Source organism: Mesorhizobium sp. M1169, assembly GCF_040318345.1.
GTDB lineage: Bacteria > Pseudomonadota > Alphaproteobacteria > Rhizobiales > Rhizobiaceae > Mesorhizobium.
In genome coordinates this window covers 168,864-279,556 of sequence record NZ_JAMYME010000003.1, presented here as the reverse complement: position 1 = coordinate 279,556, position 110,693 = coordinate 168,864, and the positions used below count along the sequence as shown (strand labels likewise).

Genomic DNA, 110,693 nt, shown 5'->3' with positions numbered 1-110,693 from the left:
AATCTCCTCAAGAAAACCGGGCTTGGCGACGCAATCGTCTTTCGCGGCGAGGACAAGGTCGAGCGGCGGCTGTCCTGGAACGAGCTGCATGCGCTGACCTCGCGGCTGCAGCAGCTTTTGCTGTCGCTCAAGGTGAAGAAGGGCGACCGCATCGCCGCGATGATGCCCAACATGCCGGAGACCGTTGCTGCGATGCTGGCGGCCGCCTCGATCGGCGCGGTCTGGTCGTCCTGCTCCCCAGATTTCGGCGAGCAGGGGGTTCTCGATCGGTTCGGCCAGATCGAGCCTGTCGTGTTCATCGCGCCGGACGGCTACTGGTACAATGACAAGGCGATCGAAGTCGCCGACAAGATCGCGGCCGTGGCGGGCAAGCTCGCCACCGTCCGTAAAGTCCTCATTGTCGACTATCTCGGCACCTCGCTCGACGTCGCCGCGACCATCGGCAAGGCGGCTGCGCTGGAAGAGGCGCTGTCACCCTTTGCCGCAAGGCCTGTCGCCTACGAAAGGCTGCCGTTTTCGCATCCGCTGTACATCCTGTTTTCATCGGGCACGACCGGCATTCCCAAATGCATTGTCCATTCGGCCGGCGGAACGCTGATCCAGCACGTCAAGGAAGAACGGCTGCATGCCGGCCTGCTCGACGGCGACCGCTTCTTCTACTTCACCACCTGCGGCTGGATGATGTGGAACTGGCTGGTGTCGGGCCTGGCATCGGGCGCCACCTTGCTGCTCTACGACGGCTCGCCGTTCTACCCGGACGGCAATGCGCTGTTCGACTTCGCCGATGCCGAAAAGATGACCTACTTCGGCACCTCGGCCAAATTCATCGATTCCGTGCGCAAGGCCGGCCTGAAGCCGATCCGCACGCATGATCTTTCCAGCGTGCGCACCATCTCATCGACCGGCTCGCCGCTATCGCCGGAAGATTTCCGCTTCGTCTATGAAGGCATCAAGAAGGACGTGCATCTGGCTTCGATTTCCGGCGGCACCGATATCGTCTCCTGCTTCGTGCTCGGCGTGCCGATCGAACCGGTATGGACCGGCGAGATCCAAGGGCCCGGGCTCGGCCTTGCCGTCGATGTCTGGGACGATGACGGCCGCCCGCTCCGCCAGGAGAAGGGCGAGCTCGTCTGCACCAAGGCGTTTCCGGCGATGCCGATCGGCTTCTGGAACGACCCTGACGGCAGGAAATACAAAGCCGCCTATTTCGAACGTTTCGACGATGTCTGGTGCCACGGCGATTTCGCCGAATGGACCGTCCATGGCGGCCTGATCATCCATGGCCGTTCCGACGCCACGCTCAATCCGGGCGGTGTCAGGATCGGCACGGCGGAGATCTACAATCAGGTCGAGCAGATGCCGGAAATCCTCGAAGCGCTGTGCATCGGCCAGGATTTCGACAATGACGTGCGTGTCGTGCTGTTCGTGCGGCTGGCGGCCGGCGTTGAGCTCGATGCCGAGCTGGAAAAACGCATCCGCGCGAAAATCCGCAGCGGGGCGAGCCCGCGCCACGTGCCGGCCAAGATCGTCGCCGTCAGCGATATTCCGCGCACCAAATCGGGCAAGATCACCGAGCTCGCGGTACGCGACATGGTGCATGGCCGCGCCATCAAGAACAAGGAAGCGCTCGCCAATCCCGAAGCGCTCGAGCTGTTCCGCAACCTGCCGCAGCTTGCCGACTGACCCCGGGATCCAAGGTAGGAGCTGTTTTGAGGTCTCCGGTATCGTTAACAAATTATCTCTTCGGAATTTACCTAGATTTCATGAGTGGTACACATTGGTAAATTTTCCGGCGTGCCGGTAAGGATTTTGTTAAGGCCCGGCATCAATAGTCGTGCGTAACTTGAGGGAGAAATCCCGTTCCTCTTAGCCCCGAGAGGATCTGATTCGCTCAAGCCCCGTTGTGACAGCAATCCTATCATTCAAGGCGTCCTGTTGGACGCCTTTTTTCTTTGCGCAACCATAGCTAACCGGCGAGCACGCGGGTCGAGGGAAAGGCGACTTCGACCAAGGTTCCCTCGCCGGGCGTCGAGTTGATGGTGAACCGAGCCCGGTTCGCTTCGACCATCGCCTTGGTCAGCGGCAGCCCAAGACCCGTGCCGTCGCCACGGCCGCGCTTCAGCGCATTGATCTGCTTGAACGGCTTCAGCGCCTGCTCGATCTCGGACTGGCTCATGCCGATGCCGGTATCGCGCACGCGCATGACGACATCGCCGGAGATCTCGTAAGCCGTCGACACGATCACCTGGCCGCCAGCCTGCGTGTAGCGGACGGCGTTCGACAGGATGTTGAGCGCGATCTGCCGCACGCTGCGCAGATCGGCCACCACTTCCGGCAGCCGCGAGGCGAAGCTGGAGCGGATGATGACGCGTTCCCGGTTCGCTTGCGGCTGCATCATCGCCACGGTTTCGGCCAGTGTGTCGTTAAGCGACACCGCCTCATAGGCCATCTCCTGCTGGCCGGCCTCGATTTTCGAAATGTCGAGCAGGTCGTTGACCAGGTCGAGAACGTGGTTGCCCGAACGGTTGATGTCGCGCAGATAGTCGCGATAACGGTCATTGGCCACCGGCCCGAATTTCTCGTCGACCATCAGCTCGGAAAAGCCGATTATGGCGTTGAGCGGCGTGCGGATCTCGTGGCTAATGCGGGCCAGAAAATCGGTCTTCTGCGACGAAGCGCGTTCGGCGACTGCGCGCGCCTGGGTCAAGTCCTCTTCGGCCCGCTTCCACTGGGTGATATCGCGCACCACCGCACAGAAGCCGCTGTCGTTGGGCAGCCTGCCGATAGTCATGAACAGCGGAATGAAACGCCCCTGCGCCTCGCGCCCGATCACCTCGCGGCCATCGTTCATCACGCTTGCAACGCCGGGCTCCGACAACCCCTCGAGATAGTCACGCGCCGCGCGCTGGCTTTCGATCGCAAACAGCGAGACGAACGGTTTGCCGGTCACCTCGTCGCTGTCGAAGCCGAACAGCGCTTCCGCCGGACGGCTAATTGAACGGATCGTTCCGTTACGGCCGATCAGCACGACGCCGTCGGTGGCGGTGTCGATGATAGTGCGCATTTCGGCAATGCGTGCCTTGAGCTCGGAAACATCCGGCTGCGTTTGGTCTTCGGCGGCGCCATGTGGAATGGCTGCTGCCTCGTCGTCGCCGGAACGACGTACGACCAGCATCAGCGCCTTGCCGTTTCCCCAGGGCACGGAGCGTAAAATCGCATCGATCGGAAACTCCTGACCTTCGCGCGTTTTCAGCCGCAGAGCGCGGTCGCCGCCGTCCGAACTGCCGTCGTCGGCATAAGGGTCGGCAAACAGCGCGCCGAGCCCGCCGGCCTCGTCCAGGGAATTGAGCGTCGCATAGCCGGTCAAGCCGAGGAATTCGTCGTTCGCGTAATGCAGCTGGTCGCCGGAATGGATAAGCACCGGCACTGGCAGCTTGCCGAGGATCGAGGTATCCGGCCCCGTGTTGTCCTCTCCGGCAAACGCCGACGGCACGAAGCCGTCGAGTTTGAGCGGTGGTGCCTGCGGCCGCTCGACGGGCGGCACCTGGCCGGCAGCGTCGGCTGCGGCTGCGCTGTCCTCGGACCAATCCTCGCTGTCCTCGGCGTCACGGAAGTCTTCGGCCGTCATGCTGTCGTCGTCGCCATCCCGCGGCGCTTCGGCGACGATCGTTCGACGGTTCGTGCTGGGCTCAACGCCTTCCTGCGCCTCATCTCTGGGTTCGCGGTCGGCATAGTCGAGCAGCGATCCGGAAACAGGGCGTGTGACGGGTTCGCCGGCTTGCGCCTCTGCTTCCACCTCATCCGGCTGCTCGCCGTCAAGTCGGGCGAGGTCCTTCTGGTCCTCGGCATCGGCCTCGGGCGGTTCGGCGGCAGCCGCCTCGCTTTCCGGACCTGGTTCCGGCATCTCACCCTTGTCCGTCGGGCCGGCTTCTTTCAGCTTTGGCTCGTCGGCCTTGCCGGCTGCCTCGACTTTCTCAACCGGCTTCTGCTTTCCGGCGCTGGGCTGTTCTTCGGCCGGGGTGCTGTCCTTCTTGAGACGCTCGCCAATCTCGCGAAACGCGCTGCGTTCCAGCGTCGACAGGCCCTTGTCGTTGGCCGGCTGCCGGTGCTCGGCCAGCCGGATCACCTTGTCGGCAAAGCGCCGCTCGGGTTTTGGCACGATGGTCAATGCCGGCACTTCGCCCCTGAACGGATCGGCGGGTTTAGGTATCTCGGGGAGAGGTTCGACCGCTTTCGGCCCGATGGTCGCGGCAGGTTTCTCCTCGGCGACAAGGGCCATGCCGACGGCATCCGGATCGACCACCGCATCGCCGCTCCTGGCCACGCCGAAACCGCGAAAACCTTCGAAAACGCGGCTGCGGCTGTAAACCGGGAGCGCCGCCAGATCGACGGGTATCTTCAGATCGGTGCCGGCGACCGGCCACAGCACGGAGCGGCCGGACCAGGTGTCGCGCCGTTCGAGCAGGCCGGCGATCTCGCCAGAAGCATCGAGGCCATAGGCGGCCGAAACATCCTCGAAGCGGCGGCCGATCACGTCGGCGGCAGGCTTGCCGACGAGTTCGGCAAATTCCGGCGACAGGGCGCTGAAATGGCCCTCCGCGTCGGTACGCCAGACGAAACGCATGGGCGCGGCGGTGCGATCGATCGCCGAAGCGCGGTGTTCGGCCGGCGAGGCGGCTTTGGTGGCTTTTGCGGCGCTTTCCGGCGAAGTATCCGGGCTGGCCTGCGAAGCGTCCGGGCTGGTCTCGACTTCGCTGGACGCAGCTGCGCCGGGCGGGACCTGCGCGTCGTCGCCGGCATTGAAGTACCAATGGTCATGCTGCGTCGGCGCGTTGCCAACCGTCCGGTGATCGTCGGCCGCGTCGGCAGGTTCGTGCTCCGCCGATGCCGAGGTGCCTTCCATCGCTGCAAGGTCGATCTCCGCCGCGCCGCTGCTGGCGATCGGCTGCTCGTTGTCCTGGTTCGTTGGTTGGGGAAGATCGCCACCGCTCGGTGCCGCTGCCGCCTCGGTTTCCCCGCCGGCGCGTTCGCCATCGGGGGCCTCGCCGTCAAGCCGGTCCTCGTCGATCACCACCAGCAGGTGCCGCTCTTCCGTCAGCCGGGCAAGGCCCGCGGGATAGGAACTGGACCCACCCGGAACCAGGCGCTTGACGATGCGGTCGCTCTCGTTCGCCACGTCGGCGACAAGCGCGGCCAGCGTCTCAGGCCGGATGCCGAGCGCCGAAAAGCCGTCCGATGCGGCGTCGATATTGCCCTTGGCATCGACAAAGGCGATGTAGTGGCCGTCTTCCGTAAAGCCACCGATGGCGCGGTCGGCGATCTCGGCGGCGCTGCGCGAGCCGGTCTGCGCCGCCGGCAGCGCCAGCATGATTGCTTCCTCGCCATCGGGCATGGTCACCGCGCTGGCCAGGAAACCGACGGCACGGCTGGTCAGGCCGGTCGCCAGCCGGACCGTGATGGCACGGTCGCGGCCGATCTGCGGAAAACCGCTGGTTGCCATGATCTGGCGCCGGGCGATCAGCGGCAACCCTGCCGAGGCGCCGATGATAGCGCCGATGTCCGGATAGCCGAATACCGCCGCGCCGGGCCCGTTGGCCCAGATCACCTGCTCGAGATCTGCCGACAGAATGGCGATCGCGTCGCCTGCGGCGAAGCGCAGGCGGACGGCGTCGAGCACGGCGACGTCAAGGAAGGAGTAGTTTTCAGCCGGCATGCGCTTGGCGACCCTCACAGAGCGGGCAATTTGCGGTTAACGCTTTGTTAATAAAAGCCGACGGCGCGAAGGTCCACAAGTCATAGCGTGCAACCAGCGGAATCTCTAGGCGCGTGGTTAACGCCGCGAACCAAATATTTTATGGTGCGATGCAACAAACATGTTGCAATGCACAAAATTTGCCTTTATATTGCCATGATAGATGAACGAGACGGCATTTTGTCAAAGCCGCTGCCGCTGAAAAGGATGGAAAATGTCCAGGACCAAGACCGCTGAAACGATCGAAAACGTTGAATTCCCGAGCTTCGACGCTTCGAAGGCCACCGACCAGATCCGTGCCTTCGCCGAAAAGGGCGTCGAGCAGTCGAAAGAGGCCTACGCCAAGCTGAAGACCGGCGCCGAGGAGACCCAGAAGGCTCTGGAGTCGACCTATGAGACCGCCAAGTCCGTTTCCAGCGACCTGTCGCTCAAGACCATCGCCGCCCTGCGCGCCAATGCCGAAGCCGGCTTCTCGCATTTCGAAGCGCTGATCGGCGCCAAGTCGCTGTCGGAAGTCGTCGAGTTGCAGACCGCTTTCCTGCGCAAGCGCGTCGAAATGACCGTCGAGCAGGCTAAGGACTTCCAGGCGGTTGCTGCCAAGGCGGCCGAGGACGTATCCAAGCCGATCAAGACCGCCTTCGAGAAGGCCGTGAAAGAAATCAAGATCGCCTAATATTTGCGCACAGTTTGACGATGCATCAAAAGGTCGCATTTCATCAGACAAATAGATGTGCAATATAGTGGTTCAAGTGAATACCCGGCGGGTGGAACCTCCTCCCTCTGCTCACCGGGGTGACCAGCCAGCACCTCCTCCCGCTGGCTCGTAACAGGAAAAGGCCGGCACCTCCTCCCGCCGGCCTTTTCTTTTGTCCGGCGGAAAATGACTCGATGCCGGAGCGAGCTTTTGCCTTGCCAAAAGCCTTGAATTAAACTCCGATAGCCCGTATGGACGCATCGCCGAACGACAGAGCGGGTCCCGAACGTTTAATCTCGATCCCGCTCAGGCAAACGTGCCGTTGTAGCTCAGATGGTTAGAGCGCCGGATTGTGGATCCGGAGGTCGCTGGTTCGATCCCAGCCAACGGTACCATTCAGCTTTCAGCCAGGTTTCTGACCAATAGCGCCGAGCGTTCACTACGATCCCGTAGCGCTCACCCGCGGTCCCGCGCCTGGCGCGTGGCGCGCAGGTGATCCACGAGGGCTCTCAGCTTCGGCGCGATATTTCGTCGGCTTGGGAAATAGAGATAGAAACCCGCAAACGGCGGAAGATAGCCGTCGAGGATTGGCACGAGCTCGCCGCGGTCGAGCCAGGGGCGGAATGTATCGGCCATGCCGAACGTGATCCCGGCGCCCGCAACGGCCAGCCGGATCATCAGCCACATGTCGTTGGTCGTGATCTCGGGCGCGACTGCCACGTCGAACTCGCGCCCGTCCTCGCCGAACTCCCACCGATAGGGCGAAACTCCCGGCGCCGGCCGCCAGCCGATACAGCGATGAGCCACAAGCTCGCGCGGATGGGCGGGTGCTCCGAACTTTTCGAGATAGCGCGGGGCGCAGACGGCCATCTGTCGCTGATCGCCCGATACCGGCACGGCAATCATGTCCTGCTCGATCACTTCGCCGAGCCTCACTCCCGCATCATAGCCTTCGGCAACGATGTCGAATTCCTCGTCGGTGACCACAATATCCAGATGCACCTCGGGAAACCTTTCTGCAAAGGACGCCAGCAACGGTCCTGACAGAAAGGCCTCTGCGATCGACGAAACCGCGATCCGCAGGCGGCCGCGCGGGCGATCCAGCAACTCCGTGGTGGCTTCGATTGCCGCGTTCACGTCGGCGATCGCCGGTGCGACGCTCGCCAGCAGGCGCTCGCCCGCTTCGGTCAGGTTGACGCTGCGTGTCGTGCGCTGCAGCAATGCGATGCCAAGGCGCTGTTCAAGCCTGAGGATGCTCTGGCTGACCGCCGAGCGCGTCACGCCCAGCCGGCCTGCCGCAGCACGAAAATTGCGTTCCTCGGCCACCGCGACGAAGACGGCAATTGCATTGAGATCGATATCCATTGGTTAGTCAAACTTACCATCGAGGTTAACAGCGGGCGGGTTATCGCGACAATGCCATGGCTCTATCTCTGTCGCAACGGCAAGAAAGGCTTGATCCCCCGATCCAGGTCGATGCCGGCTGACCAAGGAGATACCCCATGACATCACTGCCTTCCTCCTGGAACCTGGATGGAAAGGTCGCTCTCGTGACCGGCGCGGCACGCGGAATCGGTCGCTGCACGGCGGAGCTGCTGCGTGCGCGCGGGGCCCGGATCGTGGCAAGCGATCTCAGCGACAGCGTACGCGAATTGGAAGCCGAGGATGTGGCAACGCTGGTCGGCGATGTCGCCGACGAGGACCTGGCCAGACGCTCGGTCGAACTCGCCGCGAAGCGCTTCGGACGACTGGATATCGTCGTGAACAACGCCGGTCGCACGCTCAACAAACGACTGACTGAGACCTCGGTCGACGACTATGACCGCATTCTGCAGATCAACGCGCGCGGCAGCTTCGTCACTGCCCGTGCCGCTGTGGAACTGATGGCCGCCGGCGGTGGCGGCGCGATCGTCAATGTCTCGTCGATCTCGGCGGTTGCGGCCTTCGAGACGCAGGCGGCCTATGCCTCGTCCAAGGCGGCTGTCGCACAGCTGACCAAGGTGATCGCGATCGAATACGGGCGCATGGGCATTCGCTGCAACGCCGTTGCCCCTGGCGTGATCGAAACCGACATCATGGAAGGCGTGGTGGAGAATGGCCGGGAGATGCTGCGCAGCTTCGGCGGCGCGCATCCAATCGGCCGGATCGGCCAGCCGCAAGAAGTTGCCGAGGCCATCGCCTTTCTTGCCTCGCCGGCATCCAGTTTCATCACCGGGGCCTTGCTTCTGGTCGATGGCGGCTACACCGCCCAGTGAGCCCCCCAATAGGGCCGGCGCGCAGCGGGAGCTCACCCGCACCAAATCCCTTCACATCGTGAAAATAATCACAGACCAAAAGGATCATCTCGATGACCATGAACAGAGTTGTTCTGATCACCGGTGCCTCCAGCGGCATCGGCGCTGGCATTGCCCGCGAGCTTGGCGCGGCAGGTGCGAAGCTGATGCTCGGCGCACGCCGCACCGACCGCCTTGAAGCGCTTGCGGCCGAAATCGAGGCATCTGGTGGAACGGTTCGCGTGCGAGCGCTCGACGTCACCAGGAGGGCGGATGTCGCAGCATTCGCCGAGGCAGCCCGGGCCGAATGGGGCCAGGTCGATGTCATCGTCAACAATGCGGGCGTCATGCCGCTGTCGGCCATGGCAGCCATGAAGGTCGACGAGTGGGAGCTGATGGTGGACGTCAACATCAAGGGTGTTCTGTACGGCGTCGCGGCGGTTCTGCCCGAGATGACGGCACGCGGCTCCGGTCACATCATCAACATCGGTTCCATTGGCGCACTGGCCGTCTCGCCCACGGCTGCCGTCTATTGCGCAACGAAATACGCTGTCCGCGCGATTTCCGATGGGCTCCGCCAGGAGAGTGACGATATCCGCGTAACCTGCATTCATCCTGGCGTGGTGGAAAGCGAGCTGGCGAACACGATCTCCGACGAAGCCGCTGCCGCCGCCATGAAAACCTGGCGTGCTATTGCCCTGCAACCCGATGCCGTCGCCAGGGCAGTGCGCTATGCAATCGAACAGCCCGACGATGTCGACGTCAACGAGATAGTCGTGCGTCCGACGAAGGCGGCGCATTGATGCGATCCACTCTGGCCGCAGTGCTTACGGGTATTGCCGTTGCTGTAGCTCCAACCGGCCTGACCCTTCCTGCAACTCCAATCCTTGCGGAGGAACCAATGACGCACCAAGCTCATCCCTATGTCGGAATGTGGGTCACCGAGGATCGCCATATCAGGCACGAACTCCTGGCGAACGGCCGTTATTACGAAGCGCGCGGTGACCGCGAAAGCGCCTACCGGGGACGCTATGAAGTGCACGGCAACCACATAGAATACTGGGACGATGAGGGCTTCACCGCGGATGGTGAGTTCGTCGAAGGCGTCCTCTATCATGCCGGCATGATCCTTTACCGCCAGCGGTAGAGAGCCACCCTGAGACAAGCACTTCAGGGTTTCCACAAGACGCTATTGCATGCCTTGCATGAGGCGCTCGGCAGCTTGCACGGCAAGGCCCGTCACACCACATATGTTCCAGCAAGCGCGGCGGAAAGAAGCAGGACCGCAAGCAGAGTCGACATTGCAAATGGTTATCACTATATAGCGGCGGCTTTGACGGCTCGCCTCTTACATGGTGCCGGCGAGAGCGCGGTAAATGTGCTAGTCATTGCGACATCTATTGTGATCTAAAACGGCTTGAAAACCGAAAAAAAGCAAATAGAAACAATAGCGCGGGTCGAACGAGTTTCGTCGAGAGAATCAGTCCTCAAGAACTAGAACGTGCTCCTTGAACCCTCCATTCCCTTCAGCCCTGTGGACCTCGGACAAGTTCGGCTTGCCGGGCGAAGCCGACTCGGCTCGAATGGCAGCACGCATCTTTTCGAAGATGCCGACGTTTATGATTACCAACCGGCATAGCCGCTAGGGAAACAGCAGTATGAGTGAACACGCAATCGAGTTCTTGCGCGGGTGGATTGGCGAAAAAGTCCACTGCCAGCCCTCGCCAGCCAGGATCGAGAAGCAGGCCGAGACCCTCGCCAGGGAATGTGCGGCCAAGGCCGCCGAAGCCGGCATACCCCTGGAGGATATCCAGGAAGAGGTCGGCGACATTCAGGAGCTCATTGCTTCGAGGCTCGAAGAGGCGGCCGAGGCCGATCAGGACGAGCGGAATTCCAACAAGCCTGCCGGCTGACGGACCGCCCCCCGGCAAAACCTGCCGGGCGAACATTGGCTGTCTGATGCAGTTGCGCGGTCTTATCGCCGCGCAGCTTTGCCAAATCTCTCCTCGAGCCATGCTTCCGGCAACGCCGGCACGAAATTGCCGTCGCGCCCGGTCATGTCTTCATTGGCGACCAGTGCGTTGAGGATTGCCTCTTCCACGCTCTGAACGACGGCGTCGAAGAACGGGTTGATGTCGGCATCCGGTATATAGCCGGCGCTGACCAGCTTGCCGGCCGCGCCGCGCGCCGCATCGGCATTGGCCGTGCTGAAGGCCAGAAAAATATCGCCGGATGAATTGTATCCATAGCCGCCGGTCAGCGCGACGCCGAGCGGCATGCGTTTCGCCAGCCGTTTCAACTGATGCGGCATGAATGGCGCATCGGTGGCGACGATTGCGATGATCGAGCTCTTTTCCGCTCGCGGCGTGTTGTCCCGGATCGCCGGTTCGGCGAGTTCCGCTCCGGCTCTGATGCCACGGATCACGAGGTTTCGTCGTGCACCGAAATTCGACTGGACGAAGCAGCCGATCGTGAAACGCTCCCCATTCCAGTCGACGCTGCGCGAGGATGTGCCGGACCCTGCCTTGAAGCCGAAGGTGATCATGCCTGTGCCGCCGCCGACGCTGCCCTCTTCGATCGGCCCGCTTTCAGCCGTTTCGAGCGCGGAAAACACCTGCTCGAAGCTCACATGGTGGCCGTTGATATCGTTCAGGAAGCCGTCGTAAGTCTCGCCCGCCACCGGCAGCGCCCAGGCGCTGTCGAGCGATTGCGGCAGCACCGTCTGCATCCAGCGCAACGTTGCGTCGCGGCTGACGCCGCAGGAATGCGTGTTGGTGATGGTGATGGGAAGATTGAACGCTCCGAGCTCCTCTATCAGATGCGAGCCGGTCAGTTCGCCATTGCCATTGGCACTGAACACGCCGGCAAACGCCGGGACGGCCAACTCGTCTCTGGGCCGTGGCAGGATCGCGGTCACGCCGGTGCGTACCGGACCCTTGCCGACGACGAGCGGCCCATCCCCTGAGATCAGCGTGGTATAGCCGACCATCACGCCAGGCACATCGGTGATGGCATTGAAGCGGCCTGGCGCGCCCTCGAATGGGATCGCGAAGGCGCGGGCGCGCAGTTTGCCCGAGGGCGTCGCAAGATGCGGGTCGGTCATTTCTTCCTCAGAAAAGCGAACCTTGGCCGCCCGGCGCCTTGAGCTTGGCCGCGGGCTTGGCAACCGTCTTGGGCCGCGTCGTGCCACTGATGGCGACTGCATCGGCGGTGCCGTCGGCGAACTCCAGTGAAAGCGCCATCCCCGACACAACTTCTGCCGCGTGCTTGACCACGGCGCCGTCCACATCCTTGACCAGCGCAAAGCCTCGCGCCAGCACGGCCTTGTGCGAGAGCGTCGCCAGCAGCCGGTCGGCCTGCGTCAGTTTTCCACGCAGGCGGTCCAGCCGTCTTGAAATCGCCTGGTCCTGCCGCCGTGTCAGTGCCAGCAGTGCATCGCCTTGCAGTTTCTGCCGTCTGGCGATGGGCGCCGGTGACAGTCTGGTCGCCGTGCGTGAAAACCGCGCCCGACGCTCGCGCACGATGGCGAAGAAAGCCGCTTGCGCACGGGCGAGGTCGCGGCGGGTCAGAGTGCGGGCTTCGTTCATGCGCCGCGACAAGGTCGCCGGCGTCAGCCGCTGCCCCAGAAGCCTGGCTCGCTTGCGCTCGACGCTGACCGACAGCGCCCGGCCGAGCCGGCTCGTCGCCTCGTCGAAGCGCCGCCGCGGCAGCGCCAGCAACTGGTCGGGCGAGGGCAGCGCCCGGGCGGCCGCGCGTGCCGCCTGCCGCTTGCGTTCGAAATTGCGCGACAGTGCGGTCTTCAACCGCGCGGCAAGGCCGGCAAGCGTCGCTTCGAGGTCGACCTTGACCGGCACGGCGATCTCGGCGGCGCCTGTCGGCGTCGGCGCCCGCACATCCGCAGCCAGATCGATCAATGTCCAGTCGGTCTCGTGGCCGACCGCGGAAATCACCGGAATACCCGAAGCGGCGACGGCCCGGGCGAGCGCTTCGTCGTTGAAGCCCCACAGATCCTCCAGGCTGCCGCCGCCGCGCGCCACGATCAACAGATCGGGCCGCGCGATGGAGCCGTCCCATGGCAGTGCGTTGAAGCCGTTGACGGCAGCGGTCACTTCCGCACCCGCCGTCTCGCCCTGCACCCGCACCGGCCAGACCAGCACGTGCAGTGGAAACCGATCCTTGATGCGGTGGATGATGTCGCGGATGACGGCGCCTGTCGGCGAGGTGACGACGCCGATGACGCAGGGCATGAACGGCAGACGCCGCTTGCGCGCCGCGTCGAACAGGCCTTCGGCCTGCAGCCGGCGCTTGCGCTCGTCCAGCAGCGCCATCAGCGCACCGGCACCGGCGGGCTCGAGATTGTCGATAACGATCTGGTAGTTCGACTTTCCGGGATAGGTGGTGAGCCGGCCGGTGGCGATCACCTCCATGCCTTCCTCCGGACGGAATTTCAGCCGGCTCATCGTGGTCTTCCACACCACGGCGTCGAGCCGCGCGCGATCGTCCTTCAGGCAGAAATAGGCATGGCCGGAGGAATGCGGTCCGCGATAGCCGGAAATCTCGCCGCGCACCCGTACATTGCCGAAGACGTCCTCGACCGTACGCTTCAGCGCGCCGGAAATCTCGCTCACCGTATATTCGGTGGCGTTGGTGCGTGATTCGGATGCTGCGTCGCTCATAAGCCGATTGGGGGACGGTTGTTGGCCGCCGTCAAGGCGGCCGTGTTCGATGTCGGCCTCAATCGCGCGATCACCAGCCCGGCAGGATCTGGTTCGGCTTGGTCCGCTTCATCTTGGCGAAGGCGAGGGCGGCGAAATCGAACGTGCCGGTCTCCTCGCCGAGTGGCACGGAAATATTGTCGAGGCTCTCCGAAATGTGGCGCGCAAGCGCGTCGACGATCTCCGGCCGCGAGGTCTGACCGCGCATGATGCCGATGCGGCAATCGGGCAGGGCGCCAAAACCGTCGGCCTCGCCCAGCACCCGCATGCCGGGCCGCAGGGCGCATTCCGGCAGCACCGAGATCGCCAGGCCGGAAAGCACCGCGGCGGCGATGACGGTGGCAGAGAAGCTGGTGAACAGGATGCGGTAGTCGCGGTTCTGCTGATCGAGCACGTCGGCGGCGGCCCGCCGCCAGATGCAGTTCGGCCGGCCGAAGGCCATCGGCAAGATCGGCTGCTCATGCGTCGCGTGGTTGGCCGAGGTAACCCACAGCAGCGGTTCGCGTCGCACCACTTCCGACTGGCCGCGCGCGTCATTGTGCGTCACCAGCGCCAGGTCAAGATTGCCGCGCTTGATGTGTTCGACCAGTCCCGGCGTCGGTTCGCAGATAACGGTCAGTTCGACATGCGGGTTGGAGCGGGCAAACCGCGCCATGATCTCTGGCAGGAAGCGATCGGCATAGTCATCCGGCGTGCCGATGCGGATAGTGCCTTCGAGCCGGCGGTCGTCAAAGGCGGCCAGTGTTTCCTTGTTGAGATAAAGGAGCCGCCTTGCGTAGGAGAGCAGCCGGTCGCCTTCCTCGGTCAGCCGGTTGGTGCGGCCGTCTTTTTCGAACAGCGGCTTGCCGATCCGCTCCTCCAGCCGCCGCATCTGCATCGACACCGCAGACTGGGTCCGATGCACCGCTTCCGCCGCGCGGGTAAAGCTGCCGGTGTCGACAATCGAGATGAAGGTCTGCAACTGATCGAGATCGAGCGGCGCTTTCATTGGCCTAATCCATCATTGATGCTGATGCTAAAGATTAGAAACATTCGTTGGATTAATCAATCGGGCCATGGCAAATTCCGATTGTCCACATGAAGCGAATGCATGTCGCCCAAAAGTGGGCACCGGTTTTGGGGCGACGACATGCATCATCTTAGATGAATCGAAGCCGGAACGGCCGCTGTCGCCAGCGCCCGATCGACCGGTTTCGCCCGTTCGAATGTGAAGGAGACCGACATGGCTACGTTTGATTTCGCTACCGAGACCTCGCGCATCACCTCGCGTCCGGCCGTTGCGACGCGCGTGGCCAATGCCGCTGCCAATGTTTACCGCGCCTGGAAAAACCGCCGCGCCTTTTATCGCCTCGGCGAGATGTCGGATGCCGAGCTTGCCGACATCGGTCTGACCCGCGCCGACCTGCACGTCGCTGTCGGTGTACCCTTTGGCCGCGATCCGACAGAGAGGCTTCGCGTCATCGCGGTCGAGCGCGCCGAAACGATCGAGGATATTGCCCGCAAGGTCGTGTGATCGCGTGGGTTTCGCCGTTCGGGCGCGTTGAACCTTTTTGAGGCACGACGCCACCAAGTTACGCAGGCTCCCCACTCCCTGCCGGATCCCCCCGGCCAGCCTGCGCGCTGCCCGGTCCTCCCAGGACCGGGCTTTCTTTTTTGGGCGGCACTGATGATTGGTTGCCGGTATCTGGTCTAGCGCCGGCCCATGCCCTGCTTGAACTGGTCGAAGATCGACTCCATGCCTTTCTGGTAGTCGTCGCGCTGCTGGGCGCCTGTCTCGAACATCTTGCCGAACAGGTCGTCAAACGGATTTCTCGGCCTGCCGCTCGGATTGGCCTGCGGCTGCGGCGCCTGGGGTTGCTGCGGCGCCTGACGCGGCTGAGACTGCGGTGCGCCACCGCCGAACATGTCCTGCAGTACCTTGCCGAGCGGATTGTCACCATAAGGGTTCTGTGTTTGCTGGGGTTGGTTCTGCGGCTGCTGTGGCTGTGGTGCACCGCCGCCGAACATATCCTGCAGCACCTTGCCGAGCGGATTGTCACCATAAGGGTTCTGCGTCTGCTGCGGCCGGCTTTGCGGCTGCTGCCCGCCGCCGAACATGTCCTGCAGCACTTTGCCCAGCGGGTTGTCGCCGTAAGGGCTCTGCGTCTGTTGCGGCTGCTGTGCGCCGCCGAACATGTCCTGCAACACCTTGCCGAGCGGGTTATCCGTGGGGCCTGCAGGCTGAGGGGCCGGCACCTGGCCGCCGCCGCCCGCCTGCCGCATCATCTGCTCGATGAGCTCGCCAAGCGGATTACCGCCACCGCCTGCCGCATGCATCTGCCCGCCTAGCTGGTTGGTGGTCTGCTTGAACAGCCCGCCCATCATCATCGAGGCGATTGCCGGCAGCATCTGCTGCAACACCTGCTGGCTGACGCCGCTCGCCTGCGCGGCCTGGCTGGCGACGGCCCGCGACAGGTCCTTCGAGCCGAACAAATGGCCGAGAATGCCCTTACCTTCATCGAGGCCCTGCGGCGAGAAGGCCCGGCTTGCATCCTCGAAATATTTGGCGTGCTGGCCGCTGGCCATCGCCGTCATGAAGGAGCCGAGCCCGTAAGGGTCCGCCGTGTTGCGCTTCAGCCCCTGCGAAAAGGCCGGCAGCAGCGCCGCGACCGCCGCCTGCGTCTGCTGCTGCGAAAGCCCGAACTGCTGGGCCAGCGCCTGCATGCCGTTGCCGTTCTGGGCCTGTGCCAGAATATCGAACAAGGAAGGCATTGTTTTCTCCTCCGGGAAAATCCTCGTTGGAGAAGCCTAGTTCGTTTCCATCACTGATTGAAGCGAATTTGCCGGACCATCGGCCAAGCGGATAGCGAAGCGTTAATACGCGTATTCCATGAACACCGGCTCGATCGAGCCGCCCCAGCGTGTGTGGTAGGCCGAGAGCATCTCTTCGGCGCTGGTGGTGCCACGCGCGACGACCTCGTCCAGCGTGTTGAGGAACGACGTCTCGTCATAGCCGTCGCGGTTCTTGCGGCCGCGGTTCTTCAGTCCCATGCGCGAGATGACGAGCACGTCGCGGGCGATCTCGCGCAATGTCGTGTTGCGGAAGGGCGCCGAAATGCCCTGTTCCGGCACCGCGTTGCGCATTGCCAGCACTTCGTCATAGCTCCAGCTCGAGGTCAGCGCCTCGGCCGCGTCGAGCGCCGCCGCATCGTAGAGCAGCCCGACCCAGAAGGCCGGCAGCGCGCAGATGCGCCGCCACGGCCCGCCATCGGCGCCGCGCATTTCGAGAAAGCGCTTCAGCCGCACGTCGGGGAACAGCGTCGACAGATGGTTTGCCCAGTCGCCCATCGTCGGCAGCCCGTCCGGCAGGTCGTTACGGGCAGCACCCGCCATGAACTGGCGGAAGGTGATGTGCGTCATGTCGTGGTATTGGCCGTCGCGGATGACGAAATACATCGGCACGTCGAGCGCCCATTCGACATAGTCGGCAAAGCCGAAATCGGGCGAGAAGCAGAACTCGAGCAGGCCGGAGCGCTGATTGTCGGTGTCGCGCCAGATCTCGCCGCGCCAGCTCTGCAAGCCGTTCGGCCGGCTTTCGGTGAAGGGCGAGTTGGCAAACAGCGCTGTCGACAGCGGCTGCAGCTTCAGCGACACCTGCATCTTGCGGCGCATGTCGGCTTCGCTTTCGAAGTCGAGATTCACCTGGATAGTGCAGGTCCGGTACATCATGTCGAGGCCCTTGGTGCCGACCTTGGGCATGTAGCGGGTCATGATCTCGTAGCGCGATTTCGGCATCTTCGGCGTCTCGGCCAGTGACCATTTCGGGCTGCCGCCAAGGCCGAGAAAACGAATGCCCATCGGTTCGGCGATCTCGCGCACCTGCGCCAGATGCGCATTGCCTTCGCGGCAGGTCTGGTGGATCGTCTCCAGCGGCGCGCCGGACAGCTCGAACTGGCCGCCGGGCTCCAGCGAGATCGCGCCCTGGCCGGTCGGCTCGACCAGGCCGATGATGCGGCCGGCATCCATGATCGGGTCCCAGCCGAGTTTGTCCTGCATGCCTTCGAGGATGGCGCGGATGCCGCGCTCGCCGCCATAGGGCACCGGCGCATTGCCGTCGACATAGAACGGGAATTTCTCGTGCTCGGTGCCGATGCGCCATTTGTCGCGCGGCTTGTTGCCTTCGGCCAGATGCTCGACGAGTTCGTCGACGCTTTCTATCGGCCGGAAGTCGGTTGTATCGCGCGCCATAGGAGCCCTCCGCACATGACCCTGAAAATCGGCTTCGATTTTCGGAAGGGATCAGGTGCCCAATCAAATGCTACAGCGTCCTTTACGCGCCCGAAAGGACACGCGGCCACTGCCGGCGCTAGATGGACGAAATGTCAGTAGCCGATCAAGCGAAAAATCCTGAGCCAGCGGGTAATTGGAATTGATCACCAATCGCCGATTGTCGCCTGGATCAGCGCCAGTGCCGCCACCGCCGCCGTATCCGCTCGCAGGATGCGCGGCCCGAGCGGAATCGCGGTAACGAAAGGCAGCGCTCTCAGCATCTTGCGTTCCTCGTCGGAAAAGCCGCCCTCCGGTCCGACCAGCAGACCGAGCTTTCTCTCCCGCACCACCTGCAGTGCCGGCAGGGGACTGTTGGTCGATGCATCCTCGTCGCAGAAGATCAGCCGCCGCTCGCGGTCCCAGCCCGCCAGCAGGCGCTCGAATTTTTCCGCTTCGCGCAGCTCTGGCACCGCCAATATGCCGCATTGCTCGGCCGCCTCGACGACATTGGCGCGCAGGCGCTCGATGCCGGGTTTTGCCACTTGCGTATGCTGGGTGATGACCGGCTGCAGGATGCCGGCGCCCATCTCCACCGCCTTTTGCACGAGGTAGTCGAGCCGCCCTTGCTTCAGCGGCGCGAAACAGTAGACGAGATCGGGCAACGGCGGCTGCGGCCGCTGCAATGCCAGCAACTTCAGGCGCAACGCCTTCTTCGATTTTGCCGCTATCGCAGCCGACCATTCGCCGTCGCGGCCGTTGAAGACCAGAATTTCGGCGCCTTCGCCGAGCCGCAGCACGTGCGAGAGATAATGGCTTTGCTGCGGGCCGACGTCGAACTCGATGTCCGGTCCAAGCCCGTCCGGCACGAACAGCCGCTGCATCTTGTAATTGGCGCGCATCGCCGAGGAATGGGCGAGGCCATCGCCGGCGTCAAGCCTCCGCGCTGGCGTGCCAGACAGGTCTGTAGCCACGCTTCAGCACGGAAACAGTTGTCGCCGGCGTGAGCAGGCCGATTGGACCGTCGGTAAAATCGCCGAATCCCACCGGTTCGCCATAACCGCCGAAACTCCAGGGCAGCGCGGCGCCGTCAAACAGGGCGTACGCCCTGTTTCCTGACGAGATCATCGTGCCGTCCGGCAAATCCGCAAGCGCTTCCGGTTTCAGTCTCGTCGCCCGCCCGCCCGATGCCAGGCGCTCCTTGTGCAGGCGCTTGTCGAGTTGCGGCGCGCGTGACTCGGCAATGCCGAAGGCGTCGCCGAAACGCCGGACAAAATCCCTGGCCCGCTCGCGCCGGCAGAAGAAGCAGGGACGGTGGCCGGCGGCAAGTGCCGTCACCTCGTCGAGGAAAAACAGCTCGGTCCAGCCGGCCTTGCCGCCAGCCCGGTTGCGCCCCATCGGCTCGCGCCGCACGTTGCCGAATTCGCAGACGCAGATGATCCAGGCTTGCAGCGCCCAGCGCTTCTTCAACAGCGTTCTCGTCTCGGGGTCGTGAATGATGCCGCGATTGCCCATGAACAGGCCGCGCTCCGGCACGGCATGGATGGTGCCGAACGGGTCGATCCGGTTTTGCAGTGGCATAGGCGTTCCCTGTTGGCTGCAATGCTGGCGCCATGATATCGCTCGTTGCATCAATTTCATGTCAGCAGGTTTCGATGCGGGTCTTGGTTGTCCAGAACTTCGACAATGAGGGCCTTGGCCAGATCGGCGCGGCCCTTGTCGAGGCGGGTGCCGCTATCGACCTGCGCCGTCCCTACTGCGGCGACGCGCTGCCGCAAGATAGCGGCGGGCATGACGCCATGGTGGTGCTCGGCGGCGCGCAGAATGCGCTGGACGACGAGCTCTGTCCTTATTTTCCTGGCCTGCTCGACCTGACGCGCGACTTTGCCGAGAGGGATCGCGCGGTGCTTGGTATCTGCCTCGGCAGCCAGTTGGTCGCGCGCGCCTTTGGCGGCGAGAACCAGATCGGCGGCGCGTCGGAGTTCGGCTGGCACGAGGTCGCGCTCACCGCGGCGGCGCAGGCCGATCCGGTGCTCGCCGCCTTGCCTGAAAAATTCCCGATCTTCGAATGGCACGACGACACCTTTGTCTTGCCCGAGACTGCCGTGCGGCTGGCCGGCAACGCCGTCGCCGAGAACCAGGCGTTCCGCATCGGCCGCGCCGTCTATGGCTTTCAGTTCCATTTCGAGGCCGACCGGCCGATGGTTCGCGACTGGAGCACGTCCTTCGCACCGCTGATCGCCGAACGCCATCCGGATTGGGCCGTCCGGCTCGACGACGAAATGGCCCGCAACGGACCGCAAGCCGATGCCGCCGGCCTGGCCATCGCCCGCGCCTGGGTGGCGACGATCTGACGGCCCATATAGTCAACGTATTTTGGCGACGTTGCATATTTGGCACGCGGCGGCAAATCCGCCGGGGATGACGCGTTTCATCCTTGGCCTGTGTCTGTCCGCCAGCCTAAAAGGCGCGCGCTCTGCATCTTGCGTGCAACCGCGATGAACCTTTCCTGTGACCCGCGCGACACACCACCGATACAGAACATGCCTAGAAGCGCGAAACCGTCCGACATTTGCGACGTATTTTGTGTTTCAACGCATTGGTAACCCGCTCGTGCATAGATGCAGGAAGCTCAACAAGAGATGACGTCCGTGAAAGCAGCCTTTTTGTCCTTTGTCATGTTGTCGGCTATCGTCTTGTGCGGCCTCGGCATTTATTCCGCCGACGCGGCCAACGACCACAATGCCGTCGACGGCTACGGCGTCACCGCCGCGCTTCGCTAGCCTCGCTGCTCATAATCCCACGCCTTCCCTATGCCCGCTCACCCGTCACTGTCAGGATATGCTTGTCAGCGCCGTCCACCACGAGCGCGGTGAGGTTTCCCGACTGCCAGGCGAGTGTGTCGACATTGACGCGGTTGCCGGTGATCTCGGCCTTGGCCACTGGCGTATGGCCGTGCACCACGATCTTGGGATGAAGGCCGGTGTGATCGTGGAAGACCTCGCGGATCCAGATCAGGTCCTGCCGGCTCTGGCTTTCCAGCGCAACGCCGGGCCGGATGCCGGCATGGCAGAAGAAGAAGTCGCCGAACGTCACTGAGAAGGGCAGCGAGCGCAGGAACTCGACATGGTTCTGCGGCACCGCCTCGACCAGCGCGGCGTGCCCTTGCCGCAGTGCCGCATCGGCGCGGCCAAACCAGGCGCTGCTCCCACCGAGCGACACGCCATAGGACAGCGCCGTCTGGATGCCGCCATAGCGCATGAACAGGCCGTCCGGGTCGGGGACATCGAGAAAATCGAGGAAGCCGAGATCATGATTTCCGGCCAGCATCAGGTGACGCGGATCGCGTCTTTGCGCGTCGATCAGAAAATCGATGACGCCCCTGGAGTCCGGGCCCCGGTCGACATAGTCGCCGAGATGGATCACGCGCCAATCGGCCGACGGCCTTTGACCGAGCTCCGCCTCGATCCGCCGGTGCATGGCGGTCAGCAGGTCGAGCCGGCCGTGCACATCGCCGATCGCGTAGAGACGCATGCCTTGCGGTCCGCGCGCCTCGTAGAAACTGATGCCGGGCTCCGTCAATGCCTGCGTCGCCTCCGTGGTCATGCCGTCACGGGACTTTAGCGCCGAAGCTGATCCTTGCCCATGTCGGTGACCAGACGCTTTCCGCACAGAGCCAGCGTTATGTCCATCTCCTTGCGGATGATTTCCAGCGCCTTGGTAACCCCTTCCTTGCCGAGTGCGCCGAGGCCGTACAGGAAAGGCCGGCCGATATAGGTGCCCTTGGCGCCGAGGCACAGCGCCTTGAGCACGTCCTGGCCGGAGCGGATGCCGCCGTCCATATGCACCTCGATCGTGTCGCCGACGGCATCGGCGATCTCTTCGAGCGCCATGATCGACGACGAGGCGCCGTCGAGCTGCCGGCCGCCATGGTTGGATACGATGATCGCGTCGGCGCCCGTTCTGGCCGCCATCAGCGCATCTTCCTTGTCGAGTATGCCTTTCAGGATCAGCTTGCCGCCCCAGCGCTCCTTGATCCAGGCGACGTCCTTCCACGACAGATGCGGATCGAACTGCTCCTTCGTCCACGACGACAGCGAGGCGAGGTCGCCGACGCCCTTGGCATGGCCGACGATGTTGCGGAAGCTCCGGCGCTTGGTGCCGGCCATGCCGACGCACCAGCGCGGCCTTGTCGCCATCTGCCAGAGGTGCTTCGGCGTCATCCGCGGCGGCGCCGAAAGCCCGTTGCGGATATCCTTGTGGCGCTGACCGAGGATCTGCAGGTCGAGCGTCAGCACCAGCGCCGAACATTTCGCCGCCTTTGCGCGGTCGATCAAATCGAAGACGAAATCCTTGTCGCGCAGCACATAGAGCTGGAACCAGAACGGCTTCCTGTTCACCGACGCGACATCCTCGATCGAGCAGATGCTCATTGTCGACAGCGTGAACGGCACACCGAACTCCTCCGCCGCCTGCGCCGCCAGCATCTCGCCGTCCGGATGCTGCATGCCGGTCATGCCGGTCGGCGCCAGCGCCACCGGCATCGTCACCTTCTCGCCGATCATGGTCGATTCCAGCGAGCGGTTGTCCATGTCGACAAGCACGCGCTGGCGGAACTTGATCTTCTGGAAATCCTCTTCGTTGGCGCGGTAGGTGCTTTCGGTCCAGGCGCCGGAATCGGCATAGTCGAAGAACATCTTCGGCACGCGGCGGCGCGCCAGGTCCTTGAGGTCGGCGATGGTGAGAATGCTGCTCATGGATCTTTTTTCCGCTGGTTCTTCGCTGGTTCGTCGTTGAATTTTCTGGGCGGTGCCTACGGCTGTTTTCTTGCCGGCTCACCGCCACCGGGCTCGGAGCGCTGCCTGAGCCTCAGCCGCGACACGCGCTGCCAGTCGCCGCTGCGCTCGGCCTCGGCCATCGATCGTTCGACATAGGAGATGTGGTCCATCGCCGCCTGCCGCGCCGCGGCTGCATCGCCGGCCTTGACCGCCGTGTAGATCGCCCGGTGCTGCGAAAGCAGCGCCTCGCGCGCGCCCGGCACGTTGAACACCAGCCGCCGGTTCTGGAACACGCCTTCCGACAGCAGCCGATAGCAGGAGCGCAGTGTGTGCAGCAGGATGATGTTGTGCGCGCATTCGCAGATCGCGTGATGGAACTCGATGTCGATTTCCGCCTCGTCGTCGAAATTGCCGGTCCGGTGCGCCTCGTCCATACGTGCCATGATGCGGTCGAGCAGCGCCAGATCGTCCGATGTGGCACGCCGCGCCGCATATTCCGCCGCCACCGCCTCGATCTCGCGGCGGTACTCCAGATAGTCGGTTACCGCCTTGCGATGCATCGAGATCAGGTCGGTCACCGGCTTGGTGAACAGCTGGCCGATGACATCGGCGACATGCGTGCCGCCGCCTGGCCGTGTCGTCAACAGCCCGCGCCCTTCCAAGGCTTTCAAGGCATCGCGCAGGATCGGCCGCGACACCTCGAACTGGCGCGCCAGTTCGCGCTCGCCCGGCAGCCGGTCGCCGGTGCGCACGACGCCTTCGAGGATCAGGCTCTCGATCTGCTGCACCACCTCGTCGGCGGTGCGCGAATGCTCGATCCGGGAGAAAATGTCGCTCAAACGGGATGCCTGGGGGTTGAACCGATATCGCGCAAGATAAAGCCGGCGTCGCCAACTGGTCAAATTATTTATCCAATTCGCCGGGGGCCGGGTCCGTTTCACAGCCGCGGCGCCATATCATCTTCAGCTAAATTGGGCGTTTGCGTCCCCTGGCGATTGCCTCTAGAGGGACATCATTGCCAAAGGGCTCACAGAAGCCCGGGGGACCAGCCGTGCCAGACGCCGACCCTTCCAACCTCGAATTCCAGCTGCGCGCCAAAGCCGTGGGCGGCACCGTCATGGGCTTTCCGGCGCATGAAGGTCGGCCGGGCGCGCTCGGCGAGGTCCACGCCCGGCCGCAGCCGCTGGTCGAAAAGCCGCGCGTGCTGGTGCAGCTTTCCTTCATGACCGAAGCTGGATCCGGGATCGATCAGGCCGTGCTTTCCGAATTGTCGCGACGCCTCGGCATCGCCGCGCCCGACCCTCACGCCCGCCACCACGCGATGAAATGGGGCAAGGGCTCGCTGCGCTGGGAACGCCACACGGAATTCTCGACCTATCTCTGGGAAGGCCCGCTCGCCGAAAACGGCAGGGGGCAAGAGGACACACCCTTCGGCAACGGGTTTTCGCCGCCGGGCACGGTGATTTCCGGCATCAGGCTGGAGATCCGCAAATGGACGCCGGCGAACGAAAAACTGATCGCCGGCTTCGACCCGACCAGCCTGTGCTATTCGCTGGTCGAGCGCGGCAACGCGGCCATCGTCACCGATTTCCGTCAGGATGGCGACGGCTTGACCCGCATGCTGGTGCTCGACCGCGGCCTGACCCCGGCGCGCACCGGGGCACTGTCGCAGCGGCTGATCGACATCGAGACCTACCGCACGCTGGCCATGCTTGGGCTGCCGCTGGCCCTGACGCTGTCCGGTCGCGCCCGCCGCATCGAAGACAGGCTGGCCCAGACCACGTTGGAAATGAAGGTCGCCGAGACCCGCGACAGCCAGACGCTGCTTGCCGACTTGACCGAACTGGCCGCCGAGCTGGAGGCCGATGCCGCCTCCAGCCTCTACCGCTTCGGCGCCAGCCGCGCCTATGACGGCATCGTGCGCGAACGGCTGGAGGCGCTCGACGAAGAGGCGGTGCCCGGCTACGACACCTGGGGCGGTTTTCTGCAGCGCCGCGTGGCGCCGGCGATGCGTACCTGCCGTTCGGTCGAGGAGCGCCAGGCCAACCTGTCGACGAAGCTCACCCGTGCCACCACACTGCTGCGCACCTGGGTGGACGTCGAGGTCGAGAAGCAGAACCGCGATCTTTTGGCATCGATGAACAATCGCGCCCGCCTGCAATTGCGGCTGCAGCAGACGGTGGAGGGGCTCTCGGTCGCCGCGGTTTCCTACTATGTCGTCGGGCTCATCGGCTACGTCGCCAAGGGCGCCTCGATCTTCGGCCATGCCTTCGCGCCGGAAATGGTCACCGCCGCCTCGGTGCCGCTCGCCGTCCTGCTCGTCTGGTGGGGCGTGCGCCGCGTCCGCCGCATGCACTCCGAACCAGGCAAGCAGCCGGGCGAGTAATGTGGGGCGCAGCGGCAGATTGCCGCTGCGGAAGGCTGTCTCGGCCATAGGCCTCTCATCCCGGCCAACGCGGCATTTGCAAGCGACCACTGTAGCTGGTAAATGATTTTTACCAGTCGATCGAAGGAGGCTGTCGATGTCCGGCCTTGCCATGCCGAAACCAGACGACGCCACGATGCGCCGGCGCGACGAGATCGTCGCCGATATGCGCATCATGGTGCCGGGCGAGGGCGTCGTCGACGCCGCCAATGCCATGCGCGCCTTCGAGAGCGACGGGCTCACCGCCTACCGGCAATTGCCGCTCGTCGTTGTACTGCCGCAAACCGTGGCCCAGGTGTCGCGGGTGCTGAAATATTGCAGCGACCGCAACATCCGCGTCGTGCCGCGCGGCTCCGGCACCTCGCTCTCCGGCGGTGCGCTGCCGCTCGAAGACGCGGTGCTGCTGGTGATGAGCCGCTTCAACCGCATCCTCGAGATCGATTTTCAGAACCGCGTCGTCGTCGCCCAGCCCGGCGTCACCAATCTCGGCATCACCACCGCCGTCGAGCAGGAGGGCTTCTATTACGCCCCCGATCCATCCTCCCAGATCGCCTGCTCGATCGGCGGCAATGTCGCGGAAAATTCCGGCGGTGTGCACTGCCTGAAATACGGTCTCACCGCCAACAATGTGCTCGGCATCGAGATGGTGCTGATGAATGGCGAGGTGGTGCGCCTCGGCGGCAGCCATCTCGACGCGGAATGCTACGACCTGCTCGGCGTCATGACCGGCTCCGAAGGACTGCTCGGCGTCGTAACCGAGGTCACCGTACGCATCCTGAAGAAGCCGGAGACGGCGCGTGCCCTGCTGATCGGTTTCCCGACCAGCGAGCAGGCCGGCCAATGCGTTGCCGACATCATCGGCGCCGGCATGATTCCGGGCGGCATGGAGATGATGGACCGCCCGGCCATCCACGCCGCCGAGGATTTCGTCCAGGCCGGCTATCCGCTCGATGTCGAGGCGCTGCTGATCGTCGAGCTGGACGGGCCGGGTGTCGAGGTCGATCACCTGATCGGCCTGGTCGAAGCCATCGCTTTTAGGAGCGGCTCGACCACATGCCGCATTTCGCAGTCGGAACAGGAGCGGCTGAGCTTCTGGGCCGGCCGCAAGGCGGCGTTCCCGGCGGTTGGCCGCATCTCGCCCGACTACTACTGCATGGACGGCACCATCCCGCGCAAGGAACTGCCGCGCGTGCTCGCCGGCATGCGCGAGCTGTCGCAGAAATATGGGCTCGGCGTCGCCAATGTCTTCCATGCCGGCGACGGCAATCTGCACCCGCTCATCCTCTATGACGCCAACGTGCCGGGCGAACTCGACAAGGCGGAGAGTTTCGGCGCCGACATATTGCGGCTCTGCGTCAAGGTCGGTGGCGTGCTGACCGGAGAGCACGGGGTCGGCATCGAGAAGCGCGACCTGATGCCGGAAATGTTCAACCAGATCGACCTCGACCAGCAGATGCGCGTCAAATGCGCCTTCGACCCCAACCATCTTTTGAATCCCGGCAAGGTCTTCCCGCAATTGAGGCGATGCGCCGAGCTCGGGCGGATGCACGTGCATCGCGGGAAAGTGGCGTTTCCGGACATTCCGAGGTTTTGAGGGGATGACAGCTCAGAATGGGGGTTCCTCGCCCCCGCAAAGCGGGGGAGAGGTGGCTCGGGCGAAGCCCGAGACGGAGAGGGGGACGACCGGTGCACCAAGCCGGCGTTCACCCGAAAAGGTCGCGCGCGCCCGCGAGCTTCGTCGAGGCGACAATCAGGCGGAAGCGACCCTCTGGAACGAGTTGAAGGCCAAGAGGCTGGGCGGATATAAATTCGTGCGTCAGATGCCGATTGGGCCGTATTTTGCAGACTTCGCCTGCCGAAGCGAAAGGCCGATCGTCGAGCTGGACGGAGGTCAACACGCCGAGAGTACTTACGACAGGCGACGCGACGAATTCATGCGCTGCAAAGGGTTCTCGGTGATCCGATTCTGGAGCGCCGACATGCTAACCAACCCGACGAGTGTCTGCGAAACCATTCTTGCAGCACTTGAGGGACGGCTCGTGAAGGACGTAATCTCTGCCGACCTCAGGTTCGTTTTTGCAAGCAAGAACTCTAGAGGTGGCGCTCTATGATGGCCCCCTCTCCGCCTCGCTGCGCGAGGCACCTCTCCCCCGCTCCGCGAGGGCGAGGAACCCAGGTCCTGCAGCTTCGCGCCCGCGCATCCCGAGATCTCGAGGCGATAGCTTCTCAGAATAGGGGTTCCTCGCCCCCGCAAGGCGGGGGAGAGGTGGCTCGGGCGGAGCCCGAGACGGAGAGGGGGCCGGCCGATGTGCTGAGTCGGCGTTCCTCTGAAAAGCTTGCCCGCGCTCGGGTGCTTCGCTTTGTTTTTGCGGCCAAGAAAATTGAAGGTGGCGCTCTATGAGTGCCCCCTCTCCGTCTCGGGCTTCGCCCGAGCCACCTTTCCCCCGCTTCGCGAGGGCGAGGAACCAGGGCTCTGCCGCATGACCACCTTCACCCCATCAACCGCCGCGGAAACTCTCTCCACCGTCGCCTGGGCAGCCGCAGAGGAATCCCCGCTCGAAATCCTCGGCCATGGTTCCAAGCGCGGTATCGGCCGGCCGCAGCAGAGCGAGCATACGCTCGACCTTTCCAAACTCTCCGGCGTCATGCTTTACGAGCCGGCCGAACTGGTGCTGTCGGCAAAAGCCGGCACGCCGCTGGCCGAAATCGAAAGCCTGCTTGCCGAAAACGGCCAGCAACTTGCCTTCGAACCGATGGATTACGGCCCGCTGCTCGGCGGTGAGCCAGCGCGAGGCACGATCGGCGGCGCACTCGCCGCGAACCTTTCCGGCCCGCGCCGGCTGAAGGTGGGTGCTGCGCGCGACCATATCCTTGGCATAGCGGCCGTTTCCGGGCGCGGCGAGGCCTTCAAGTCCGGCGGCCGCGTCGTCAAGAACGTCACCGGCTATGATCTGTCCAAGCTGATGGCCAACAGCTGGGGCACGCTGGCGGTGCTCACCGACGTCACCTTCAAGGTGCTGCCTGCTGCCGAGACCGAAGTCACGCTTGCCATCCGCGGCCTGCTCGACGATCACGCCGCCGCCGCCATGGCGCTGGCGCTGGGTTCCAGCGCCGAAGTGTCGAGCGCTGCCCATCTTCCCGAACGGGTCGCAGCTAGGGTCGCCGGCGGCAGTCTCGGCAGCGATGCCGCGACGCTGCTGCGCATCGAGGGCTTCGGCCCGTCGGTCGCTTACCGCATTGCCGCGCTGAAAGACCTGCTGAAAAACGCTGGGCCGCTGCAGGAGATTTCCGGTTCGGTCTCGTACTCGGTCTGGCGCGGTGTCCGCGACTGCGCGCCGTTCGCCGATGGCAGCGAAAGGCCGGTGTGGCGCGTCTCGATGGCGCCGTCGCGGGGCCACCAGATGGTGCTGGCGCTGCGCATGCAGGCCCCGGTCGATGCCTTCTATGATTGGCAGGGCGGGCTGATCTGGCTGCGCATGCAGCAGGACGATCCCGAGGCAGGCCTGTTGCGCAGCCTGATCAGAAAACACGGCGGCGGCCATGCGACGCTGGTGCGCGCAACCCCTTCGCACCGCGCCGCCGTACCGGTGTTCGAACCGCAAGCGCCGCAACTGGCAGCACTGTCGGCGCGGCTGAAGGCCGAATTCGACCCGAAGAATATCCTCAATCCCGGCCGTATGGCGCCGGGCGCAAGCTCTGCTACTCTCGCGCCGGCAACCGAGGGAGGAGCACAATGAGCGATCCAGGCCAAAACGGTACGTCACGCCAGACCGACCGCTGGCTGGAGCCCGGCCCGACCAACGCGCTGGTCATCTACATCCTCTATCTCGCCGGCCTGGCCATCGGCGTCAGCGGCATTGTCGGCATCGTCCTGGCCTATATCAATCGCGGCAAGGCCGGCGGCTTCGTCGAGAGCCACTACACATTCTTGATCCGCACCTTCTGGATCGGCCTGCTCTATGCACTGATCTCGGCGCTGCTGATGATCGTGGTCATCGGTGTCGTGCTGATGGTTGCCGTTGCCGTCTGGTTCATCGCCCGCTGCATTCTCGGCCTGCAGGCGCTGCAGCGCGGCGAGGCGGTCAAGAACCCGGAAAGCTGGTTTCTGGGATTATGAGCATGATCCCCAAAACTGGGTACCGGTTTTGGGAAAAGATCATGCTCAAACGGTAGGGATTCGTTTACGTGCAGACCAATTTCTCAGCTGCCCAGCTTGCCGATCCGCATGTCGCGGAATCGGAAAAGATCCTGCGCAAATGTGTGCATTGCGGCTTCTGCACCGCCACCTGCCCGACCTATGTGACGCTCGGCAACGAACTGGATTCGCCACGCGGCCGGATCTACCTGATCAAGGACATGCTGGAGAACGGTCGCCCCGCCGACAAGCAGATCGTCACTCATATCGACCGCTGCCTGTCCTGCCTCGCCTGCATGACTACCTGCCCGTCGGGCGTCAACTACATGCATCTGGTCGACCACGCCCGCGTCCATATCGAGGAGACCTACAAGCGTCCGCTGGCCGATCGCCTGACACGCGCCATGCTGGCCTTCGTGCTGCCCTACCCCTCGCGTTTCCGCGCGGCGCTCAAGCTGGCGAAGCTCGGCCAGCCATTCGCCGGCCTGTTTGAGAAAATCCAGGCATTGAAGCCTTTGGGCGCGATGTTGAAGCTGGCCCCGGCGTCGGTCCCGGCAGTCTCGCCGATGGCCTCGCCGGGCGTCCATGCCGGGCAGGGCGCGAAGAAAAATGGCCGCGTCGCCATCCTCACCGGCTGCGCGCAATCCGTGCTCGATCCCGGCATCAACGACACGACGATTTCGCTGCTGACCCGGCTTGGCGTCGAGGTCGTGGTGCCCGAGGGCGAGGGCTGCTGCGGCGCGCTGGTGCATCATATGGGGCGCGAGGACGCTGCCTTGGCGTCGGCCCGACGGAACGTCGACGCCTGGACGCGCGCCATCGAGCAGGGTGGACTCGACGCCATCGTCATCACCGCATCCGGGTGCGGCACCACCATCAAGGATTACGGCTTCATGCTGCGCCTCGATCCGGCCTATGCCGACAAGGCTGCGCGGGTCTCGGCGCTGGCCATGGACATCACCGAATATCTGGCAAGCCTCGACCTGCCCGAGCCGGTCCGCAAGCCGGGCACCATCGTCGCCTATCACTCAGCCTGCTCGATGCAGCACGGCCAGAAGATCACCCGCCAGCCGAAGGAGCTTCTGGCCAGAGCCGGCTTCGTCGTGCGCGAGCCGCGCGAAGGGCATTTGTGCTGCGGTTCGGCCGGCACCTACAACATCCTGCAGCCCGGGATTTCGGCGACGTTGCGCGACCGCAAGGTCAGGAATATCGAGGCGACCGGTGCTGAAATCGTCGCCACCGGCAATATCGGCTGCATCACCCAGATCGCTTCCGCCGCCAAGCTGCCGGTGGTGCATACGATAAAGCTGCTCGACTGGGCCTATGGCGGCGAGCCGCCAAAATTGGTTTGATTGCTGCGCACCCGCCGATGAGACTGCCGAGATGCCCAACCCAAAGTCCGAAGAGATTGGAACCGTCGTTCGGCTGCTGTCGGACAGATCGCCGGCGACGTTCCAGGCCAGCTATGGCGAATGCCAGACAATCATCGCTCGTCATCTCAAGGATGGGTCCGAATTCCTGTTTGCGCTCATAAAGGCAGCGATAGAAGCCGACGTCCAGCAAGACAATCTGATTATCGACGCCGTTTCGTTTCTCGACGACGCGTATTTGGCTCGTCTGGCATTTTTCCTGCAAGAGGAAGTGAAACGCGGAATAGACGTGGAGGATCTGCTGGCTCACGTCGCCTTGCAGGCGCCGGAATTGTTTCCAGACGGTACCTTGGGCGACATTCCCGATTTCGCAGACTGGCTGACGCATGATGATCCTCGTTCGCCGCCGGCATGTCATCATTTCAGCTTTGAGGAAGGCGCTCCGAGCGACATGTCTTTTCCGACGCATCGCAATCATCCTACCTGGCATCTGCCGGCGACTGGCCGGCCACTTACGGTCGGCGGCGAAGGATCGGCAGTGTGCCCGACCTGTCGAGAGCGACTGATACATCTGATTACGCTGGACGATCTCGGGAGTGAGCTGACGATGCCTCTTCCCAGACTCCGTATCGAGACCTGTGCGAATTCTCTCGAACCGACCTATTATTCCCATGACGCTGCCGGTGTGCCGACGCCGATCGCGCCTCTGCATTCGCCCTACATTGAGAGGCCTGCAAAAGCCGCCGAGAAAAGAACTGTTCGGTTGGCACCGACCCCTGAACGGTGGCTCAGGCAGTCGTACGGGATAAGCAATTCAAGGCAAAACCTGTTTCGGCTTGGTGGGCTGCCGTCATGGATTCAGGGACCGCAGTTTCCAGTCATTCCCGGAACGGACCGGGAAATGAAATTTCTTCTTCAGTTCGATTCACTCGCCGGTTTCTTCTGGGGCAGCGGCGGCGTGCTCTACGTCTTCTGGGATGACGAGTCCCGGATCACCTGCCATGTGCCGCAATACACGTGACGAAGGCGCCTACTCCGCCGCCAGCCGGTCTGCCGTGCCGTAGGTGGCCTGGTAGCGGGCGCGCTGGCGGCTAAGCGCCACCATCGTGTTGCGCAGCAGGATCGCCACCGTGATCGGGCCGACGCCGCCCGGCACCGGCGTGATCCACGACGCGACATGCCTGACGCTCTCGGCATCGACGTCGCCGACGATGCGGCTCTCGCCGTCCGGCCCGATTTCCGAATTGATGCCGATATCGATGACGGCGGCGCCCGGCTTGACCATGTCGGCCTTGATCAGCCGCGGTTTGCCCACCGCGACGAACAGCGCGTCGGCGCGGCGTGCGTGTGCCGCCACCGAACGCGTCATGTGGTGACAGACGGTCACCGTCGCGCCTTCGCTCATCAAGAGGAACGCGATCGGCTTGCCAACGATCTCGGAATGGCCGACGACCACCACCTCGAGCCCCTTGAGGTCGAGGCCGGTTTCCCTGAGCAGTTCGACCGAAGCGGCGGCGGTGCAGGGCGCCAGGTCGAGCTGGTTGTAGACGATGTTGCCGATCGAGGCCGGATGCATGCCCTCGACATCCTTGAGCGGATGCACCGCCGCCTGCAGCGTCTTGATCGGAATGTGCACCGGCACCGGCCGCTGGATGATGATGCCGGTGACGCGCGGGTCGGCGTTAAGCCCGTGGATTGCCGCTTCCAGCTCGCCGGCGGTGATGTCGGCGCGAAAGCGCCTTTCCTCGAAGCCGATGCCGGCCAACCCGGCCTTGGCGCGCTGGTTGCGGACATAGATGTCGACCGCGGCGGTATCGCCGACGGTGACCGACACCAGCTTGGGCGGAAAGCCTTCGGCGGTGGCGATCGCCGCCTCCTCGCGCACGCCGGCGATGATGCGTTGGGCAACCGGGCCGCCTCTGAGATAGCGGCTGTCATCGGAAAGGGACATCGGGATGGGGCCTTTATCTGGATTTTAGCCGCCACATAGCAAAGCAACCGCGAAAAGGCAGCGCGAAAAGCGAACCGTCACGCCGGTCGCGCGACGTGCCGGCAAAATCTTCCCGTCAATTCCTGCTGGCGGAAACAAAAAGGGCAGCACGGCTTGCCGCGCTGCCCTTTCGTGACTGGCCGCATCCCCACACGGCCCGTCCCCCGTTATTCAATGCTCCCGAGGCTTCTGAGCAGAATCATCGATGAGGTCAACCGCAGATTACATCACTACAACCGTCGTGCCAACATTGACCCGCTCGTAAAGGTCGACCACGTCCTCGTTGCGCATGCGGATGCAGCCCGATGACACCGCGCCGCCGATCGTCCAGGGCTGATTGGTGCCGTGGATGCGGTACTCGGTCGAGCCGAGATAGAGCGCGCGTGCGCCGAGCGGGTTTTCCATGCCGCCAGCAAGATAGGTCGGCAGATAACGGCCCTTGGCGGCTTCGCGGGCGATCATCACCGCCGGCGGCCGCCAATCCGGCCAGACGCGCTTGTTGGTGATCTTGTGGGTGCCGGACCATTCGAAGCCCGGCTTGCCGGTGCCGACGCCATAACGCCGCGCCTTACCGTTCTTCCCGACCAGATAGAGGAAATTCTCTCGCGTATCGATGACGATCGTGCCCGGCTTCTGCGGGCCGTCATAGGCGACTTCCTGCGGCAGATAGATCGGGTCGATATGCGGCCGCATCACCATGCGCTTGGCCGGCGCCTGCACCGCTGCGGTGCGCAGCTGATCGGGTTCGGCCAGCCGCCGGTAGCGCCGTTGCGGCTGCGCCTCTTGCCGGCTCTGCCGCACGATGCCCGGGGCATGGCCGAGCTGCAGCACCCAGGGTGCCGAAAGATCCGGGCTGACCACCACCGGCGGCCTCTCCGCATAGCGGTCGTTGGCATTGGCGGCGCCGGCAGCAAGTACGGCCGCGGCGCCGAACAGTGGGAACAAGAATGTCTTCATCGCAACGCACCTTGATCGTCGAACATGCCGGGGTGCAAAGCCTCCCCGATTTCGCCGACATTGGGCGCGAAGCGGCAACCGAAACATGAATCGGAATGTGTAAAATGCCGATCTGTCAGTAAAGCTTTTGGTGTGGTTACCGCCCGGTTCAGGAATCTGGTAAAGCCGCGGTAAAGGCCGCGTCAAAACGCGTTAACGCCAAGACACGAACGGAATTCCGCCATGGATGAAAAGACAGGTCTGCTTGCCGGTCCCGACGGCATCGCCCGCTGCTTCTGGCACGGCAACCTGCCGGATTATCTGCACTACCACGACCACGAATGGGGCCGGCCGGTCGCCGACGACCGCCGCCTGTTTGAGAAGATCTGCCTCGAAGGTTTTCAGTCGGGCCTGTCCTGGCTGACCATATTGCGCAAGCGCGACAATTTCCGCGAGGCGTTTGCCGGCTTCGATGTCGACAAGATCGCCGCCTTCACCGACGCCGATGTCGATCGCCTGCTCGGCAATGCCGGCATCATCCGCCATCGCGGCAAGATCGTCTCGACCATCAACAACGCCAAGCGCGCCCGCGAACTCATCGACGAGGCCGGCTCGCTGGCCGCCTGGTTCTGGAAGTTCGAGCCCGGCCCGCACGAGCGGCCCGAGATCGTCGACCTCGCGCATTTGCGCGCCAATCCGACGACGGCCGTCTCGGTCCGCATTTCGAAAGAGCTGAAGAAGCGCGGCTGGAGCTTTGTCGGCCCGACCACCGTCTACGCCTTCATGCAGGCGATGGGGCTGGTCAACGACCATCTCGAGGGCTGCGTCTGCCGCGAACCGGTCGAGGCGGAACGGAAAGCGTTCAAGCGGCCGAAATAGCGGCTCAGGCGCCGCCGGCGCCGGCGAGGAAAAACCCGGCAAGGATGGCCGCCAGCGCGGCGAACACCGGATAGATCACCAGCAGTCCGGTCATCAGCACGTCGCGCATGGTCGGTCCGCTGCGCTGTTGCGCCGCGATCTCGAACGGTCCGGCGATTTGCTTGGTATTCGGCGCATAACCATCGGCCGGCCGCAGCCGGACCGAGGCGTCGCGTGCGCCGCTATCGATGATGTCGAACTTCTGTAGCGTGGCCATGGCCCCGAACCCCTTGTTTCGGCGCGCTTATCGGCCCGGATTGTGTCGGCACGATGCCGCGCGCATGGCGCAATTGTTTCAGCTTCTTTTTCGCCTTTCCTTCTCCCCTTGTGGGAGAAGGTGGATCGGCGCGCAGCGCCGAGCCGGTTGAGGGGTGTTGGAAGAAATGAGGCGTCGGCGTTCCCTGGAACACCCCTCATCCGACCGAGCTTCGCTCGGCCACCTTCTCCCACAAGGGGAGAAGGAGAGCCGCAAACCCTTGCCTTCTCCGGGCTGCATCGGTAGGACACGCCGACCCGAAATAAGTCACCGATTACTTAGCAAAGTACCCATCCCATGGCCGACAAATCCGAAAAGATGAAAGCGCGGCTTCCGCGCGGCTTTGTCGACCGCGGCGCCGACGATCTGCGCACCGTCGAGAAGATGATGGCGACGATCCGCTCGGTCTTTGAACTCTACGGTTTCGAGCCGGTCGACCAGCCGCTGATCGAATACACCGATGCGCTCGGCAAATTCTTGCCCGACCAGGACCGGCCGAACGAGGGCGTGTTCTCGTTCCAGGACGATGACGACCAGTGGCTGTCGCTGCGCTACGACCTGACCGCGCCGATGGCGCGCTTTGTCGCCGAGAATTTCGAGCGCCTGCCGAAACCCTATCGCAGCTATCGCTCCGGCTGGGTGTTCCGCAACGAGAAGCCGGGTCCCGGCCGCTTCCGCCAGTTCATGCAGTTCGACGCCGACACGGTCGGCACGCCGGGTGTCGCGGCCGATGCCGAGATGGCGATGATGATGGCCGACGTGATGGAGGCGCTCGGCATCAAACGCGGCGACTACGTCGTCCGGGTCAACAATCGCAAGGTGCTCGACGGCGTGCTCGAGGCGATCGGCCTCGGCGGCGACGAGAATGCTGGCCGCCGGCTGCAGGTGTTGCGGGCGATCGACAAGCTGGACAAGCTGGGCGTCGAGGGCGTGCGCCTGCTTTTGGGCGCCGGGCGCAAGGACGAGAGCGGTGATTTTACCAAGGGCGCCGGGCTGGGTAACGCGCAAATCGATGTTGTGATCAGCTATTTCACGGTCATGGCGCAGCATGATCCCGAACAAATTGTCCAGACACTGGGATCTATCACCCCAGGGCTCAGCAATCTTGTCGAGGAAAGGAAACTCGAACATCTCGGCATCACGAACGCCTCGTTTGTCGAGGGTCTTGCAGAGTTGGAGCAGATAAGAACCATGGTCGCACAAAGCGGCTACGGTGAGGATCGCATTCGCATCGACCCCTCCGTCGTGCGTGGCCTCGAATATTACACCGGCCCGGTCTACGAGGCCGAGCTGCTGGCCGAAATCCCCAACGAGGACGGCCAGATCGTGCGCTTCGGCTCGGTTGGCGGCGGCGGACGTTATGACGGCCTCGTCTCGCGCTTTCGTGGCGAGCCGGTGCCGGCGACCGGTTTTTCGATCGGCGTCTCGCGGCTGATGACGGCGCTGAAGAACCTCGGCAAGCTCGATACTTCCGATGTCATCGCGCCGGTCGTCGTGCTGACCATGGACAAGGATACGGAAAGCCTCGGCCGCTACCAGAAGATGGTGGCCGAGCTGCGCGCCGCCGGCATCCGCTCGGAAATGTATCTCGGCGGCGCCGGCATGAAGGCGCAGCTGAAATATGCCGACCGTCGCGGCAGCCCGGTCGCCGTCATCCAGGGCGGCGACGAGCGCGCCAAGGGCGAGGTGCAGATCAAGGACCTGATCGAAGGCGCGAAGATGTCGGCCGAGATCGCCGACAACGCCGAATGGCGCGCCGCGCGACCGGCGCAGGTGACCGTGGCGGAAGGCGATCTGGTCGCCGAGGTGAAGAAGATACTGGCGGCGCAGGCCGAGGAGCGGGCGCGTGGCAAGTAGGGCGCCGCTTCCTTCTCCCCTTGTGGGAGAAGGTGGCCGAGCGAAGCTCGGTCGGATGAGGGGTGTTCCAGGGAACGCCGACGCCTCATTTCTTCCGGCACCCCTCATCCGTCTTGGCGCTTCGCGCCAATCCACCTTCTCCCACAGGGGGAGAAGGGAAGGGCGCCTGCCATGACCTCGCGCCCCGCCATCGCATCCGACATCACCAGCCTCTTCGCCGCGCGCAACACCCATGCGGTCGAAGTCGCGGTGCTGCAGCCGGCCGATCCGTTCCTCGACATGGCCGGCGAGGATTTGCGGCGCCGCATCTTTCTCACCGAGAGCGAGACCGGGCAGACGCTTTGCCTGCGGCCGGAATTCACCATTCCGGTCTGCCTCGACCACATCGCCAGCCAGGCCGGCACGCCGCGCCGCTATTCCTATCTCGGCGAGGTGTTTCGCCAGCGCCGCGAGGGCGGCAACGAGTTCTTCCAGGCCGGCATCGAGGATCTCGGCGACCGCGACACGGCCGCCGCCGACGCGCGTTCGCTGGCCGATGCGCATGCGCTGCTGTCGCTGGTGCTGCCCGGCCGGGAGCTGGCGGTGACGCTCGGCGACCAGACCATCTTCGAGGCGGTGCTGGCCGCGCTTGGCCTGCCGCGCGGCTGGCGCATGCGGCTGGCCCGCGCCTTCGGCTCGGCGCCGATGCTTGAGGCAGCCCTTGCCGACCTGGCCAATCCACCGCGCAACAGCCAGCTTGCCGGCGCGGTCGCCGCCCTTGTCCTCGACGGCGATCTGGACAGCCTTTCGGCGCATATCGCCGGCGGCATGGAAGAGGCTGGCCTGTCGGCAACGGCCGGGCGTTCGCCGTCCGAGATTGCGCGGCGCCTGATCGAGAAAGCCGAACTGCGCAGCGTACGGCTGTCGAACGAGGCGTTTGCGGCGCTGAAGAGCTTTTTGGCCATCGACGTGCCGCTCGACAGCGCCGCCGGAGCGCTCGAACGTTTTGCAGCCGATGCCGGGCTTTCACTGGGGGCTGCGCTGGAGAATTTCGCAGCCCGCGCCGCGGCCATAGAAAGCCTCGGCCTGCCGATGTCTGAAATCAGCTACGACGCCGCCTTCGGCCGGCCGCTCGATTACTACACCGGCCTGGTCTTCGAGATCGCGGCGCAGGATGGCGACCGGCCGCTCGCCGGTGGTGGCCGCTACGACCGGCTGCTGACGCTGCTCGGCGCCAAAACGCCGATCCCCGGCGTCGGTTTTTCCGTCTGGCTCGACCGCATCGAGGCGCTGCGGGAGACGGCGCCATGATCACGCTGGCGATCCCGTCGAAAGGCCGGCTCAAGGAGCAGGCGCTGGAGGTGCTGGCCAAGGCCGGGCTTGCCGTCAGCCTGCCCGGCGACGAGCGCAAATATCGCGCCCGCATCGACGGCCTTGACGGCGTCGAGATAGCGTTCCTGTCTGCCTCGGAGATATCAGGCGAAATCGGCCAGGGGTCGGTCGATCTCGGCATCACCGGCGAGGACCTTTTGCGCGAAAACCTCGCCGATTGCGAGATGCGCGCCGAAATCATCGCCCGCCTCGGTTTCGGCAATGCCGATGTCGTCGTCGCCGTGCCCGACGTCTGGCTCGATGTCGACACCATGGCCGACCTCGACGACGTCGCCGCCGACTTCCGCCAGCGCCACGGCCGCCGGCTCAGGATCGCCACCAAATACTGGCGCCTGACCCAGCAGTTCTTTTCGCAAAAGCACGGCATCCAGGTCTACCGCATCGTCGAAAGCCTTGGCGCCACCGAAGGCGCGCCGGCGGCCGGATTGGCCGATATCGTCGTCGACATCACCACGTCAGGCGCGACGCTGCGCGCCAACCATCTCAAGGTGCTGGCCGACGGCCTCATCTTGCGCTCGCAGGCCTGTCTCGTGGCGTCGAGGAAGATGCGTTCGGCGACGGACGAGGCCGTGTTGCGCGATATTGCGGCCAGGATGGCATCGGTGAACGCAGGCTGACGTCGCCAATCTCCCCCCTTGAGGGGGAGATGTCGCCGAAGGCGACAGAGGGGGTCGGTACGTCTTGACGCGACTCTCCTAACGGCAGGCTGGAGCTCCACGCGAGACGACCCCCTCTGGCCTGCCGGCCATCTCCCCCACGAGGGGGCCATCGCAGATAGCAAGCCGAGGCTTTCGCTCTACGACGTACCCCCACCCCTAACCCCTCCCCACAAGGGGGAGGGAGACTTCCGTTGGCGCTGACCTCGGCAAATTGCCTGCCTTTCGGCGCCAAAAGGCGAAGTGAGGGCGCGCGGCAGCGTTCCCTCCCCCTTGTGGGGAGGGTTAGGGTGGGGGTCCATCTTCGTAAGAATCCAAATGCGATTGCTCAGCCTCGAGGGGGGAGATAAGCAGCTGCGCCGACCCGAAGCAATTTCCTGGCGTACAGCAATTTTGTTCTTGCTTTGTGCCGGCAGCTATGCTACTAATCTCGCTATGGTGCCAATTGGCCCCGAAGACCCGCCCGCCGAGGCGGGTTTTTTATTTTCGGCCCTTACAGGCGAGTTCCCACCCAGCCCCGCCATCGACGGGATTTCCACCACCCCGCCGGGCTGATAGGCTCGGCCTGTCTGCGGAGGACACGGCGATGCCGATCAATCTCGACGAGTTGAAGAATGCCACCAGCCTGCGCTCCAAGCGCGATGGCGGCTCGTTCATTGCGCCGGTCGACGGCACGGCGCATGTCTCGGGCGAGCGCAGCGTGCCGCTGCTCAACCTGACGATCCCGGCGCTGTTTGCCGATACGGTCGGCAAATACGGCACGCTCGATGCCGCCGTCTTCGTCGAGCAGGACAAGCGCTTTACCTGGGACGAACTGTCCGAGACCGTCGATGCACTGGCCGCCGGTTTCCTGGCGCTCGGCCTCGAGAAAGGCGATCGCGTCGGCATCTGGTCGCCGAACCGCTGGGAATGGCTGGTGACGCAATTCGCCACCGCCCGCATCGGCCTGGTCCTGGTCAACATCAACCCGGCCTACCGGCTGGTCGAGCTGGAATATGCCTTGAACAAGGTCGCTTGCCGAGCGCTCGTCACCGCCGCCACATTCAAGAGTTCCGACTATCTCGGCATGATCGAAACGCTGGCGCCGGAGATCGCCAAGGCCACCCCCGGCAAGCTCGACGCCAACAGACTGCCGGCGCTGAAGACCGTCATCCGCATGGACGAGGAGAATTCGCCGGGCATCTTCAATTTCGCCGACGTGCTGGCGATGGCCGGCCGCGACGAGCATGACCGGCTCGACCGGATTTCAGCGGGGCTGAAACCGGACGACGCCATCAACATCCAGTTCACCAGCGGCACGACCGGCGCGCCCAAGGGCGCGACGCTGACCCACAACAACATCGTCAACAACGGCAATTTCGTCACTGCGGCAATCCGGCTCACCGTCGACGACCTGCTGTGCATCCCGGTGCCGCTCTACCATTGCTTCGGCATGTCGATGGGCACGATGGGCTGCGTCACCAAGGGCGCGACCATGGTTTTCCCCAGCGAGGGTTTCGATGCCGGCGCCACGCTGAAGGCGGTGGCAACGGAACGCTGCACCGCGCTCTACGGCGTGCCGACCATGTTCGTCGGCCTGCTCGACCATCCGGAGTTCGCCTCCTTCGATCTCACCAGCCTGCGCACCGGCATCATGGCCGGCTCGCCATGCCCGATCGAGGTGATGAAGAAGGTGGTGTCGCTGATGCATATGGCTGAGGTGACCATCGCCTACGGCATGACCGAGACCAGCCCGGTCTCGTTCCAGAGCAGCGTCGACGACCCCTTGGAAAAGCGCGTCTCGACCGTCGGCCGCGTCCATCCGCATGTCGAGGTCAAGGCCATCGACGCCGAAGGTGCCACCGTCGCTGTCGGCGCGCCGGGCGAGCTCTGCACGCGCGGTTATTCCGTCATGAAGGGCTATTGGGACGACGAGCAGAAGACCCGCGAGGCCATCGACGCCGACGGCTGGATGCACACCGGCGACCTCGCCACCATCGATGCCGAGGGCTATTGCAACATCGTCGGCCGGGTCAAGGACATGGTCATCCGCGGCGGCGAGAACGTCTATCCACGCGAGGTCGAGGAGTTCCTCTATCGCCACCCCAAGGTCAAGGAGGTGCAGGTGTTCGGCATTCCCGACCCGAAATATGGCGAGGAGCTGTGCGCCTGGATCGTGCTGAAGCCCGGCCAGATCACCACGGAGCAGGAGATCAAGGCCTTCTGCGCCGGCCAGATCGCCCATTTCAAGATCCCGCGCTACATCCGCTTCCGCACCGAATTGCCGATGACGGTGACCGGCAAGCCGCAGAAATTCCTGATGCGCCAGGCGATGGTCGACGAGCTGGGATTGGTGACGCAGAAGACGGCGTGAAAAGGCTTCCGTTTGTGCTACGCGTGACGGAGGCGTTGTTTGGGCAACATATTTGAGGGGTGTTCCATGCGGATTGGGTTAGGCGTGCTTTTCCTGGCAACTCAGCTGGCAGCCACCGCGGTGCTGGCGCAGACGGCGGCCGAGCGTGAGGCCTGCCAAGCAGATTACCAGAGGTTGTGCAAGGGCGTGTTGCCGGGCGGTGGCCGCGTCGTAAAATGCCTGGCCGGTCACATGAGCGAGCTGACGCCCGAATGCAAGAAGGTCGTCAAGGCCAACACGCCCGGCTAGCGCGCGAGCTTCCTGCGGGTGACATGATGTTTTGAGGTGTGCGGGGGCAGGAGGCAGCGCAATCGCGGCGGATTCTTGCGAAGAGGACCCCCCACCCCTAACCCCTCCCCACAAGGGGGAGGGGGACTTTCGGTGGCGCCGACCTCGGCAAATTGCCTGCCTTTCGGCGCCAAAGGGAAAGCAAGGGCGCGCGGCAGCGTTCCCTCCCCCTTGTGGGGAGGGTTAGGGTGGGGGTCCTCTTCGCAAGAATGCGTACGCGATTGCGCTGCCCTTGTGGGGAGGGGCTAGGGCTGGGGTACGCCGCGATGGCGTCATGACCTGTCATATGCGATTTCTCTGGATGGTCGCGGTGCGCAACAGTGATTGCAAATCGCCCTTCCACGGGATTTGCGGGAAGGCAAGAAGGTGACAATGAGTGGTTTCGCAAGATCGGCGATTTCCTACGGCATGCCGTTGGCCGCTCTGGTGATGGCTGTCGCGGTCAGGGGTAGCGGCCTGTCGGTGGACGAAGGGTCGCTGGGCACCAGGATGTTTATCGGCGCGCTGTCGAGCGCGATCATGTTCACCACCATTTTCGTGGTGCTCGACCACGCCGAGGCGGTGGCCAGGCGGGTAGGCGAGCCGTACGGCACGTTGGTGCTGACCATCGCCGTGACGGCAATCGAAGTGTCGATCATCGTTTCCATCATGCTGCACGGCGCCAACAACCCGACGCTTGCGCGCGAATCCGTGTTCTCGACGGTGATGATCACCTCCACCGGCGTGGTCGGCATGTGCCTGACGTTTGGCGGCTGGCGCCATCGCAAGCAGGCAATCGTCCGCCAAGGGACCAGCGCCTATCTGGCGGTGCTGGTCGCGCTGAGCGTCATGACGCTCATTCTGCCGACCTACACGCGAACTACCGATCCCGGCACGTTTTCGGCGGCGCAACTCGGCTTCGTCAGCGTGCTGTCGGTGCTGCTTTATGCCGGTTTTCTGTTCGCGCAGACTGTCCGCCACCGCGACGATTTCATCGACGGGCAAGCACATGGCGCCGCAGCGCGAGCCGACGCTCACGAAAGCGTCGCCGCCGGCGCTGTGCTCCTGCTGATCGGGCTGATCGGCATCGTCATGCTGGCCGAACAGGTCGCAGCCAGCGTCGAGGATGCGCTCGTCGCCTACCAGGTGCCGCAGGCCGACGCCATTGTCGGCGCAATGATCGCCGGGTTGGTTCTGATGCCGGAGGCGATCTCGGCGGTTCGCGCCGCGCTCAATAACGAACTGCAGCGCGGCCTGAACGTCGCCATGGGCTCGGCCTGCGCGACGATCGGCCTGACAATACCCGGCATAGCCGCCGCCAGCCTGCTGACCGGAAGAGGACTGACCCTGGGCCTGCCGGCGACCGACACGGTGCTTTTGGTCCTGGCGCTTTTCATCTGCAATGTGAGCTTCGGCACGGAGAGGACGACGTTCCTGACCGGCTTGGTGCACCTCGTGGTATTTTTTACCTGGGTGTTTTTGATATTTGTGCCGTGAGGGTTGGGGGGCGAGCAAGGGGGCAGGCAGATTCTGACGACTGTTTCTCGGCCGAGCAGCCACACGTTTTCCGCACCGAGTTCCGAAGTAGGCAAGCCGCACAAGTTCGGCAAAGACGGCGTGAGGGGTGGGCGCCAATTTTTCTCCTTTGCGCCATGGGCGGACGCTTAGCACCAAGGCCTTGAACGTCTCGATAGGGGCCGCGAGCGGATTGGCAGCTTCTGGCTTCGCAACGAAGATTGCAGACATTCAACCCGCTGGATGGAGGTCGTGAACTGACCCAAGGCGACATTCCTCAGACTGTCCGTTTCCACCGAAGCGGGGCGATGCGGCCGATCAAGCGCCTTTCGGGTTCGAAAGCTGTTAGGGTAGGATGATAAACGATGTGCCGCAGGAGCGGGGATGCCCGTCGATCGCGTTCAGCGGAAAGTAGCTGCCATCCTCGCTGCCGACGTGGTGGGGTTCAGCCGACTTGTCGGCAAAGATGAAGAGACGACCCTTGCTACCCTGAAGGTCCATCGACAAGCGATCGACAAGCTAATTGCCGGCTACGATGGACGCATCTTCGGAAGCGCAGGCGACAGCGTCATCGCAGAATTCGCCAGCGCGATAGGTGCGGTTCGGTGCGCTATCGACATCCAGTTGGCGATCGATCGGCTCAACGCCGACTTGCCTGGGCCAGGGCGCATGCGATTCCGGATTGGAGTCAACCTCGGCGACGTGGTGGTTGATGGCGACAATCTCATGGGTGACGGTGTGAATGTCGCCGCCCGCCTTGAGGGGCTGGCGCTTCCGGGCGGCATCTGCGTCTCTGACGCTATCCAGATGCAAGTTCGCGACCGTCTTGCAGCAGATTTCGTTGACCTGGGTGAGCAGCGCCTAAAGAACATTGCGCGGCCGGTTCGGGCTTTTCGCGTGCCCGTCACGTCTGAGGAACCAACTAGCTCGCCGTTTCGCGGCCTCGACAGTTTCGATTTCGAGCACGCCGATCTCTTCTTCGGGCGGAGCCGTGCGATCGCTATCTGCACTGAGCGACTGGAGCAGCTCGCGGTCGCGGGCAAGTGCTTCCTGCTCATCTACGGGATGAGCGGCTCCGGCAAGTCCTCGCTCGTGCGCGCCGGGCTGATTCCGGCCGTCACGCAACGTGGCGCGGTGCCGGGCATCTTGCTCTGGCGGCGTTGCGTCATGCGTCCGTCCGAGGGACCTGACGCGATCACGTCTCTGTCAGCGGCGTTGCTCCGCGCCGAAGCCTTGCCCGAACTTGCCGAAAACGGGACGGCGACCGAGTTGGCGGCGACGTTTCGGAACAATCCCGATCGGGCGCTGGCTTTTGTCCGCTCGGCGCTCGCCTCGACCCCCTCCAGTGGCGGCCCGGGTAAGGCGCGTCTGGTCCTAGCCGTCGATCAGATGGAGGAACTCTTCACAACCGAAACGGAACCAGCCTCGCGCGCTTTGTTCGTGCGATTGCTTTCAGCGTTCGCCACTAGCGGACTTGTATGGGTGATCGCGACGATTCGCGGCGACTTCTTCCATCGGTGCGGCGAGGTCCCGGGTTTCTCGGCATTGAAGGATGGCCTGAGCAGCTACGAACTCTTGCCTCCGACCGGGGCCGAGATTTCGAAGATCATCCGTGAACCCGCAAGCGCGGCGGGCCTGCGCTTTGAGGAAACGAAAGACCGCGGCCGACTGGAGGACGTGCTTCAGGAGGCGACAGCGGCCGACCCCGGTTCCCTACCACTGCTCGAGTTCGTGCTCGAAGCACTTTACCAAGCCGGCCGAGCAGAACGCCTGCTTACCTTCGCAGCCTATCGTGCGCTTGGAGGCCTCGAGGGCGCGATCGCGCGCCGGGCCGACGAAGTGGTCGAGGCGTTGTCGCCCACGGTTCAGGATGCGCTGCCAACCGTCCTTCGCGCGCTGACGACGGTTCGTCTCGGCGACAATTCAGTCGCCGCGGCCCCGGCGGTCCGCGACAACATGGCGCGAACGCCCGCACAAGCTGCACTTCTCGACGCGTTGATCGCGGCTCGGCTTCTCGTTTCCGACGAGAACCTTGAAGGGCAGGCAGTCGTCCGCGTCGCCCACGAGGCGCTTTTGAGCCGTTGGCCCCGCGCGCGCGACATCGTCAACGCTGATCGAAGTTTTCTGGAGACGCGTGCCCGGCTGCGAACCGATGCCGGCCGCTGGCATGCCGACAACAGGAATCCCGACCTGCTTCTGCCCGCCGGCATACGACTTGCCGAGGGCGAGGAATTGCTAGTGTCGCGGCGAGAGGACGTCGACGATCAAGTAGCTCAGTATGTAGAAGCATCATTGTTGGCTCAGATGGCGGTCGCGGAAAGGGAGCGACAGGCCGATCGTGCGCGCATAGAGGCCGAAGAGGCGACCAAACGGGAGCGCCTTGAGCGCGAAGCGGAACGCCGCAGCCTGGTGGCGGAAGCGGCGACACGGCTTGCGCGCCGCACGCGTTACGCCGCTATTGTCGCCTTTGCATTGGCGGTCGTGGCAGGCGCCGGCGCGATCGCCGGATTCTGGGGACAACACGAGGCCAGCCTTCAGGCAGAGCGCGCCGACGAGAATGCCCAGGAGGCAATAGCGGCGAGAGACCTCGCGCTGCGCAACCAGTCACGGTCGCTCTCGTCGATCTCGCTGCAACTGTCGTCCGCCGGGGACAGCGAGCTTGCCATCCTTCTGGCGCTGGAGGCCCTTCCCAAGAAGGGAGAAACGACCGAACGGCCCTATGTGACCGAGGCCGAAGCCGCCCTGTTCAGAGCTCTGTCCGGGTATCAGGAACTCGCCGTCCTTCGCCATGAAGATGCCGTCACCCACGGCGCTTTCAGTCCGGAAGGAGACCGCGTCGTTACATCTTCCTTCGATCAGACCGCGCGAGTTTGGAACACCGCCGACGGAAAGGCGCTTGCCATCCTCAAGGGCCATAAAGGCGTGCTAAAGTTGGCAGTGTTCAGCCCGGACGGAAGACAAGTCCTCACTGGCTCGGTCGACGGCACTGCAAGGGTCTGGGATGCGGCGACCGGCAAGCAGCTCTACGTCCTCAATCAGACCGGTGACGTCCACGCCGCGATTTTCAGCCGCGACGGAACGCGGATCTTTACTGCTTCGGAGTTTGCCGCGCCGACGATCTGGAACGCTCGGGACGGCACCGAGATTGCCAGATTGCCGGGAGCCAGTTGGCAATCTACCGTTCTTGCGGTGAGTCCCGACGGTCAAATGCTTGCTTCCGTCCAGTTCCACGGAGACGTTCAAATTTGGAATGCGAACGACGGCACTCCGATCGGCACGATTCCGGTTCGCGGAGACAATGTTACTGGCATCGAGTTTAGTCCGAACGGGACCCAACTCCTGACCGTCGCCTGGACTGGCACGTCTCGTCTTTGGAGTCTGGCGGATCTGTCGGGACTTGCCGCTCTCCCCGGATCACCGAGTGCTGGCCATCAAGGGACCTTCAGTCACGATGGCCGCCTTGTGGCAGTCGTTGCCATCGACGGATCCGCCCGTCTTTGGAATACAAGGACAGGTGAGTTGATCCGCATATTCGGCCAAGAAACCAGGGCAAGCGCGCTCAATGCCGGAATCTCCTATCAATATCTCGACGTCAACGGCGCGTTCAGCCCTGACGGCGAACTTTTCGCCACCGCGTCGGTGAACGGCGTTTCCCGTATCTGGGACGTCAAGAGCGGCTCGCAGGTCTCGATCCTCCACGGGCATAGTGCGCTGATCGAGGAGGTCGCCTTCAGCCCCGATGGCCGTCGCCTTCTCACGGTGTCGCACGACGGAACCGCGCGCATCTGGGACGTCGACGGTGTGCTAACGACCACGTTGCGTCACGAAACCGCGCGCAGGTTCGCAGTATTCAGTGCTGACGGGGCGCGCGTCGTGACGGGAAGCGGTGTCGTGGGGCATGTCTGGGATGTTGCAAGTGGCAATTTGGTTGCGACGCTCGCGCCCGGCACGGAAGGCTTGCTTAAGCTTGCGGTATTCAGCCCTGATGGGCATCGTCTTGCCACGACGTCCAACGACGGCGTGGTTCGGCTGTGGGAGGCCAAAGGCGGTCGCGAAGCGGCAGCGCTGGAAGGTCATGATCCCAAGGTCGTCCAGGTCCAATTCAGTTCCGATGGCTCGTTCCTGGCATCCGCTTCGGTCGATGGAACTGTGCGGCTCTGGGACGCCTCGACCGGCGCTGCCAAGACAGTATTTCAAACCACAGCGGATTTGCAGGATGCCTTGTTCAGCCCGGATGGCAAGCTGGTCCTTGCGACGTTGAACGACAATACAGCGCGGCTTTGGAAGATGGACGGCACTGAGCTCACAGGTGTTCCAGGACACGAGAACCGCATCAGCGCAGCGGCTTTCAGTCCCGACAGCCGATTGGTCGCCATTGGTTCTTCTGACGGAACGACGCAAATCTGGTCAGTCGCGGAAGGGGAAGCTGCCGCCACGTTGAAGGGACACGGCGGGCCGGTGACAAATGTTGCCTTCAGCAACGATGGCAGGTCGCTGGCAACTGCCTCACGAGATGGAACCGTTCGCATCTGGAGCGTCAAGGACGGGAAGGAAAGGTCTGTCCTCACGGGGGGCAGTGCCAGCATCGACAACGTCGCATTGAGTCCCAACGGACAATATGCGGTGACGTCGTCCTACCGTGAGCGGTCTGTCAGGCTGTGGTCTGCCGACACGGGTCAGCAACTCGCGCTCCTTGTTGGCCAGCATGACACCAGCACGATCGTCCCGGCGGTCACGCGGGCCGCATTCAATTCGGATGGCACACAGGTCGCAGCTGTCTCAGGCGGAGATAGCGTGCAGTTGATCCGCGTCTTCACGTCGCCAGAGGACCTCATCGCCTATGCTCAAGACGTCGTGCACCGAAAACTCACTTCTTGCGAGCGTAGGCGCTTCTTCCTGCCCGTGGCAGATGATGCCGAGGACTGCCCTAGCTAAGCTGGCGTTGCAGCAGTCGTGTCAGCAGCGAGATGAAACGAATCCAGAGGGTCCGAAGCTGGCGCAACCTCGCCCGTCGTGTTGACACCAGGGAAGTCCGCTTCTGAAGGAAGGCAGGGGCCGGCTGAATGACCGACATTGGGCGCGAAGCGGTCATCCACGATCCTCAGGTTCTGACCCAGGACGGCCGTTCCCCGGTAGTGAGCGGGAAGGGCGCGGTCGTCGAGCGAGTTGTCAGCCGCCTATTTCCGCAGCCCATCAATGTGCAACTTGGGAAGCCGCTGACATCAATTCCTCCGGATTCGGCGCCTTGAAGGTATTGAGGCCATCCTCCAGAACTTCAGTGAAGTTCCAGCGTACGATGCCCGCCCGGTCGATTAGGAACTGACCGACAAGCTGCCCCTGGCCGGAAGCCATCGCCTGCTGGTCGGCTCCCGTAATCTCATATCCTTCCTTCTTGTTAAGAAACTCGTACATTGCCATGACGTCCATAGGCTCGGGCAACTCGCCCGGGAGATCGATACGGATCGCCATGACCGTGTCCATCCCGACCTCGCGCAAGCCGAAAGCACGGTGCGAGGCCCGCTCCGGGTCGGACGCGGCGAGAAGATCGGGTGCCGGGTGGTAACGGAAATAGAGCCGCGCCCGCTCGACTGGCGTATTGACCACCGCCAGGCATTCGACGCCTTTCTCACGCAGGGCCGGCTTGAGTTGCGCCATCGCCGCGACATGGCGCCGGCAGAACGGACAGTGCAGGCCTCGGAACAAACCGATCAACAACGGGCTACGGCCTCGAAAATCATCGAGCGCGATCTTGCCTTCGCGGGAGATCGCATCGAGAATAATATTCGGCGCCCGGTCGCCCGGCTGCAGCGGGCGTTCGACATTACTCGTGGACATGGACAACCTCCTCGCCCCGGATAAGCACACCCAGCCATCCGGAGTTGAGTCCATGCTGGGCGACGCCAGGGCAAAAATGCGTTCGACCTTTGCCATATTGCCGAGGTCGAGATTACGCGCGTTGCAAGTGCATCATAACACGAAAAAAGCCTCTGCGGGTCGCCCGTTTCGCGAGCTGTCGCGAGCGCTGTGGCAAAACAATGTAATCGTCTCATCCGTGCAATGGGACGACACAGCGGCGGGACCGATTGGATCTTCACATGCTTGCGGTGTTCAAGTCTTGAAACTTGGGCGGCTTCGATGTGCCCGGACGTCAAATGCCGACCGCACAGATCGCAGATCTCTGCCCTCAGCGGAACCGACCCGCCATGCAGCCGGTTAATCGGCATGAAGCCACCACCAATCCAAGGCCGCATCATGAGCATTCTGCAAACCACGAAGAAAGCCGTCGAGCAGGTCACCGGTATCGCCAGGCCGGGCCGGCGAGAGGTCGCCGACCTCCTGAGGCCGCGCAAACCGAATGCGTTTCGGTTCAGCGATGATGGCCTGGTGCCCAACCATCCGTCCTGGCCGCTTGTCGTCTATCGCGGCGCCGTGAAGCTGCCCGAGGAATTCGATCCGGCGGCCGTCATGGAGGCGCTTTTCGAGGCAAACGGCTGGGGCGATAGCTGGCGCAATGGCATCTACGACTACGTCCACTACCATTCGCGGATACACGAGGTGCTGGGCGTTGCGCGCGGCACGGCCAAGGTCCGCTTTGGCGGCAGCAAGGGACGAACGCTGCCGCTGAAGGCCGGCGATGTCGCGGTGCTTCCGGCCGGCACCGGGCACCAGCGTCTTTCCGCATCCGACGATTTTCTGGTTGTCGGCGCCTATCCTCCATCCGGCACCTATGACCTGTGTACGACCGCCGCCGACCATGCCAAGGCAGTCGTCACGATCCCCAGGGTCGGCCGTCCGCGCAAGGACCCTGTCTATGGAAGCAACGGCCCGTTGCTCGCAGCCTGGAAAAGGGATTGAAGCCGTTTTCTTGCAGGTTGGCTTCGGGGCTAAACCCGGATCCTTGACCCGCCGCTCAAGCCGCCAGCACCGCCGCGTCCAGCCCGCGGATGATCTTCGCCAGTTCGACGCATTCGTCGTGGCGCACCTTGTTGCGCCGCCAGGCGAGGCAGATCGTGCGCTGCGGCATCGGTTCCTGGAACGGCACGATCTTCAAATCGGGGATAGTGCTGGCCGGCCCTGCCGCCATTTCCGGGATGAGCGTGACGCCGAGCCCGTGCGCCACCATCTGTAAGAGCGTCGTCAGGCTGGTCGCGCCATAGCTTGCCATCGCCACCGGCCGCACGTTGCCGCACACGGCGAGCGCCTGTTCGCGCAGGCAATGGCCTTCCTCCAGCAGCATCAGCCGCTCCAGTGCCGGGCTCTCCGGTGGCACCGGCGGCGAGGCGAAGGCGGGATCGCCGGCCGGCACGGCCAGGAAGAACCGGTCGGAGAAAAGTTCCTCGGTAACCAGGCCTGGGTAATCGAGAGGCAGCGCCGCGACGAAAGCGTCGAGCTTACCCGAACTGGTGTCCTCGACCAGCGAGGCGGTCACCGCTTCGCGCAGTTCCAGCTGCAAGGCCGGGAAATGCCGTTTCAGCTCCGGCAGCACATGCGGCAAGAGATAGGGCGCCACCGTCGGGATGATGCCGAGCCGGAAGCGGCCTACCAGCGCCGGGCGGCCGCGCCGGGCCGTCGCCTCGACGTCGCGGACGTCGGCAAGAATGCGCTCGATGCGCGGCAGCAGGGCCACGGCCTCGTCGGTCATCCGCACCACCTTGCCGCCGCGCTCGAACAGACGGCAATTCAGCCGCAGCTCCATCTCGGCGATCTGCGAGGACAGCGCCGGCTGGCTGACGCCGGCGAGTTTTGCGGCACGGCCGAAATGCAGCGTCTGCGCCAGCGCCTCGAAATAATGCATCTGCCGGACGGTCAAACCGATCATAAGGAAAACCTATCAGAATAAACAGCAAAGGCAATTTGTCTTTATCGGCTGGGCGGGCTAGTCTGGAACCATTCCAGGATGGCGCGGCCGCCGGCCCTGCCCGGAAAATCAACAAAATCCCGAAAAATCAACAAATCGGAGGCAAAGATGGACGCGAAAACCGACGACAACAGCGCCGGCAAATGCCCGGTCCCACATGGATCGGCCAGGAGGAGCAACCGTGACTGGTGGCCGAACCAGCTTGACCTTGGCGTCCTCCATCAGCAGTCCAGCCTGTCGGACCCGATGGACGAGGACTTCGACTACGCCAAGGAATTCAAGAGCCTCGATCTCGATGCGGTGATCAGGGATCTGCACCAGGTGATGACCGATTCGCAGGATTGGTGGCCGGCCGATTTCGGCCATTACGGCCCGCTCTTCATCCGCATGGCCTGGCACAGCGCCGGTACCTATCGCATCGGCGACGGCCGTGGCGGCGCCGGCGCCGGCCAGCAGCGTTTCGCGCCGCTCAACAGCTGGCCAGACAACGCCAATCTCGACAAGGCGCGCCGGCTGCTGTGGCCGGTCAAGCAGAAATACGGCAGGAAGATCTCCTGGGCCGACCTGTTGATCCTCACCGGCAACGTCGCGCTGGAATCGATGGGCTTCAAGACCTTCGGCTTCGCCGGCGGTCGCGCCGATGTCTGGGAGCCGGAGCAGGACGTCGACTGGGGATCGGAAACCAAGTGGCTCGCCGACGAGCGCTATTCCGGCGACCGCGAACTTCAGGGCCATCTCGGCGCCGTGCAGATGGGGCTGATCTACGTCAACCCGGAAGGCCCGAACGGCACGCCCGATCCATTGGCCGCGGCGCGCGACATCCGCGAGACCTTCGCTCGCATGGCCATGAACGATGAGGAAACCGTGGCGCTCATCGCCGGCGGCCATACCTTCGGCAAGACCCATGGCGCCGGCGATGCATCGCTCGTCGGCCCGGAGCCGGAAGGCGCCGGCATCGAGGCGCAGGGCCTCGGCTGGTCGAGCAAGCATGCCACCGGCATTGCCGGCGACGCCATCACCTCGGGCCTCGAGGTGACCTGGACCACGACGCCGACCAAATGGAGCAACAACTTCTTCGACAATCTGTTCAACTACGAATGGGAGCTGACCAAGAGCCCGGCCGGCGCCCATCAGTGGACGCCGAAGGGCAGCGCCGGTGCAGGCACCGTGCCGGACGCGCACGATCCCTCCAAGCGCCGCGCGCCGGCGATGCTGACCACCGACCTCGCGCTGCGCGTCGACCGGGCCTACGAGAAGATCTCGCGGCGCTTCCATCAGAATCCTGATCAGTTCGCCGATGCCTTCGCCCGCGCCTGGTTCAAGCTGACGCATCGCGACATGGGTCCGGCCGTCCGCTATCTCGGCCCGCTCGTGCCGAAGGAAGAGCTGATCTGGCAGGACCCGATACCGGCAATCGACCACGAGCTGGTCAGCGAGCAGGACATCGCCTCGCTGAAGGCGAAGATCCTGGCCTCCGGCCTGTCCGTCTCAGAACTGGTCTCGACCGCCTGGGCGTCGGCCTCGACTTTCCGCGGCTCCGACAAGCGCGGCGGCGCCAACGGCGCCCGCATCCGCCTGGCGCCGCAGAAGGATTGGGAGGTCAACCAGCCGGCGCAGCTGGCCAAGGTGCTCGAGACACTCGAAGGCATCCAGAAGGGCTTCAATAACTCGCAGTCCGGCGGCAAGAAGGTCTCGCTTGCCGACCTGATCGTGCTTGGCGGCGTCGCCGCGATCGAGAAGGCGGCCAAGGACGGCGGCCATGACGTGGGGGTGCCGTTCACGCCGGGCCGCATGGACGCCTCGCAGGAACAGACCGATGTCCAGTCCTTCGCCGCGCTCGAGCCGAAAGTCGATGGCTTCCGCAATTATGTCAGGGGCAAGCCGCCGATGTCGGTCGAAGCGATGCTGGTCGACCGGGCGCAGCTGCTGACCTTGACGGCGCCGGAGATGACGGTGCTCGTCGGCGGGTTGCGGGTGCTCGGCGCCAACACCGGTCAGTCGAAGCACGGGGTGTTCACCGACAGGCCGGGCACGTTGACCAACGATTTCTTCGTCAACCTGCTCTCCATGAACACGGTCTGGGATCCGGCCGCCGGTTCCGATGAAGTCTACGAAGCGCGCGACCGCAAGACCAGGGCAGTCAAGTGGACCGGCACCCGCGCCGACCTGATCTTCGGCTCGCACGCGCAATTGCGTGCGCTGGCCGAGGTCTACGGGTCGGCGGACGCCGGGCGGAAGTTCGTCAGGGATTTCGTCGCCGCCTGGACCAAGGTGATGAACGCCGACCGTTTTGATATCGCGGCGTGATCCGGGCATACGAATTCTCGACGCAACAAAAAGGCGCGGGCCTTGACCCGCGCCTTTTCCATGAAGCCTTCGAAAAATCAGTCCTTCTCGAAGATACCGGCCTTGGCGACCACGCCGGCGATGGCGCCGCCGATCAGCGGCGCGACGATGAACAGCCAGAGCTGGCTGATCGCCGCAGTTCCCGAAAACAGCGCCGGTCCGATCGAACGGGCCGGGTTGAGCGATGTGCCGGTCACCGGAATGATGGCGAAGTGCAGTCCGGCCAGCGTCAGGCCGATGACCAGGCCGGCGAAGGCCGTCGTGTGCTTGGCGTTGGTGACGCCGAGGATCACCGTGACGAAGGTGAAGGTGCCGATCAGCTCCCACAGGAAGGCCGAGCTGACGCCCCATTTCGTCACGTCCCAGCCATTGGCGCCGAAGCCGCCGGTGTGGCCGCCGACCTGTCCGGAGACGATGATCCACAGCGCCAGCGACGCGATGATGGCGCCGATGACCTGCGCGATCCAGTAGGGAATGACGTCCCTAGCCGGCATCCGCCCGGCGAGGAACACACCGAGCGTCACCGCCGGATTGAGGTGCGCGCCGGAAATCGGGCCGATCGCGTAAGCGGCCGCTATCAGGCCGATGCCGAACGCCAGACCGATACCTTCCTGGCCGAGCGGCAGCGCGCCGCCGAAGCCGCCCGTCACCACCGAAGCCGTGCCGATGAACACCAATAGAAACGTGCCCAGAACTTCCGCCAGATAAGTTTTCATTGCCCTCTCCTCGTATCGACCCGCGGCTCCGCTTTTTCTGCGACGCGAATCACCGCGCAAAGAGTATTCGCAACCGGAAAACTTGCAAAGCAGAGCAGTTTCGCAAGCCGCTATGCTTGTGAGCGCCGGACACGCACATTAGAAACGTGTAATATATTGATCGAATTGTTCGTTACGCATGCCGGCGCCCGCCTGGTGGCCGCGGCTCGCGATGCACCAACCCACATTCGTCACCCGTCGGCATGGATCGTCTCGCCGTCGGCGAAACAGAACTGTTTCAATCGGGGCACGAAAAGCTCTAAGAGCAGGGCCGGAATTAATTTACTGAGTAATGGAAGACGACAATGAGACTGGGCGGGCGGCTGGCGGCAGCCATTGAAGTGCTTGACGACATTGGCCGGCGCCACCGGCCGGTGGCCGATGCGCTGAAGGACTGGGGCCTATCGCACCGCTTCGCCGGCGGCGGCGACCGCGCCGCGATCGGCAACATCGTCTACGACGCGCTGCGCCGCAAGCGCTCGGCCGGCTGGCTGTTGGGCGAAGACACACCGCGCGCCATCGGCTTCGGCGCGCTGCTGCTCGAATGGGGCCAGACGGCGCAGTCGCTGAACGAGACGCTCGAGGGCGACAAGTTTGCGCCGCCGCTGCTTACCGCCGACGAATTGAAAATGGTCGGCGGTCGCCGGCTTGCCGATGCGCCGCCGGCCGTCAGGGCAGACATCCCAGACTGGTGCATGCCGCTGTTCGAGCGGGCGTTCGGCACGGCCTGGGTGGAAGAGGGCGCCGCGCTGGCGACGCGCCCGCCGCTCGACCTCAGGGTCAACACGCTGAAGGCCGATCGCGGCAAGGTGCTGGCGGAACTGGCGGAGACCGGCGCCAAGCCTGCCCGGATCGCGCCGCACGGCATCCGCATCCCGCCGATCGAAGGCGACGGCAGGCACCCGAACGTGCAGGCCGAGCCGGCCTTCCAGAAAGGCTGGTTCGAGGTTCAGGACGAGGGTTCGCAGATTGCGGCCGAACTGGCCGGCGCCGAACCTGGAATGCAGGTGCTCGATTTTTGCGCCGGCGCCGGCGGCAAGACGCTGGCGCTGTCCGCGGCGATGGACAATCGCGGCCAGATATTCGCCCACGATGCCGAGAAGGCACGGCTGGCGCCGATCTTCGACCGCATCCGCCGTTCGGAAAACCGCAATGTGCAGATCGTCACCAAGCCGGCCGAACTGGCGCCGCTCGGCAAGCACATGGATATCGTCGTGATCGATGCGCCCTGCACCGGCAGCGGCACCTGGCGGCGCCGGCCGGATGCTAAATGGCGGTTGACGCAAAGACAGCTCGACGCCCGCAAGGGCGAGCAGGAGACGATCCTCGATGCCGCCAGGGACTTCGTCAAACCCGGCGGCCTGCTGGTTTACATCACCTGTTCGGTGTTCGACGAGGAGAATGGCGACCAGGTTTCGGCGTTCCGGGACCGCCATCCCGATTTTGTCCCGGTCGATCACCGCCAGCTTTGGGACAGCCGTTTTGCGGGCCACGAAGCGGCAATGCGCATTGGCGCTGCGGGCGGCATTTCGCTGTCGCCATTGCTGAGCGGCACCGACGGCTTTTACTTCTGCGCGCTGCGGCGGGCCGGCTGAATCGTTGCCATCGATACAGGGCTAAGCCGAATGCTGCAGTGCAGCATTTGCGATTGCCTGCCGCCCACCCCTCTGCGATAAATGCCTTTGCGATAAGATTTGCCGAGAAACGAAGGGCGACGGCCATGGCAGCAAAGATCGTTCCTGCTCCCGATTATGAGGACCGCGTCAGGACGTCCTTCGCGCGCCAGAACGCGATGATGACGATTGGCGCCGAGCTGACGCTGGTGACGCCCGGCATCATCGAGATCGAAATGCCCTATTCTGCGGCGCTGACGCAGCAGCACGGCTTTCTCCATGCCGGCGTCATTTCGACGGCTCTCGACTCGGCCTGCGGCTATGCGGCATTCTCGCTGATGCCGGAAAATTCCGGCGTGCTGACCATCGAGTTCAAGGTCAATCTGCTGGCGCCCGGCAGGGGCGAGCGCTTCCTGTTCCGCGGCTCGGTGACCAAGCCCGGCCGCACCATCATCGTCGCCGATGGACAAGCCTATGCGTTCGCCGTCGACGGCGAGGCCAAGCTGATCGCCACGATGACCGGAACGATGATGACAGTGCTCGGCCGCGACGGAATCGAGGGCTGAGGAGCGGGTAGGGAGGATGGACGATCATGGCCGGCAAGACACCTGGTGAGCTCACCCCGATCTCCGGCAAGTCCGTTCTCTTCGTCATGGCGGCGGAGGCCGAATACGGTCCACACCTGCAGCGGCTGTTCACGCCCCTGATGACCGGCGTCGGACCGGTCGAGGCCGGTATCGGGCTCGGCGCCGAACTATCCCGGCTGCATGCCGGGATGGCGCTGCCCGATCTCGTCGTGTCGCTCGGGTCGGCGGGCAGCCGGACGCTGGAGCAGACGGAAATCTACCAGGCCGTTTCGGTTGGCTACCGCGACATGGACGCCTCGCCCCTGGGGTTCGAGAAGGGCGCCACCCCGTTCCTCGACCTGCCTGTCAGCGTGCCGCTGCCGTTCAGGATACCAGGCGTCAGACAGGCGACGCTGTCGACCGGGGCGGCAATCGTCACCGGCGCCGCCTACGACGCGATCGCCGCCGACATGGTCGATATGGAGACCTTCGCCTGCCTGCGCGCCTGCCAGCTGTTCGACGTTCCGCTTATCGGCCTGCGCGGCATTTCTGACGGCGCGGCCGATCTGAGACACGTTGGCGACTGGACCGAATATCTGCACGTCATCGACGAGAAGCTGGCCGCGGCGGTGCAACTGCTGGAGCAGGCGATCGCCTCAGGCGCGATCGACTTCAAGCTTGTTGGGGCGGCAGGTTCTTAGCGTTGCCGAACAGCACGCCGATCATCCTGAAGCGAACGGCGTTGTCGCGATTGATGTAAGTGACTGACCCGGGCTCGTGATCGAGGGTCCAGCGTCCGGTCGCGCCGGTGTCCCAGTCGGCGACATAACCGTCATCGAGCATCCGCCAGCGCCCGCTTCGCGCCTCGCCATCGTCGAGCAGCATGTGCGCGGCACCCTCGCTTTCAAAATAGACGTAAGCCTCCTTGCCGTTTCGTTCCAACACATGGGTCATGCCCGGAATGAGCATTGCAAGGGCTTCCTTCTGAAGTGCTGCCATGATTTCCTCCTGAATTGAAGTCGCCGATTGCCTTGACCGGCATCGCCACTTAGAGTGAACTAGTAGTCAAGATGCTTGACTATGTATCGGGCGAGAAGAATTTGGTCAAGGGCCTTGACGAAAAACCTGAAGCGCTGCCGGATCACATAGGTTGGCGGCTGTGGCAGGCGAGCCGCGCCTGGCAGACCGAGTTCGCCGCTGCGATGCGCGCTGCCGGCCATCACTGGTTCACCGAAGCGCGTGCCGGCCTGCTTGGACATATCCCGCGCGGCGGCATGCGCCAGTCGGCGCTGATCGAGCGCTCGGCGATCTCAAAGCAGGCGATTCAGCAATTGCTCGATGGCCTGGAGACGGAAGGTGTGTTGCAGCGTCTGCCCGATCCGCAAGACGGCCGCGGCAAGCTTGTGCGCTACACCCGCAAGGGCCTGGACGCCCTGCGCGATGGCGACCGCATCAAGCTGCAGATCGAACGGAGCTATGTTGCCCGCCTTGGTCACGAGCGTTTCGCGGCGCTGATGGGCGCCTTGCGGTCACTCGATACAACGCAAACTGATGCATTGGACAAAGCCTCTGGCGTTCAGGACAACACACCGGAATCGAAGTGAAAGCGCGACCTCACAACCCATTGCGCCGACTCGTTTCTTTCTCTAAACGCTCGCCATGAAAACAGCCAATCATCCCGACACCGTCCTGATTGTCGATTTCGGCAGCCAGTTCACCCAGCTGATCGCCCGCCGCATCCGCGAGGCCGGCGTCTTTTCCGAGATCGTGCCCTTCCAGTCGGCCGAGGCGGCGTTCAAGCGCATCGATCCGAAGGCGGTGATCCTGTCCGGCGGCCCGGCCTCGACCGGCGACATCGGCAGCCCGCGCGCGCCGCAGATCGTCTTCGATGCCGGCGTGCCGGTGCTCGGCATCTGCTATGGCCAGATGGCGATGTGCGTGCAGATGGGCGGCGTCGCCGAAAGCTCCGATCATCGCGAATTCGGCCGCGCCTTCGTCGAGATCGCCAAGGACAGCCCGTTGTTCGAGGGCCTGTGGGCGCCCGGCCAGCGCCACCAGGTGTGGATGAGCCATGGCGATCGCGTCATCTCCCTGCCCAAGGGGTTCGAGGTGCTCGGAAAATCGGAGGGCTCGCCCTTCGCCATCTTCGGCAATGTCGAGCGCAAAATGTACGGCCTCATGTTCCACCCCGAAGTGGTGCATACGCCGGACGGCGCCAGGCTGCTCCGCAACTTCGTCCACAACATCGCCGGCATCGAAGGCGACTGGACGATGCGCGCCTACCGCGAGCACGCGGTCGAGACGATCCGCAAGCAGGTCGGCAAGGGCAAGGTGATCTGCGCGCTGTCGGGCGGCGTCGATTCCTCGGTCGCGGCCTTGCTGATCCACGAGGCGGTCGGCGACCAGCTCACCTGCATCCTTGTCGACCACGGTCTGATGCGCAAGGACGAGGCATCAGGCGTGGTGGAGATGTTTCGCCAGCATTACAATCTGCCGCTGATCCTGGTCGACGCTTCGGACCGTTTCATCGGCGCGCTCGAGGGCGAGTCGGACCCCGAGAAGAAGCGCAAGACCATCGGGCGGCTGTTCATCGAAGTGTTCGAGGAGGAGGCCGAGAAGCTCGGCGGCGCCGATTTCCTGGCACAAGGCACCCTCTATCCCGACGTCATCGAAAGCGTCTCTTTCAGCGGCGGCCCGTCGGTGACCATCAAATCGCATCACAATGTCGGCGGCTTGCCCGAACGCATGAACATGCAGCTGGTCGAGCCGCTGCGCGAATTGTTCAAGGACGAGGTGAGGGCGCTCGGCAAGGAGCTCGGCCTGCCCGACAGCTTCATTGGCCGGCATCCGTTCCCCGGTCCCGGTCTCGCCATCCGCTGTCCGGGCGGCATCACCCGCGAAAAGCTGGAGATCCTGCGCGAGGCCGACGCCATCTATCTCGACGAGATCCGCAAGGCCGGACTCTACGACGCCATCTGGCAGGCCTTCGCCGTGCTGCTGCCCGTGCAGACCGTCGGCGTGATGGGCGACGGCCGCACCTACGAGTTCGTCTGCGCGCTGCGCGCCGTCACCTCGGTCGACGGCATGACGGCAGACTTCTACCATTACGACATGGCATTCCTGGGAGCAGCCGCCACCCGCATCATCAACGAGGTACGCGGCATCAACCGCGTCGTCTACGACGTGACGAGCAAACCGCCAGGCACCATCGAGTGGGAGTGAGGGGTACAAACGGCGGCAATATCTAGTTTGGGCGGCTAGTTTCATCGCCGCGCAATTACCGTTCTAGTCGAGTTTTTCACTCCGCTAAGCTGGCTTTCTCCATCTTTGCCCGGCAACTCCGATCTGCGGCCACTTCTAGTGGATTGATTGGGACGAAAGAGTCCTGTTGGGATTTCTGTTGTCGCCGCAGCGTGCGACGTTAGGGGATGCGTACTGGCATCAGCATTTCTGTAACGGCCTCGGACAGGGCTCGGCTTGAAGCGATCGTGGCGGGGCGGAGTTCGCCGCAGAAGCATGTCTGGCGCGGATCATTCTGCTGACCGATCAGGGGCTTGGAACGCTCGCGATTATGGCGGCGACCGGCAAGTCGAAAACCTGCGTGTGGCGATGGAAGGAACGCTTCATGGCCGAGGGTGTCGAAGGACTGCTGCGCGTCAAGACCCGGCCTCCGGGCATCGCGCCGCTTGAGGCCAGGCTGGTCGACCAGGTCGTGGCGCTGACGCTGGTGCGCAAGGCCGGTTGCTCCAACGCTCGGGCCAAACATTTATGTTTGGATGTCGTGCAGTATCGTTAATCTCCAAGCGGCTTTAAATGGGGCAACGTAAGTCCGTCAACAAACAACGGAGTACGTCAATGTCCCAATCCACTCACACCATGCATGCGCTGATCTTGGGTCAGTTCAAACAGCCCTTCAGGCTCTCGGAAGTCTCGCGGCCCGTTCCTGGCGACGGCGAGGTTCTCGTCAGGGTCAGAGCGAGCGGCGTCAATCCTCTCGACACTAAGATCCGCGCAGGCGCTGCGGCACATGCGAAACATCCGCTTCCGGCGATTCTCGGCATCGACCTTGCCGGCGTCGTCGAGCAGGTTGGTCCGAGTGTCACCGCGTTCAAACGCGGGGACGAGGTCTTTGGCATGACCGGAGGCGTGGGCGGGAACCAAGGTTCGCTGGCCCAGTTCGCAGCAGTCGATGCGCGGCTGCTTGCACCGAAGCCCACGAACCTGTCCATGCGCGAGGCGGCAGCGCTGCCGCTGGTCTTCATCACCGCATGGGAGGGCCTTGTCGATCGTGCCAAGGTTTCGGCAGGTCAGAAGGTCCTGGTCCAGGGCGGTGCGGGCGGCGTCGGTCATGTTGCGATCCAGATCGCGAAGGCGTTCGGCGCCGAGGTGTACGCCACTGACGCAGCCGCGAAGAAGCCGTTGATCGAGCGCCTGGGAGCGGTCGCGATCGATTATCGCGAGAAGACGGTGGAGCAATATGTCGCCGAATACACGGACGGTCGCGGCTTCGATGTCGTCTACGACACCGGCGGCGGGACGGTGCTGGACGCGTCATTCGCCTCCGTCAAGCGGTTTGGCCATGTCGTCAGTTCCCTCGGTTGGGGTAGTCACGCACTGGCGCCACTGTCGTTCAAGGCGGCGACCTATTCGGGCGTGTTCACGCTTCTTCCGCTGCTGACAGGCATTGGCCGTGAACACCACGGCGAGATCATGCGGGAGGCCGCGCGGCTGGCCGAGGCTGGCAAGCTTGTCCCGATCGTCGATCCGCGTCTCTTCACACTCGAAACAGCGAGCGACGCCTACGCTGCCATCGAAGATGGCAATGCCCAGGGCAAGCTGGTCGTCGACATAGACGTCTGATGCGCAACGTCGAAGCGGGCTGTTCCGGGACCGTGACAGCCTCCCAGACGACGTCTCCGTTCACGGATCCCAAGAACCTAAAAGGAAAACATCATGCCTTATATTCGCGTTACGTTGGTCGACAACGTCTTCTCCGCCGAGGAGAAGCATGAAATGGCCAAGGCCCTCACAGACGTCATGGTTCGCTTCGAAGGTTCCGAGGCGTTTCGCGAAGTAGTGTGGGTCTTGATCGAAGAACTCCACACCGATGGCTGGCACATTGGCGGACGCCCGTTCGAAGGTCCGAAGTCTCTGATGGGCATGCTCGAACGAAGCAAGACGGTTTACGAGTCGATTGACGGAAATCCCGCGACGCGGGAGGAATTTGCTCGGTTGGCCCCACCCATATCTGCGTGACGGGCGGCGTGGATGCTCAAGAATCCCACGATTCGAGCCGGCGCTTGCATTCCCGGCTCGAATATATCGCGCCTCCCATGGCGCCCCGCCTCGATCTGCTGCATATGAAATCGCATGAAGATGGGCGATCTTCGTGAGAATCCATGCGAGCACGTTTGAGTATCAAGGATGGAATGGAGCGATCTAAAGATATTTCTGGCTATTTCCCGCGAGGGCACTTTGGGCGCAGCAGCGCGCCGACTTGGGCAGACGCAGCCGACAATGGGTCGGCGATTGCGCGCGCTGGAAGAGGCTGTCGGCCATACGCTTTTCCAACGCAACTCCGACGGTTTTGTTCTGACCGACGAAGGTCAAGCGGTGCTCGGCCATGCCGAAAAGATCGAGGAAGAGGCGCTCGCCTTCGAGCGGCGGCTTGCCGGCGCCGAGGCGCATCTCGAGGGCAACTTGCGCGTTTCGTCGTCGGATTGGTTTGGTCACATCATGCTGGCTCCCGTTCTAGCCGAGTTTGGCCGCCGGCATCCGAAGCTATGCGTGGAGTTGCTCACCGACGCGCGCCTCTACAGCCTTCCCCGGCGAGAGGCCGATCTGGTGTTTCGGATTACCCCATTCAGCGATGTGGAAGTGATCTCGCGTCGACTGATGCACATTCCCTATGCGCTCTACGCACCAGCAGGCATGGCCTCCCCGTTGCTGGGAGACGGTGCGGGCGCGCGTTTGATCACCATGGATATGGCATACGCAGAAATGCCCGACGCAGTGTGGCTTAAACAGAAGCTGCCTAACGCTGAAGTCTGCCTGCGCAGCAACAATCGCGAGGTCCAGGCGCAGCTTTGTGCGCAGGGCGCCGGGCTTGCGGTTTTGCCGAGGCCACTGGGCGACCGCACGCCTGGGCTCGCAGCGATAGACATCGGCGAAACGCCACCCGGCCGGGATACCCATGTGGGCTACCACCGGGACTTACGGCGGCTCGCACGGTTACGAGCCTTGCTCGACCTAGTCATAGAGCGGCTCGCAAATTGATCTCTCGTCGATTCCATTCAGTGCACGTCGATGTCGTCGCGTCGAAGCGACGTTCTTGCGCGGCCTGTTCGAACCGGCGCAGGCGCTTCACGTCGCGCAGAGGGGGAGCGCCAAACAGACGCCGGAACTCACGATTGAATTGCGTCGCGCTTTCGCAGCCCAATTGAAATGCCGAGACGTTCCCCTCGATGCCCGCCGACGTTGTTCTGCCAGGGTTCGCGTGCGTCGGCGACGAGCTGCTGGTCCGGGTGGACATTGAGGCATTGCCGTAGGGTGATGTGCTACGCCTGGTCGATGTTCTGGACGTTGTACGCGACGCGTTGCGCTTCGCCCAAAAGCTGCTGCGTGCGCTGGACAGACTGCTGGAACTGTAGAGAGACGAGAACGGCAGGTTCGTAAAGCTAGTCTAGTTATTCGAGATCGGCGTCAATGCGAACGATCAGCCCGGCGGCATTAACCGAGATGTCAAGAAGGCCGGTCTCGTGACCAAAGTCTCCGGTGAAATTGACCCGCACGCGCGCTTGGCCGGCGCCGATGCCGTCGATCGAGAGGAAGCGGGTGACCGTGTGATAGCCTACGAAATACCGCTCGATGTAATCGCGGACGCCGGCATGACCGTCGAATCGGTGGCCGGTCGACGGGTCGTCGATCACCGCATCTGGCGTGAACAAGGTCACCGCCGCGTCGGCGTCGAACGCGTTGGTTGCCGCGATCAGCGCATCTGCCGCTTTGCGCAAGGTGTTGGCGGTCATCGCTTTAGCTCCCGTGCTGCCAGCTCTTGAAGACGAATTCGAGGCTGCAACCGTCCAGGTCTCTGACCTGCGCCGCATAGTAGCGGGGATCGTAGTGCAGCTGCGGTCCCTGTGCGTTGATCTTGGTCGCACCGGCCGCCAAAGCTTCGGCATGGGAGGCATTCACCATCGCTTCAGAATCGGCGGCGAAACCGACATGCACCGCGCCGGGTGCTGCCGAGCCCTCCCTCAGCCAGAAGAACATCCGGCCCTTGGCGCCGAAGCCCTTGAGGTCGGGATGCCCCGCCGGTCCGTCCTTACCGTCGTAGTCGAGGCGGTCGGTGACCCCGAGCATAGGAAGTGGCCTTTCGCAAAAGGCGATCGACCGCGCCGTATCATTTACTGTCAGGAGCACATGATCGAGCATGTGAGTTTCCTCAAATCATGTAGCCGCCGCCAATTTCGATGTTCTGGGCGTTGATCCAGCGGTTCTCGTCTGACAGCAGGCTGGCGACCATGCAGCCGACATCGTCCGGTTCGCCGACGCGACCGAGCGCAGTCTGCCCGGCGAGTAGCGCCTCGAATTCTTCGCTTAGCCCACCGCCAAGCTCGGTGCGGATGGGCCCCGGCGCGATCGAGTTGGCACGGATGCGGCGCTCGCCGAATTCCTTGGCCATGTAGCGCGTCAGCACCTCGAGGCCGCCCTTGAAGGAGGCGTAGGGCGCAACGCCGGCGGTCGCGACGCGGCTGGTTGCGCTGGTGACGTTCACGATCTGACCGCCATCGGCGATCAGGGGAAGCAGGGCCTGCGTGAGAAAGAATGGCCCCTTGAGATGCACGCGGAACAGTCCATCGAACTGCTCTTCGGTCACCGAGGCGATGGGGTTATAGAGCCCGTACCCCGCATTGTTGACGAGGAAATCGAAGGTCTTTCTGTTCCAGGTCCTTGCCAGCGCTTCGCCGACTGCGTCGCGAAACGCAAGGAACGCCGAACTGTCGCTGACGTCCAGCTTTATGGCGACTGCCTTGCCGCCATCCGCTACGATCGCCTTGCCGACCTTCGCTGCCGCATCCGGATTGCTGTTGTAAGTCAGGATGACACCCATGCTGCGCCTGGCGCACTGGATCGCGACGCTGGCGCCGAGGCCGCGGCTGCCGCCTGTGATGATGACGATGCTCATTTGGTGCTCCTTGGATTTGCTGACCAGGTGATAGGCGCGGGGGATCGCGGCCGCTCGCACGATCCTACTCGGATCTTGCCTATTTCTGCTTCCCTGTTGATCGGCGTGCACCGCTGTGAAACAACGATGCCCATGGGCACGCAGCTTCAGGAACTCAGGCAGCTGGCTTCTCGCGCGGAAAACCGCCGCACGGAGACGGGCATTCCGCGTGTCGCCATGGTTCAGGGCGACATACCGGAACATCAGCTTGCCGCCGTCTACGATCCCATGGTCAATCTGATCCTGAGAGGGTCGAAGACGATGACGGTCGGCGATCGGACGTTTCGCTACGATCCCGCGACCTATTTTGTGATGTCGGTCGATCTGCCGGCGGTTGGCTCCGTGCACCCATCTGAAAACGGAGAACCCTATCTGGCGATCAGCCTGACTCTGGAGCCGGCGATCGTCGCCAATCTGCTGGCCGACCTGCCCAAACCTGCTGGAGGTGAGCTCTACAGACCCGGCTTCTCCGTCGCGCCGGTCACACCGGACCTGCTCGACTGCTGGCTTCGCATGCTGCGCTTGATGGAGCGTCCGAACGAGATCGCAGCCCTGGCGCCTGCCTACGAGCGCGAGATCCTCTTCCGCGTGATGCAGGGGCCGCTCGGCTGGATGCTGCGTGATGTCGCCACGCCTGACACTGCTCTCTCGCGGATCGGGATCGCCATCCAGTGGATCAGGGAGAACTTCGCCAAGCCGTTGCGCGTCGAGGCTTTAGCGGAGATGGCGGCTCTCAGTGTTTCCGCGTTCCACCGCCATTTCAAGGCCGTGACGGCGCTCAGCCCGCTGCAGTACCAAAAGCACGTGCGCTTGCTGCACGCCCGATCCCTGCTCATTGCCGGAGAAGGCAACGCCACGTCCGTCGCGTTCGGTGTGGGTTACGAAAGCCCAAACCAGTTCAGCCGCGAATATGCTCGTCAGTTCGGGTTGCCGCCGTCGAGAGATGTGGCGCGATTGCGCCAGAGAGGCCCACGCAACGCCGAACATTTGCTGGCGATCAGCAATGGATGAATGTCGCGGGGCGAACTCGCGGACGACGAAGGACTGCCGTAGGCAGGGCTTCAATTCAATCCTGCTCCGACGTGGAGATGATATCCTTGTCGAGTCACATTCTTTTTTCTGACACGCAAAGGGTGAGCGATAGGGGAGGGCACAGCAGGCCTCACAACGCGACCTTCACTTCCCGCGCCTGGCCAAGCGGTTGTTTGAAGGTGAAGGACGTTCACGCGCCGGGGATGGCGGACCGAGCCGTGACGGTATAATTCCGGGAGGAATCGTGGGCGGCGTAGTCTGGCGTAGAGGCGGCGGTGCGGGCCAAGGAGTGATGTCGCCGCCGCGCCTGCCGATAGATGGCGGAACCATAATTTCCGCGATATGCCAGAAAAAACCAATGATTTCAAAAGCCGGTACTTTTGGCGGTCTATATGACGGTATGCAGAAACCGAAAAAACATTTTGTGAAGCGAATTCAAGTTCTTAAGTTAACGATTGATAATCGAGTGGGAGTGACGAGGAGTACTGCGGAGTAGAAGAGGATAGAGCAGCACGTTTAAGGCGATGTTGGCTCGGCGATAATAGTCAATAGTCCCAGCCCCCGGCCACCCGGCGACGGCATAGACGAAGCATCTGGCCGATCGGCGAATGTCTGGAACGAACGTCCCACAGAGAAGGGTGGAGCAGCCTAGCCTTGCTGGGTTTGACACCCGGGGTCCGCGGCAACTGCCACCGGCGAGGCGTTGCATCTGCCGGCCACGTATCCTTTCGCTGGGTTCATCCGTCTTAGCTGTTCATGGGCACGGTCATCCTTGACATCGCCCTCCTGGACGAATTGGAGCGTGACAAATGAACAGCAAGCAGAGCCTAGCGAACAAGATACACTACGAAACGCTCGCGGAGGCTTTTCGCAGCGGTCGAGAATCGCCACAGGAAGCATCCGAGTGGTCCGTTTTGACGGCAGAACCGGGCGGCGTCGATTACGTCGAGACGAAGGTCGGCGACAAGACCGCGCTGTGGGTTCAGCCAAAAACGGCGGCCAAAGACCGGGTCATGCTTTACCTGCACGGCGGTGGCTATGTCGGCGGATCGATCTGGACCCATCGCAAGATGGTCGGACACCTTGCTAAGGCGATCGGCTGTTACGCTCTGCTCGCTACGTACGACTACGTTTTCCAGAGCAAGTTTCCGCGCCAAATCGAGCAGGCCGTGACCGCGTTCGAATGGCTTGCCGAGCAGGGTGTCGCGCCGAAGCACACCATAGCTGCAGGCGATTCCGCTGGTGCTGGCCTGATCGTTGCGGCGGCGATGAAACTCCGCGATGCGGGACGGCCGCTGCCGGCCGCGATCCTCAGCATCTCTGGCTGGTATGATCTGTCGGCGAGCGGGCACTCCTACGAAAGCAACCGCGAGAAGGACGCCTTCTTCCAGAAGGCGGTCGTGGATATGCTGGTATCGCAAGTCCTTGCAGGGACCGATCCCCGGCATCCACTCGCCAGCCCGATCTTTGCCGATCTGAAGGGCCTGCCGCCGATCTATCTGCAAGTGGGTGGAGACGAAACCCTGCTCGACGACAGCCGAGCGCTCGCCGACCGCGCGAAAGCCGCCGGCGTCGAGATGCGCTTAGACGTATTTCCGGGGATGCTGCACTCGTTCCAGATGATGGCCGGCCGCGCTCCCGAAGCCGACGACGCGATCGCGCGGTTGGCACAATGGGTTCGCCCCAAGCTTGGTCTGGCCGCAACCGCAGCAACACGCGCTGAAGGTCAGGAGGTCGCATGACTGGCAAATTGAAACCAAGATGTGGCAGCTGAAGGACATGCCCGAGCGACCGACCGGCCTGTTCGACGCGCGATATCGCGCCTTCCTCGAGACGGTGTCAGGCGCCCGCGCCCAACTGCATCGCTACTGCGCCCGCATGACGGGCTCACGCCTCGACGGTGAGGATCTCGTGCAGGAGACGCTGTTCGAGGCCTACACGAAGATTGAGACCCTCGACGATGCCCGCCGGCTGAAGCCCTGGCTGTTTCGCATCGCTCACAATCGCTGCATCGACTTTCTGAGGCGACGCGATGTGCGCGAGCGCGCGGAGCACGCCTATTCGGACGACATCGGCGTTGTCTCTGCAGAGCCGGCAGCGACCGATGCACGCCGCGCCATCGAACGGCTGGTTGGCCGCTTGCCGCCCAAGGAGCGCGCCTGCATCCTCTTGAAGGACGTGTTCGACTATTCGCTGGAAGAGACCGCAGAACTCGTGGACTCGACGGTTGGGGGCGTCAAAGCCGCGCTCTCCCGCGGACGGGCGAAGCTCGCCGACTTGCCCGCTGAACCTGCCGGTGAACCGAACCGTCCGCTTGATCCCGACACCGCGCGGCTCTTGCAGCGCTATGTTGACCTCTTCAACCGCCATGACTGGGATGGCGTGCGGAGCCTGACCAGCGCCGATGCTCGGTTGCGGGTCGCCGACTGCTTCGACGGCCTGCTCAGAAGTTCTCCCTATTTCGTCGAATACGAGCGAAACCCGGAGACGTGGACCATGGAGTTGGGGGCGATCGACGGAGAGCCTGTCCTGATCGTGCTCTTCCAGCGAGGCGACCGGTGGCAGGTCGCGTGGCCGGTTCGTGTCCATGTCGCCGGTCGCGTCATCGATCGCATCGAAGATTATTATGCCTGTCCATGGATGTTGGAAAACGCCGCGGAATCCGACCTGAAACTCATGACTGGGCGGGCCGTTTTGGGAAGAGCATAAGGCGACGATTTCTCACTTCTGGCCTGGCGGAGTTACGATGGTGCGTCCTCAACGAAAAATCGTGGCGTGCCTCGGGTCGAGCAGCACGGCGGGCAAGCGCCAGGCATTCGATTGGATGGCGGAGCTCCGCCGGCGGCCGGGCAACGGGCAATTTGAGTTCCGGAATTTTGGCGTCGGCGGCGACTTGGCGTACAATGCGCTGCAGCGGTTGCCGGATGTGCTCGCCTGCCGTCCCGACAAGGTCATCGTCTGGGTCGGCGGGAATGATGTTCTCACGCTCGTGTCACGCAAAGTGCGGCGGTTCTTTGCGTTTTGGAAGCGTCTGCCCCGCACGCCTTCGCCCGATTGGTTCCACGAGAATCTGGCCGAGATAGCACGCAGGCTGAAGCGCGAGACGGCGGCGGACATCGGCCTTTGCTCGCTCCCTCCGATAGGAGAAGCGCCGGATTCGGACGATCCGTTCCAGAGCGAGCTCAACCGGCGGATCAAGGAATATTCTGCGATCGTGGCGGCCATCGCGCACGAGGAACGCTGCGGCTATGTCCCGCTCCATGAGGCGCTCACCGAGGAAGTTCGCGCCTCGCCTGGCCGGGCCTACACGGCGTTCAACTTTCTTCCATTCTATCGCGATGCTTTTCGCGTACTGGTGCTGCGGCAGCGTCCGGATGATGTCGCCCGCGTAAATGGCTGGCTATTTCACACCGACGGCGTGCACTTGAACAGCCGGGCAGGGCTGATCGTGGCGGATCGCCTACAGAAGTTCATTGAGGCCTGAGCCTGAGCGGCAGGGCCGTATCCGATTTGCGCACCTATCTGAATGTCTTATCGCGCAGGCTGGCGGCCGGTTTATCGACCTAGCAACATCGCCACGCGCGATGCCAAAAGTTTAACGACGAACCCTAGAGGATAACCGCGGTGGCTCGGCACGTCGTCAGGAATGACATCGCTGTCCGACTTGAACTTAGTGCAAATCCGCAGCTGCAGTGGCGGGAGTTCTCCGTGAAACCGCGCTCTGTATGCCGAGACCCAATGCGGACCTCTATCGAAGTTCATTAACATCGCTGAATTGCAGCACATGGCGATGACCCTATTCGTGGCTGAAGTTTCCTTAAGCTTGTAACCCCTCAGCAATTCGGCCCCCTTGGAGCACTCGATGCGGTCCTTTCGATAGAGGATGTATGCGGTGCCGCCATCGGGATCGCGTATGGCGCCAGCACCTGGCAAAGCTTCGATCTGATCAGCTCCCTTCCGGCAGTCGTCGCAGTAGCAGGCACTGCTCACGATCGGCCTGCCAAAGGCTTTGAGTTCGACGCCACCGCAAGAGCAAGTTGCGGTCATGATAGGTGAGTGCGTCATCTGCTGGTGATCATCATGCGATTGCCCTCGCTGTCCCGAAACTCCGCGATCGTGCGCCCCGGTTGCCATGGCGCGGGGCGCGGTTCTGCTATGATCTCGGCGCCTCGCGATTTGAGTCTCTGAACGGTGACTTCGATTTCGTTGTCAACCAGCACGAGGACGGGGCCCTCAGATGGTGTTTCGTCCTTGCGCCTTAAGAAGTGGAGGGTGGTTTCGGCACCTGGAAATCCGAGTTCGATCCATCGCCACCCATCATTGCCCATTGGCTGATCGGCGACGACGCGGCAGTTCAGGTGATCGATGTAGAACGCCTTGGCGCGTTCCTGGTCGAACACCGGAAGCTCCGCGAACTGGATGTGCATTGTCGATCTCTCCCTATTGCATCTCGGTCCAAATCAAACTAGACGGTCCAGTACCCATGAGTCAATCGGCAGCGGACACGCCAGGAGCATGACCACGACGCGTTCAGCAGGTGCTACAGAAGAACTCGAACCGCACGGACGGTCGGCGAAAAAGCGCCGGGCCATCCTCGAGGCGGCGACAGAAGTGTTTCTGCAAAAGGGCTATCTGGCCACCAATATGGACGAGATCGCGGCGCTTGCGGCGGTGTCGAAACAGACCGTCTACAAGAATTTTCCGAACAAGGAGATGCTGTTCGTGGAGATCGTGAGCAGCTTGACCAATCGAGCCAGCGATAGGGTCCACAGTAAAATGCCCGAACTCGCCGAGGGCGAAGATATTGCCGAATATCTTCGGCGCTATGCGTACCGACAGCTTACCACCGTGCTCACGCCGCGCGTCATGCAGCTACGCCGTCTGGTGATCGGTGAGGTCGGCCGCTTCCCGGAACTGGCAAAGGCGCTCTTCGATGGCGGACCCGGGCGCGCAATGACGGCGATGGCAGTGTTGTTCGAGCGCTTGGCTGATCGCGGCCTGCTTGCGATCGATGATCCGGCCGTCGCCGCTTCCCAGTTCAATTGGTTGATTATGGGCGAGCCATTGAACAGGGCCATGCTGTTGGGTGACGAGTCGATTCCGAAACCGGCGAAGCTTCGACGGCACGCCGCGGCCGGCGTACGGGTGTTCCTTGCGTCATACGGCAAGTGAGGCACTCCACGGCGACGAGCGAATGCCGGGCGCTACCGTGCGGACCGTTCGGCCGTGTTTGACGGTCCTTTTTTGGTCCCCAGTGGGTCGCGGCTTGTTGCGGCGCGGCTGTCGAAAATAGACCGATTGTTGTCGATAGTCGCCGAAACCGAGCCGATCCCGAATCGCCGAAATTCCCTTTTGAAATCAAGAGCGCAGATTTCTGACGGATCGCAGAGTCGGTTCTTTTCGGCGTGCAGAAAAGTTTGTGCTGCCGCGTCAACGCGTTACGATGGCTCAAAACGATCGAGTGGGAGTGAGGGGAGCGTAGTTTCGGATACTGCGGGAAACTGTGTCGTAGTGTAGGCGGCTCACACATCTCGATAGATACCGAGTAATGTCCGCTTGTGGTGCCGTTCACGCTTTTGGATTGGTCAGGGCTGGGCGTGCCATCACCTGCTCTCATCGAAGTAGGCATGATGATGCCCCGGGGACTGCAATCAAGGCCCTGAATTCAATGCATTTCCCTTTCGATAGACATCTCGATCCCCACTGCGTCCCTTATTGAAAAGGCAGCCGCAGCCTCATGGTGTGTGCCCACACAATCTTCATTCGAGCTTGGTCGGTATGGACCGCGAAAGATGCGGGGCTGCATCCCTTGACCAATCTCATGCTATTCCCTATATAATCGAGTATGTACTCACTCAATGTCGTTGGACGGAAATATGGCGCGTCCCCTCAGTGAAGAAAAGCGACAGGCACTGCTCGATGCAGCGGCCGAGTTCGTCGCCAGCCTGGGCACAGGCGCGTCCACGGCCAAGATCGCAAAGGCTGCTGGCGTGTCTGAGGGAACGCTGTTCACTTACTTTCCAACCAAGGACGATCTGCTCAACCAGCTCTTTCTCGAGATCGAGGCCGACTTGGTAGAGATGATGCTGGCGCCATATCCGGCGGACGCCTCCCCCAAAGACCGACTATTCGCGGTCTGGAACCGTCTGATTGACTGGGGACTGGCTCACGCCACGGCGCGCAAGGCCCTTCGTCAGTTGAAGGTCTCGGATCGCGTGACAGCGGAAAGCCGGAACCGGTGTCACGCCATGCAGCGGGATGCGCGGACGATGGTGGAGGAGTGTCTCGCCGGCCATGCCGCGCCTGACAGGATCGCCTTCTACATCGATACCATTCTCTTCGACTTGGCCGACATCAGCATCAACGCGGTCACAGCCAAACCTCAGGAAAGTGACGCCATCCGGCAGGCCGGGTTCGACCTTTTCTGGAAGGGGTCTGCCGCCTGAGTTTTAGCCCCTAAATGAGTATGTAGTCACTCATAGATAAGGATCGAAAATGTCGAATTGCAAGGGTTTCACCGAAGCTAACGTTCCCAAGCAGACGGGAAAAAGCTTCATCGTCACAGGCGCCAACGCCGGCGTCGGGTTCGAAATCGCGCGGGTGCTTGCCGCCAGGGGCGCGCGCGTCCTGCTTGGCTGCCGCGAGCAGACCAGGGCGCAGGACGCCATCGCGCGGATCAAGCGGATCACGCCGAATGCCGATCTCGTCTGGTTGCCGCTCGACCTCGGTGACCTGGACAGCGTTCGCACCGCAGCCGAGATCGCGGCGAAGGAGCCACGGATCGATGCGCTCATCAACAATGCCGCGATCATGAATCCGCCGCTGACGCGCACGAAGCAGGGGTTCGAATCGCAGTTCGGCGTCAATCATCTCGGCGTGTTCGCGCTCACCTCGCTGCTCCTGCCCAAACTGGCGGAGACGCCGGGATCGCGGGTGGTCGTGACCTCGAGCATCGCGCATCTGAAGGCCAAGATCGACTGGGACGACCTCAACGCCGACAAGAGCTACATCAAGACCGATCGCTACGGCGGCAGCAAATTGGCGAACGCGCTGTTCTTCTTCGAACTGGATCGTCGCCTGCGCGCGCCGAAGTCGCCCGTCACAGCCATCGGCGTTCACCCTGGCGTCGCCAATACAAGTCTTGGCCGCCACATGGGGATTGTCCAGATCGCAGGCCCAATCGTCGGCCTGCTGCTCAATAGCTCCGACAAGGGCGCGTGGCCGGCACTTTTGGCTGCGACCGGCAAGGTGAAGCCCGGAGGCTATTACGGTCCCACCGGCCTTGGCGGAATCCGCGGTGTAGCCGGCGAAGCAAAGCGCGCGCCGCATGCCGAAGATCCCGCGCTTGCGAAGCGGCTCTGGGACGTCTCCATCGCCATGACCGGCATCGATCCAGGCTTGCCGGCCACCTGACTTCACGGCGACACGGTGCGTCAGGCCCTCGTGTAGGCTTGCTCTGGGGCGCGGATTGGACGAGCCTCGCCCGGGCGACGAAACCTTGCTATAAGAGACATGACGGTACTTTTCCGCTGTTAGCGGAGCGGCTCCCAGCCGCTAAAAATCGGCTCTCAGAGGCAATCGACCTCGATAGATGCCGAAACCATGCGAAAAATATTCAGTGAAAAATCTGTTTAAAATCAACAGCGTAGATTTTTGACAGCCCCCATGTCGGCTTATTGTCATCTAAACTGAGAAATTTCGAGCGAAATCAGATGCTTATGGTCCGTCCGAACAATCGAGTGGGAGTGAGGGGGCGTGCGGTAGAGTAGGTTGGAGTACTGTCGGATATATTCGGAAATTGTTGGTCAACGATAGGAGGCGATAGTTCGCGGGCGATTCTGCAAGAACAAGCAGCCGTTTTGCAGGTCGGCGATAGACCTTCGATTATGTGTAGAGATGCTCAAAGGGATCGATCCACCGCGCCGTTCACAGCACATGCTTTGGATTGGGATCGGAGCGCCGATCAATTCCTCGGACAATAGACATTATGTTCCGTGGATTTGTATCATGGTCTAAGCCCCGGGGCGGGACCAACGAGACGAGCACACAGCCGCCGAGCACAGCGGGGACGGCGCCGTAGCTGAATACGTTCTCGTGCCTCGCATAGTTTCAGAGTGCTCCCGCAATGCGTGGACCGTGCGCATGCCATGCGCCAGATCCCTGTAGACTTAAGCGTGCCATGCTTCAGCAGCTTGGCCGACAGCGGACCCGAGTTGGCGAACGGAACAATTTGGTCGTCCTGCTACGCGACGAAGCGGACCACGCCACCATCCACCCGCAAAGCCGCGCCGGTGGTCGCCGAAGCCTGCTCCGAGCATGTGTAGATGATCATGTTGGCCACCTCATCGGTGGTCGCGAAGCGGTGGATGAGGCTCGTCGGACGCATCGCCTGCAGGAAGCCCTGCTCGGCTTCGTGCTGCGTGATTCCATTTGCGTCAGCCTGTTTCGCCATGAAGTTGCCCAGGATCTCAGAGCGGGTAGGTCCCGGCAGGACGGCGTTGACGGTGACGCCCGTGCCCGCGACCGCCTCGGCAAGCCCGCGTGAGACCGCGAGTTGAGCGGTCTTGGTCATGCCATAGTCGAGCATTTCCTTAGGGATGTTGACTGCGGATTCGCTACTTATGAACACGATGCGGCCCCAGCCTTTCGCCACCATCCGCGGCAGGTAATGACGGCTCGCGCGCACGCCACTCATTACGTTCAACTGGAAGAGGTCAAGCCAGTCCTCATCGGGGATATTTGCGATATCCTCGACGCCGTTGTAGCTCCGGATGTGTGCTGTACCGACGTTGTTCACAAGGATATCGGCGTCAGGCGCATGCGCGATCAAGGCCTTTGCCCCCTCCGCTGTCGCAAGATCAGCGGCGATACCCGAGATGTCGCTGCCGGGGAAGGCCTGCCGCATCTGCCGCACCGCCTCATCGACCCGAGCGTTTCCACGGCCGTTGACGACGACCGATGCACCGGCACGTGCCAACCCCTCCGCCGTCGCGCGGCCGATACCGGCGGTGGATCCGGTAACAATGGCCTTGCGGCCTTTGAGTTCGATATTCATCTCATTCATCTCCAAAATTAAACAGGAAGCGCAATCAATCCACTGTCGTCTTCGCTGTTTCCGCCTCCGCTGCGTGGGCGAGGCTTTCGACCCAGTCTTGGTGATACCGATAGAGTGCGCCGGGATGTTTGCGCCCGAGTTCATCGAGGAAGAAGGGGCCCTGCTGCGTTTCCTCGGTCAGCACATGGCAGCCATGGTCCGTAGGCGTGATGACCCAGCCATGGTATGCGCTTGAGCCGGTCTCGTCGCCATCAACTGTCGTCGCCCATGCGAGCCTGCGAAGGGGCTCGCATTCCGTCACGACCAGACTCATCGGAAATCCAACCGTCACACGGCTGTATCGCGTTCCGAGCGCCAGTTCCGGCTCCCCCGTCAGAATCTTGACCTGATCCTCGGCGGGAAAGTAGCTCGACCAATTCTCGGCTTCGACGAGCAGCTTCCAGACCGCTTCAGGCGGCGCCTTCACGTCAATGTCGTTGAGTGCGTAGATGGCCGACGTTTTCGGATCATATCGCTCGGGCCAAGTCACATGGTCGTACATCGATTACTGCTCCTTCTTGAACAAATCCTGGAAGATGAGCTGGCCCCAAGTGCGGCCGCGCGCGTGCACCAGCGCGCCACCCTCGTTGAGCTTTCCCAGCTTGACGGGTGCGAACCCGAGTTGTTTGGCCAAGGCCGCCACGGGAGCGGTCGCGTCCTCGTCGTCGCTCGACAGAAAGACGACACGGTGCCCGCCCTGGACGATCGGATCGGCAGCCAGAGTGGCCGCACCCAGATGATTGAACCCTTTGACGAGCTTGGCGCCGGTGAACGCCTTCGCGACGAAGGCGGAGGACGGGAGACCGTCCAGCTCTTCAGGCACTGGAAACGCGTTCATCGCGTCGATGACTGTCTTGCCTTCCCAGCTCGGCAGAGCCTTCGCAACCTCGCGATGCTCCCCGAACGGGACTGCCAAGATGATTGTGTCGGCCTCGAGTGCATCCCGCAGCGACTTGGCGACTACCGTGGGTCCAATCGCCCGAGCCTGCGGCGCCAACGCCTCGGGCGGTCGGCGGCTCGCGACGGCCACGTCGATGTTTTTACGGGCGAAGGCGTGGGCGAGGGCCTGGCCTATCTTACCGAATCCTACAATTGCGTAGCTCATGATCTTCTCCGATCCGTGTTGGTATTGATTTCCCCGGCCTTCAACGGCGCTGGGTTAGCGCGTCAGAGTTGCGCAAGACCGCCGTCAACGGCGACCTCGCTGGCAGTCATGAAGCTGCTGTCCGACGACGCGAGAAAGGCCGCCGCCGCCCCGATCTCCGCCGGATCGGCCATGCGCTGGAGCGGAGTCATCGAGGCGAAGACCTTCTGGCCCTCCTCGCCTAGTGCTTCCTTCGCTAGCTCGGTCGCAGTGGCCCCGGGCGACAGCACGTTTACCCGGATGCCGGTGCCCTTTAGGTCCTCCGCCCAGGTCCGCGCGAGGTTGCGCACTGCCGCCTTGCTCGCGCTGTAGGCGCTCATCCCCGGGGCGCCCGTGGTGCCAGCGCTCGATCCGGTCAGGATTATCGAACCGCCCTCGCTCATCAGCGGCAGCGCCTTCTGGATCGTGAAGATCGTACCCTTCACATTGGTGTCGAAGGTTTCGTCAATGTGCTCGGCGGTGATCTCGCCGAGCCGAAGCTGGCTTCCCGCCCCGGCATTGGCAAAGACGATGTCGAGGGTTCCACGCTCGGCCTTCACCGCAGCGTAAAGTCGGTCGAGGTCGGTCAGATCGGAGACCGAGCCCTTCACCGCGCGGGCATTGGGCCCGAGGTCGGCCACAGCGGCGTCGAGCGCTTCCTGCCGACGGCCGAAGATGAAAACGAAGGCGCCCTCCTCGATGAAGCGCTTTGCTGCGGCGCGGCCGATGCCGGTAGCGCCGCCGGTGATGACTGCAACCTTCCCTTCAAGCTTTCCCATGACTTATCCTTCCAGGCCTTCGCCTTTGGTTGTGCGGGGACACCCCCGAGAACCTCGAAATGGGTCCGCCGGCGTCAGTTGTTGAGTGCGGAAGCGCGCACATCGGTGGTGCGAAATCGATCCGGCTGGACGACTGACGCCGGCCGCGACGATTGGCGTCCGCCGTTCGGAATTGAGCCGCGCGCGTCGACATAGGCTATGATGACCGCCCGTACTGCTGTTCGATGTGTTAGATACGGGCTTTGGAAGGCGCACCGCGCGGTGCCGGATTGCACCATGATCGACTGGGATGACGTTCGCTACTTTCTTGCCGTCGCGCGCGGAGGCTCGGTGCGTGCCGCCGCCGAGCGCCTCGGTGTGAACCACTCGACCGTGCTGCGACGTGTCGCCCAGCTCGAGGAACGCCTCGGGGTGCACATGTTCGAAAAGCTGCCTTCGGGCTACCGCCTGACGACTGCGGGCGAGGAGGTCCTCGAGTTCGCGGACCAGATGGAAGTGTCGTCGCACCTGCTGGAGACGCGCGTCTTCGGGCGCGACCAGAGCGTGCGCGGGCTTCTGCGGGTGACGCTGGCACCGCCCCTCGCGACACACCTGCTCATGCCGGACTTCGCCGACTTCGCGCGTCTGCATCCGGACATCGAGATGGAAATCTTGTCGTCCGGCGAGCTGGCAAATCTGACCAACCGAGAGGCCGACGTCGCGATCCGCGTCGTCTACGACCGCAAAACCCTGCCGCTCAATCTTCACGGCCTGAAGGGACCGGAGCTGTTCGGCGGCGTCTATATGTCCTGCGATCGACTAGCCGCGTGGCGTGCGGGCGCACCTGATCCCATCCGGTGGATCGTCATAAGCATTCATGGAATTCCGGAATGGGCCAGCGAGGGTGAGGTTCGCACCACGGCGGTTCCCTTCAGGACCACGGACGCCGAGGCGCAGATCGTTGCTGTACGGCAAGGGCTCGGGATCACGACACTGCCCTGCTTCGTCGGCGATGCCGACCCCCTGCTGGCGAGGGTGCCGGGCACCGACCTGCACATGTACGGAACGCTCTGGCTTCTCACACAGGGGGAGACACGCAAGACGAAGCGCGTACGGCTCTTCACGGAGTTCGTATCCCGCAGGCTCGCCGCGTACGCGCCGCTTCTCGCGGGGCTGTCCATATCGCGCGACTGACGCCTGGCAGGTCGCCGATGGCGCTGTCTCGAGCGGTCGGCGGCCGTCAGAAAGAAATCGACCCATTGATACCGATAGTCGCCAAAACGAGCAAATCGTGGACCGTCGAAATTGGTGTTTGAAATCAAGAGCGCAAATTTCTGACGGATCGCAAGAGGGTTCTTCGTCATGCGCAAAGGATTTGCGATAGCCAAATCAGCGAGTTACCATAGCTATGAACCATCGAGTGGGAATGAGGGGGAGTCTTAGCGAGCTGCCGAGAGCAGAGTGGCGGAAGCGATAATACCCCGGCAGATGTAGGCGATTGTCCTTGCATGGTGGCCTCTAGTCCTCAAGGCGACGAGAAGGGCCATTCTCGGCGTTGAAAAACAATTGCTCTTTGAAGACTGTGGCGCGTACAGCTATTTCGAAATCCCATGATTGGTATGAGAAGCTTTGCCCGAGCACCGCGCCGCACGAATGATGACGCGCAGCGCAACCAAATTGGGGAGGATTCAAAATATTAGTATGCGATGTTTGATTGTCACGGCTCATCCACTCAATCCAAGCCTTTGCCAAACGCTTTCGAACGCAGCTATCGACACCCTGGTGGATGCGAAGCACCAGTGCCGACATGTTGATCTGTATCGATCTGGCTTCTTCCCGGCTCTTACACCGGCGGAGCGTGCGAGCTACTATTCCGGATTCGAGACCACAGAGGTAGCTAAAGAGATTGAGGATCTTCTCTGGGCCGAGACTATCGTCTTGATTTTTCCCACGTGGTGGTTCGGACCTCCAGCTATATTGAAGGGCTGGTTCGACAGGGTATGGGTGCCTGGTATTGCATACGATCACGCAGCCGATCTTGGTGCCATACAACCGCGACTTCACCAGTTAAGGAAGGTGGTTGCAATAACAACTTTGGGCTCACCTTGGTGGGTCGATTGGCTGATCCTCAGGCGGCCAATGCGGCGTGTTCTCAAGACAGCTATTCTGAATACCTGTGCTCCTCAAGCCTCGCTTACGTTCCTTTCATTTTACAAGGTTGAAAGTCTGCCTAGGCAAGGCGTCGATGCTGCGATAAATCGCATTAGATCAATGCTACAGCGTCTATAGCTAAGCCTCGTCACAATGCTCCTTTTCCTTGAAGGGCGCACGTAGAGCAATGCCCGTGGGGACAGCGCGGCTCGTGACCGCTGCCCTTATCGGTATGTACGCGCATCACCATCGGTAGATGGCAGCACCGCGGATATCTACCGTCACGACATGGCATTCCTGGGCGCAGCCGCCACCGGCATCATCAACGAGGTGCGCGGCATCAACCGCGTCGTCTATGACGTGACGAGCAAACCGCCAGGCACAATCGAGTGGGAGTGAGGGAAACGGCGATGATAGGCGGCTCTAGCGTAGAATTTCGCAGAAAATACAATGATTTGCGGGCAGAGAAGACTGCTAGCCAGGGCACATTATCAATGGAATTGTCAAACCTATCAAATCATTGAAATCGTCAAGTTTATCGGAGCGCCTGGCGCGGCTCGCAGCTTGTAGCAGATCACTCTGACGGTACTTTTGACGGTACTTTTCATATCCGACAGAGCATTCTAAAAAGTACCGTCATTCGTTTTTGGGATTTGACGGTACTTTTCTGTGCGTCAACGCTTTGAAATATAACGAAAATTGCCCGTAGCATGACATTTCTGCGCTGACGGTACTTTAGTTATCGACATACATAGTTTCAGCTTTGGCTGCGGTACCGATCGATGTTCCGGACCCGATAGCATATCGTCGGATGGCACCGTCGCATCACCTATCAAATGTTGTCCCGACTGCTGCCGGATCTGCGATGGAGAGAAGCGTCGACCGCATCCAGGCGGGAGCTTGGACCGCGGTAGATGCGAGCGTCTTTTGTCGTTGGGAGAAAGATGAGGTGCCGCGATCTGTGCAAGCTCGGCCGCGCGCGCCGGCCCAATATGACGAAGCGCCTGGACGACGGTCCCGGCCAAGCTGCCCGGAGCAATCAAATGCTTATCCGCCCGCGTGGTCGTTGCCACCGTGCGCGGCGATGAACATGGCGACGGCCGACCGGCAATAGGATTCGATTTCGTTGTCGTCCTCTGCTCTCGCCTCATCGAAGCGTGCGATAATCAGGAGATCGGATCCTTTGAAAAGCGCGGCAAACAAGCGGGCGGACCGGAGAGGATCGGGCACGTTCAGAGCCGCCTTCGCGTGCAAGTGACGCAACAGCGCCTCGATTTGGGCGATGACATGGGCGGGGCCGGCTTCGTAATGGAGCTTGCTTAACGACTTTTGATTCGTCTTGTCGGCCATGATCATGGCTTCGACACTGCGGACGTCCGAGCTCAACAGCGTGCGAAGCAGGCATGATCCCACCGCCATGAGCTGATCTTCGGCCGAACCGTCGACGCCTTCAAGAAGGGCCTGTGGTGCAAACAACTGATGGCAGCCGGCCGCGATGGCCGCGCTGAACAGCGCCTCCTTGTTCTCGAAGTGCCGATAGATGCTGAGCTTGGATATCTTCGCCCGCTGGGCGACCTTGTCCAATGTCGTCGCTTGAAAACCCAATTCCACAAAGAGTTCGCACGCGGCGTCGACTATCGTTTGGCCAAGCGCCTCGTTGGCGGGCCGGCCGCGCCGGCCCTGGCTGTTTACAGTCACGACAATTCCAGTACTTGACAGTATCCTAATTCTTGCATTACGATACCATGTAGTATCTGAAATGTGCAAGCCAATGGGTAGGTTTCAACCTGTCCTCCAAATCAAGTTTCCCGGGGCGCCCGGCGATATCGAATGCGGCATTGTCCGGCCGGTCAACACAGTGATGGGCGACTTTCTCGTCGATGCCGAAGCCCTGCTCGCTGCCCGTCTCGAGCGCGTATCGCTGGACGATATTTCGCGCTAGGCCTAGCCCAACCCCCTCCATCGACAACACGGAGCTTATCACCATGGATGACGTCATCATCATCGGCGGCAGCTTTGCCGGTCTCGCCGGCGCCCTGCAGCTCGGCCGTGCCCGCCGCAAGGTCACCGTTCTCGATACCGGCCTGCCGCGCAATCGCTTCGCCGGCCACTCGCATGGCCTGCTCGGTCACGATCACAAGCCACCGCTGGACATCCTGGCCGAGGCGCGGCAGCAGCTGGCGCGTTATCCCACGATCAGGCTGGTCAGTGCCCGGGCCGACAGCGTCTCCGGCGCCATCGACGATTTCTCCGTCCTCACTGGCGATGGCGAAAGCCTTGGGGCGCGGCGCCTGATCCTGAGCTATGGCGTCGCCGACCAGATGCCTGATGTTCCGGGCTTTGCCGAAGGCTGGGGCACGTCCATCGTACCCTGCCCCTATTGCGACGGCTTTGAAGCCGCCGGCCAGCATTGGGGCCTCGTCTGGTCCGGCCCGCAGTCGCACAATTATGTCAGGCTGTACCACGATTGGACCGACACGTTGACGCTCTTCGCCGATGGTCACGACATTCCACCCGATATCCGGGCCGATCTGGCGCGCCGCAACATACCTGTCGTTGATGGCCGGATCACCGAGATCGCCCATCACGGGGGCCATATCGCCACCGTCAATCTCGATACCGGCCGCAATGTCGCGGTCGACATCCTGTTCGCGCATCCGCGCAACAAGCCGTCCGCAAGCCTGCATGAATCACTGGGCCTCGCCACGGTCGATACGCCCCTCGGCATCGCCCTCAAGGTCGACGAGCGCCGCGAAACTAGCATTCCCGGCATCTACGCCGCCGGCGACCTCGCCAACCCCCTCATGGCCTCGGTCACCCTGGCAACATCGCATGGCGCGACGGCGGGTATCTCCGCCCAGCAGTCGATGCTGGTTTGAGAGCACAGATTCCCTTCTCCGGTTGCCGCGGGCTATCATATTCTGAAGGTTGCGGGCCGGTGCCACGGAACGCGGGGCCCCTCTCCCCTGAGGGACGTCTTTGGCCGGTCAGCCGTCTCGAAGGGGCAGTTGAGCAAAACGATTCCTAGGCTCAGGCCGGTCCGCAAACGGTCTCAAAAAGACCCACAGGCTTTCCACAGGTTATTCAACCTCCCCCGGCCCCCTCCGGGAAGAAGTTCAGCAAGTGGAGGGCGCGACATTGCACCTTGAACCGTGCTGTCGCGTCCTCGGAGCGGGTGGGTCTTGAGGTGTCCAGTTTATGCTGCCGGGAGTGTCCAGTTTGCACTGCCAGCGGTATCCAGTTCACCTACAAACGGAGAGGGATGGCGCTTGGATGACGCTGCCGCGGCGGGTCGCGTTGTGGCGCGCTGTGCTATGAAAGTTAGTGACGGTACTTTCTTGGTTCGCTGTGAAACCCACCTGAGTTGCCCAAAGTGGGTCGGGAAAAGGCGATCGACTTCGATAGATGCCGAAACCGCACAAAAAATTTTCGTGCTATTTTTCCATTTGAAATCAAGACTGTAACGTTTTGACGGCCCATGGGTCGGCTTCTTGCGCGGCAACGAATAAAAAACCTAGCTATATCAATGGCCTAACTAGATTTGGAACAATCGAGTAGGAATGAGCTCAAATTCGGTCCGACGGACGTTAGGGTGTCGGGTGGGTTGTGATCAGGCGGGAACGTACGTCACTCTGATCGCGTCCTCGCCAACCCGGTCGCTGGCCACGAGACGCAGCGGCGGCCGCGGGCCGGCGAAGAATGGCTTGCCGCGACCAAGCACGATGTGACGGAAGTAGAGCCGGTACTCATCGACAAGGCCAAGCTCGGTCAGACTACCCGCAAGCTCCGGTCCGGCGACTTCGATCTCGCCCTCGTGTTCGGCTTTAAGCGCCCTAACGAACCCTTTGAGATCGTCGTCCACCAGCGTCGCGTTCGGCCCGACCGACTTCAGGGTGCGAGAGACGACCCATTTCGGCTGCGCCCGCCAGGCCGCCGCAAAGTCGCGCCCGACCTGGTCCTGTCCTGGCTGACCCTCGTCCCAATAGCGCATTACCTCGTACATGCGCCGGCCGTAGAGGCTGCCGGCGATCCCGCGCACATGGGCGTTGAAGTGGCGATGGAGCGCCTCGCCCGGCATCGGCAGCCCGGGCCCGCCCTCGGCGCCAGCGACATAGTCGTCGAGCGACTGCATCATTCCGAACACAAGCTTCGCCATGCACAGGCTCCTATCGATCGACGACGATCCGAAGGGATCGCATTCATTTATACCTCGCCCTTACTTCGTCGGTTCGTTGGCTGCACACATTCTCTGACCTGTTCACGTTGGCCGGTAAATCTGCGCCACCGCGGCCCCCGGAAAGGCTTTCGAGCTCACCAGCTTGAGAGACATCGGCGCGGCGAGTTCGGAGAACAGCGGCAGGCCTTTGCCCAGCGCCACGGGGCCACCATCAGGGCGAGCTGGTCGACCAGTCCTTGGGCGACGAGACTGCGGGCGAAGCTCACTCCGCCGTGGGCGATGATCGGCTTGCCCTCTTGGGCTTTCAACTTCGCGACTTCCTCCGCCAAGTCACCGCTCGCCACATAGGCCTCCGCCCAACTTTCACCACCGGGCTGCAATTTCGCCGGCTGGTTGCGGCTGAGGCAACTGCCGTCCGCCAGGTGGCGAGAGGCATGTGAGACGAAGCCGGTGCACGCCGACTGATTTGATTTCCCAAGACCGGATACGGGTCTTTCCGTAACGGCGCCAATCAGCTTATCGATTTTTCTCGGCCTGGTTCTCCTTTCGTCGCACCGAGGCGGGTAAGCAGATTGAGCGTGATCCTGCCGACATCGTTCATGGCGCCTGCGGCTGGCAGCGCGCCGCACCAGGCAACCGAGCTTGCGGAAAAGATCAAGCCGCCTGCTGCGAGCTTTCGCAGGGTCATTTCGGCGCAGCGGCGGGCGATGCGTTGCTTATCCCCGCCCTCATACCAGCGCGTCGGATCCTGGAAGAAGCTGTCGGGAAATCCCGTCGCCCGCGCGATCACGACGGTGTCAGCGGAAGTGCCGAGGGCTGGATACGTCGCATCCACTTCGTAGCCCGCGGCACCGCCCAGCACCATGCCGTCGGTGCCGAAGGTCGCATTTTCAACGCCTTCGAACAGCCATGCGCATCCTGCTTCATGGCTTTCCTCAGTGCGCGTGAAGGGGCGTGCGCCATCGAAACCCATCAATGAGATTGCACCGCCGATCAGCGAGAATTCGCCTCGGCCGCGGCAGCGGAGATAGCCGCCTGGTTCGTTGGTGATCGACAGCGCCTGTTCGGCGACAGGGCCGTCCCAGGTGCGGCCGGCCTCCAGCGGCGAGCGCCGCAACTCCATCAGGTCGTCCTTGAAAGCCACAGTGGCAGCAAAGCCGTTTCCGCCGAGATAGGCGATGCTGCCGCCTTCGGCTACAAACTGCCGCAGCGCCTGCTCCATCTCGATCGACATATATTCGGGATGACTGCCGGTGACGACGGCTTGATGTCGACGCAAACCGTCTATGCCGCATTCGTGCAAATCGTGATCGGTCATGACGTCAAACACGATTCCATTGTCGTGGCAGAATCGGAGGAAATGCAGATCGACCGGCAAATTGTGTGGGCAGCCGCAGAGCGGATAATCGTAATCGTCCCTGAGCGTCACTTTCGGCTTTTTGTAGGAGCAGATGGAAACACCGCTAAGGTCGGAATGGTAGTCGTAAAGGGATTTCAGATTGTTGGCGATCGCGAAGCGATGTCCCCGGTCGTCGCCTTTCCATTCATAAAGATGATCCGGGAGATATTCGTCCGCATAAGCGAGATAGGTGGCCGTCGGCACGAGATACAACAGCGGCGACGAAACCTGTGAAGAGGTGACGAAGAACACCACGCGTTCGTAGCCACCCTCCCATTCGGCCTGGAACGCGTAGACGCCTGGGTGTGCGTTTTCGGGGATCGTCACGCGGTGCGAGACCGGCCACTCAAGCGGGCCGATGTCGTCGTCGTGGCAATGGATAGCGTCGTAGTGCGACGGCACCAAGCGAGGCTCGAAGCTCGATCCGTCCCAGCGTGCCGAAGTCACGCAGAAGGCTGGCTGATTGATCACGTCGAGGAGCAACGGATCTGCTCCGCCCGACGTCAGGATCGCCTGCGTTGGTAACAGCGTCGGGAAATCCCAGGCAACAGTCCCCTGTGGGGTGTCGAGCCGGATCGCAGCAAATTTCGCGTTGAGGGTAGGTTCGTGGTTGGTGGCGCTTGCGCCGAAATGGATGCCTTGCGCCTGGAGGTTCCGCGCCGGGCCGCCAAAACCTTCATGGAGTTCGTAAGGCGCGAGACGGTCATGGGATTTGATGCGCAGACGCGATTGATCCTGCCGCAGATCCAACTCGACGGTGAGCCACACACCAGTTGGCGCCTTCTTCTCGACAAAGGTTTCGTCACCGATTTCCACGACAAATGCGCCGTCGTCGCGGAGGCGCAGCCCGAGGGCGCCTGCTTCCAGGATCGTGCGCGCACCTTCGTTGCGCGTGAGGAACAGCTCGAAACGAATGCCGTGGACGGCTTGTACTTTGGCCAGTTCGCCGGCTCGCACGAACAGGAACGACCCCTGGTCGAAATGCCGATGCCGTGCTTCACCTATCGTTTCGATGGGCCAGGCGAGAAATTCCGGAGCCGGCTTGTCGAGCCGGCAAATTCGTGTGGCCTTTATCGGCCGATCGCATGACAGGCTGAGGTTGATCCGCTGGCCTGCTTTGGCACTCCAGGGGGTGGTATAGCCGACCACGCTCATCGCGTCGTGGTCTACTGCGCGCTTCATCTATCCCCTCCCGATGAACTCCAGATGGGCTGGGGCGAACCGGGTAGACCGGTCCGATGTCGGTCAATGCGCTGCCGCTCTGACAAGCAAAGTTCCGCATGGCGCACTACAGCCATGATGTACATGCTTGTATAGATAAGCTGCATTCGGATAGTCTCGACGCGATCGGTCCAAGCGCGACATTACCAAGGAGGATGACATGCGCAACGCATCTCTCTTCGATCTGTCAGGCAGGAAGGCGCTTGTAACCGGCGCAAGCCGTGGCATCGGGCGCAGCATCGCCGAGGCGCTCAGCGCGGCCGGCGCCGACGTCGCGGTCGCGGCGCGCAGCGTGGCCTCGCTCGAGAAGACGATGGCCGCCATCCGCACCGCCGGCGGGGTCGCGCACGCCGTCGCCCTGGATGTCACCGATGTCGACCGCTGCCGGGCGGCGACAGCCGAGGCCGGCAGCCTGCTCGGAGGTCTCGATATTCTCGTCAACAATGCGGGGGTGGAAGAGGTCCGGCCTTCACTCGATGTCGACGAGGCCTTGTGGGACCGGATTGTCGATACGAATCTCAAAGGCGCCTTCTTCTGCGCCCAAGCCGCCGCGCGGCAGATGAGAGACGCCGGGCGGCCCGGCGTCATTATCAATCTCTGCTCGCTGACCTCCGAGGTTGGGGTTCCCACGGCGGTGCCGTACGGCTCGTCGAAATCAGGCCTCCTCGGCATGACGCGGGCGCTTGCTGCAGAGTGGGCCGATCTCGGGATCCGGGTCAACGCCATTGCGCCTGGCTATTTCAGAACAGCGATGACAGACGTGTTCTACAGCAACGAGGCATGGCAGCAATCGATGCTCGCCAAGATTCCGCAGCGCCGTTTTGGTGATCTCTCGGACCTGCACGGAATCGCGGTGTTCCTCGCTTCGGATGCGGCAGCCTACATAACCGGCCAGTCCATTCCCGTGGATGGAGGCTTTCTCGCATCGATTTGAAGGCTTCAGGGGCCGGAGACGTGTCCCAGAAGTGATCGACAAGCGCTAATCGTAATTGCGTTCTAAGAAAAGGAGCCGCCATGTCTGACGTCAGCTTCCACCGCCTGTCATCCCTCAGTGTCGATCAGCGGGCCAGTTTACTGAAACGCGCCGAAGGAGATCTGTCTTCCTTCATCGAAAAGGTCCGTCCAATCATCCAGGCCGTCAAGGATGAAGGTGACGCGGCACTGCTCCGGTTTGCACGCGAACTCGACAAAGCCGATGTTGCCGACGGTGGACTGAAAGTTTCGGAAGCGGAGTTCGACGCGGCATTCGACAAGGTCGACAAGGACGTCGTGGAGAGTATCCGGTTCGGCATTGAGAACATCCGGCATTTCCACGAGGAGCAGCGCCCGGAAACGATGTGGCTCAAGGAAGTTCGGCCGGGCGCCTATGCGGGCGACCGATACACACCGATTGCTTCCGTTGCGCTTTATGTTCCGCGCGGCAAAGGCGCCTTTCCCTCGGTGACGATGATGACTTCGGTTCCGGCGGTGATTGCCGGGGTTCCCCAGATCGCGATCGTGACGCCTGCGACTTCGGATGGTTCCGTCGACGCCGCGACGCTGGTTGCTGCCCGCATCGCCGGCGTGGAGACCGTGTACAAGTGCGGCGGCGCCCATGCGGTCGCCGCCGTCGCCTATGGGACCGAGACTGTGAAGCCTGCCGTCAAGATCGTCGGGCCGGGGAGCCCCTGGGTGGTGGCGGCAAAGAGCGTGTTGTCCCCGATCATCAACACAGGTCTCCCCGCCGGTCCTTCCGAAGCGATCATTTTTGCCGATCACAGCGTCGACGGCGGCCTGGCTGCTCTTGACCTGTTGATCGAGGCCGAGCACGGGCCGGATTCCTCGGCCTACCTGGTGACGCACAGCCGCAAGGTCGCCGAAGCCGCATTGATTGCGATACCGGAACATTGGTCCCGGATGAGCGAACAGCGTGTGGAGTTCTCGCGCGCGGTGCTGACTGGAAGGCGCGGCGGCATCGTGCTGACCGAGTCGCTGGAGGACAGCTACCGGTTCATCAACGACTATGCGCCGGAGCACCTCGAGATTCTGTCAGCGGAGCCATTTGCGCATCTCGGACGTATCACGGAAGCTGCCGAGATCCTCATGGGTCCGCATACGCCGGTGACCCTCGCCAACTTCGTCCTGGGACCCAATGCGGTGCTGCCGACCAGCCGGTGGGCGCGAACCTTTGGACCGCTTTCCGTGACGGATTTCGTCAAGAGATCGTCGGTCGGCTATGTGACCTCGGCGGCCTATCCGGAACTCGCCCTGCATGCCCGCAGGCTCGCCCGCTACGAAGGATTCAGCTCGCATGAGAACGCGGTTTCGGAGATCCGCGATCGCTATCTCGCCGGCTGAGCGGAAACGATGACGATGAGGGCGGCGCGGCTCCATGGACCCGGCGACCTGCGCGTCGAGGATATCGCCGCGCCAGGCGCTCCCGAGCCAGGCTGGGTGAAGCTGAGGGTCGATGCCGCAGGCATTTGCGGTTCCGATCTCCACAACTTCCGCACGGGCCAATGGATAAGCCGATCGCCTTCCACGGCCGGCCATGAGCTGACAGGCACGGTGATTGCCATCGGCGAGGGCGTGGATACCGTCGGTGTTGGCGACCGAGTGGTCGCCGATTCCCGTTTCTGGTGCGGAGAATGCGCGCAATGCCATGCAGGCAAGCGGCATCTTTGCACGTCGCTGGGCTTTGTCGGCGAGATATGCGACGGCGGATTTGCCGAACAGGCGGTCCTGCCCGCACGCCTCCTGCACATCGTCGATGCCGTGCTTGACGAACGCGTCGCGGCGATGGCCGAGCCGCTGGCTGTAGCGTTGCACGCAGTGCGGCGTCTGCCGAAAACGGCCGGTTCCGTTCTTGTCGTCGGCTGCGGGACCATTGGCGGGCTTGCCGCACTGCTGCTTTCCCGGACATTCGCAGGTACCGTGCTCGTCGCCGACCGCAATCAGGGCCGCTGCGCCCGCGTGGCGCGGGTCACCGGCGCCAGCATCGTCGATTTGAACCGGAACGCCATCGCCGCCGCCACCGCGGATGCCCCCTTGCTCGCTGCCGTCGAAGCGACCGGCAGCATCGCAGCACTCGGCCAGTTGCTCGGCGTTCTCGACGCCGGCGGCACCGTTGCGATGGTCGGCATATTCCACGGCCGCCTCGATATCGATCCCAACATCCTGGTTGAACGCGAAATCGCATTGCTGGGATGCCACGCCTTTGCCGATGAGCTTCTCGACGCCATCCGGATGCTCGGCGAATTGACCGAGCCCATGGTCGAACTGATCGACCGGGAGATCGGCCTGGATGATGTTCCCGCAGCCTATAAGCGGTTGTTGGCGGGACAGGGCGATGGCTTGAAAACAATCATCCGGATGCGGTCTGCCGGGCGCGTGTGATTTCCGAACCTTGCCGGAAAGGATTTTTGTAATGATCACTTTGCCCGACACCGCCAGCCCTCTTTACGAGAAGGTCAAGGACTACATCCTGACGAATATCGGAACGGGGCGATGGAGCAAGGACCGCAAGCTGCCGTCCGAAAATGAATTCGTGGCGACACTCGGCGTGTCTCGGATGACGGTCCATCGTGCCTTGCGGGAGTTGACCTCTGCGGGTTTTCTGATCCGGCTCCAGGGCGTCGGCACATTCATCGCGCCGCCTCGACCGCAATCCGCACTGATCGAGATCAACAACATCGCGGCGGAAATTGTCGCGCGGGGAAACAGGCATCGCTCCGAGGTTATCGTCCTCGAAAAGATCACGCCGACAAAGGAGCTCGCGCTTTCGTTTGAGTTTGCAAAGCGCGTGTCGGTCTATCATTCCATCGTCGTCAACTTCGAGAACGACCTGCCTGTGCAACTGGAAGAGCGCTTCGTCAACCCGGGCCTGATACCCGACTATGACAAGCAGGATTTTTCCAAGACAGCGACCTACGACTACCTCATGCAGAAAACCCCCGTGACGGAGGTCGAGCACATCATCTCGGCGACCCCTGCCGATGCCGAGACGGCGCGGTATCTGGGCATCGACGTCGGCAGCTGCTGCCTGTTTCTGCATCGCCGGACATGGACGGGCGCCGTCGTTGCCACGATCAGCAAGCTGACTTACGTTGGCAGCCGCTACTCGCTTGGCAGTCGATATTCTCCATCCAAAAAAACCTGATCGCAGTGAAGCGAATCAGAGTCGGAAGGAGGGGGGCTAACTTGTATATGCATGTATGTATTTAGCCTTGACATCCGCTGTTGCTGACGTTGAAGTGTCGTCGCACTTTCGTTGAACGGACAGCTAAGATGCCGAGGCAGGTGCCGCAAGAGCAGAAGCCCGCATTCTCACCAGGCCGGATGTTTGGTTCAAAAAAGCGGCCTGATCATCAAGGAACAAGATGATGCGTAACCTAGCAGGACAATTTCGGGCACTCGTTATGGCTGCTGCCGTCGGGTTTGCCCCGGCGGTCTACGCGGCCGACACGACAATTCCGGCGACGCCTGAGGCAGGAACATTCAAGATAGGCATCGAGCCATGGCTTGGCTACGGCCAGTGGCACGTCGCCGAAGCCAAGGGTCTGTTCAAGGCAAACGGGCTGTCTGACGTGCAGATCGTGAACTTCGCCGAGGACAAGGACATCAACGCCGCCCTGGCGAGCGGCCAGCTCGATGCCGCCAACATCGCGACCCACACGGCTATGGGCATGGTTGCGGCCGGCCTGCCGGTGAAGATCGTGCTTCTGCTCGACGTCAGCATGACGGCGGACGCCATGATCGCCGGCAAGGACATCGCCTCCGTCGCCGACCTCAAGGGCAAACAGGTGGCTTTCGAGGAAGGCACGACGAGCGACATCCTGCTCAAATACGCGCTCGCCAAGAACGGCATGTCCATCGCCGATGTCCAGCCGGTTCCAATGCCGGCGGCGGATGCCGGCAGTGCGTTGATCGCCGGCCAGGTCCCGGTCGCGGTTACCTATGAGCCCTATCTCACCGCGGCCAGGGCACAGAACAAGGACGTCAAGCTGCTCTTCACCGCAGGCGAAGATCCCGGCCTGATCAGTGACGTGTTGGTGGTGCGCGATGAGGTGATCAAGTCGCGTCCCGGCCAGGTGCTTGCCATGATCAAAACCTGGGATGCGGCCCTGAAGGCTTACAATGCCGACACGCCCGACGGCCGGGCGATCATCTCCAAGGCGGTTGGTTCGAGCGTCGAAGACCTCAACACCGCCTTTGATGGCGTGCGTTACTATACTCTCGCCGAAAACAAGGATGCGCTGACGGGCGAATTTTCCACCAAGACATTCGCCGATGTCGAGGCAGCCGCCAAGAACGCCGGGCTGCTTCAGGCGGACGTGACGCCGGAGCAGATGATCGACCCGTCATTCGTCAAGGCCGCGAAATGACGAGGGCCGGCTCGCGGTGGTGACGCAAATGTCCGAGCAGCGTGCGACCAAGCCAAGCCCGTCTCACGCAGCGCCGGGGCAGGTGATCAAACAGCCGATGCGCCGTCGCCGATCCTCCGGGATCGGCGCGCCCATCGCACGCTCGCGCTTCCTGATGATAGCAGTGGCGGTTTTTGCCGGCCTCGGCCTCGCTTGGTGGGCGGCAACGGGGTTGGGGCTGGTAAAGCCGATTTTCCTGCCCTCGCCGGGGAGCGTGGTGACCCAGCTCGGCAAGCTCTCGGGTGACGGCACGCTGTGGCTGGATCTCAGGACCTCAATATACCGTATTTCTGTTGGCTTCCTCATCGCCTCGGCATTGGCGATTCCGATTGGCGTGCTGATCGGCAGCTTCAGGACTTGGGAAGCGGCGATCGAGCCGCTTGTGGATTTCATCCGCTACATGCCGGTGGTCGCTTTCGTGCCCCTCTCCATCCTGTGGTCGGGGACCGGCGATGCCCAGAAGTTCCTGATCATCTTCATCGGCACCTTCTTTCAGCAGGTGCTGATGATCATGGACAATGTGAAGCGGGTTCCCGCTGATTTCATCGGCCTTGGCAGGACGCTCGGCCTGCCGGATCGCAGGATCCTGACGCGCATCGTGGTTCCCAGCGCCTTGCCAGGCATCTGGGATACGTTGCGCATCAGTCTCGGCTGGGCATGGACCTGGCTGGTGTTGGCGGAACTTGTCGCGGCGACATCAGGGCTCGGCTACCGCATCACCGTGTCCCAGCGTTATTTCCAGACAAACACCATCATCGGCTACATCCTGCTGCTGGGCGTGCTTGGCCTCATTACCGACCAGGTCATGAAGGCACTGGGAAAAGTGCTGTTCCGGCAGGAGGGCCACGTGCAATGAGGCCGGGCCGATGAGTTTGCCCAAATTGGGGATCAAAGGTCTCCACAAGAGCTTCGGCACGGGCGCGCGGCGCACGGAAGTGCTGCGCGATATCAATCTCGATCTTGCCGACAACGAGTTCGTCTCGCTGGTGGGCACGTCGGGTTGCGGCAAGAGCACGCTGCTGTCGATCGTTGCCGGACTGCAGGATTTCGACGCGGGAGATCTTGCCATCGATGGCGCGCCGATCCTGCAGCCGGGCCTCGACCGCGGCGTCGTCTTCCAGTCCTACACCCTGCTTCCCTGGCTGACGGCGCAGCAGAACATCGAGTTCGCCCTCAAGGCCGCGGGTCATGATCGCGCGACCTGCCGCAGGATAGCACGCGAGCATCTCGATCTGGTCAAGCTCCCTCACAGCGCCAATCGTTATCCGTCTGAGCTTTCGGGCGGCATGAAGCAACGGGTGGCCATAGCGCGTGCTCTTTCCTATCGACCCAAAATGCTTCTGATGGACGAGCCCTTTGGCGCGCTCGATGCCTTGACCAGGCATCAGATGCAGGAACTCCTGACGCAGATCTGGGAGGAGCACAGGCTCACCGTGCTCTTCGTCACCCATGATGTGGAAGAAGCCGTCTACCTGTCGGACCGCATCGTCGTGATGGGGATCGGCCCAGGACGCATCATGCAGACCTTCAATGTCGACATCGAGCGCCCGCGCCGGGAAGAGGTCATGGAAACCCCGGCCTTCATGGATTTGCAGCGCAGCGTGCACAAGGCGATCCGCGAGGCCTCAAAACGTCCCGAAATGGTTTAGGCGGGCCACTCAATTACTTACAATCGGCGACCAGCGTTGCGCCCAATCTCGATATCGCGCCATCGCGATTCCTGACCAGGGGAGCCGCGATCGGCGGCTTCTCCTCAACCTCGAAAAAAATTTGCAGGACAATGTCGATTTCCTAAACTCCGTTCGTCGTTTCGATGCCGGGCCGGTGAGTCCGGCTCAACAAGGAGACAGACGATGCGTGTGATGGTGCTCGTGAAGGCTACCGAGGACAGCGAAAAGGGCTTTGTCCCCACGCCCGAGGCGAAGGAGGCGATGGAGGCGATGGGCAGGTTTAACGACGAGCTGCGCAATGCCGGCATCTTGCTCGACGCCGATGGCCTCAAGCCCTCCTCGCAGGGCAAGCGCGTTGCCTTCGATGGCCCCCGCCGGACGGTCATCGACGGGCCTTTCGCCGAGACCCGCGAACTGGTCGCCGGCTTTTGGCTCTGGGAAGTCAAGGACATGGACGAGGCGGTCGCCTGGGTGAAGCGCTGCCCCAATCCCATGCCGGGACCGAGCGAGATTGAAATCCGGCCGCTGTACGAGATGGCTGATTGGCAATGGGAATCTGACGCCGGAGGTCACGGAAATCCATGACCGGACGCGCGAGAAGCTCAGCGGCAACTGAACCTGTCGGCCGCAACCTGCTTTGCCTTCGTTATGGCTTTGGCCGATAAGGCAGCATGACGGCAGGCGAGACGCAGCAGGCGATCGAGGCGATTTTTCGCATTGAACGGGCCCGGCTCATCGCGGGGCTGGCCCGCCTCGTGCGCAATGTCGATCTTGCAGAGGAACTGGTGCAGGATGCCCTGGTCATAGCCCTATCCGAATGGTCCAGGACCGGCGTTCCGGCCAATCCCGGCGCTTGGCTGATGACGGTCGCCAAACGCCGCGCCATCGACGCGATCCGTCACGACAAGATGCGCGAGCGCAAGCATGAGGAGATCGCGCTGGAGCTGGACGGCGAGTGCGATGGTACGGCCGAGGGAAACGAAATGGCCATGAACGACGATCTTGGCGACGAGCTGCTGGGTCTCATCTTCACAGCCTGCCACCCCATACTTTCGGCCGACGCCCGCGCGGCCCTCACGCTGCGTGTCATCGGCGGCCTGACGACGGACGAGATCGCCCGTGCTTTCCTGTCGAGCGAGGTGACGATCGCCCAGCGCATCGTCCGCGCAAAGCGGACGATCGGAAAGGCCAGGCTCAGCTTCGAGGTGCCGCGCGGCGCCGAGCGTGCGGCGCGTCTGTCCTCGGTGCTGGAGGTCATCTATCTCATCTTCAATGAAGGCTATGCCGCCACGGCAGGCGACGACCTTGTCCGGCCGAGCCTGTGCCTGGAGGCACAACGGCTCGGCCGCATGCTGGCGGGGTTGATGGCCGAGGATGCCGAGGTGTTCGGCCTGCTGGCTCTGATGGAAATCCAGGCATCGCGCCTGCCGGCACGCATCGGGCCGGACGGCGCCCTCTTGACCCTGACCGAGCAAAACCGCGCGCGCTGGGACCAGCTGCTGATCCGCCGAGGCCTTGACGCGCTGGCCCATGCCGAAGCCCTCGGGGGCGATGGCCCCTATGTGTTGCAGGCCGCGCTTGCAGCCTGTCACGCGCGGGCGCGCAGTCCGGCCGACACCGACTGGCCCCGCATCGCAGCGCTCTACGACCGGCTGCGTGCAGTGATGCCCTCGCCGGTGGTCGATCTCAATCGAGCGGTCGCCCACAGCATGGCCTTCGGGCCCGAAGCGGGCCTGCGGCTGGTAGACGAGATTGCCGACGCCGCCGCCTTGCGCAATTATGCGCCATTGCCGGCGGCGAGGGGCGATTTTCTGTTTCGGGCCGGCCGGCTGGCCGAGGCCCGCGCCGAATTCGAGGCTGCGGCCAAGCTCACCCGCAACGTGCGCGAGGCGGCCTTTCTCCTCGCCCGCGCAGACGCTTGTGGTTGACAGCATCGCTCTCCGTGCCCGACGCGCCGCTCGGCAACATCGAAAGCCGCCAGTTCGCTCCCGGCCAGCCCCCTTCAATGAGCGTGATCAGCTCGCAACGCGAAAGGGATTAACGATGCGCAAGCCTTCGTCGAGCGCCATTCCGTGCTGCATGTCCTCTGACCAGAGTGTATCGCAGCCAGCGTGAACCGCCGCGGAGGCGATCATCGCTTCATAGGTGGAAAGGCCGTACCGCTCGGCGAGCCTCAATCCTGTTTCGTGGGTCTCGTGCGTGAGCGGATGAACCGTCAACAGGCCGCGCAGCGTGGTCAGCAGCGCATGCGTGTCGTCCCATGACATTTGCATCTTCCGACGCGCGACATTGGTGAGTTCATTGAGAACCTGCACGCTGATCGCCCCGCCATCGGCGATGACCGCCTCGGCCCGATCCGCCTTCGCCGTGTCGTCTGACGCGATATAAAGAAGGACATTGGTATCGAAAAAACTAGCGGGCATTTGCCTCGTCCCGATCGAATTTGAAGTCAGCGGGAAGCCGACCGCGGAAGGCGCGGAGACGCTTCAGCAACTCCTCACGCCCGGGCTTCCGCGCGACGCCAAGCTGGCGGGCGTCAGCGACATGGATTTCGATCTCATCGCCTTCCCTGAGTTCAAGCGCTTCGACCACAGCGGCGGGAAGGCGGACCGCAAGACTGTTTCCCCATTTGGCGACCTGCATGCCACTTCCTCTCTTAGATATACGCTGGGAGAAATGTATATCCACAAGTCGTCAAGGGTCAAGAATTGCAGCCAATAGGTGTGTTCATTTTGGAGGAGAGGGCCTCGATCATGCCATCAACTGCGTCGGCACGCCGAGAATCGGTCCTGCCTCGGCGAGCCGCTGGTCGAGGGTCCACACCGTGGCGCCATGCTCCGATGCCGTCGCGAGGTGCAGGGCGTCGCCAGCACGAAACCCGAGGATATGCTGATCGGCGAATTTCGCGGCGACCCGAAAATGCCCGCCCGTCACCGGCAGCACGGTGAAGCTCTCAGCGACAAGCTTATTGAACATCGCGAGCGCTGCCGCGCGTTGATCCAGGTCGATCTGTCCGGTCCGAAGCTTGACCGCCATGGCGGAGGACATCTCGGTGATGGTCCAGTCGCTGATCACAAGTTGCGCAGGGTCCTGCTCCGCCAGCCAGCCCTGAACGCGCGCGGTCACGGCTTCGTTGGATAGCGCCGCGATGATCAGCGAAGTATCGAGATAGGACGTCAATAGCGATCGCCATCTCGCATCGATCGCACCAGATCGGTGGCAGCCTGAGCCTGCAGAGACATGGTTGCGGTCAGGGATTGGAGCAGGACGGCGTCGATCCGTTTGCGAGGGCGGGCCACGGCCGTGAGCCTGGCGACCGGCTTGCCACGCCGGGTTATGTCGATCGAGTCTCCAGCTTCAACCCGGTCGACGAGCTCACTCAGATGTGCCTTGGCGTCCGCCAGATTGACTGCATCCATGTCACGCTCCTGACCATGTAGATGGTCATGTAGCGCATAACGCGTGACAATTCCAGTGCAGAGCACGGCGAATAAGCAACTGGCTGCGTGAGCGAAGCAGGTGACCTGCAACGAGAATTATGCCGCTTCCCGCTTGACTCACACATATCCCGGCGGTTATACATCGATCAATAGCCGAAGAGTTATCGATCCCAATGCCAAACGCTCACGATGTACTCTTCAGAACGCTTGCCGATCCGACTCGGCGCGCTATTTTTGAGCGGCTGTGTCGCGAAGGAGAGCAGACGGTCGGGGCTCTGACGGCTCAGGCCAGAATTTCGCAACCGGCCGTGTCAAAACATCTCGGCGTTTTGAGGCAGGCCGGGCTCGTGCGCGACCGCCATGCAGGGCGACAGACCCATTATAGCGCGCAGCTTGCTGCGCTTGCCCCCCTGATCGACTGGACAAGCCAGATGACCGGGTTCTGGCAGAGCCGGTTCGACGACCTCGAAGACCTGCTCAAAAGGATGGACCAGTGAACCGAACGTCGACCGAAACGCTCTCCGTCGTTGTCGAACGGGAAATCGCTTATCCGCCCGAGAAGATCTGGCGCGCGCTCACGCAACCACACTTGATCGAGGAGTGGCTCATGAAAAATGACTTCAAACCTGTCGCGGACCACCGTTTCAATCTTCACGCAGACTGGGGCGCTGTCGAATGTCAGGTGCAGACGGTCGAGCCGAACAGAACACTGACTTACACGTGGGATACCAAGGATCTCAAGAGTGTCGTCTCCTGGACCCTCACCCCCACGAGCACCGGAGCCCGCTTGCGCATGGAACAGTCGGGCTTCCGGCCGGATCAGCAGCCTTACTTCCGGGGTGCCAAAGTCGGCTGGCCGAGGTTCTTTGACGATCTGGAGCAGGTTCTGGCGCGGACGGACTGAGATCCGCTGGGCTATCCAGGCAAGGGCTCTGTTACAGAGCGACATCACGAGGCGATAATGGAGGCAAGCCAATGAAGATCAAGTTGGCCAAAGTATACGTGGACGACCAGGAAAAGGCACTGGGCTTTTACACCGAAACGCTCGGCTTTACCAAGAAGGCTGATTTCAGCAATGGGCCGTTTCGCTGGCTGACCGTCGCATCACCCGACGAGCCGGACAGTGCCGAGCTGCAACTCGCGCTCAATGACAACCCCGCTGCAAAGACCTACCAGCAAGCCATTTTCCAGCAGGGCCAGCCCGCGGTCATGTTCTTCACCGATAACGTCAAGGGCGACTACGAGCGCATCAAAGCGCGCGGCGCCGAGTTCACGATGCCGCCGACCGAAGTGACCGGCTCGACCATCGCCCAGCTGAACGACAACTGCGGCAATCTCGTTCAAATCACCCAACTGGCGCGCTGGTAAAGCATGCGTTCAGTGGCGTGGCTGCCCGGCGGGAGTCGCCAAACGGGCTGCCCGATCCGCTTCGGTTCGTCTTCAGAGGAGGTCTCAATGGATTGGAACAAATGGGTTCGGCAGATCCACCGCTGGCTATCGATCATCTTTGCGACGGTCGTCGCCGCCATCTTCATCAGCCTGGGAGTAGGCAAGGAACCCGCCTACTGGGTATACCTCTTGCCGCTGTTTCCACTCGGCTTGCTCCTGCTTACCGGGCTGTACATGTTCGTGCTGCCTTACGCTCCCAAGTGGCGCAACGCAGGGGGCACCGGCGCATTGGAGTGAACGCATGGCCGACAAGACGTCCATCAAGTCAGCGGCGGTCGCGAAGAAGCCCGCCGCCAAGCCTGCAGCCGCCAAGCCGGTCCTCCTCGCAGGCGGCAACCCGCAGATCCCGAAGGGTGATGGTGACGCTCCCGTGCAGGCCTACATCGCGGCCATGCCGCGCTGGAAACGCGACGTCGGCCGCCGCCTCGACGCACTCATCGAGCGCAACGTTCCCAACCTGCGCAAGGCCGTCAAATGGAACTCGCCCTTCTATGGCGTAGAGGGTCAAGGCTGGTTCCTCAACTTCCATTGCTTCACAAAGTACATCAAGCTGGCTTTCTTCCGCGGCACGTCGCTGCATCCTGTCCCTCCAGGCGAGTCCAAGCACAAGGACGTGCGCTACCTCGACATCCGCGAGGACGACCAGCTCGACGAAGCTCAACTCACCGGCTGGGTAAAGCAAGCCAGCCAGTTGCCTGGCGAGCGAATGTGAGTGGAATGCGAGTCATTCCCGCAAACCCGGTGCCGACTAGCGGTATTCATGTGACGGGCGAGCGGCAACAACCCTAGGGAAAGTGACAATGACGATGAAGATGAAGAGTGGCTCTATGGAAGGAAATGCAGAGAGCTCTCCCTCTCAGCTGATAGATGCGAGGATCAGTGAGCTGGGCGATTGGCGAGGCAAGACGCTTTCCCATGTCCGTGCTCTCGTCAAGCAGGCCGACCCGGAAGTGGTCGAGGAGTGGAAGTGGCGAGGCGTTCCGGTGTGGTCGCACGCCGGAATAATCTGCACCGGCGAGACCTACAAGAACGTCGTGAAGGTGACCTTCGCAAAGGGCGCCTCCCTGCAGGATCCTTCAGGCCTGTTCAACTCCAGTCTCGAAGGCAACACCAGGCGCGCCATCGATATCCGTGAGGGCGAAGACATAGATGAGAATGCGTTCAAGGCGCTGATACGCGCTGCTGCCGCCCTGAACACGGCCCGATAGTCAGCTCCGGCCGATATGGTCGGCTAGCGGGCCGAGAGCGGCGAGCAAAGCTTCGCCGGTGGCTTGCGTCGCGTTCTCATGCGGCGCGCGCAGGTTCAGCCAGCGTCTGTCGCCGGACCGTACCGCCAGCACTGCCTTCATCGCGGAGATGAGGCCGGCGTCCTGGATGATTTTGCGGAACGCCTTGATGGCGGCATCCGCGTCAGTAATGTCCTCTCCCGCCAGCGCTGCGTCGTAGAGGGCCCGGATCGCTGCGGCATTCAGATTGACCGTCGCCGAGATGCAGCCCGCAGCACCGTTGGCGAGGCCTTTCGTCAGCTGTGCTTCCGAACTCGGGAACACCGCGACCCCTGGAGCTGCCGCAATGACCGCCACGGTGTTGTTCCAATCGCCGGCGCTGTCCTTGTAAGCCACCACGACATCCGGAAACGCTTGGCTCAAGCGGGCGGTCAGCGCCGGGCTCACCGGTACGCCGGAATTCTGCGGGATGTGGTAGAGGATCATCCTCATCGCCGGGTTCGCCACCCGTTCGATCAGCTCGCCATAGTAGCGGGCCTGTCCGTTGTCGCCGGCGGCCGTATAGAAGAACGACGGCAGCACCATCACCCCGGCACAGCCGAGCCCGACGGCATGCGCCGTCAGCTCGACGGTCTCGGCAAGTGCTGTGACACCGGTGCCGGGCATCAGATGGCTTGGCGAAATGCCGGCCTCGACCAGCCACTCCAGCGCTTGCATGCGCTCGCGCAACGAGACGGACAACGCCTCGCCCGTGGTGCCGAACGGCGACAGGAAATGCGCTCCCTGATCCAGCACCCACTTGGCGTGTGATATCCAGAGGTCGCGGGCAATGCGGCCGTCGTTTTCGAACGGCGTCAGGATCGGTGCGATGGTTCCTTGTGGGCGGATCATGTGCGTCCTTCTACGGGTGAAAATCTGTGCTGTGCTCAAAGCCGGCATCAGAAATGTCGAGCAAGCTACATGAAGCAGTGTTGCTGAGTACCGGCCGTTCGACCTCGAAATCAAGCCGCTCGCGCATAGGCGCGCGATTGTGATCGGGCGGCGGTTCTGAGGCTCTCGAGGTATATCCTTGTCACGGGACAACCTCGTCCGGCCGAAAGGGGGGTGACAAACGAGTTCTGCTGTTTCATCAATGCCGCCTTTTGAGGAGAAGCCCATGCGCAGCATCGGCGTCGGCATTATCGGCTGCGGCAACATTTCGGATGCCTATCTGAAGGCATCGCCACAATTCCCGGTGCTCGACATTGTCGGCGTCGCCGACGTCAACCGGACGGCGGCCGAGGCCAAGGCAGCGACCTACGGCCTGGCTGCCATGCCGGTCGACGCGCTGTTGGCCGATCCGCGCGTCGAGATCGTGCTCAACCTGACGACGCCGCAGCATCATGTGCCGGTCGGCCTGCAGGCTGTCGGGCAACGCAAGCACGTCTATTCCGAGAAGCCGCTGGCAACGACGCTCAGCGACGCCGAGCGGCTGGTCGCGGCCGCGCGCGAAAAGGGCGTGCGCGTCGGCTGTGCACCCGACACCTTTCTTGGCGGCTCCCACCAAACGGCGCGGCGGCTGGTCGATAAGGATACGGTCGGGACCATTGTCGCCGGCTCTGCCTTCATGCAGGTGCCCGGCCACGAGCTCTGGCATCCCAATCCGGATTTCTACTATCAGCCCGGCGGCGGGCCGATGCTCGACATGGGACCGTACTACCTGACCTGCCTGGTCAATCTCCTGGGTCCGGTAAAATCCGTGACCGGGCAGGCGAAGTCATCCTACGCCACCCGCACCATCGGTTCTGGACCGCGCCAGGGCGAGACCATCCGGGTCGAGGTGCCGACCCATATTTCCGGCCTGCTCGCATTCGAGAATGGCGCCGCGGTCTCGATCACCACCAGCTTCGACGTCTGGAAGCATGAACACAATCACATCGAACTTTACGGAACCACGGGCTCGATGATCGTCTCCGATCCCAACCAGTTCCAGGGCGACATCAGGACCAGCCAGCGCAAGGGCGACTGGACGGTGGCCGATCAGATCCATTCCTATGGCGACGGCAATTACCGGGGCCTCGGCCTTGCCGACATGGCGCAGGCGATCGTCTCGGGCAGGCAACACCGCGCCAGTCTCGACCTTTCCCTCCATGTCCTGGAAATCATGGAATCGATCATCTCTTCAGCAGACGTAGGGCAGCGTATCGATCTCAGATATGGCTGCGCCCGGCCGGCGCCGATGCGCGCCGATCTGCCTTTCGGAATTCTGGAATAGGGAACAATGCGATGAGCAAGACGGCACTGATTTTCTGGGGCGGCTGGGAAGGTCACACCCCGGCTCGAAGCGCCGAAATCGTCAAGGAGATGCTGGCCGGCAACGGCTTCGACGTGCAGCTGGAGCAGGGGACTTCGGCGCTTGCCGATCCGCAACTGAGCAAGCTCGATCTCATCGTCCCGGTGATCACCATGTCGACGATCGAAAAGCCGGAACTGCAAAACCTGACCAGCGCCGTCGGGGCCGGCACCGGCCTTGCGGGCTTTCACGGCACGATGTGCGACAGCTTCCGCAACGAGCCGGAATACCAGTTCATGACCGGCGGCCAGTGGGTCGCCCATCCCGGCAACATCATCGACTATCACGTCGATATCACCAGGCCAGACGATCCGGTCATGCAGGGCATCGACGGCTTCGCCTACCGTTCAGAGCAGTATTACATGCATGTCGATCCGACCAACGAGGTGCTGGCGACGACTACTTTCACCGGCGAGCATCTCGATTTCATCGCCGGCGTCGTCATGCCGGTCGTCTGGAAGCGCCGCTACGGCAAGGGCCGCGTCTTCTACAGCGCGCTCGGCCACACCGCCGACGAGTTCGCCGTGCCGCAAATGCGCACGATGTTCGAACGCGGCGCGATTTGGGCCAGCCGAAACTCGGACCTTGCATAGCCGTTCAATCTGAACGCCACGTACCGTTGTAATCTCTCATAGGGCGGCCGCCCGAACGCGGACACAGGACCGGGCTGCGGCAAGCAATTGACTGCCATGGTAGTATCCAATACACCAGCGGTTCTCATCGAGAAATTCCGCAGCTGGAGGTCGAATGGAGCAGACGTGGCGATGGTTTGGCCCGAGCGACGCAGCAACGCTTGCCCATGCCAGGCAGGCCGGCGCGACCGGCATCGTGACGGCACTGCACGACATCCCTTACGGCGAAGTCTGGCCGATCGACGCCATCAGGCAGCGCCAGGCGCTTATCGAAGCGGATCCGGCGATGGGCCTGAAATGGAGCGTCGTCGAGAGTGTGCCCGTGCACGAGGACATCAAGCTCGGCCGCGGCGATCTCGACCGGCTCTACGACAATTTCAGGCAGACCTTACGCAATCTCGGCGCCTGCGGTGTGCGCACGGTCTGCTACAACTTCATGCTGATCCTCGACTGGACCCGGACCGACCTGGCTGCGCCGCTGCCGGGCGGCGGACGGGCGCTCCGCATGAACATGCACGAGCTTGCCGCGTTCGATTGCTACATGCTGCAGCGCAAGGGATCGGAGCGCGACTATGCGTCCGATGTTCTCCAGCGGGCGAGCGAATGGTTCGAGACGACGCCGGATACGTCAAAAGAACGTCTGCTCGCCAACATCATGGCCGGCCTGCCGGGCGCCTTCAAGCGCTACGACATAGCAGAATTGCGCGAAGTGGTGGCCGAGCAGTCGGGCCTGTCGCACGACCGGCTGCGCGAGAACCTCGTCCGTTTTCTCGAAAACGTGCTGCCGGCGGCCGAAGAGGCGGGCGTCACGTTGGCGATCCACCCGGACGATCCGCCGCGCGATCTCGTCGGCCTGTGCCGGATCGTCAAGAACGCCGACGACATCGCCCTTATCCTGGACGCCGTGCCATCGGCCCATAGCGGCCTCACCTTGTGCACCGGGTCGCTGGGCGCCAACCCGGCCAATGACGTGCCCGCAATCGCCAGGCGCTTTGCGCACAAGATAAAGTTCGTGCATCTGCGCAATGTCAGCATGGACCCGGACGGCTCGTTCATGGAATCCGAGCATCTGAGCGGCGATGTCGACATGGTCTCGGTGGTCTCGATCTTGCTCGACGAGCAGCAACGCCGCCGCGATGCCGGTGAACCGGCGGCGCTGCTGCCGTTTCGCCCGGATCATGGCCACGAGCTGATTGATGACGCCGCGCGGCGCACCCATCCCGGCTACCCCGTGATCGGCCGTCTTCGCGGCCTTGCCGAATTGAGAGGCGTGATGACAGCGATTGCCCATCAGCGCGGCTACCGGCTGCGATGACGGCGCCCCGCCTGCTCTGCGTCGGCGCGCTCACCTACGACACGATCTTGCGCCTCGATGTCCTGCCCTCCGGCGCCGGCAAGTTCCTGCCGAGCGAGGCTATACAGATCGCGGCCGGGATGGCGGCAAGCGCCGCCGCGTCAGCCAGCCGCCAGGGCGGGCAGGTCTGGCTATGGGCAAGCGTCGGCGACGATGCTGTCGGCCGCGATGTCATCGGCCAGATGGAGGCGGAGCGGGTCGACTGTTCGCTGGTGCGCAGGGTTGAAGGTGGCCGCTCGGCCATTGCCACGATCCTGGTCGATGCCGCCGGCGAACGCATGATCGTGCCCTTCTACGATGCCGTCACGCAAGCCGATCCTGACCGTCTTCCGCCCGCGGATTTTTCCCGCTTCGACGTCGTGCTGGTTGATGTCCGCTGGCCTGGAGCCGCGGCCCTGGCGCTGGCGAAGGCTCGCGAGTGCGGCATCCCGGCGATCCTTGACGCCGATGTCGCGTCGCGACCGGTGCTCGACCGGCTGCTGCCGCTCGCCTCGCATGTCGTTGCTTCGCTGCCGGCGGCACGCATCCTTTGCGGTCCGGAGATATCCGCTGGTTCCGCCGTCGCCATTCTCGGCCAACGGACCGGCGCCTTCGTGGCGGTCACCGATGGCGCGAACGGCACCGTGTTCCAGCACCCGGGCGGCAATGATGTCCGTCATCTGCCGTCGCCGCGGGTCGAAGCCGTCGACACCCTGGCGGCGGGCGACGTGTTTCACGGCACCTTCGCTCTCGGCCTGGCCGAAGGTTGGGACGAAGAGCGGGCGATAGCAGTGGCCAGCGCCGCCGCCGCGCTAAAGTGCCTGCGCTTTGGCGGACGGCTCGGCGCACCGACGCGCGCGGAAACGCTGGCTTTCATGCAAGGATCGACATGACGCCGAACACGCTTGGGCCGGTTCGGCAAAGAAGGCACGTCAAGTGGCGCCGATCGACTACCATGGTAGTCACTGCGCAACTGTTCGAGGGAGAATAAATGGCTGAGTTCAAAAAACGCGCACTGGTCACGGGAGCGGCCATGGGCATCGGCCGTGCTGTCGCCGAAAGACTGGCCGGGCAAGGCGTCGACCTGATTCTGTTCGACCGGGCGGGCGATCAGCTGGATGACGTCGCGGCGCAGCTTTCGGCGCGCGGCGTGACCGTGCACACCGTGCTTGGCTCGACCGCCGACACTGAAGCCTGTGGCCGCGCCGTCGAGCTTGCCCGGTCCGCGTTCGGCGGGCTCGACATGCTCTCCCACAATGCCGGCATCCAGCGTTACGGAACGGTGGAGACCACGGACGAGGCGCTTTGGGACGAGGTGATGAACGTCAACCTCAAGGCTGCCTACCTGCTCTCCCGCGCGGCGATGCCGCTGCTGCGGCAAAGCCGCGGCGCCATCGTCCATATGAGCTCGGTGCAGGGTCTGGCCAGCCAGGAAGGGGTTCTGGCCTACAGCACGGCCAAGCACGGCCTGATCGGGCTGGTCAAATCGATGGCCGTCGATTATGCGCCGCTCGGTGTGCGCGTCAATGCCGTCGCTCCGGGCGCGGTCGACACGCCGATGCTGCGGGATGCGGTCAAGCTCAACGATAAGCCCGACGAGATCCTGCGCATCCTCGACAACATGCATCCGCTCGGCCGTACCGCCCAGCCGCAAGAGATTGCCGCAGTCGTCGCCTTCCTGCTGTCCGACGATGCCTCCTTCGTCACCGGCGAGGTCGTACGCGTCGATGGCGGCCTGCTGGCGCGCATCGGCGGTTCTCCGCGCAAGGAATAACGTCAGCGCTGCTGCTTGCGCAGGCATTTCATGAACGGCTTGAAGCTGCAGAGCCTATAAGGGGTCGCCGATGGCACGGCTTTTGGGAACGCGGACCATCACCGAGGGGCGGCTCGACGAAACCGCCCCCGGCGCTTCAGTCGCGGCTAGGACGTTCGAGGTTTTGCTCGACCAGATCCTGACCTTCCGCCTGAAGCCGCACGAGCTGATTTCTGAAAAGGCGATGTCGGAAGCCCTCGGCGTGAGCCGCACGCCGGTCAGGGAGGCGCTCGCCCGGTTGGCCGGTCTTGGCTTGATCGACATTTATCCGCAGCGCGGCAGCATGGTGGCGCCGCTCCGAATTGCCGATCTCGAAAAATCGCAGTTTCTGCGCGAAGCGCTCGAAGTCGGCCTGATCAAGCGCGCGGTCGAGAGCCCGCGCCGTGCCGACCTGCTTGCCGTGCTCAAAGGCGAACTGGCCGTCCAGGAGACGTTCGCCTCCATCGCGGACGACAGGCGCTTCTTCAAGTCGGACGAGCTGTTCCACCAGCACATCGCCAGTCATGCCGGGTTTCCCGGAATCTGGGCCGACATCAGCGCGGCGAAGCTGCACATGGACCGCTTCCGCTTCCTGTCTTTTCCGCGCCTCGACAGCATGTCGGTGGTCCTCGGCCAGCATCGGCGGATTGTCGATGCGCTTGAGCAGGCCGACGCGTTTGCGGCGGAAGAGGCGATGCGAACGCATCTTCGCCGCATCTTCGAGGTGCTCGAAATCGTCCAGGAGCGCTATCCCTATTATTTCGAGGCAAACGGCAGTGTGAGCCCGCTTTCGGCCGGCTCAATCCAAGCCTGAGCCTTTCTTGCGCGCTTCCGAAGGTGTCTTGGTCTTGCTGCCGGATTTGTCGGGAGCTGGCTCGGCTTTGCGATCTTGACCCTCGCCGCCTTGCTCGTTGCGGAGCTGCTTTTCCACTATCGATCGCGATCCTTCCGCCGGGTCTTGTTCAGGATGAGTATCGGTTCCCGTCATGTCGGCTCCTATCCATTTTGATCAATTGCGTGCGGCGTGGGCTGACCTCCGCCGCCGGTTCTGTCGCGCCCGATCATAAGCCAGGCGGCGAACAGCACGACCAGTACGACCACGATCCAGGCGACGAAACGAGGCATCGGCCTCATGTCCCTCGCCGCCGCTTGCTGCCGCGTGCCTCCGGATCGGAGCCGGCCTCGACCGTTGGATCGGGCACGACCGGGCCGCGTTCGGCCTCGGAACCCTCAGCTTCGATCTCCTGCACGGCCTGATCCCAGTGCTCGCGCTCGCGTCCTTGCGGACGGCCTTCGCGCTCCCAGATCTCGTGGGCTCGCTGCTTGATACGCTCTTCCCTGTCCATGGCCTTTGCCTCCTCATCCCCTAATCCGGCGATCGCTGGTTTGTTCCGCGGTGCCAGCGCCGTTCATCACGGTTCAGTTGACCTGATCACCCAGCGCTCTAGATCAAACTTCGCGCCGAAGTCGCTTGGTGCGGGGAGAACAATCGTGTGGCAGCAACGCTACAAGCACGTATTGTAAATGCCGTTACAGCCGTCGGTCCTCGACCAGACCGCCTGTGCTTGCTGCTGGTAATATTTGTACTGACGGCATGCTCGCCTTCCGGCCAGGTCGAGCAGCAGTCGAAAACCGCGGCTTCCGCCGCACAGACCGCATCGCTGGTCCTGGAGAGCTGGATCGCTGGGGGAGCCCCGTCGGAATACACGTCGCGCACTTTGCAATCGGCCGGCAAGGCGCTCGCCGATGCCGGTGCGCAAATCCAGTCCGGCAAGTCGCCTGAGCCCGGCGGGCAAGCCGGTCTGACGATCGCGGTTGGACGGCTTTCGGCAGCGGTAATTCGCGCGGCCACGGCCGTGCAGAACGGCAACCGCTCGGAAGTGGAACACGCACAGCAGGATCTGCGGGCCGCCGCCGCCGACCTGAGCACGTCCTACGCGAAATATTTCGCGCCGAAATCATGAAGAAGCTGCTCGAAATATCGCTCGGCGTCGTCACCAGCGTTGGCGGCTTTCTTGAGGTCGGATCAATGGCGACCGCCGCTCAGGCCGGCGCCGCGTTCAGGTTTCAGCTGATATGGGCCGTCGTCCTGGGCACGATCTGCATCATCTTCCTGGTCGAAATGGCCGGACGCTTCGCCGCAGTTAGTCATCACACCATCGCCGACGGGATCCGGGAACGGTTTGGCTTCAACGCCTTTCTGTGGCCGTTGCTCGCCACTTTGCTGGTTAACTTCCTGGTCATGGCAGCCGAAATCGGCGGTGTTGCGATTGCGCTCGAGCTCGCCACCGGCATCGGCTTTCAGTGGTGGGCGCTGCCGGTCGCTTTTCTGGCATGGCTGTTCCTTTGGAAAGGCACGTTCGGACTCATCGAAAAAGGCGTCGCGATCCTCGGGCTGGTCACGCTGTGCTTCGTGGTTGGCGCCGTCATACTGAAGCCCGATTGGGGGCAGGTCGCGGCCGGGGCCGTGCCAACACTGCCGGATCACGACGCGGCCAACTACTGGTTCATGGCGGTCAGCATTCTTGGTGCGTCGATCTCGCCCTATCTGTTCATGTTCTATTCGTCGGGAGCGATCGAGGACGAGTGGGACAAGAGCTATCTCGGAGCCAATCGGGCGATTGCCGGCCTGGGCATGAGTTTTGGCGGCACAATCGCTATGGGTGTGCTGATTGTGGCGGCGCTCGTTCTGGCAGCACACGGCATAGTGCAGGTCGACGACTACCACCAACTGCCGCTGATGCTGATCCAGATCTTCGGTTTCTGGGGATTTGTCCTGTTCGTTGCGTCACTAGGCATTGCCTGTTTCGGCGCCGCGCTCGAAATCGGCCTGCAGCAAGCCTACCTTGTGGCGCAGGGTTTCGGCTGGACCTGGGGCGAGAACCTGAAACCGCGCGACGACCCGGGCTTCAGCGCCGCGTATACGGTCTCGCTGTTTCTCGCCGCCATTCCGATCGCACTGGGTCTCGATCCGCTGAAGCTCACCATCTTCTCCATGGCGCTGACGGCCGCCAGCCTGCCGCTAACCGTGGTGCCGTTCCTCTTCCTGCTGAACGACGAGCGTTATGTCGGCGAGCACCGCAATGGCATGATAGCGAATGCCGCGGTCATCTTCATCATCGCGCTCGGTTTCGTGCTCGCGATCGTGACCATTCCTTTGCAGATATTCGGAGGCACGTGATGGATTTGCTGCGCGACATCCTGGACAAGCAAGTGGTCGACCGCGAGCAGGTCAAGATCGGCAAGGTTGACGGGCTGGTGGCCGAACTCAGGCCAGGCAAGCCGCCAAAAATCATTGCGGTCGAGCTCGGCTCGATCACGCTGGCGCGCCGGCTTGGCCAGCGGCCCGGGCGCTGGATGGCGCGGCTTGCGGCAAGGCTCGGCGGCAAGCGCCATGCCGAGCCGCACCGCATCGCCTGGAACAAGGTGCGCGACATCGGCGTCGACATCGAGTTCGATATCGACGTCCGCGAAACGGCGATTTTCGACTGGCAGGACTGGCTGCGCGACCGTGTCATTGGGCGTATCCCGGGAGCTGGATGATGGCTACTATCAATCTCGAGCAATTGGCTGGCAGGAATGTGCTTTCGCAGCGCGGCAAAAGCATCGGTCATATCGAGGAGATACGCGCAGAATCGGATGGCGACGACCTGGTGATTGCCGAGTACCATGTCGGCATCTACGCGGCCTTCGAGCGTCTGTCCGCTTCGGCCATCGGCATTGCGGTCCTCAATGTCTTTGGACTGCGCAGTCGCGACAGCATGTACCGCATTCCTTGGGACAAGCTGGACATCTCCGATGCGGTGCGGCCGCGGTTGTTATGCACGACGGAAGAACTTTCCGGTATGAAGGGGAGTATCGAGGGCGATAAACCGGAATGAACGATACTTTCCCGCCGTCCGAGAATGGGGTCCAGTGAAAGTCCTGGTTACCGGCGCCACCGGCCTGATCGGTGCCTCGGTCGTGGCACGCCTTCTTTCCGAAGGACATGAGGTGATCGGATTGGTCCGCAGCCCCGGCGCAAACCGGACCGGCAATTATCAATTGCTGGTGCTGGACATGGCGGTGGCGCTGCAGCCCGAAGACTGGCTACCGCATCTCAGGGGCATAGACGCCGTCGTCAATTGTGCCGGCGTTCTGCAGGATAGCCCTCGTGAAAAGACGCGCGAAGTCCATTGCGATGCGGCGGCAGCACTCTTCCTCGCCTGTGCGCGGGCAGGGGTTGCCCGGGTGATCCACTTTTCGGCAATCGGCGTCGATCGGGCGCAGCCTTCGACGTTCTCGGCGACGAAACTGGCCGGCGACCAAGCGCTTATGGCGCTTGATCTGGATTGGGTGATCCTGCGCCCGTCCGTGGTGCTCGGCCGGCCGGTGTTTGGGGCCAGCGCATTGTTTAGGGGTCTCGCCTCGCTGCCGGTGCTGCCGTCCATGCCCGGCACCGGCCGGCTCCAGGTGGTGCTACTCGACGATGTGGTCTCAACAGTCGTCTTCCTTCTCGATCCCGACAGTCCGTCTCGCGTCGTGTTGGAACTTGTCGGTCCTGAACAACTGAGCATGGACGAGGTCGTCGGCAGCTATCGCCGATGGCTCGGCTGGGCTCCTGCAGCCAGGTTTGTCTTGCCGGCGGCTGTTGCAAGGCTTCTCTACCGCCTCGGCGACCTTGCCGCGATGTTCGGCTGGCGTCCACCGATGCGCACCAACGCGGCCAGAGAGATCGCCCGAGGAGCGGTTGGAGATCCCTCGGACTGGACCGCCACGACCGGCATACGCCCGCAAACCCTGGCGGGCTTCCTCGCGCTCAATCCGGCAACGGTGCAGGAAAAATGGTTTGCCCGGCTGTATTTCATCAAGCCTGCGATCTTCGTCGTCCTGCCCTTCTTCTGGATCGTGACGGGTATTGTGTCGCTGACCACCGGCTATAACGGTGGCGTCGAGCTGATGCAAAGCACGGGGGGTGGCATATTGTCGGTGCCGACCGTGATAGCCGGTGCTCTTGCCGACATCGCCGTCGGCGCGCTCCTAGCCTGGCGGCCGGCGGCGCGAAAAGGCCTCTATGGCGGCATCGCGCTCTCGCTCTTCTACCTGGTCGTCGGAAGCTTCCTGAGCCCCGAGCTGTGGAACGACCCGCTTGGGCCGTTCCTCAAGGTGTTGCCGATCCTGGTGCTGCACTTTGTGGCCTTGGCAGTGCTGGAGGAGCGTTGATGCTCTATTTCCTGCTGAGATTTCTGCATGTCATCGGCGCATCCGTGCTGCTTGGTACCGGCGTCGGTATCGCTTTCTTCATGCTGCTCGCCCACAGGACCGGCAATGCCGCGACGATTGCGGCGGTGGCGCGTATCGTCGTCGTCGCCGACTTCCTTTTCACCGCGACGGCCGTGGTCACGCAGCCTTTGACCGGAGCCGCGCTCGCCTGGCAGGCAGGCTACTCGCTGTTGGAGGGCTGGATCGTACTTTCGATCGCGCTCTATATCTTCACCGGAATGTTCTGGCTCCCGGTCGTCTGGATGCAAATGGAGATGCGCAAGCTGGCATCGCAAGCCGCCGCTGCAGGCGCGCCGTTGCCGCCGCGCTATCATCGGCTCTTCTGGCTGTGGTTCGCCTTCGGCTTCCCCGCCTTCGCTGCGGTACTCGGGATTTTCTGGCTGATGATCTCTCGGCCTGCGATCGACTGGTGAAGACAGGCCGCGTGCAGCTGCCGGGATGAGCGATGACATTCATTTCAGCGAATAGAGATAGGCCGCGATATCCCGCGCCTCCTGCTCGGAAATTCTGGTCGAAGGCATTGCCGTGTGCGGATTGACCTCCCTTGCGGCGCGTATCCAACGGACCATATTTCGCGGGTTGTTGGACAATACGCCGCCGATATAGATCCGGGTGGCCAAGCTGGCGTCGAGGCGTGGACCAACCAACCCTTGTGCGCTGGGAACGCCGGTGATCGTGTGGCATCCGGCACAGCCATTGGCCATGATGATTGGTATGGCGCGGGCGCCAACACCGCCGGTTGCATTGTCGGCCTTCTGCTCCACTCGACGGCTTTGCTCGAAGTACAACGCGATCCCGGCCAGGGCTGCAACAAGCACGACAATTGCCGCGGCGCCGAGGATGGGTCCGGACGGAGTGAAGCGCGATGTTGCGCGCACGCCGATGCTGCCAGGGGCATTGTCCGTCTTATGCGCGACCCTGGTGAGGCGCTCCGGCCACAACGTCAGCGCCGCCCAAGCTGCGGCCAGCACGGCAATTGCCGTCCCGGCACCAATGACCAGCTTAGACAGCCTGGAGCGCATGCAACGCCTCCCATCTTCTCTGTCCACTTGAGCGAATCCACAGACCGGCCAGCAGCAACGCGGCTCCGCCATAAATCAGGCCGGCCGGAACCCACATCACCAAGCCGGCGAGCTGCTGGTCCTCGAGCGGGCTAAGGCCCCACAATTCCGCGCCGGCTGCGTTTACCGGGTACCACAGCCTTGGCGAGACCAGCAGCAGCACCCCGAGCAGGCCGGTGTGCAGCGAGGTGAAAAAGAGGTGCATGACTGCGCTGCCGTAGGCTTGTTC

At 62.8% G+C, this 110,693-nt stretch carries 114 protein-coding genes, 1 tRNA gene and 4 pseudogenes (2 of these 119 cut by a window edge); 76 read left to right on the top strand and 43 right to left on the bottom strand.

The window, feature by feature from the left end; all coding sequences use genetic code 11:
• Positions 1–1,683: the 3' portion of an acetoacetate--CoA ligase gene (locus tag NKH41_RS04950; protein WP_352768124.1), read on the top strand. 276 nt of this gene lie to the left of the window's left edge; 1,683 of the gene's 1,959 nt are visible here — the last part of the coding sequence; the start codon falls outside the window, past its left edge; the stop codon is at positions 1,681–1,683.
• 283 nt (positions 1,684–1,966) lie between these two features.
• On the opposite strand, the gene NKH41_RS04945 is transcribed toward NKH41_RS04950, so the two are convergent.
• The gene (locus NKH41_RS04945; protein ID WP_352768125.1) at positions 1,967–5,713 is read right to left on the bottom strand and encodes a PAS domain S-box protein; all 3,747 of its coding nucleotides are present in this window, start codon (positions 5,711–5,713) and stop codon (positions 1,967–1,969) included.
• A gap of 253 nt (positions 5,714–5,966) precedes the next feature.
• Here NKH41_RS04945 and NKH41_RS04940 point away from each other — a divergent pair, with 253 nt between their 5' ends.
• Together NKH41_RS04940 and NKH41_RS04935 are read left to right on the top strand one after the other, a co-directional pair.
• Positions 5,967–6,425: a phasin gene (locus tag NKH41_RS04940; protein WP_254819298.1), complete on the top strand. Its 459-nt coding sequence runs from the start codon at positions 5,967–5,969 to the stop codon at positions 6,423–6,425.
• A gap of 339 nt (positions 6,426–6,764) precedes the next feature.
• Positions 6,765–6,841 (top strand) — tRNA-His (locus NKH41_RS04935).
• 61 nt (positions 6,842–6,902) lie between these two features.
• On the opposite strand, the gene NKH41_RS04930 is transcribed toward NKH41_RS04935, so the two are convergent.
• Positions 6,903–7,811: a LysR family transcriptional regulator gene (locus NKH41_RS04930; RefSeq protein ID WP_352768127.1), complete on the bottom strand. Its 909-nt coding sequence runs from the start codon at positions 7,809–7,811 to the stop codon at positions 6,903–6,905.
• A 137-nt stretch (positions 7,812–7,948) separates the two neighbouring features.
• On the opposite strand from NKH41_RS04930, the gene NKH41_RS04925 reads away from it, so the two are divergent.
• From NKH41_RS04925 to NKH41_RS04910, 4 genes are all read left to right on the top strand, one after another.
• Positions 7,949–8,701 (top strand): SDR family NAD(P)-dependent oxidoreductase, encoded by a 753-nt coding sequence (locus NKH41_RS04925; RefSeq protein WP_352616693.1) that lies wholly within the window; start codon positions 7,949–7,951, stop codon positions 8,699–8,701.
• Between the two features lie 92 nt (positions 8,702–8,793).
• Positions 8,794–9,522, top strand: a complete 729-nt coding sequence (locus NKH41_RS04920; protein ID WP_352768129.1) for an SDR family oxidoreductase — start codon at positions 8,794–8,796, stop codon at positions 9,520–9,522.
• Positions 9,522–9,866, top strand: coding sequence for an Atu4866 domain-containing protein (locus tag NKH41_RS04915; RefSeq protein ID WP_352768131.1), 345 nt, complete (start codon positions 9,522–9,524; stop codon positions 9,864–9,866). Before NKH41_RS04920 ends, NKH41_RS04915 begins: the two co-directional genes overlap by 1 nt.
• 511 nt (positions 9,867–10,377) lie before the next feature.
• Positions 10,378–10,632, top strand: a complete 255-nt coding sequence (locus NKH41_RS04910) for a DUF768 domain-containing protein (protein WP_023677464.1) — start codon at positions 10,378–10,380, stop codon at positions 10,630–10,632.
• Between the two features lie 62 nt (positions 10,633–10,694).
• On the opposite strand, the gene NKH41_RS04905 is transcribed toward NKH41_RS04910, so the two are convergent.
• From NKH41_RS04905 to NKH41_RS04895, 3 genes are all read right to left on the bottom strand, one after another.
• Positions 10,695–11,822, bottom strand: coding sequence for a DmpA family aminopeptidase (locus NKH41_RS04905; RefSeq protein WP_352768134.1), 1,128 nt, complete (start codon positions 11,820–11,822; stop codon positions 10,695–10,697).
• Between the two features lie 7 nt (positions 11,823–11,829).
• Positions 11,830–13,395, bottom strand: a complete 1,566-nt coding sequence (gene xseA / locus NKH41_RS04900; RefSeq protein ID WP_352768137.1) for an exodeoxyribonuclease VII large subunit — start codon at positions 13,393–13,395, stop codon at positions 11,830–11,832.
• Positions 13,396–13,465: 70 nt separating this feature from the next.
• Positions 13,466–14,422 carry a LysR substrate-binding domain-containing protein gene (locus tag NKH41_RS04895; protein WP_023716458.1) on the bottom strand — a complete coding sequence of 319 codons (957 nt, stop codon included), beginning with the start codon at positions 14,420–14,422 and terminating at the stop codon, positions 13,466–13,468.
• A 234-nt stretch (positions 14,423–14,656) separates the two neighbouring features.
• Between NKH41_RS04895 and NKH41_RS04890 the strand changes: the two genes are divergently transcribed.
• Positions 14,657–14,947 carry a DUF1127 domain-containing protein gene (locus NKH41_RS04890; RefSeq protein ID WP_352616701.1) on the top strand — a complete coding sequence of 97 codons (291 nt, stop codon included), beginning with the start codon at positions 14,657–14,659 and terminating at the stop codon, positions 14,945–14,947.
• A 176-nt stretch (positions 14,948–15,123) separates the two neighbouring features.
• Here NKH41_RS04890 and NKH41_RS04885 read toward each other — a convergent pair whose 3' ends face one another.
• From NKH41_RS04885 to NKH41_RS04870, 4 genes are all read right to left on the bottom strand, one after another.
• A complete protein-coding gene (locus tag NKH41_RS04885) occupies positions 15,124–16,185 on the bottom strand; it encodes a DUF937 domain-containing protein (protein ID WP_352768139.1) in 1,062 nt (353 codons plus the stop codon).
• Between the two features lie 102 nt (positions 16,186–16,287).
• Positions 16,288–17,661, bottom strand: coding sequence for a glutamate--cysteine ligase (locus NKH41_RS04880; protein ID WP_352541776.1), 1,374 nt, complete (start codon positions 17,659–17,661; stop codon positions 16,288–16,290).
• A gap of 185 nt (positions 17,662–17,846) precedes the next feature.
• Entirely contained in the window at positions 17,847–18,581 is a 735-nt protein-coding gene (locus tag NKH41_RS04875) for a 16S rRNA (uracil(1498)-N(3))-methyltransferase (protein ID WP_352747864.1), read from the bottom strand.
• Between the two features lie 31 nt (positions 18,582–18,612).
• The gene (locus NKH41_RS04870; protein WP_352747853.1) at positions 18,613–19,260 is read right to left on the bottom strand and encodes a hypothetical protein; all 648 of its coding nucleotides are present in this window, start codon (positions 19,258–19,260) and stop codon (positions 18,613–18,615) included.
• Between the two features lie 74 nt (positions 19,261–19,334).
• Between NKH41_RS04870 and NKH41_RS04865 the strand changes: the two genes are divergently transcribed.
• Positions 19,335–20,033 (top strand): type 1 glutamine amidotransferase, encoded by a 699-nt coding sequence (locus NKH41_RS04865; RefSeq protein ID WP_352768141.1) that lies wholly within the window; start codon positions 19,335–19,337, stop codon positions 20,031–20,033.
• A gap of 288 nt (positions 20,034–20,321) precedes the next feature.
• Positions 20,322–20,462 (top strand): hypothetical protein, encoded by a 141-nt coding sequence (locus NKH41_RS04860; protein ID WP_292664785.1) that lies wholly within the window; start codon positions 20,322–20,324, stop codon positions 20,460–20,462.
• Positions 20,463–20,490: 28 nt separating this feature from the next.
• Here NKH41_RS04860 and NKH41_RS04855 read toward each other — a convergent pair whose 3' ends face one another.
• The 3 genes from NKH41_RS04855 to NKH41_RS04845 are packed head-to-tail and all read right to left on the bottom strand — an operon-like array spanning position 20,491 to position 23,296.
• A complete protein-coding gene (locus tag NKH41_RS04855; RefSeq protein ID WP_352768491.1) occupies positions 20,491–21,261 on the bottom strand; it encodes a metallophosphoesterase in 771 nt (256 codons plus the stop codon).
• A gap of 38 nt (positions 21,262–21,299) precedes the next feature.
• A complete protein-coding gene (locus tag NKH41_RS04850; protein ID WP_352768144.1) occupies positions 21,300–22,436 on the bottom strand; it encodes an alpha-hydroxy acid oxidase in 1,137 nt (378 codons plus the stop codon).
• 56 nt (positions 22,437–22,492) lie between these two features.
• A complete protein-coding gene (locus NKH41_RS04845) occupies positions 22,493–23,296 on the bottom strand; it encodes a FadR/GntR family transcriptional regulator (protein WP_352768147.1) in 804 nt (267 codons plus the stop codon).
• A 212-nt stretch (positions 23,297–23,508) separates the two neighbouring features.
• On the opposite strand from NKH41_RS04845, the gene NKH41_RS04840 reads away from it, so the two are divergent.
• From NKH41_RS04840 to NKH41_RS04810, 7 genes are all read left to right on the top strand, one after another.
• Complete coding sequence (locus tag NKH41_RS04840) at positions 23,509–24,843, top strand: DUF3422 family protein (protein ID WP_352768149.1); 1,335 nt, start codon at positions 23,509–23,511, stop codon at positions 24,841–24,843.
• A 136-nt stretch (positions 24,844–24,979) separates the two neighbouring features.
• Positions 24,980–26,476, top strand: a complete 1,497-nt coding sequence (locus NKH41_RS04835) for an FAD-linked oxidase C-terminal domain-containing protein (protein WP_352768152.1) — start codon at positions 24,980–24,982, stop codon at positions 26,474–26,476.
• Between the two features lie 52 nt (positions 26,477–26,528).
• On the top strand, positions 26,529–26,993 hold the full coding sequence (locus NKH41_RS04830; protein WP_352768155.1) for an endonuclease domain-containing protein: 465 nt from the start codon (positions 26,529–26,531) through the stop codon (positions 26,991–26,993).
• A 369-nt stretch (positions 26,994–27,362) separates the two neighbouring features.
• Positions 27,363–28,619: an FAD-binding protein gene (locus NKH41_RS04825; protein WP_352768158.1), complete on the top strand. Its 1,257-nt coding sequence runs from the start codon at positions 27,363–27,365 to the stop codon at positions 28,617–28,619.
• Entirely contained in the window at positions 28,616–28,999 is a 384-nt protein-coding gene (locus tag NKH41_RS04820; protein WP_352614815.1) for a DUF4870 family protein, read from the top strand. The genes NKH41_RS04825 and NKH41_RS04820 overlap by 4 nt, the downstream gene beginning before the upstream one ends.
• A gap of 68 nt (positions 29,000–29,067) precedes the next feature.
• Positions 29,068–30,369 carry a glycolate oxidase subunit GlcF gene (gene glcF, locus NKH41_RS04815; RefSeq protein WP_352768159.1) on the top strand — a complete coding sequence of 434 codons (1,302 nt, stop codon included), beginning with the start codon at positions 29,068–29,070 and terminating at the stop codon, positions 30,367–30,369.
• Positions 30,341–31,408, top strand: a complete 1,068-nt coding sequence (locus NKH41_RS04810) for a hypothetical protein (protein ID WP_352780998.1) — start codon at positions 30,341–30,343, stop codon at positions 31,406–31,408. Before glcF ends, NKH41_RS04810 begins: the two co-directional genes overlap by 29 nt.
• A 9-nt stretch (positions 31,409–31,417) precedes the next feature.
• Here NKH41_RS04810 and NKH41_RS04805 read toward each other — a convergent pair whose 3' ends face one another.
• Together NKH41_RS04805 and NKH41_RS04800 are read right to left on the bottom strand one after the other, a co-directional pair.
• The gene (locus tag NKH41_RS04805) at positions 31,418–32,338 is read right to left on the bottom strand and encodes a bifunctional 5,10-methylenetetrahydrofolate dehydrogenase/5,10-methenyltetrahydrofolate cyclohydrolase (protein ID WP_352768163.1); all 921 of its coding nucleotides are present in this window, start codon (positions 32,336–32,338) and stop codon (positions 31,418–31,420) included.
• Positions 32,339–32,599: 261 nt separating this feature from the next.
• The gene (locus NKH41_RS04800; RefSeq protein ID WP_352768166.1) at positions 32,600–33,334 is read right to left on the bottom strand and encodes a L,D-transpeptidase; all 735 of its coding nucleotides are present in this window, start codon (positions 33,332–33,334) and stop codon (positions 32,600–32,602) included.
• Positions 33,335–33,556: 222 nt separating this feature from the next.
• Here NKH41_RS04800 and NKH41_RS04795 point away from each other — a divergent pair, with 222 nt between their 5' ends.
• The gene (locus NKH41_RS04795; RefSeq protein WP_352472682.1) at positions 33,557–34,192 is read left to right on the top strand and encodes a DNA-3-methyladenine glycosylase I; all 636 of its coding nucleotides are present in this window, start codon (positions 33,557–33,559) and stop codon (positions 34,190–34,192) included.
• Between the two features lie 4 nt (positions 34,193–34,196).
• Here NKH41_RS04795 and NKH41_RS04790 read toward each other — a convergent pair whose 3' ends face one another.
• A complete protein-coding gene (locus NKH41_RS04790) occupies positions 34,197–34,448 on the bottom strand; it encodes a hypothetical protein (RefSeq protein WP_352502096.1) in 252 nt (83 codons plus the stop codon).
• Positions 34,449–34,784: 336 nt separating this feature from the next.
• Here NKH41_RS04790 and hisS point away from each other — a divergent pair, with 336 nt between their 5' ends.
• The 7 genes from hisS to NKH41_RS04755 all read left to right on the top strand — a co-directional run bounded on the left by hisS (position 34,785) and on the right by NKH41_RS04755 (position 47,480).
• The gene (hisS, locus tag NKH41_RS04785) at positions 34,785–36,344 is read left to right on the top strand and encodes a histidine--tRNA ligase (protein WP_352768171.1); all 1,560 of its coding nucleotides are present in this window, start codon (positions 34,785–34,787) and stop codon (positions 36,342–36,344) included.
• Positions 36,345–36,515: 171 nt separating this feature from the next.
• The gene (locus tag NKH41_RS04780) at positions 36,516–37,634 is read left to right on the top strand and encodes an ATP phosphoribosyltransferase regulatory subunit (RefSeq protein ID WP_352768174.1); all 1,119 of its coding nucleotides are present in this window, start codon (positions 36,516–36,518) and stop codon (positions 37,632–37,634) included.
• Positions 37,631–38,332 carry an ATP phosphoribosyltransferase gene (gene hisG, locus NKH41_RS04775; protein ID WP_352768177.1) on the top strand — a complete coding sequence of 234 codons (702 nt, stop codon included), beginning with the start codon at positions 37,631–37,633 and terminating at the stop codon, positions 38,330–38,332. The genes NKH41_RS04780 and hisG overlap by 4 nt, the downstream gene beginning before the upstream one ends.
• 625 nt (positions 38,333–38,957) lie before the next feature.
• Complete coding sequence (locus NKH41_RS04770) at positions 38,958–40,724, top strand: AMP-binding protein (RefSeq protein ID WP_352768180.1); 1,767 nt, start codon at positions 38,958–38,960, stop codon at positions 40,722–40,724.
• Positions 40,725–40,790: 66 nt separating this feature from the next.
• Positions 40,791–41,012 (top strand): cysteine rich repeat-containing protein, encoded by a 222-nt coding sequence (locus tag NKH41_RS04765; RefSeq protein WP_352450969.1) that lies wholly within the window; start codon positions 40,791–40,793, stop codon positions 41,010–41,012.
• 411 nt (positions 41,013–41,423) lie between these two features.
• Complete coding sequence (locus NKH41_RS04760) at positions 41,424–42,527, top strand: calcium:cation antiporter (RefSeq protein ID WP_352768183.1); 1,104 nt, start codon at positions 41,424–41,426, stop codon at positions 42,525–42,527.
• Between the two features lie 402 nt (positions 42,528–42,929).
• Positions 42,930–47,480, top strand: coding sequence for an nSTAND1 domain-containing NTPase (locus tag NKH41_RS04755; protein ID WP_352768186.1), 4,551 nt, complete (start codon positions 42,930–42,932; stop codon positions 47,478–47,480).
• Between the two features lie 258 nt (positions 47,481–47,738).
• On the opposite strand, the gene NKH41_RS04750 is transcribed toward NKH41_RS04755, so the two are convergent.
• Entirely contained in the window at positions 47,739–48,380 is a 642-nt protein-coding gene (locus tag NKH41_RS04750) for a peroxiredoxin-like family protein (protein WP_352473491.1), read from the bottom strand.
• A 417-nt stretch (positions 48,381–48,797) separates the two neighbouring features.
• Here NKH41_RS04750 and NKH41_RS04745 point away from each other — a divergent pair, with 417 nt between their 5' ends.
• On the top strand, positions 48,798–49,400 hold the full coding sequence (locus NKH41_RS04745) for a cupin (protein ID WP_352768189.1): 603 nt from the start codon (positions 48,798–48,800) through the stop codon (positions 49,398–49,400).
• 55 nt (positions 49,401–49,455) lie between these two features.
• Here NKH41_RS04745 and NKH41_RS04740 read toward each other — a convergent pair whose 3' ends face one another.
• Positions 49,456–50,364, bottom strand: coding sequence for a hydrogen peroxide-inducible genes activator (locus tag NKH41_RS04740; RefSeq protein WP_352768192.1), 909 nt, complete (start codon positions 50,362–50,364; stop codon positions 49,456–49,458).
• 147 nt (positions 50,365–50,511) lie between these two features.
• Here NKH41_RS04740 and katG point away from each other — a divergent pair, with 147 nt between their 5' ends.
• Positions 50,512–52,710 (top strand): catalase/peroxidase HPI, encoded by a 2,199-nt coding sequence (gene katG, locus NKH41_RS04735; protein WP_352768194.1) that lies wholly within the window; start codon positions 50,512–50,514, stop codon positions 52,708–52,710.
• A 77-nt stretch (positions 52,711–52,787) separates the two neighbouring features.
• Here the strand turns inward: katG and NKH41_RS04730 are convergent, their stop codons facing one another.
• Positions 52,788–53,465 carry an MIP/aquaporin family protein gene (locus tag NKH41_RS04730; RefSeq protein WP_352541796.1) on the bottom strand — a complete coding sequence of 226 codons (678 nt, stop codon included), beginning with the start codon at positions 53,463–53,465 and terminating at the stop codon, positions 52,788–52,790.
• 344 nt (positions 53,466–53,809) lie between these two features.
• Between NKH41_RS04730 and NKH41_RS04725 the strand changes: the two genes are divergently transcribed.
• The 3 genes from NKH41_RS04725 to NKH41_RS04715 all read left to right on the top strand — a co-directional run bounded on the left by NKH41_RS04725 (position 53,810) and on the right by NKH41_RS04715 (position 56,384).
• Entirely contained in the window at positions 53,810–55,099 is a 1,290-nt protein-coding gene (locus NKH41_RS04725; RefSeq protein WP_352768197.1) for an RsmB/NOP family class I SAM-dependent RNA methyltransferase, read from the top strand.
• A 125-nt stretch (positions 55,100–55,224) separates the two neighbouring features.
• A complete protein-coding gene (locus NKH41_RS04720; RefSeq protein ID WP_023677140.1) occupies positions 55,225–55,683 on the top strand; it encodes a PaaI family thioesterase in 459 nt (152 codons plus the stop codon).
• 26 nt (positions 55,684–55,709) lie between these two features.
• The gene (locus tag NKH41_RS04715) at positions 55,710–56,384 is read left to right on the top strand and encodes a 5'-methylthioadenosine/S-adenosylhomocysteine nucleosidase (RefSeq protein WP_352768199.1); all 675 of its coding nucleotides are present in this window, start codon (positions 55,710–55,712) and stop codon (positions 56,382–56,384) included.
• Here the strand turns inward: NKH41_RS04715 and NKH41_RS04710 are convergent.
• Positions 56,356–56,682 (bottom strand): hypothetical protein, encoded by a 327-nt coding sequence (locus NKH41_RS04710; protein ID WP_352541802.1) that lies wholly within the window; start codon positions 56,680–56,682, stop codon positions 56,356–56,358. The two genes, NKH41_RS04715 and NKH41_RS04710, sit on opposite strands and share 29 nt — an antisense overlap.
• A gap of 71 nt (positions 56,683–56,753) precedes the next feature.
• On the opposite strand from NKH41_RS04710, the gene NKH41_RS04705 reads away from it, so the two are divergent.
• The 6 genes and pseudogenes from NKH41_RS04705 (at position 56,754) to NKH41_RS04680 (ending at position 61,959) form a co-directional block, all read left to right on the top strand.
• The gene (locus tag NKH41_RS04705) at positions 56,754–57,287 is read left to right on the top strand and encodes a MarR family winged helix-turn-helix transcriptional regulator (protein ID WP_352768201.1); all 534 of its coding nucleotides are present in this window, start codon (positions 56,754–56,756) and stop codon (positions 57,285–57,287) included.
• Positions 57,288–57,342: 55 nt separating this feature from the next.
• Positions 57,343–58,905, top strand: a complete 1,563-nt coding sequence (gene guaA, locus NKH41_RS04700) for a glutamine-hydrolyzing GMP synthase (protein WP_352473470.1) — start codon at positions 57,343–57,345, stop codon at positions 58,903–58,905.
• A gap of 206 nt (positions 58,906–59,111) precedes the next feature.
• Positions 59,112–59,410, top strand: a pseudogene (locus NKH41_RS04695) (helix-turn-helix domain-containing protein); the annotation flags it as partial.
• A 128-nt stretch (positions 59,411–59,538) separates the two neighbouring features.
• Entirely contained in the window at positions 59,539–60,543 is a 1,005-nt protein-coding gene (locus NKH41_RS04690; protein WP_352836481.1) for a zinc-dependent alcohol dehydrogenase family protein, read from the top strand.
• Positions 60,544–60,636: 93 nt separating this feature from the next.
• On the top strand, positions 60,637–60,939 hold the full coding sequence (locus NKH41_RS04685; protein ID WP_352502116.1) for a tautomerase family protein: 303 nt from the start codon (positions 60,637–60,639) through the stop codon (positions 60,937–60,939).
• 168 nt (positions 60,940–61,107) lie between these two features.
• Positions 61,108–61,959, top strand: coding sequence for a LysR family transcriptional regulator (locus NKH41_RS04680; protein WP_352541805.1), 852 nt, complete (start codon positions 61,108–61,110; stop codon positions 61,957–61,959).
• A gap of 410 nt (positions 61,960–62,369) precedes the next feature.
• On the opposite strand, the gene NKH41_RS04670 is transcribed toward NKH41_RS04680, so the two are convergent.
• The 3 genes from NKH41_RS04670 to NKH41_RS04660 are packed head-to-tail and all read right to left on the bottom strand — an operon-like array spanning position 62,370 to position 63,871.
• On the bottom strand, positions 62,370–62,711 hold the full coding sequence (locus NKH41_RS04670) for a nuclear transport factor 2 family protein (protein WP_352502118.1): 342 nt from the start codon (positions 62,709–62,711) through the stop codon (positions 62,370–62,372).
• 4 nt (positions 62,712–62,715) lie between these two features.
• Positions 62,716–63,117 (bottom strand): VOC family protein, encoded by a 402-nt coding sequence (locus NKH41_RS04665; protein WP_352502119.1) that lies wholly within the window; start codon positions 63,115–63,117, stop codon positions 62,716–62,718.
• Positions 63,118–63,127: 10 nt separating this feature from the next.
• Positions 63,128–63,871 carry an SDR family NAD(P)-dependent oxidoreductase gene (locus tag NKH41_RS04660; protein WP_352502120.1) on the bottom strand — a complete coding sequence of 248 codons (744 nt, stop codon included), beginning with the start codon at positions 63,869–63,871 and terminating at the stop codon, positions 63,128–63,130.
• Positions 63,872–64,003: 132 nt separating this feature from the next.
• On the opposite strand from NKH41_RS04660, the gene NKH41_RS04655 reads away from it, so the two are divergent.
• From NKH41_RS04655 to NKH41_RS04635, 5 genes are all read left to right on the top strand, one after another.
• Positions 64,004–64,921, top strand: coding sequence for an AraC family transcriptional regulator (locus NKH41_RS04655; RefSeq protein WP_352502121.1), 918 nt, complete (start codon positions 64,004–64,006; stop codon positions 64,919–64,921).
• A 265-nt stretch (positions 64,922–65,186) separates the two neighbouring features.
• A complete protein-coding gene (locus NKH41_RS04650) occupies positions 65,187–65,438 on the top strand; it encodes a hypothetical protein (protein ID WP_352502122.1) in 252 nt (83 codons plus the stop codon).
• 313 nt (positions 65,439–65,751) lie between these two features.
• Entirely contained in the window at positions 65,752–66,684 is a 933-nt protein-coding gene (locus tag NKH41_RS04645) for an alpha/beta hydrolase (RefSeq protein WP_352502123.1), read from the top strand.
• Between the two features lie 19 nt (positions 66,685–66,703).
• Positions 66,704–67,651, top strand: coding sequence for a sigma-70 family RNA polymerase sigma factor (locus NKH41_RS04640; protein ID WP_352617790.1), 948 nt, complete (start codon positions 66,704–66,706; stop codon positions 67,649–67,651).
• Between the two features lie 37 nt (positions 67,652–67,688).
• A complete protein-coding gene (locus NKH41_RS04635; protein WP_352617787.1) occupies positions 67,689–68,426 on the top strand; it encodes an SGNH/GDSL hydrolase family protein in 738 nt (245 codons plus the stop codon).
• A 71-nt stretch (positions 68,427–68,497) separates the two neighbouring features.
• Here NKH41_RS04635 and NKH41_RS34125 read toward each other — a convergent pair whose 3' ends face one another.
• Positions 68,498–68,989: a GFA family protein gene (locus NKH41_RS34125; protein WP_502894794.1), complete on the bottom strand. Its 492-nt coding sequence runs from the start codon at positions 68,987–68,989 to the stop codon at positions 68,498–68,500.
• Between the two features lie 14 nt (positions 68,990–69,003).
• Positions 69,004–69,369 carry a VOC family protein gene (locus tag NKH41_RS04630; protein ID WP_023676207.1) on the bottom strand — a complete coding sequence of 122 codons (366 nt, stop codon included), beginning with the start codon at positions 69,367–69,369 and terminating at the stop codon, positions 69,004–69,006.
• 88 nt (positions 69,370–69,457) lie between these two features.
• On the opposite strand from NKH41_RS04630, the gene NKH41_RS04625 reads away from it, so the two are divergent.
• The 3 genes from NKH41_RS04625 (at position 69,458) to NKH41_RS04615 (ending at position 72,355) form a co-directional block, all read left to right on the top strand.
• Positions 69,458–70,114, top strand: a complete 657-nt coding sequence (locus NKH41_RS04625) for a TetR/AcrR family transcriptional regulator (protein ID WP_352617784.1) — start codon at positions 69,458–69,460, stop codon at positions 70,112–70,114.
• A gap of 704 nt (positions 70,115–70,818) precedes the next feature.
• Complete coding sequence (locus NKH41_RS04620; protein WP_352502126.1) at positions 70,819–71,388, top strand: TetR/AcrR family transcriptional regulator; 570 nt, start codon at positions 70,819–70,821, stop codon at positions 71,386–71,388.
• A gap of 49 nt (positions 71,389–71,437) precedes the next feature.
• Entirely contained in the window at positions 71,438–72,355 is a 918-nt protein-coding gene (locus NKH41_RS04615; protein WP_352502127.1) for an oxidoreductase, read from the top strand.
• Positions 72,356–73,068: 713 nt separating this feature from the next.
• Here NKH41_RS04615 and NKH41_RS04610 read toward each other — a convergent pair.
• The 5 genes and pseudogenes from NKH41_RS04610 to NKH41_RS04590 form a co-directional block, all read right to left on the bottom strand.
• Positions 73,069–73,181, bottom strand: a pseudogene (locus NKH41_RS04610) (alpha/beta fold hydrolase); the annotation flags it as partial.
• A gap of 3 nt (positions 73,182–73,184) precedes the next feature.
• Positions 73,185–73,997 (bottom strand): SDR family NAD(P)-dependent oxidoreductase, encoded by an 813-nt coding sequence (locus NKH41_RS04605; protein ID WP_352473461.1) that lies wholly within the window; start codon positions 73,995–73,997, stop codon positions 73,185–73,187.
• 34 nt (positions 73,998–74,031) lie between these two features.
• The gene (locus NKH41_RS04600; protein ID WP_352450990.1) at positions 74,032–74,538 is read right to left on the bottom strand and encodes an SRPBCC domain-containing protein; all 507 of its coding nucleotides are present in this window, start codon (positions 74,536–74,538) and stop codon (positions 74,032–74,034) included.
• Positions 74,539–74,541: 3 nt separating this feature from the next.
• Complete coding sequence (locus NKH41_RS04595) at positions 74,542–75,141, bottom strand: NADPH-dependent F420 reductase (RefSeq protein ID WP_352502129.1); 600 nt, start codon at positions 75,139–75,141, stop codon at positions 74,542–74,544.
• 62 nt (positions 75,142–75,203) lie between these two features.
• Positions 75,204–75,938 (bottom strand): SDR family NAD(P)-dependent oxidoreductase, encoded by a 735-nt coding sequence (locus NKH41_RS04590; RefSeq protein WP_352473458.1) that lies wholly within the window; start codon positions 75,936–75,938, stop codon positions 75,204–75,206.
• Between the two features lie 276 nt (positions 75,939–76,214).
• Here NKH41_RS04590 and NKH41_RS04585 point away from each other — a divergent pair, with 276 nt between their 5' ends.
• Positions 76,215–77,111 carry a LysR family transcriptional regulator gene (locus NKH41_RS04585; RefSeq protein WP_352502130.1) on the top strand — a complete coding sequence of 299 codons (897 nt, stop codon included), beginning with the start codon at positions 76,215–76,217 and terminating at the stop codon, positions 77,109–77,111.
• Positions 77,112–77,435: 324 nt separating this feature from the next.
• On the opposite strand, the gene NKH41_RS04580 is transcribed toward NKH41_RS04585, so the two are convergent.
• The gene (locus NKH41_RS04580) at positions 77,436–77,645 is read right to left on the bottom strand and encodes a hypothetical protein (protein ID WP_352768508.1); all 210 of its coding nucleotides are present in this window, start codon (positions 77,643–77,645) and stop codon (positions 77,436–77,438) included.
• Between NKH41_RS04580 and NKH41_RS04575 the strand changes: the two genes are divergently transcribed.
• Positions 77,571–78,206 carry an NAD(P)H-dependent oxidoreductase gene (locus NKH41_RS04575; protein WP_352617777.1) on the top strand — a complete coding sequence of 212 codons (636 nt, stop codon included), beginning with the start codon at positions 77,571–77,573 and terminating at the stop codon, positions 78,204–78,206. The genes NKH41_RS04580 and NKH41_RS04575 overlap by 75 nt on opposite strands.
• A gap of 96 nt (positions 78,207–78,302) precedes the next feature.
• Positions 78,303–78,467, top strand: a pseudogene (locus tag NKH41_RS34120) (GMP synthase (glutamine-hydrolyzing)); the annotation flags it as partial.
• Positions 78,468–79,115: 648 nt separating this feature from the next.
• Here NKH41_RS34120 and NKH41_RS04560 read toward each other — a convergent pair.
• Complete coding sequence (locus tag NKH41_RS04560; RefSeq protein ID WP_352768209.1) at positions 79,116–79,766, bottom strand: TetR/AcrR family transcriptional regulator; 651 nt, start codon at positions 79,764–79,766, stop codon at positions 79,116–79,118.
• Between the two features lie 73 nt (positions 79,767–79,839).
• On the opposite strand from NKH41_RS04560, the gene NKH41_RS04555 reads away from it, so the two are divergent.
• Both NKH41_RS04555 and NKH41_RS04550 read left to right on the top strand, forming a co-directional pair.
• A complete protein-coding gene (locus NKH41_RS04555; RefSeq protein WP_352768211.1) occupies positions 79,840–80,010 on the top strand; it encodes a hypothetical protein in 171 nt (56 codons plus the stop codon).
• Positions 80,011–80,053: 43 nt separating this feature from the next.
• The gene (locus NKH41_RS04550; RefSeq protein ID WP_352768214.1) at positions 80,054–80,947 is read left to right on the top strand and encodes an NAD(P)/FAD-dependent oxidoreductase; all 894 of its coding nucleotides are present in this window, start codon (positions 80,054–80,056) and stop codon (positions 80,945–80,947) included.
• Between the two features lie 731 nt (positions 80,948–81,678).
• On the opposite strand, the gene NKH41_RS04545 is transcribed toward NKH41_RS04550, so the two are convergent.
• From NKH41_RS04545 to NKH41_RS04535, 3 genes and pseudogenes are all read right to left on the bottom strand, one after another.
• Positions 81,679–82,224 (bottom strand): dihydrofolate reductase family protein, encoded by a 546-nt coding sequence (locus tag NKH41_RS04545; RefSeq protein WP_352768215.1) that lies wholly within the window; start codon positions 82,222–82,224, stop codon positions 81,679–81,681.
• 281 nt (positions 82,225–82,505) lie between these two features.
• Positions 82,506–82,589, bottom strand: a pseudogene (locus NKH41_RS04540) (dihydrofolate reductase family protein); the annotation flags it as partial.
• A 167-nt stretch (positions 82,590–82,756) separates the two neighbouring features.
• Positions 82,757–84,826: a N,N-dimethylformamidase beta subunit family domain-containing protein gene (locus NKH41_RS04535; protein WP_352768218.1), complete on the bottom strand. Its 2,070-nt coding sequence runs from the start codon at positions 84,824–84,826 to the stop codon at positions 82,757–82,759.
• A gap of 199 nt (positions 84,827–85,025) precedes the next feature.
• Between NKH41_RS04535 and NKH41_RS04530 the strand changes: the two genes are divergently transcribed.
• The 9 genes from NKH41_RS04530 to NKH41_RS04490 all read left to right on the top strand — a co-directional run bounded on the left by NKH41_RS04530 (position 85,026) and on the right by NKH41_RS04490 (position 93,865).
• Entirely contained in the window at positions 85,026–85,799 is a 774-nt protein-coding gene (locus NKH41_RS04530; RefSeq protein WP_352473450.1) for an SDR family NAD(P)-dependent oxidoreductase, read from the top strand.
• 80 nt (positions 85,800–85,879) lie between these two features.
• Positions 85,880–87,202: a histidinol dehydrogenase gene (hisD, locus tag NKH41_RS04525; protein ID WP_352612040.1), complete on the top strand. Its 1,323-nt coding sequence runs from the start codon at positions 85,880–85,882 to the stop codon at positions 87,200–87,202.
• A 15-nt stretch (positions 87,203–87,217) separates the two neighbouring features.
• Complete coding sequence (locus tag NKH41_RS04520) at positions 87,218–88,240, top strand: zinc-dependent alcohol dehydrogenase (protein WP_352768492.1); 1,023 nt, start codon at positions 87,218–87,220, stop codon at positions 88,238–88,240.
• 31 nt (positions 88,241–88,271) lie between these two features.
• Complete coding sequence (gene hutC, locus NKH41_RS04515) at positions 88,272–89,003, top strand: histidine utilization transcriptional repressor HutC (RefSeq protein WP_352502138.1); 732 nt, start codon at positions 88,272–88,274, stop codon at positions 89,001–89,003.
• Positions 89,004–89,226: 223 nt separating this feature from the next.
• Entirely contained in the window at positions 89,227–90,228 is a 1,002-nt protein-coding gene (locus NKH41_RS04510; RefSeq protein WP_502893732.1) for an ABC transporter substrate-binding protein, read from the top strand.
• Between the two features lie 97 nt (positions 90,229–90,325).
• A complete protein-coding gene (locus tag NKH41_RS04505; protein WP_352569437.1) occupies positions 90,326–91,123 on the top strand; it encodes an ABC transporter permease in 798 nt (265 codons plus the stop codon).
• Between the two features lie 10 nt (positions 91,124–91,133).
• On the top strand, positions 91,134–91,916 hold the full coding sequence (locus NKH41_RS04500) for an ABC transporter ATP-binding protein (RefSeq protein ID WP_023676185.1): 783 nt from the start codon (positions 91,134–91,136) through the stop codon (positions 91,914–91,916).
• A gap of 204 nt (positions 91,917–92,120) precedes the next feature.
• Positions 92,121–92,522: a YciI family protein gene (locus tag NKH41_RS04495; RefSeq protein ID WP_051406115.1), complete on the top strand. Its 402-nt coding sequence runs from the start codon at positions 92,121–92,123 to the stop codon at positions 92,520–92,522.
• Between the two features lie 86 nt (positions 92,523–92,608).
• On the top strand, positions 92,609–93,865 hold the full coding sequence (locus NKH41_RS04490) for an RNA polymerase sigma factor (RefSeq protein ID WP_352768219.1): 1,257 nt from the start codon (positions 92,609–92,611) through the stop codon (positions 93,863–93,865).
• Between the two features lie 87 nt (positions 93,866–93,952).
• On the opposite strand, the gene NKH41_RS04485 is transcribed toward NKH41_RS04490, so the two are convergent.
• The 4 genes from NKH41_RS04485 to NKH41_RS04470 all read right to left on the bottom strand — a co-directional run bounded on the left by NKH41_RS04485 (position 93,953) and on the right by NKH41_RS04470 (position 95,356).
• Positions 93,953–94,360: a PIN domain-containing protein gene (locus NKH41_RS04485; protein WP_352502141.1), complete on the bottom strand. Its 408-nt coding sequence runs from the start codon at positions 94,358–94,360 to the stop codon at positions 93,953–93,955.
• Complete coding sequence (locus NKH41_RS04480) at positions 94,350–94,580, bottom strand: AbrB/MazE/SpoVT family DNA-binding domain-containing protein (RefSeq protein WP_023676182.1); 231 nt, start codon at positions 94,578–94,580, stop codon at positions 94,350–94,352. Before NKH41_RS04480 ends, NKH41_RS04485 begins: the two co-directional genes overlap by 11 nt.
• Positions 94,581–94,688: 108 nt before the next feature.
• On the bottom strand, positions 94,689–95,117 hold the full coding sequence (locus tag NKH41_RS04475) for a type II toxin-antitoxin system VapC family toxin (protein WP_352768222.1): 429 nt from the start codon (positions 95,115–95,117) through the stop codon (positions 94,689–94,691).
• Entirely contained in the window at positions 95,114–95,356 is a 243-nt protein-coding gene (locus tag NKH41_RS04470) for a type II toxin-antitoxin system Phd/YefM family antitoxin (protein WP_352502143.1), read from the bottom strand. Before NKH41_RS04470 ends, NKH41_RS04475 begins: the two co-directional genes overlap by 4 nt.
• A gap of 194 nt (positions 95,357–95,550) precedes the next feature.
• On the opposite strand from NKH41_RS04470, the gene NKH41_RS04465 reads away from it, so the two are divergent.
• From NKH41_RS04465 to NKH41_RS04440, 6 genes are all read left to right on the top strand, one after another.
• Complete coding sequence (locus tag NKH41_RS04465) at positions 95,551–95,874, top strand: ArsR/SmtB family transcription factor (protein ID WP_352768225.1); 324 nt, start codon at positions 95,551–95,553, stop codon at positions 95,872–95,874.
• Complete coding sequence (locus NKH41_RS04460; RefSeq protein WP_352473443.1) at positions 95,871–96,281, top strand: SRPBCC family protein; 411 nt, start codon at positions 95,871–95,873, stop codon at positions 96,279–96,281. Before NKH41_RS04465 ends, NKH41_RS04460 begins: the two co-directional genes overlap by 4 nt.
• 71 nt (positions 96,282–96,352) lie before the next feature.
• Positions 96,353–96,745 carry a VOC family protein gene (locus tag NKH41_RS04455; RefSeq protein WP_352502145.1) on the top strand — a complete coding sequence of 131 codons (393 nt, stop codon included), beginning with the start codon at positions 96,353–96,355 and terminating at the stop codon, positions 96,743–96,745.
• Between the two features lie 87 nt (positions 96,746–96,832).
• On the top strand, positions 96,833–97,063 hold the full coding sequence (locus NKH41_RS04450; RefSeq protein WP_352473441.1) for a hypothetical protein: 231 nt from the start codon (positions 96,833–96,835) through the stop codon (positions 97,061–97,063).
• A gap of 4 nt (positions 97,064–97,067) precedes the next feature.
• Complete coding sequence (locus tag NKH41_RS04445; RefSeq protein WP_352768227.1) at positions 97,068–97,538, top strand: DUF1801 domain-containing protein; 471 nt, start codon at positions 97,068–97,070, stop codon at positions 97,536–97,538.
• Positions 97,539–97,626: 88 nt separating this feature from the next.
• On the top strand, positions 97,627–98,034 hold the full coding sequence (locus NKH41_RS04440) for a DUF1801 domain-containing protein (RefSeq protein WP_502895665.1): 408 nt from the start codon (positions 97,627–97,629) through the stop codon (positions 98,032–98,034).
• Here the strand turns inward: NKH41_RS04440 and NKH41_RS04435 are convergent, their stop codons facing one another.
• Positions 98,035–98,943, bottom strand: a complete 909-nt coding sequence (locus tag NKH41_RS04435; protein WP_352473438.1) for a dihydrodipicolinate synthase family protein — start codon at positions 98,941–98,943, stop codon at positions 98,035–98,037.
• A 265-nt stretch (positions 98,944–99,208) separates the two neighbouring features.
• Here NKH41_RS04435 and NKH41_RS04430 point away from each other — a divergent pair, with 265 nt between their 5' ends.
• From NKH41_RS04430 to NKH41_RS04405, 6 genes are all read left to right on the top strand, one after another.
• Complete coding sequence (locus NKH41_RS04430; protein ID WP_352768230.1) at positions 99,209–100,306, top strand: Gfo/Idh/MocA family protein; 1,098 nt, start codon at positions 99,209–99,211, stop codon at positions 100,304–100,306.
• A gap of 11 nt (positions 100,307–100,317) precedes the next feature.
• Complete coding sequence (locus tag NKH41_RS04425; protein ID WP_352612058.1) at positions 100,318–100,977, top strand: ThuA domain-containing protein; 660 nt, start codon at positions 100,318–100,320, stop codon at positions 100,975–100,977.
• A gap of 154 nt (positions 100,978–101,131) precedes the next feature.
• A complete protein-coding gene (gene uxuA, locus NKH41_RS04420) occupies positions 101,132–102,331 on the top strand; it encodes a mannonate dehydratase (RefSeq protein WP_352768233.1) in 1,200 nt (399 codons plus the stop codon).
• Positions 102,328–103,242 carry a PfkB family carbohydrate kinase gene (locus NKH41_RS04415; protein WP_352768236.1) on the top strand — a complete coding sequence of 305 codons (915 nt, stop codon included), beginning with the start codon at positions 102,328–102,330 and terminating at the stop codon, positions 103,240–103,242. The genes uxuA and NKH41_RS04415 overlap by 4 nt, the downstream gene beginning before the upstream one ends.
• 98 nt (positions 103,243–103,340) lie before the next feature.
• Positions 103,341–104,123 carry an SDR family NAD(P)-dependent oxidoreductase gene (locus NKH41_RS04410; protein WP_352451506.1) on the top strand — a complete coding sequence of 261 codons (783 nt, stop codon included), beginning with the start codon at positions 103,341–103,343 and terminating at the stop codon, positions 104,121–104,123.
• A gap of 70 nt (positions 104,124–104,193) precedes the next feature.
• Positions 104,194–104,955 carry a GntR family transcriptional regulator gene (locus NKH41_RS04405; RefSeq protein WP_352768239.1) on the top strand — a complete coding sequence of 254 codons (762 nt, stop codon included), beginning with the start codon at positions 104,194–104,196 and terminating at the stop codon, positions 104,953–104,955.
• On the opposite strand, the gene NKH41_RS04400 is transcribed toward NKH41_RS04405, so the two are convergent.
• Positions 104,941–105,129, bottom strand: a complete 189-nt coding sequence (locus tag NKH41_RS04400) for a hypothetical protein (protein WP_352768241.1) — start codon at positions 105,127–105,129, stop codon at positions 104,941–104,943. The genes NKH41_RS04405 and NKH41_RS04400 overlap by 15 nt on opposite strands.
• A gap of 142 nt (positions 105,130–105,271) precedes the next feature.
• The gene (locus tag NKH41_RS04395) at positions 105,272–105,487 is read right to left on the bottom strand and encodes a DUF2934 domain-containing protein (RefSeq protein WP_352768244.1); all 216 of its coding nucleotides are present in this window, start codon (positions 105,485–105,487) and stop codon (positions 105,272–105,274) included.
• A gap of 219 nt (positions 105,488–105,706) precedes the next feature.
• On the opposite strand from NKH41_RS04395, the gene NKH41_RS04390 reads away from it, so the two are divergent.
• From NKH41_RS04390 to NKH41_RS04365, 6 genes are read left to right on the top strand one after another with little or no spacing between them, the layout of a single operon-like run.
• The gene (locus NKH41_RS04390; RefSeq protein ID WP_352768247.1) at positions 105,707–106,105 is read left to right on the top strand and encodes a hypothetical protein; all 399 of its coding nucleotides are present in this window, start codon (positions 105,707–105,709) and stop codon (positions 106,103–106,105) included.
• Positions 106,102–107,322 (top strand): NRAMP family divalent metal transporter, encoded by a 1,221-nt coding sequence (locus NKH41_RS04385; RefSeq protein WP_352768250.1) that lies wholly within the window; start codon positions 106,102–106,104, stop codon positions 107,320–107,322. Before NKH41_RS04390 ends, NKH41_RS04385 begins: the two co-directional genes overlap by 4 nt.
• Positions 107,322–107,684 (top strand): hypothetical protein, encoded by a 363-nt coding sequence (locus NKH41_RS04380; RefSeq protein ID WP_352768253.1) that lies wholly within the window; start codon positions 107,322–107,324, stop codon positions 107,682–107,684. The genes NKH41_RS04385 and NKH41_RS04380 overlap by 1 nt, the downstream gene beginning before the upstream one ends.
• Positions 107,684–108,022, top strand: coding sequence for a hypothetical protein (locus tag NKH41_RS04375; protein WP_352768255.1), 339 nt, complete (start codon positions 107,684–107,686; stop codon positions 108,020–108,022). The genes NKH41_RS04380 and NKH41_RS04375 overlap by 1 nt, the downstream gene beginning before the upstream one ends.
• 34 nt (positions 108,023–108,056) lie before the next feature.
• Complete coding sequence (locus NKH41_RS04370; RefSeq protein ID WP_352768257.1) at positions 108,057–109,343, top strand: SDR family oxidoreductase; 1,287 nt, start codon at positions 108,057–108,059, stop codon at positions 109,341–109,343.
• Entirely contained in the window at positions 109,343–109,816 is a 474-nt protein-coding gene (locus NKH41_RS04365) for a DUF2269 family protein (protein WP_352768258.1), read from the top strand. Before NKH41_RS04370 ends, NKH41_RS04365 begins: the two co-directional genes overlap by 1 nt.
• 39 nt (positions 109,817–109,855) lie before the next feature.
• On the opposite strand, the gene NKH41_RS04360 is transcribed toward NKH41_RS04365, so the two are convergent.
• Both NKH41_RS04360 and NKH41_RS04355 read right to left on the bottom strand, forming a co-directional pair.
• Positions 109,856–110,425 carry a c-type cytochrome gene (locus tag NKH41_RS04360; protein ID WP_352768260.1) on the bottom strand — a complete coding sequence of 190 codons (570 nt, stop codon included), beginning with the start codon at positions 110,423–110,425 and terminating at the stop codon, positions 109,856–109,858.
• Positions 110,406–110,693, bottom strand: partial view of a cytochrome c oxidase assembly protein gene (locus tag NKH41_RS04355; protein WP_352768263.1) — the 3' end only. 597 nt of this gene lie beyond the right edge of the window; the window shows 288 of its 885 coding nt (coding positions 598–885); its start codon lies beyond the right edge, outside the window — the gene reads right to left on this strand; its stop codon occupies positions 110,406–110,408. The genes NKH41_RS04360 and NKH41_RS04355 overlap by 20 nt, the downstream gene beginning before the upstream one ends.

Excerpts from the sequence above, each read along its gene's own strand:
- NKH41_RS04575 (WP_352617777.1), top strand. The coding sequence starts at position 77,571 with ATGATGACGCGCAGCGCAACCAAATTGGGGAGGATTCAAAATATTAGT.
- NKH41_RS04395 (WP_352768244.1), bottom strand. The coding sequence starts at position 105,487 with ATGGACAGGGAAGAGCGTATCAAGCAGCGAGCCCACGAGATCTGGGAG.
- NKH41_RS04380 (WP_352768253.1), top strand. The coding sequence starts at position 107,322 with ATGGATTTGCTGCGCGACATCCTGGACAAGCAAGTGGTCGACCGCGAG.
- NKH41_RS04860 (WP_292664785.1), top strand. The coding sequence starts at position 20,322 with ATGACGTCCGTGAAAGCAGCCTTTTTGTCCTTTGTCATGTTGTCGGCT.
- NKH41_RS04875 (WP_352747864.1), bottom strand. The coding sequence starts at position 18,581 with ATGCGCGCCAATTACAAGATGCAGCGGCTGTTCGTGCCGGACGGGCTT.
- NKH41_RS04445 (WP_352768227.1), top strand. The coding sequence starts at position 97,068 with ATGGCCGACAAGACGTCCATCAAGTCAGCGGCGGTCGCGAAGAAGCCC.
- NKH41_RS04415 (WP_352768236.1), top strand. The coding sequence starts at position 102,328 with ATGACGGCGCCCCGCCTGCTCTGCGTCGGCGCGCTCACCTACGACACG.
- NKH41_RS04705 (WP_352768201.1), top strand. The coding sequence starts at position 56,754 with ATGCTTGACTATGTATCGGGCGAGAAGAATTTGGTCAAGGGCCTTGAC.
- NKH41_RS04450 (WP_352473441.1), top strand. The coding sequence starts at position 96,833 with ATGGATTGGAACAAATGGGTTCGGCAGATCCACCGCTGGCTATCGATC.
- NKH41_RS04850 (WP_352768144.1), bottom strand. The coding sequence starts at position 22,436 with ATGAGCAGCATTCTCACCATCGCCGACCTCAAGGACCTGGCGCGCCGC.
- NKH41_RS04765 (WP_352450969.1), top strand. The coding sequence starts at position 40,791 with ATGCGGATTGGGTTAGGCGTGCTTTTCCTGGCAACTCAGCTGGCAGCC.
- guaA (WP_352473470.1), top strand. The coding sequence starts at position 57,343 with ATGAAAACAGCCAATCATCCCGACACCGTCCTGATTGTCGATTTCGGC.
- NKH41_RS04715 (WP_352768199.1), top strand. The coding sequence starts at position 55,710 with ATGGCCGGCAAGACACCTGGTGAGCTCACCCCGATCTCCGGCAAGTCC.
- NKH41_RS04470 (WP_352502143.1), bottom strand. The coding sequence starts at position 95,356 with ATGGATGCAGTCAATCTGGCGGACGCCAAGGCACATCTGAGTGAGCTC.
- NKH41_RS04630 (WP_023676207.1), bottom strand. The coding sequence starts at position 69,369 with ATGCACATCCAGTTCGCGGAGCTTCCGGTGTTCGACCAGGAACGCGCC.
- NKH41_RS04720 (WP_023677140.1), top strand. The coding sequence starts at position 55,225 with ATGGCAGCAAAGATCGTTCCTGCTCCCGATTATGAGGACCGCGTCAGG.
- hisS (WP_352768171.1), top strand. The coding sequence starts at position 34,785 with ATGGCCGACAAATCCGAAAAGATGAAAGCGCGGCTTCCGCGCGGCTTT.
- NKH41_RS04360 (WP_352768260.1), bottom strand. The coding sequence starts at position 110,425 with ATGCGCTCCAGGCTGTCTAAGCTGGTCATTGGTGCCGGGACGGCAATT.
- NKH41_RS04755 (WP_352768186.1), top strand. The coding sequence starts at position 42,930 with ATGCCCGTCGATCGCGTTCAGCGGAAAGTAGCTGCCATCCTCGCTGCC.
- NKH41_RS04555 (WP_352768211.1), top strand. The coding sequence starts at position 79,840 with ATGGGTAGGTTTCAACCTGTCCTCCAAATCAAGTTTCCCGGGGCGCCC.
- NKH41_RS34125 (WP_502894794.1), bottom strand. The coding sequence starts at position 68,989 with ATGACCGCAACTTGCTCTTGCGGTGGCGTCGAACTCAAAGCCTTTGGC.
- NKH41_RS04660 (WP_352502120.1), bottom strand. The coding sequence starts at position 63,871 with ATGAGCATCGTCATCATCACAGGCGGCAGCCGCGGCCTCGGCGCCAGC.
- NKH41_RS04375 (WP_352768255.1), top strand. The coding sequence starts at position 107,684 with ATGGCTACTATCAATCTCGAGCAATTGGCTGGCAGGAATGTGCTTTCG.
- NKH41_RS04780 (WP_352768174.1), top strand. The coding sequence starts at position 36,516 with ATGACCTCGCGCCCCGCCATCGCATCCGACATCACCAGCCTCTTCGCC.
- NKH41_RS04710 (WP_352541802.1), bottom strand. The coding sequence starts at position 56,682 with ATGGCAGCACTTCAGAAGGAAGCCCTTGCAATGCTCATTCCGGGCATG.
- NKH41_RS04535 (WP_352768218.1), bottom strand. The coding sequence starts at position 84,826 with ATGAAGCGCGCAGTAGACCACGACGCGATGAGCGTGGTCGGCTATACC.
- NKH41_RS04680 (WP_352541805.1), top strand. The coding sequence starts at position 61,108 with ATGGAATGGAGCGATCTAAAGATATTTCTGGCTATTTCCCGCGAGGGC.
- NKH41_RS04910 (WP_023677464.1), top strand. The coding sequence starts at position 10,378 with ATGAGTGAACACGCAATCGAGTTCTTGCGCGGGTGGATTGGCGAAAAA.
- NKH41_RS04385 (WP_352768250.1), top strand. The coding sequence starts at position 106,102 with ATGAAGAAGCTGCTCGAAATATCGCTCGGCGTCGTCACCAGCGTTGGC.
- hisD (WP_352612040.1), top strand. The coding sequence starts at position 85,880 with ATGTCTGACGTCAGCTTCCACCGCCTGTCATCCCTCAGTGTCGATCAG.
- NKH41_RS04530 (WP_352473450.1), top strand. The coding sequence starts at position 85,026 with ATGCGCAACGCATCTCTCTTCGATCTGTCAGGCAGGAAGGCGCTTGTA.
- NKH41_RS04685 (WP_352502116.1), top strand. The coding sequence starts at position 60,637 with ATGCCTTATATTCGCGTTACGTTGGTCGACAACGTCTTCTCCGCCGAG.
- NKH41_RS04440 (WP_502895665.1), top strand. The coding sequence starts at position 97,627 with ATGACGATGAAGATGAAGAGTGGCTCTATGGAAGGAAATGCAGAGAGC.
- NKH41_RS04365 (WP_352768258.1), top strand. The coding sequence starts at position 109,343 with ATGCTCTATTTCCTGCTGAGATTTCTGCATGTCATCGGCGCATCCGTG.
- NKH41_RS04465 (WP_352768225.1), top strand. The coding sequence starts at position 95,551 with ATGCCAAACGCTCACGATGTACTCTTCAGAACGCTTGCCGATCCGACT.
- NKH41_RS04940 (WP_254819298.1), top strand. The coding sequence starts at position 5,967 with ATGTCCAGGACCAAGACCGCTGAAACGATCGAAAACGTTGAATTCCCG.
- NKH41_RS04405 (WP_352768239.1), top strand. The coding sequence starts at position 104,194 with ATGGCACGGCTTTTGGGAACGCGGACCATCACCGAGGGGCGGCTCGAC.
- NKH41_RS04870 (WP_352747853.1), bottom strand. The coding sequence starts at position 19,260 with ATGCCACTGCAAAACCGGATCGACCCGTTCGGCACCATCCATGCCGTG.
- uxuA (WP_352768233.1), top strand. The coding sequence starts at position 101,132 with ATGGAGCAGACGTGGCGATGGTTTGGCCCGAGCGACGCAGCAACGCTT.
- NKH41_RS04500 (WP_023676185.1), top strand. The coding sequence starts at position 91,134 with ATGAGTTTGCCCAAATTGGGGATCAAAGGTCTCCACAAGAGCTTCGGC.
- NKH41_RS04795 (WP_352472682.1), top strand. The coding sequence starts at position 33,557 with ATGGATGAAAAGACAGGTCTGCTTGCCGGTCCCGACGGCATCGCCCGC.
- NKH41_RS04615 (WP_352502127.1), top strand. The coding sequence starts at position 71,438 with ATGTCGAATTGCAAGGGTTTCACCGAAGCTAACGTTCCCAAGCAGACG.
- NKH41_RS04810 (WP_352780998.1), top strand. The coding sequence starts at position 30,341 with ATGGCGGCGAGCCGCCAAAATTGGTTTGATTGCTGCGCACCCGCCGAT.
- NKH41_RS04725 (WP_352768197.1), top strand. The coding sequence starts at position 53,810 with ATGAGACTGGGCGGGCGGCTGGCGGCAGCCATTGAAGTGCTTGACGAC.
- hisG (WP_352768177.1), top strand. The coding sequence starts at position 37,631 with ATGATCACGCTGGCGATCCCGTCGAAAGGCCGGCTCAAGGAGCAGGCG.
- NKH41_RS04770 (WP_352768180.1), top strand. The coding sequence starts at position 38,958 with ATGCCGATCAATCTCGACGAGTTGAAGAATGCCACCAGCCTGCGCTCC.
- NKH41_RS04690 (WP_352836481.1), top strand. The coding sequence starts at position 59,539 with ATGTCCCAATCCACTCACACCATGCATGCGCTGATCTTGGGTCAGTTC.
- NKH41_RS04595 (WP_352502129.1), bottom strand. The coding sequence starts at position 75,141 with ATGAGCTACGCAATTGTAGGATTCGGTAAGATAGGCCAGGCCCTCGCC.
- NKH41_RS04800 (WP_352768166.1), bottom strand. The coding sequence starts at position 33,334 with ATGAAGACATTCTTGTTCCCACTGTTCGGCGCCGCGGCCGTACTTGCT.
- NKH41_RS04490 (WP_352768219.1), top strand. The coding sequence starts at position 92,609 with ATGACGGCAGGCGAGACGCAGCAGGCGATCGAGGCGATTTTTCGCATT.
- katG (WP_352768194.1), top strand. The coding sequence starts at position 50,512 with ATGGACGCGAAAACCGACGACAACAGCGCCGGCAAATGCCCGGTCCCA.
- NKH41_RS04885 (WP_352768139.1), bottom strand. The coding sequence starts at position 16,185 with ATGCCTTCCTTGTTCGATATTCTGGCACAGGCCCAGAACGGCAACGGC.
- NKH41_RS04455 (WP_352502145.1), top strand. The coding sequence starts at position 96,353 with ATGAAGATCAAGTTGGCCAAAGTATACGTGGACGACCAGGAAAAGGCA.
- NKH41_RS04635 (WP_352617787.1), top strand. The coding sequence starts at position 67,689 with ATGGTGCGTCCTCAACGAAAAATCGTGGCGTGCCTCGGGTCGAGCAGC.
- NKH41_RS04740 (WP_352768192.1), bottom strand. The coding sequence starts at position 50,364 with ATGATCGGTTTGACCGTCCGGCAGATGCATTATTTCGAGGCGCTGGCG.
- NKH41_RS04480 (WP_023676182.1), bottom strand. The coding sequence starts at position 94,580 with ATGCAGGTCGCCAAATGGGGAAACAGTCTTGCGGTCCGCCTTCCCGCC.
- NKH41_RS04920 (WP_352768129.1), top strand. The coding sequence starts at position 8,794 with ATGACCATGAACAGAGTTGTTCTGATCACCGGTGCCTCCAGCGGCATC.
- NKH41_RS04430 (WP_352768230.1), top strand. The coding sequence starts at position 99,209 with ATGCGCAGCATCGGCGTCGGCATTATCGGCTGCGGCAACATTTCGGAT.
- NKH41_RS04930 (WP_352768127.1), bottom strand. The coding sequence starts at position 7,811 with ATGGATATCGATCTCAATGCAATTGCCGTCTTCGTCGCGGTGGCCGAG.
- NKH41_RS04505 (WP_352569437.1), top strand. The coding sequence starts at position 90,326 with ATGCGCCGTCGCCGATCCTCCGGGATCGGCGCGCCCATCGCACGCTCG.
- NKH41_RS04600 (WP_352450990.1), bottom strand. The coding sequence starts at position 74,538 with ATGTACGACCATGTGACTTGGCCCGAGCGATATGATCCGAAAACGTCG.
- NKH41_RS04865 (WP_352768141.1), top strand. The coding sequence starts at position 19,335 with ATGCGGGTCTTGGTTGTCCAGAACTTCGACAATGAGGGCCTTGGCCAG.
- NKH41_RS04665 (WP_352502119.1), bottom strand. The coding sequence starts at position 63,117 with ATGCTCGATCATGTGCTCCTGACAGTAAATGATACGGCGCGGTCGATC.
- NKH41_RS04585 (WP_352502130.1), top strand. The coding sequence starts at position 76,215 with ATGATCGACTGGGATGACGTTCGCTACTTTCTTGCCGTCGCGCGCGGA.
- NKH41_RS04825 (WP_352768158.1), top strand. The coding sequence starts at position 27,363 with ATGACCACCTTCACCCCATCAACCGCCGCGGAAACTCTCTCCACCGTC.
- NKH41_RS04790 (WP_352502096.1), bottom strand. The coding sequence starts at position 34,448 with ATGGCCACGCTACAGAAGTTCGACATCATCGATAGCGGCGCACGCGAC.
- NKH41_RS04760 (WP_352768183.1), top strand. The coding sequence starts at position 41,424 with ATGAGTGGTTTCGCAAGATCGGCGATTTCCTACGGCATGCCGTTGGCC.
- NKH41_RS04905 (WP_352768134.1), bottom strand. The coding sequence starts at position 11,822 with ATGACCGACCCGCATCTTGCGACGCCCTCGGGCAAACTGCGCGCCCGC.
- hutC (WP_352502138.1), top strand. The coding sequence starts at position 88,272 with ATGATCACTTTGCCCGACACCGCCAGCCCTCTTTACGAGAAGGTCAAG.
- NKH41_RS04605 (WP_352473461.1), bottom strand. The coding sequence starts at position 73,997 with ATGAATATCGAACTCAAAGGCCGCAAGGCCATTGTTACCGGATCCACC.
- NKH41_RS04545 (WP_352768215.1), bottom strand. The coding sequence starts at position 82,224 with ATGGCGAAGCTTGTGTTCGGAATGATGCAGTCGCTCGACGACTATGTC.
- NKH41_RS04835 (WP_352768152.1), top strand. The coding sequence starts at position 24,980 with ATGTCCGGCCTTGCCATGCCGAAACCAGACGACGCCACGATGCGCCGG.
- NKH41_RS04410 (WP_352451506.1), top strand. The coding sequence starts at position 103,341 with ATGGCTGAGTTCAAAAAACGCGCACTGGTCACGGGAGCGGCCATGGGC.
- NKH41_RS04520 (WP_352768492.1), top strand. The coding sequence starts at position 87,218 with ATGAGGGCGGCGCGGCTCCATGGACCCGGCGACCTGCGCGTCGAGGAT.
- NKH41_RS04745 (WP_352768189.1), top strand. The coding sequence starts at position 48,798 with ATGAGCATTCTGCAAACCACGAAGAAAGCCGTCGAGCAGGTCACCGGT.
- NKH41_RS04510 (WP_502893732.1), top strand. The coding sequence starts at position 89,227 with ATGCGTAACCTAGCAGGACAATTTCGGGCACTCGTTATGGCTGCTGCC.
- NKH41_RS04400 (WP_352768241.1), bottom strand. The coding sequence starts at position 105,129 with ATGACGGGAACCGATACTCATCCTGAACAAGACCCGGCGGAAGGATCG.
- NKH41_RS04425 (WP_352612058.1), top strand. The coding sequence starts at position 100,318 with ATGAGCAAGACGGCACTGATTTTCTGGGGCGGCTGGGAAGGTCACACC.
- NKH41_RS04880 (WP_352541776.1), bottom strand. The coding sequence starts at position 17,661 with ATGGCGCGCGATACAACCGACTTCCGGCCGATAGAAAGCGTCGACGAA.
- NKH41_RS04805 (WP_352768163.1), bottom strand. The coding sequence starts at position 32,338 with ATGTCCCTTTCCGATGACAGCCGCTATCTCAGAGGCGGCCCGGTTGCC.
- NKH41_RS04890 (WP_352616701.1), top strand. The coding sequence starts at position 14,657 with ATGGCTACGTTTGATTTCGCTACCGAGACCTCGCGCATCACCTCGCGT.
- NKH41_RS04620 (WP_352502126.1), top strand. The coding sequence starts at position 70,819 with ATGGCGCGTCCCCTCAGTGAAGAAAAGCGACAGGCACTGCTCGATGCA.
- NKH41_RS04820 (WP_352614815.1), top strand. The coding sequence starts at position 28,616 with ATGAGCGATCCAGGCCAAAACGGTACGTCACGCCAGACCGACCGCTGG.
- NKH41_RS04580 (WP_352768508.1), bottom strand. The coding sequence starts at position 77,645 with ATGAGCCGTGACAATCAAACATCGCATACTAATATTTTGAATCCTCCC.
- NKH41_RS04750 (WP_352473491.1), bottom strand. The coding sequence starts at position 48,380 with ATGTCCACGAGTAATGTCGAACGCCCGCTGCAGCCGGGCGACCGGGCG.
- NKH41_RS04625 (WP_352617784.1), top strand. The coding sequence starts at position 69,458 with ATGACCACGACGCGTTCAGCAGGTGCTACAGAAGAACTCGAACCGCAC.
- NKH41_RS04640 (WP_352617790.1), top strand. The coding sequence starts at position 66,704 with ATGTGGCAGCTGAAGGACATGCCCGAGCGACCGACCGGCCTGTTCGAC.
- NKH41_RS04915 (WP_352768131.1), top strand. The coding sequence starts at position 9,522 with ATGCGATCCACTCTGGCCGCAGTGCTTACGGGTATTGCCGTTGCTGTA.
- NKH41_RS04895 (WP_023716458.1), bottom strand. The coding sequence starts at position 14,422 with ATGAAAGCGCCGCTCGATCTCGATCAGTTGCAGACCTTCATCTCGATT.
- NKH41_RS04730 (WP_352541796.1), bottom strand. The coding sequence starts at position 53,465 with ATGAAAACTTATCTGGCGGAAGTTCTGGGCACGTTTCTATTGGTGTTC.
- NKH41_RS04590 (WP_352473458.1), bottom strand. The coding sequence starts at position 75,938 with ATGGGAAAGCTTGAAGGGAAGGTTGCAGTCATCACCGGCGGCGCTACC.
- NKH41_RS04485 (WP_352502141.1), bottom strand. The coding sequence starts at position 94,360 with ATGCCCGCTAGTTTTTTCGATACCAATGTCCTTCTTTATATCGCGTCA.
- NKH41_RS04645 (WP_352502123.1), top strand. The coding sequence starts at position 65,752 with ATGAACAGCAAGCAGAGCCTAGCGAACAAGATACACTACGAAACGCTC.
- NKH41_RS04435 (WP_352473438.1), bottom strand. The coding sequence starts at position 98,943 with ATGATCCGCCCACAAGGAACCATCGCACCGATCCTGACGCCGTTCGAA.
- NKH41_RS04550 (WP_352768214.1), top strand. The coding sequence starts at position 80,054 with ATGGATGACGTCATCATCATCGGCGGCAGCTTTGCCGGTCTCGCCGGC.
- NKH41_RS04945 (WP_352768125.1), bottom strand. The coding sequence starts at position 5,713 with ATGCCGGCTGAAAACTACTCCTTCCTTGACGTCGCCGTGCTCGACGCC.
- NKH41_RS04495 (WP_051406115.1), top strand. The coding sequence starts at position 92,121 with ATGCGTGTGATGGTGCTCGTGAAGGCTACCGAGGACAGCGAAAAGGGC.
- xseA (WP_352768137.1), bottom strand. The coding sequence starts at position 13,395 with ATGAGCGACGCAGCATCCGAATCACGCACCAACGCCACCGAATATACG.
- NKH41_RS04670 (WP_352502118.1), bottom strand. The coding sequence starts at position 62,711 with ATGACCGCCAACACCTTGCGCAAAGCGGCAGATGCGCTGATCGCGGCA.
- NKH41_RS04655 (WP_352502121.1), top strand. The coding sequence starts at position 64,004 with ATGGGCACGCAGCTTCAGGAACTCAGGCAGCTGGCTTCTCGCGCGGAA.
- NKH41_RS04925 (WP_352616693.1), top strand. The coding sequence starts at position 7,949 with ATGACATCACTGCCTTCCTCCTGGAACCTGGATGGAAAGGTCGCTCTC.